This is a genomic window from Amycolatopsis sp. w19, assembly GCF_051373225.1.
GTDB lineage: Bacteria > Actinomycetota > Actinomycetes > Mycobacteriales > Pseudonocardiaceae > Amycolatopsis > Amycolatopsis japonica.
Map to the genome: position 1 here is coordinate 168,212 of NZ_JBPQFM010000008.1, position 115,343 is coordinate 283,554.

The 115,343-nt window shown below is 69.0% G+C and carries 103 protein-coding genes (1 of these 103 cut by a window edge); 43 read left to right on the plus strand and 60 right to left on the minus strand.

The features are described 5' to 3' along the window. The first annotated feature begins 100 nt into the window (after positions 1-100). Together ald and ACSMFO_RS18470 are read left to right on the plus strand one after the other, a co-directional pair. Positions 101-1,216, plus strand: coding sequence for an alanine dehydrogenase (gene ald / locus ACSMFO_RS18465; protein WP_436459786.1), 1,116 nt, complete (start codon positions 101-103; stop codon positions 1,214-1,216). Positions 1,217-1,340: 124 nt separating this feature from the next. Next, positions 1,341-4,076, plus strand: coding sequence for a BTAD domain-containing putative transcriptional regulator (locus tag ACSMFO_RS18470; protein ID WP_436459788.1), 2,736 nt, complete (start codon positions 1,341-1,343; stop codon positions 4,074-4,076). Positions 4,077-4,111: 35 nt separating this feature from the next. Here ACSMFO_RS18470 and ACSMFO_RS18475 read toward each other — a convergent pair whose 3' ends face one another. Genes ACSMFO_RS18475 through ACSMFO_RS18490 form a run of 4 tightly spaced genes read right to left on the minus strand, consistent with a single transcriptional unit; the run spans position 4,112 to position 5,745 of the window. After that, entirely contained in the window at positions 4,112-4,855 is a 744-nt protein-coding gene (locus ACSMFO_RS18475) for a hypothetical protein (protein ID WP_436459790.1), read from the minus strand. After that, complete coding sequence (locus ACSMFO_RS18480; protein ID WP_038508704.1) at positions 4,848-5,177, minus strand: hypothetical protein; 330 nt, start codon at positions 5,175-5,177, stop codon at positions 4,848-4,850. The genes ACSMFO_RS18475 and ACSMFO_RS18480 overlap by 8 nt, the downstream gene beginning before the upstream one ends. Continuing rightward, the gene (locus tag ACSMFO_RS18485; RefSeq protein WP_038508702.1) at positions 5,177-5,446 is read right to left on the minus strand and encodes a hypothetical protein; all 270 of its coding nucleotides are present in this window, start codon (positions 5,444-5,446) and stop codon (positions 5,177-5,179) included. The genes ACSMFO_RS18480 and ACSMFO_RS18485 overlap by 1 nt, the downstream gene beginning before the upstream one ends. Next, the gene (locus tag ACSMFO_RS18490) at positions 5,443-5,745 is read right to left on the minus strand and encodes a YbaB/EbfC family nucleoid-associated protein (protein ID WP_436459792.1); all 303 of its coding nucleotides are present in this window, start codon (positions 5,743-5,745) and stop codon (positions 5,443-5,445) included. The genes ACSMFO_RS18485 and ACSMFO_RS18490 overlap by 4 nt, the downstream gene beginning before the upstream one ends. 583 nt (positions 5,746-6,328) lie before the next feature. Between ACSMFO_RS18490 and ACSMFO_RS18495 the strand changes: the two genes are divergently transcribed. From ACSMFO_RS18495 to ACSMFO_RS18505, 3 genes are all read left to right on the plus strand, one after another. Beyond that, positions 6,329-7,492 (plus strand): ABC transporter ATP-binding protein, encoded by a 1,164-nt coding sequence (locus ACSMFO_RS18495; RefSeq protein WP_038508698.1) that lies wholly within the window; start codon positions 6,329-6,331, stop codon positions 7,490-7,492. Continuing rightward, complete coding sequence (locus ACSMFO_RS18500) at positions 7,492-8,376, plus strand: ABC transporter permease subunit (protein ID WP_005150670.1); 885 nt, start codon at positions 7,492-7,494, stop codon at positions 8,374-8,376. The genes ACSMFO_RS18495 and ACSMFO_RS18500 overlap by 1 nt, the downstream gene beginning before the upstream one ends. A gap of 182 nt (positions 8,377-8,558) precedes the next feature. Then, positions 8,559-12,224 (plus strand): ABC transporter ATP-binding protein, encoded by a 3,666-nt coding sequence (locus ACSMFO_RS18505; protein ID WP_436459794.1) that lies wholly within the window; start codon positions 8,559-8,561, stop codon positions 12,222-12,224. 148 nt (positions 12,225-12,372) lie between these two features. On the opposite strand, the gene ACSMFO_RS18510 is transcribed toward ACSMFO_RS18505, so the two are convergent. Further along, entirely contained in the window at positions 12,373-12,651 is a 279-nt protein-coding gene (locus tag ACSMFO_RS18510; RefSeq protein ID WP_436459796.1) for a hypothetical protein, read from the minus strand. 107 nt (positions 12,652-12,758) lie between these two features. On the opposite strand from ACSMFO_RS18510, the gene ACSMFO_RS18515 reads away from it, so the two are divergent. Next, on the plus strand, positions 12,759-13,328 hold the full coding sequence (locus ACSMFO_RS18515; protein ID WP_436459914.1) for a DUF4291 domain-containing protein: 570 nt from the start codon (positions 12,759-12,761) through the stop codon (positions 13,326-13,328). Here the strand turns inward: ACSMFO_RS18515 and ACSMFO_RS18520 are convergent. Then, positions 13,325-13,591 (minus strand): hypothetical protein, encoded by a 267-nt coding sequence (locus ACSMFO_RS18520; RefSeq protein ID WP_037341106.1) that lies wholly within the window; start codon positions 13,589-13,591, stop codon positions 13,325-13,327. The two genes, ACSMFO_RS18515 and ACSMFO_RS18520, sit on opposite strands and share 4 nt — an antisense overlap. Before the next feature lie 372 nt (positions 13,592-13,963). Here ACSMFO_RS18520 and ACSMFO_RS18525 point away from each other — a divergent pair, with 372 nt between their 5' ends. Further along, positions 13,964-17,686, plus strand: a complete 3,723-nt coding sequence (locus tag ACSMFO_RS18525) for a multifunctional oxoglutarate decarboxylase/oxoglutarate dehydrogenase thiamine pyrophosphate-binding subunit/dihydrolipoyllysine-residue succinyltransferase subunit (protein ID WP_084098032.1) — start codon at positions 13,964-13,966, stop codon at positions 17,684-17,686. A gap of 126 nt (positions 17,687-17,812) precedes the next feature. Next, on the plus strand, positions 17,813-18,601 hold the full coding sequence (locus tag ACSMFO_RS18530) for an SMP-30/gluconolactonase/LRE family protein (RefSeq protein ID WP_436459798.1): 789 nt from the start codon (positions 17,813-17,815) through the stop codon (positions 18,599-18,601). On the opposite strand, the gene ACSMFO_RS18535 is transcribed toward ACSMFO_RS18530, so the two are convergent. Continuing rightward, entirely contained in the window at positions 18,598-19,314 is a 717-nt protein-coding gene (locus tag ACSMFO_RS18535; RefSeq protein WP_360094559.1) for a hypothetical protein, read from the minus strand. The two genes, ACSMFO_RS18530 and ACSMFO_RS18535, sit on opposite strands and share 4 nt — an antisense overlap. Before the next feature lie 132 nt (positions 19,315-19,446). Next, complete coding sequence (locus ACSMFO_RS18540; RefSeq protein WP_436459800.1) at positions 19,447-21,012, minus strand: S8 family peptidase; 1,566 nt, start codon at positions 21,010-21,012, stop codon at positions 19,447-19,449. Positions 21,013-21,405: 393 nt separating this feature from the next. Here ACSMFO_RS18540 and ACSMFO_RS18545 point away from each other — a divergent pair, with 393 nt between their 5' ends. Beyond that, complete coding sequence (locus ACSMFO_RS18545; RefSeq protein ID WP_037341096.1) at positions 21,406-21,921, plus strand: GNAT family N-acetyltransferase; 516 nt, start codon at positions 21,406-21,408, stop codon at positions 21,919-21,921. A gap of 82 nt (positions 21,922-22,003) precedes the next feature. Here the strand turns inward: ACSMFO_RS18545 and ACSMFO_RS18550 are convergent, their stop codons facing one another. Genes ACSMFO_RS18550 through ACSMFO_RS18565 form a run of 4 tightly spaced genes read right to left on the minus strand, consistent with a single transcriptional unit; the run spans position 22,004 to position 25,357 of the window. After that, complete coding sequence (locus tag ACSMFO_RS18550; RefSeq protein ID WP_436459803.1) at positions 22,004-22,891, minus strand: ABC transporter substrate-binding protein; 888 nt, start codon at positions 22,889-22,891, stop codon at positions 22,004-22,006. 8 nt (positions 22,892-22,899) lie between these two features. Next, complete coding sequence (locus tag ACSMFO_RS18555) at positions 22,900-23,589, minus strand: ABC transporter permease (protein ID WP_436459805.1); 690 nt, start codon at positions 23,587-23,589, stop codon at positions 22,900-22,902. After that, a complete protein-coding gene (locus ACSMFO_RS18560; RefSeq protein WP_038508677.1) occupies positions 23,586-24,269 on the minus strand; it encodes an ABC transporter permease in 684 nt (227 codons plus the stop codon). Before ACSMFO_RS18560 ends, ACSMFO_RS18555 begins: the two co-directional genes overlap by 4 nt. Then, on the minus strand, positions 24,269-25,357 hold the full coding sequence (locus tag ACSMFO_RS18565) for an ABC transporter ATP-binding protein (protein WP_360094553.1): 1,089 nt from the start codon (positions 25,355-25,357) through the stop codon (positions 24,269-24,271). Before ACSMFO_RS18565 ends, ACSMFO_RS18560 begins: the two co-directional genes overlap by 1 nt. A gap of 91 nt (positions 25,358-25,448) precedes the next feature. On the opposite strand from ACSMFO_RS18565, the gene ACSMFO_RS18570 reads away from it, so the two are divergent. Beyond that, positions 25,449-26,852, plus strand: coding sequence for a bis-aminopropyl spermidine synthase family protein (locus tag ACSMFO_RS18570; RefSeq protein WP_436459806.1), 1,404 nt, complete (start codon positions 25,449-25,451; stop codon positions 26,850-26,852). A 43-nt stretch (positions 26,853-26,895) separates the two neighbouring features. Continuing rightward, complete coding sequence (locus tag ACSMFO_RS18575; protein WP_436459807.1) at positions 26,896-27,603, plus strand: DUF4190 domain-containing protein; 708 nt, start codon at positions 26,896-26,898, stop codon at positions 27,601-27,603. A gap of 95 nt (positions 27,604-27,698) precedes the next feature. Here the strand turns inward: ACSMFO_RS18575 and ACSMFO_RS18580 are convergent, their stop codons facing one another. Beyond that, on the minus strand, positions 27,699-28,859 hold the full coding sequence (locus ACSMFO_RS18580) for an NAD(P)-dependent malic enzyme (protein WP_228694861.1): 1,161 nt from the start codon (positions 28,857-28,859) through the stop codon (positions 27,699-27,701). 393 nt (positions 28,860-29,252) lie between these two features. Here ACSMFO_RS18580 and ACSMFO_RS18585 point away from each other — a divergent pair, with 393 nt between their 5' ends. Beyond that, entirely contained in the window at positions 29,253-29,858 is a 606-nt protein-coding gene (locus tag ACSMFO_RS18585) for a dTDP-4-dehydrorhamnose 3,5-epimerase family protein (RefSeq protein WP_038508670.1), read from the plus strand. Position 29,859: 1 nt separating this feature from the next. On the opposite strand, the gene ACSMFO_RS18590 is transcribed toward ACSMFO_RS18585, so the two are convergent. Next, a complete protein-coding gene (locus tag ACSMFO_RS18590) occupies positions 29,860-31,467 on the minus strand; it encodes a GMC oxidoreductase (protein WP_436459810.1) in 1,608 nt (535 codons plus the stop codon). A 167-nt stretch (positions 31,468-31,634) separates the two neighbouring features. Here ACSMFO_RS18590 and ACSMFO_RS18595 point away from each other — a divergent pair, with 167 nt between their 5' ends. After that, entirely contained in the window at positions 31,635-32,306 is a 672-nt protein-coding gene (locus tag ACSMFO_RS18595; protein WP_436459812.1) for a hypothetical protein, read from the plus strand. Positions 32,307-32,381: 75 nt separating this feature from the next. Here the strand turns inward: ACSMFO_RS18595 and ACSMFO_RS18600 are convergent, their stop codons facing one another. Then, entirely contained in the window at positions 32,382-32,852 is a 471-nt protein-coding gene (locus ACSMFO_RS18600) for a hotdog fold domain-containing protein (protein ID WP_037341070.1), read from the minus strand. A 62-nt stretch (positions 32,853-32,914) separates the two neighbouring features. Here ACSMFO_RS18600 and ACSMFO_RS18605 point away from each other — a divergent pair, with 62 nt between their 5' ends. Beyond that, a complete protein-coding gene (locus tag ACSMFO_RS18605; RefSeq protein WP_073848368.1) occupies positions 32,915-33,508 on the plus strand; it encodes an acid phosphatase in 594 nt (197 codons plus the stop codon). 1 nt (position 33,509) lies between these two features. Further along, on the plus strand, positions 33,510-33,989 hold the full coding sequence (locus ACSMFO_RS18610) for an N-acetyltransferase family protein (protein ID WP_436459814.1): 480 nt from the start codon (positions 33,510-33,512) through the stop codon (positions 33,987-33,989). Here the strand turns inward: ACSMFO_RS18610 and ACSMFO_RS18615 are convergent, their stop codons facing one another. Beyond that, complete coding sequence (locus ACSMFO_RS18615; RefSeq protein ID WP_436459816.1) at positions 33,990-34,493, minus strand: hypothetical protein; 504 nt, start codon at positions 34,491-34,493, stop codon at positions 33,990-33,992. It abuts the gene before it with no gap. A 283-nt stretch (positions 34,494-34,776) separates the two neighbouring features. On the opposite strand from ACSMFO_RS18615, the gene ACSMFO_RS18620 reads away from it, so the two are divergent. After that, positions 34,777-35,703, plus strand: a complete 927-nt coding sequence (locus tag ACSMFO_RS18620) for a diacylglycerol/lipid kinase family protein (protein WP_038508660.1) — start codon at positions 34,777-34,779, stop codon at positions 35,701-35,703. Positions 35,704-35,976: 273 nt separating this feature from the next. Beyond that, positions 35,977-36,231 (plus strand): WhiB family transcriptional regulator, encoded by a 255-nt coding sequence (locus ACSMFO_RS18625; RefSeq protein WP_007028999.1) that lies wholly within the window; start codon positions 35,977-35,979, stop codon positions 36,229-36,231. A gap of 293 nt (positions 36,232-36,524) precedes the next feature. Here ACSMFO_RS18625 and ACSMFO_RS18630 read toward each other — a convergent pair whose 3' ends face one another. Further along, positions 36,525-38,048 (minus strand): sensor histidine kinase, encoded by a 1,524-nt coding sequence (locus tag ACSMFO_RS18630; protein WP_360094524.1) that lies wholly within the window; start codon positions 38,046-38,048, stop codon positions 36,525-36,527. Positions 38,049-38,154: 106 nt separating this feature from the next. On the opposite strand from ACSMFO_RS18630, the gene ACSMFO_RS18635 reads away from it, so the two are divergent. Then, on the plus strand, positions 38,155-38,229 hold the full coding sequence (locus ACSMFO_RS18635; RefSeq protein ID WP_369299112.1) for a 50S ribosomal protein bL37: 75 nt from the start codon (positions 38,155-38,157) through the stop codon (positions 38,227-38,229). A gap of 69 nt (positions 38,230-38,298) precedes the next feature. On the opposite strand, the gene rsrA is transcribed toward ACSMFO_RS18635, so the two are convergent. After that, positions 38,299-38,622, minus strand: a complete 324-nt coding sequence (gene rsrA / locus ACSMFO_RS18640) for a mycothiol system anti-sigma-R factor (protein WP_037341057.1) — start codon at positions 38,620-38,622, stop codon at positions 38,299-38,301. Further along, entirely contained in the window at positions 38,619-39,257 is a 639-nt protein-coding gene (locus ACSMFO_RS18645) for a sigma-70 family RNA polymerase sigma factor (RefSeq protein WP_026466946.1), read from the minus strand. Before ACSMFO_RS18645 ends, rsrA begins: the two co-directional genes overlap by 4 nt. 189 nt (positions 39,258-39,446) lie before the next feature. On the opposite strand from ACSMFO_RS18645, the gene ybaK reads away from it, so the two are divergent. Together ybaK and ACSMFO_RS18655 are read left to right on the plus strand one after the other, a co-directional pair. Then, a complete protein-coding gene (gene ybaK, locus ACSMFO_RS18650; RefSeq protein WP_436459819.1) occupies positions 39,447-39,923 on the plus strand; it encodes a Cys-tRNA(Pro) deacylase in 477 nt (158 codons plus the stop codon). 578 nt (positions 39,924-40,501) lie between these two features. Beyond that, positions 40,502-41,065, plus strand: a complete 564-nt coding sequence (locus ACSMFO_RS18655) for a hypothetical protein (protein ID WP_436459821.1) — start codon at positions 40,502-40,504, stop codon at positions 41,063-41,065. Here ACSMFO_RS18655 and ACSMFO_RS18660 read toward each other — a convergent pair. Both ACSMFO_RS18660 and ACSMFO_RS18665 read right to left on the minus strand, forming a co-directional pair. Beyond that, the gene (locus ACSMFO_RS18660; RefSeq protein ID WP_436459823.1) at positions 41,015-41,623 is read right to left on the minus strand and encodes an alpha/beta hydrolase family protein; all 609 of its coding nucleotides are present in this window, start codon (positions 41,621-41,623) and stop codon (positions 41,015-41,017) included. The two genes, ACSMFO_RS18655 and ACSMFO_RS18660, sit on opposite strands and share 51 nt — an antisense overlap. Then, the gene (locus ACSMFO_RS18665) at positions 41,620-42,378 is read right to left on the minus strand and encodes an SOS response-associated peptidase (RefSeq protein ID WP_436459825.1); all 759 of its coding nucleotides are present in this window, start codon (positions 42,376-42,378) and stop codon (positions 41,620-41,622) included. The genes ACSMFO_RS18660 and ACSMFO_RS18665 overlap by 4 nt, the downstream gene beginning before the upstream one ends. 101 nt (positions 42,379-42,479) lie before the next feature. On the opposite strand from ACSMFO_RS18665, the gene rsgA reads away from it, so the two are divergent. The 6 genes from rsgA (at position 42,480) to ACSMFO_RS18695 (ending at position 47,961) form a co-directional block, all read left to right on the plus strand. Continuing rightward, positions 42,480-43,490: a ribosome small subunit-dependent GTPase A gene (gene rsgA, locus ACSMFO_RS18670; protein ID WP_038508649.1), complete on the plus strand. Its 1,011-nt coding sequence runs from the start codon at positions 42,480-42,482 to the stop codon at positions 43,488-43,490. 60 nt (positions 43,491-43,550) lie between these two features. Beyond that, positions 43,551-44,450, plus strand: a complete 900-nt coding sequence (locus ACSMFO_RS18675; RefSeq protein ID WP_436459827.1) for a hypothetical protein — start codon at positions 43,551-43,553, stop codon at positions 44,448-44,450. Beyond that, positions 44,450-45,325, plus strand: coding sequence for a hypothetical protein (locus tag ACSMFO_RS18680; protein ID WP_436459829.1), 876 nt, complete (start codon positions 44,450-44,452; stop codon positions 45,323-45,325). The genes ACSMFO_RS18675 and ACSMFO_RS18680 overlap by 1 nt, the downstream gene beginning before the upstream one ends. A gap of 142 nt (positions 45,326-45,467) precedes the next feature. Beyond that, on the plus strand, positions 45,468-46,148 hold the full coding sequence (locus tag ACSMFO_RS18685) for a hypothetical protein (protein ID WP_038508640.1): 681 nt from the start codon (positions 45,468-45,470) through the stop codon (positions 46,146-46,148). A 72-nt stretch (positions 46,149-46,220) separates the two neighbouring features. Further along, positions 46,221-47,015: a hypothetical protein gene (locus ACSMFO_RS18690; RefSeq protein WP_436459831.1), complete on the plus strand. Its 795-nt coding sequence runs from the start codon at positions 46,221-46,223 to the stop codon at positions 47,013-47,015. 61 nt (positions 47,016-47,076) lie between these two features. Continuing rightward, entirely contained in the window at positions 47,077-47,961 is an 885-nt protein-coding gene (locus ACSMFO_RS18695; protein ID WP_436459832.1) for an NAD-dependent epimerase/dehydratase family protein, read from the plus strand. 71 nt (positions 47,962-48,032) lie between these two features. Here ACSMFO_RS18695 and ACSMFO_RS18700 read toward each other — a convergent pair whose 3' ends face one another. Both ACSMFO_RS18700 and ACSMFO_RS18705 read right to left on the minus strand, forming a co-directional pair. Further along, on the minus strand, positions 48,033-48,524 hold the full coding sequence (locus tag ACSMFO_RS18700) for a DUF6912 family protein (protein WP_436459833.1): 492 nt from the start codon (positions 48,522-48,524) through the stop codon (positions 48,033-48,035). Then, on the minus strand, positions 48,521-49,927 hold the full coding sequence (locus ACSMFO_RS18705; RefSeq protein ID WP_038508632.1) for a WS/DGAT/MGAT family O-acyltransferase: 1,407 nt from the start codon (positions 49,925-49,927) through the stop codon (positions 48,521-48,523). Before ACSMFO_RS18705 ends, ACSMFO_RS18700 begins: the two co-directional genes overlap by 4 nt. 34 nt (positions 49,928-49,961) lie before the next feature. Here ACSMFO_RS18705 and ACSMFO_RS18710 point away from each other — a divergent pair, with 34 nt between their 5' ends. Continuing rightward, on the plus strand, positions 49,962-50,747 hold the full coding sequence (locus ACSMFO_RS18710) for a TrmH family RNA methyltransferase (protein ID WP_436459835.1): 786 nt from the start codon (positions 49,962-49,964) through the stop codon (positions 50,745-50,747). On the opposite strand, the gene ACSMFO_RS18715 is transcribed toward ACSMFO_RS18710, so the two are convergent. Further along, entirely contained in the window at positions 50,722-51,126 is a 405-nt protein-coding gene (locus ACSMFO_RS18715) for an HAD-IA family hydrolase (protein ID WP_038508626.1), read from the minus strand. The genes ACSMFO_RS18710 and ACSMFO_RS18715 overlap by 26 nt on opposite strands. Before the next feature lie 112 nt (positions 51,127-51,238). On the opposite strand from ACSMFO_RS18715, the gene ACSMFO_RS18720 reads away from it, so the two are divergent. Beyond that, on the plus strand, positions 51,239-51,742 hold the full coding sequence (locus ACSMFO_RS18720) for an Rv3235 family protein (RefSeq protein WP_038508623.1): 504 nt from the start codon (positions 51,239-51,241) through the stop codon (positions 51,740-51,742). Positions 51,743-51,807: 65 nt separating this feature from the next. Here ACSMFO_RS18720 and secA read toward each other — a convergent pair whose 3' ends face one another. The 8 genes from secA to ACSMFO_RS18760 form a co-directional block, all read right to left on the minus strand. Continuing rightward, positions 51,808-54,639, minus strand: a complete 2,832-nt coding sequence (secA, locus tag ACSMFO_RS18725) for a preprotein translocase subunit SecA (RefSeq protein ID WP_038508620.1) — start codon at positions 54,637-54,639, stop codon at positions 51,808-51,810. A 235-nt stretch (positions 54,640-54,874) separates the two neighbouring features. Next, positions 54,875-55,564 (minus strand): ribosome hibernation-promoting factor, HPF/YfiA family, encoded by a 690-nt coding sequence (hpf, locus tag ACSMFO_RS18730; protein WP_007028981.1) that lies wholly within the window; start codon positions 55,562-55,564, stop codon positions 54,875-54,877. A gap of 552 nt (positions 55,565-56,116) precedes the next feature. Further along, entirely contained in the window at positions 56,117-56,755 is a 639-nt protein-coding gene (locus ACSMFO_RS18735) for a ComF family protein (protein WP_436459838.1), read from the minus strand. 433 nt (positions 56,756-57,188) lie between these two features. Then, positions 57,189-58,919 carry an LpqB family beta-propeller domain-containing protein gene (locus ACSMFO_RS18740; protein ID WP_073848377.1) on the minus strand — a complete coding sequence of 577 codons (1,731 nt, stop codon included), beginning with the start codon at positions 58,917-58,919 and terminating at the stop codon, positions 57,189-57,191. Next, positions 58,916-60,595: an MtrAB system histidine kinase MtrB gene (mtrB, locus tag ACSMFO_RS18745; RefSeq protein WP_436459915.1), complete on the minus strand. Its 1,680-nt coding sequence runs from the start codon at positions 60,593-60,595 to the stop codon at positions 58,916-58,918. Before mtrB ends, ACSMFO_RS18740 begins: the two co-directional genes overlap by 4 nt. A 43-nt stretch (positions 60,596-60,638) precedes the next feature. Further along, a complete protein-coding gene (mtrA, locus tag ACSMFO_RS18750; protein WP_005150760.1) occupies positions 60,639-61,316 on the minus strand; it encodes an MtrAB system response regulator MtrA in 678 nt (225 codons plus the stop codon). Between the two features lie 212 nt (positions 61,317-61,528). Further along, positions 61,529-62,740, minus strand: a complete 1,212-nt coding sequence (locus tag ACSMFO_RS18755; protein WP_436459841.1) for an NAD(P)/FAD-dependent oxidoreductase — start codon at positions 62,738-62,740, stop codon at positions 61,529-61,531. Then, positions 62,737-63,054, minus strand: coding sequence for a bifunctional 3-phenylpropionate/cinnamic acid dioxygenase ferredoxin subunit (locus ACSMFO_RS18760; protein ID WP_360093669.1), 318 nt, complete (start codon positions 63,052-63,054; stop codon positions 62,737-62,739). The genes ACSMFO_RS18755 and ACSMFO_RS18760 overlap by 4 nt, the downstream gene beginning before the upstream one ends. A gap of 152 nt (positions 63,055-63,206) precedes the next feature. Here ACSMFO_RS18760 and ACSMFO_RS18765 point away from each other — a divergent pair, with 152 nt between their 5' ends. The 4 genes from ACSMFO_RS18765 (at position 63,207) to ACSMFO_RS18780 (ending at position 68,839) form a co-directional block, all read left to right on the plus strand. Then, a complete protein-coding gene (locus ACSMFO_RS18765) occupies positions 63,207-63,992 on the plus strand; it encodes an IclR family transcriptional regulator (RefSeq protein ID WP_350574491.1) in 786 nt (261 codons plus the stop codon). Positions 63,993-64,149: 157 nt separating this feature from the next. Then, positions 64,150-66,588, plus strand: a complete 2,439-nt coding sequence (locus ACSMFO_RS18770) for a GcvT family protein (RefSeq protein ID WP_436459842.1) — start codon at positions 64,150-64,152, stop codon at positions 66,586-66,588. Next, positions 66,585-67,730 (plus strand): N-methyl-L-tryptophan oxidase, encoded by a 1,146-nt coding sequence (gene solA / locus ACSMFO_RS18775; protein ID WP_436459844.1) that lies wholly within the window; start codon positions 66,585-66,587, stop codon positions 67,728-67,730. Before ACSMFO_RS18770 ends, solA begins: the two co-directional genes overlap by 4 nt. Further along, positions 67,727-68,839, plus strand: coding sequence for an aromatic ring-hydroxylating oxygenase subunit alpha (locus ACSMFO_RS18780; protein WP_436459846.1), 1,113 nt, complete (start codon positions 67,727-67,729; stop codon positions 68,837-68,839). The genes solA and ACSMFO_RS18780 overlap by 4 nt, the downstream gene beginning before the upstream one ends. A gap of 29 nt (positions 68,840-68,868) precedes the next feature. On the opposite strand, the gene ACSMFO_RS18785 is transcribed toward ACSMFO_RS18780, so the two are convergent. The 3 genes from ACSMFO_RS18785 to ACSMFO_RS18795 all read right to left on the minus strand — a co-directional run bounded on the left by ACSMFO_RS18785 (position 68,869) and on the right by ACSMFO_RS18795 (position 70,918). Further along, positions 68,869-69,501: a dTMP kinase gene (locus tag ACSMFO_RS18785; RefSeq protein WP_360093721.1), complete on the minus strand. Its 633-nt coding sequence runs from the start codon at positions 69,499-69,501 to the stop codon at positions 68,869-68,871. A gap of 83 nt (positions 69,502-69,584) precedes the next feature. After that, positions 69,585-70,352 (minus strand): hypothetical protein, encoded by a 768-nt coding sequence (locus ACSMFO_RS18790; protein ID WP_436459848.1) that lies wholly within the window; start codon positions 70,350-70,352, stop codon positions 69,585-69,587. Continuing rightward, positions 70,349-70,918, minus strand: coding sequence for a papain-like cysteine protease family protein (locus tag ACSMFO_RS18795; RefSeq protein WP_436459917.1), 570 nt, complete (start codon positions 70,916-70,918; stop codon positions 70,349-70,351). The genes ACSMFO_RS18790 and ACSMFO_RS18795 overlap by 4 nt, the downstream gene beginning before the upstream one ends. A gap of 250 nt (positions 70,919-71,168) precedes the next feature. Here ACSMFO_RS18795 and ACSMFO_RS18800 point away from each other — a divergent pair, with 250 nt between their 5' ends. Continuing rightward, positions 71,169-72,164: a hypothetical protein gene (locus ACSMFO_RS18800; RefSeq protein ID WP_400946907.1), complete on the plus strand. Its 996-nt coding sequence runs from the start codon at positions 71,169-71,171 to the stop codon at positions 72,162-72,164. A gap of 64 nt (positions 72,165-72,228) precedes the next feature. On the opposite strand, the gene ahcY is transcribed toward ACSMFO_RS18800, so the two are convergent. Beyond that, entirely contained in the window at positions 72,229-73,701 is a 1,473-nt protein-coding gene (gene ahcY / locus ACSMFO_RS18805; RefSeq protein ID WP_340687149.1) for an adenosylhomocysteinase, read from the minus strand. Positions 73,702-73,792: 91 nt separating this feature from the next. On the opposite strand from ahcY, the gene ACSMFO_RS18810 reads away from it, so the two are divergent. Continuing rightward, positions 73,793-76,087: a hypothetical protein gene (locus ACSMFO_RS18810; protein WP_436459851.1), complete on the plus strand. Its 2,295-nt coding sequence runs from the start codon at positions 73,793-73,795 to the stop codon at positions 76,085-76,087. A 45-nt stretch (positions 76,088-76,132) separates the two neighbouring features. On the opposite strand, the gene ACSMFO_RS18815 is transcribed toward ACSMFO_RS18810, so the two are convergent. The 3 genes from ACSMFO_RS18815 to ACSMFO_RS18825 form a co-directional block, all read right to left on the minus strand. Further along, a complete protein-coding gene (locus tag ACSMFO_RS18815) occupies positions 76,133-76,837 on the minus strand; it encodes an LPXTG cell wall anchor domain-containing protein (protein ID WP_051972344.1) in 705 nt (234 codons plus the stop codon). Between the two features lie 255 nt (positions 76,838-77,092). After that, positions 77,093-78,613 (minus strand): amino acid permease, encoded by a 1,521-nt coding sequence (locus tag ACSMFO_RS18820; protein WP_360093690.1) that lies wholly within the window; start codon positions 78,611-78,613, stop codon positions 77,093-77,095. 237 nt (positions 78,614-78,850) lie between these two features. After that, the gene (locus ACSMFO_RS18825) at positions 78,851-79,765 is read right to left on the minus strand and encodes a cation diffusion facilitator family transporter (protein ID WP_436459853.1); all 915 of its coding nucleotides are present in this window, start codon (positions 79,763-79,765) and stop codon (positions 78,851-78,853) included. 144 nt (positions 79,766-79,909) lie between these two features. On the opposite strand from ACSMFO_RS18825, the gene ACSMFO_RS18830 reads away from it, so the two are divergent. Beyond that, positions 79,910-82,909 (plus strand): BTAD domain-containing putative transcriptional regulator, encoded by a 3,000-nt coding sequence (locus ACSMFO_RS18830; RefSeq protein WP_436459855.1) that lies wholly within the window; start codon positions 79,910-79,912, stop codon positions 82,907-82,909. Between the two features lie 52 nt (positions 82,910-82,961). Here ACSMFO_RS18830 and ACSMFO_RS18835 read toward each other — a convergent pair whose 3' ends face one another. From ACSMFO_RS18835 to ACSMFO_RS18860, 6 genes are all read right to left on the minus strand, one after another. Beyond that, positions 82,962-83,471, minus strand: coding sequence for a hypothetical protein (locus tag ACSMFO_RS18835; RefSeq protein WP_436459857.1), 510 nt, complete (start codon positions 83,469-83,471; stop codon positions 82,962-82,964). Between the two features lie 189 nt (positions 83,472-83,660). Next, on the minus strand, positions 83,661-84,884 hold the full coding sequence (gene manA, locus ACSMFO_RS18840) for a mannose-6-phosphate isomerase, class I (protein ID WP_436459919.1): 1,224 nt from the start codon (positions 84,882-84,884) through the stop codon (positions 83,661-83,663). A gap of 66 nt (positions 84,885-84,950) precedes the next feature. Further along, positions 84,951-86,042 (minus strand): hypothetical protein, encoded by a 1,092-nt coding sequence (locus ACSMFO_RS18845; RefSeq protein ID WP_436459858.1) that lies wholly within the window; start codon positions 86,040-86,042, stop codon positions 84,951-84,953. Further along, positions 86,026-86,247 (minus strand): Trm112 family protein, encoded by a 222-nt coding sequence (locus ACSMFO_RS18850; protein ID WP_038508557.1) that lies wholly within the window; start codon positions 86,245-86,247, stop codon positions 86,026-86,028. The genes ACSMFO_RS18845 and ACSMFO_RS18850 overlap by 17 nt, the downstream gene beginning before the upstream one ends. Positions 86,248-86,299: 52 nt before the next feature. After that, positions 86,300-87,655, minus strand: a complete 1,356-nt coding sequence (locus ACSMFO_RS18855) for a phosphomannomutase/phosphoglucomutase (protein WP_436459860.1) — start codon at positions 87,653-87,655, stop codon at positions 86,300-86,302. Between the two features lie 72 nt (positions 87,656-87,727). Next, entirely contained in the window at positions 87,728-88,081 is a 354-nt protein-coding gene (locus ACSMFO_RS18860) for a DUF3499 domain-containing protein (RefSeq protein ID WP_073848429.1), read from the minus strand. Positions 88,082-88,197: 116 nt separating this feature from the next. On the opposite strand from ACSMFO_RS18860, the gene ACSMFO_RS18865 reads away from it, so the two are divergent. Then, complete coding sequence (locus ACSMFO_RS18865; protein ID WP_005150818.1) at positions 88,198-88,629, plus strand: metallopeptidase family protein; 432 nt, start codon at positions 88,198-88,200, stop codon at positions 88,627-88,629. Positions 88,630-89,154: 525 nt separating this feature from the next. Here the strand turns inward: ACSMFO_RS18865 and ACSMFO_RS18870 are convergent. Both ACSMFO_RS18870 and ACSMFO_RS18875 read right to left on the minus strand, forming a co-directional pair. Further along, the gene (locus ACSMFO_RS18870; protein WP_436459861.1) at positions 89,155-92,424 is read right to left on the minus strand and encodes a glycosyltransferase; all 3,270 of its coding nucleotides are present in this window, start codon (positions 92,422-92,424) and stop codon (positions 89,155-89,157) included. Positions 92,425-92,556: 132 nt separating this feature from the next. After that, entirely contained in the window at positions 92,557-92,940 is a 384-nt protein-coding gene (locus ACSMFO_RS18875) for a WhiB family transcriptional regulator (protein ID WP_007028952.1), read from the minus strand. 171 nt (positions 92,941-93,111) lie between these two features. On the opposite strand from ACSMFO_RS18875, the gene ACSMFO_RS18880 reads away from it, so the two are divergent. Further along, complete coding sequence (locus tag ACSMFO_RS18880; protein WP_436459921.1) at positions 93,112-93,873, plus strand: site-2 protease family protein; 762 nt, start codon at positions 93,112-93,114, stop codon at positions 93,871-93,873. Here ACSMFO_RS18880 and ACSMFO_RS18885 read toward each other — a convergent pair. Genes ACSMFO_RS18885 through mshB form a run of 3 tightly spaced genes read right to left on the minus strand, consistent with a single transcriptional unit; the run spans position 93,857 to position 95,911 of the window. Then, positions 93,857-94,663, minus strand: coding sequence for a hypothetical protein (locus tag ACSMFO_RS18885; RefSeq protein WP_436459864.1), 807 nt, complete (start codon positions 94,661-94,663; stop codon positions 93,857-93,859). The two genes, ACSMFO_RS18880 and ACSMFO_RS18885, sit on opposite strands and share 17 nt — an antisense overlap. After that, positions 94,656-95,072, minus strand: a complete 417-nt coding sequence (locus ACSMFO_RS18890) for a hypothetical protein (RefSeq protein ID WP_436459866.1) — start codon at positions 95,070-95,072, stop codon at positions 94,656-94,658. The genes ACSMFO_RS18885 and ACSMFO_RS18890 overlap by 8 nt, the downstream gene beginning before the upstream one ends. Beyond that, positions 95,069-95,911 carry an N-acetyl-1-D-myo-inositol-2-amino-2-deoxy-alpha-D-glucopyranoside deacetylase gene (mshB, locus tag ACSMFO_RS18895; protein ID WP_038508536.1) on the minus strand — a complete coding sequence of 281 codons (843 nt, stop codon included), beginning with the start codon at positions 95,909-95,911 and terminating at the stop codon, positions 95,069-95,071. The genes ACSMFO_RS18890 and mshB overlap by 4 nt, the downstream gene beginning before the upstream one ends. Positions 95,912-96,069: 158 nt before the next feature. On the opposite strand from mshB, the gene ACSMFO_RS18900 reads away from it, so the two are divergent. Further along, the gene (locus tag ACSMFO_RS18900; RefSeq protein WP_051972342.1) at positions 96,070-97,851 is read left to right on the plus strand and encodes an ABC transporter ATP-binding protein; all 1,782 of its coding nucleotides are present in this window, start codon (positions 96,070-96,072) and stop codon (positions 97,849-97,851) included. Between the two features lie 323 nt (positions 97,852-98,174). On the opposite strand, the gene ACSMFO_RS18905 is transcribed toward ACSMFO_RS18900, so the two are convergent. From ACSMFO_RS18905 to typA, 5 genes are all read right to left on the minus strand, one after another. Then, the gene (locus tag ACSMFO_RS18905) at positions 98,175-99,107 is read right to left on the minus strand and encodes an ABC transporter permease (RefSeq protein WP_143202720.1); all 933 of its coding nucleotides are present in this window, start codon (positions 99,105-99,107) and stop codon (positions 98,175-98,177) included. Next, the gene (locus tag ACSMFO_RS18910) at positions 99,100-100,116 is read right to left on the minus strand and encodes an ABC transporter permease (RefSeq protein WP_037342474.1); all 1,017 of its coding nucleotides are present in this window, start codon (positions 100,114-100,116) and stop codon (positions 99,100-99,102) included. Before ACSMFO_RS18910 ends, ACSMFO_RS18905 begins: the two co-directional genes overlap by 8 nt. Before the next feature lie 183 nt (positions 100,117-100,299). Next, positions 100,300-102,105 (minus strand): ABC transporter family substrate-binding protein, encoded by a 1,806-nt coding sequence (locus ACSMFO_RS18915; protein ID WP_038508528.1) that lies wholly within the window; start codon positions 102,103-102,105, stop codon positions 100,300-100,302. 287 nt (positions 102,106-102,392) lie between these two features. Continuing rightward, entirely contained in the window at positions 102,393-104,102 is a 1,710-nt protein-coding gene (locus tag ACSMFO_RS18920; protein WP_436459923.1) for an ABC transporter family substrate-binding protein, read from the minus strand. Positions 104,103-105,112: 1,010 nt separating this feature from the next. After that, complete coding sequence (typA, locus tag ACSMFO_RS18925; RefSeq protein WP_038508522.1) at positions 105,113-107,035, minus strand: translational GTPase TypA; 1,923 nt, start codon at positions 107,033-107,035, stop codon at positions 105,113-105,115. Positions 107,036-107,230: 195 nt separating this feature from the next. On the opposite strand from typA, the gene ACSMFO_RS18930 reads away from it, so the two are divergent. Further along, positions 107,231-107,389: a hypothetical protein gene (locus tag ACSMFO_RS18930; RefSeq protein WP_007028942.1), complete on the plus strand. Its 159-nt coding sequence runs from the start codon at positions 107,231-107,233 to the stop codon at positions 107,387-107,389. A 7-nt stretch (positions 107,390-107,396) separates the two neighbouring features. Here ACSMFO_RS18930 and ACSMFO_RS18935 read toward each other — a convergent pair whose 3' ends face one another. Then, entirely contained in the window at positions 107,397-107,696 is a 300-nt protein-coding gene (locus ACSMFO_RS18935; RefSeq protein WP_037340953.1) for a YciI family protein, read from the minus strand. 278 nt (positions 107,697-107,974) lie between these two features. Between ACSMFO_RS18935 and trpS the strand changes: the two genes are divergently transcribed. Continuing rightward, positions 107,975-108,940, plus strand: a complete 966-nt coding sequence (gene trpS, locus ACSMFO_RS18940; RefSeq protein ID WP_038508518.1) for a tryptophan--tRNA ligase — start codon at positions 107,975-107,977, stop codon at positions 108,938-108,940. 49 nt (positions 108,941-108,989) lie between these two features. Here the strand turns inward: trpS and ACSMFO_RS18945 are convergent, their stop codons facing one another. The 3 genes from ACSMFO_RS18945 to ACSMFO_RS18955 are packed head-to-tail and all read right to left on the minus strand — an operon-like array spanning position 108,990 to position 111,443. Next, a complete protein-coding gene (locus ACSMFO_RS18945) occupies positions 108,990-109,379 on the minus strand; it encodes a (deoxy)nucleoside triphosphate pyrophosphohydrolase (protein ID WP_073846233.1) in 390 nt (129 codons plus the stop codon). A 10-nt stretch (positions 109,380-109,389) separates the two neighbouring features. Further along, on the minus strand, positions 109,390-110,718 hold the full coding sequence (locus ACSMFO_RS18950) for an ATP-binding protein (protein WP_436459872.1): 1,329 nt from the start codon (positions 110,716-110,718) through the stop codon (positions 109,390-109,392). Continuing rightward, positions 110,715-111,443 (minus strand): response regulator transcription factor, encoded by a 729-nt coding sequence (locus ACSMFO_RS18955; protein WP_037340943.1) that lies wholly within the window; start codon positions 111,441-111,443, stop codon positions 110,715-110,717. The genes ACSMFO_RS18950 and ACSMFO_RS18955 overlap by 4 nt, the downstream gene beginning before the upstream one ends. Positions 111,444-111,587: 144 nt before the next feature. Between ACSMFO_RS18955 and ACSMFO_RS18960 the strand changes: the two genes are divergently transcribed. The 3 genes from ACSMFO_RS18960 to ACSMFO_RS18970 are packed head-to-tail and all read left to right on the plus strand — an operon-like array spanning position 111,588 to position 114,531. Continuing rightward, positions 111,588-112,673, plus strand: a complete 1,086-nt coding sequence (locus ACSMFO_RS18960) for a LolA family protein (protein ID WP_038508511.1) — start codon at positions 111,588-111,590, stop codon at positions 112,671-112,673. Further along, a complete protein-coding gene (locus ACSMFO_RS18965; RefSeq protein WP_240599807.1) occupies positions 112,670-113,665 on the plus strand; it encodes an ABC transporter ATP-binding protein in 996 nt (331 codons plus the stop codon). Before ACSMFO_RS18960 ends, ACSMFO_RS18965 begins: the two co-directional genes overlap by 4 nt. After that, complete coding sequence (locus tag ACSMFO_RS18970; RefSeq protein ID WP_038508509.1) at positions 113,662-114,531, plus strand: ABC transporter permease; 870 nt, start codon at positions 113,662-113,664, stop codon at positions 114,529-114,531. The genes ACSMFO_RS18965 and ACSMFO_RS18970 overlap by 4 nt, the downstream gene beginning before the upstream one ends. A gap of 64 nt (positions 114,532-114,595) precedes the next feature. Here the strand turns inward: ACSMFO_RS18970 and ACSMFO_RS18975 are convergent, their stop codons facing one another. Next, a protein-coding gene (locus ACSMFO_RS18975; protein ID WP_436459875.1) for a serine hydrolase domain-containing protein crosses the window boundary here: on the minus strand, positions 114,596-115,343 show its 3' portion. It continues 356 nt past the right edge of the window; the window shows 748 of its 1,104 coding nt (coding positions 357-1,104); its start codon lies beyond the right edge, outside the window; the stop codon is at positions 114,596-114,598.

A 115,343-nucleotide genomic window follows, 5' to 3' on the forward strand; every position in this document is an offset into this window, starting at 1 on the left:
GTTCTCAACACTGTCACCGGCGAACGATGACACCGCCGTCCGGGTGGCTCACCGTGAGTGGCAGCACCTTGTTCGCAGAACCGTCGCCAGGAGGCTTTCCGTGCGTATCGCCGTCCCCCGTGAGATCAAGAAGCATGAATACCGGGTGGCGCTCACCCCGGCGGGCGTGCACGAACTGACCGGGCGCGGCCACGACGTCTTCGTCGAGACCGGCGCGGGCGTCGGCTCGTCCATCTCCGACGACGAGTACGTCGCCGCGGGCGCGAAGATCCTCGCCACCGCCGAGGAGACCTGGTCCGAGGGCGAACTCGTGCTCAAGGTCAAGGAGCCGATCGCCGAGGAGTACCCGCGGCTGCGCGCCGACCAGGTGCTGTTCACCTACCTGCACATCGCCGCGGACCGGCCGCTGACCGACGCGCTGCTGGCCGCGGGCACCACCGCGATCGCCTACGAGACGGTGCAGACCCCGAACCGCGCGCTGCCGCTGCTCGCGCCGATGTCCGAGGTCGCCGGACGGCTGGCGCCGCAGGTGGGCGCGTTCTCCCTGATGAAGCCGAGCGGTGGCCGCGGCGTCCTGCCCGGCGGCATCCCCGGCGTCCACCCGGCGCGCGTGGTCGTGATCGGCGGCGGTGTCGCCGGCCTCAACGCGGCGCGGGTCGCGCTCGGCCTCGGCTCGGACGTCGAGATCCTCGACACCAACGTCGACCGCCTCCGCCAGATCGACAACGACTTCGGCGGCCGCATCCGCACGGTGACCTCGAACGCGCTGTCGGTCGAGCAGTCCGTGCTGGAGGCCGACATGGTCATCGGCGCGGTGCTCGTGCCCGGCGCGAAGGCCCCGAAGCTGGTCTCGAACGACCTCGTGTCGCGGATGCGTCCCGGCAGCGTGCTGGTGGACATCGCGATCGACCAGGGCGGCTGCTTCGCCGACTCGCGGCCGACCACGCACGACGAGCCGACCTACAAGGTCCACGAATCGGTCTTCTACTGCGTCGCGAACATGCCGGGCGCGGTGCCCCGCACCTCGACCTACGGCCTGACCAACGTGACGCTGCCGTACGCCGTCCAGCTGGCGGACCACGGCTGGCAGAAGGCGCTGCAGGCCGACGCTTCGCTCGCGAAGGGCCTCAACACGCACGGGGGCGCGCTGACCAACGCCCCGGTCGCGGCCGCGCACGACCTGCCCGCCACGGAGCTGGCCGCCGTCCTGGCCTGACCCCCACGCCACACTCCCACGCGAGGGACCTTTGCCCGAGAGCAAAGGTCCCTCGCTCCTTTTTGCGGCTTTCCGGCCCTCGGCTCCCCACGGTCGCGGCACACTGTCCGCGGGGAGGTACTCGATGGAATTCGAGGTACTGGGGCCGATCCGCATCCGTTCCACCGGCCGTGCCGTCGCCGTCACCGGACGTATGCAGAAGGTCCTGCTGGGGACGCTGCTGGCGAACGCCAACCGCGACGTCCCGGCGAGCACGCTCGTCGACGTCTTGTGGCCGGGGGAAACCGACGATTCCGCGTCGAAGCTGTACCTGCACGTCCACAAGCTGAGGCGGCTGCTCGGCGAACCGGATCGGCTGGCGAGCGGGGAGGGCGGCTACCACCTGCGGGTGCTGCCGGGGGAACTCGACGCCCAGCGGTTCGAGTCCCTCGTGGACGAAGCCGTCGCGAGCGATCCGCGGCGGTGCGCCGAATTGTCGCGTGAGGCGCTCGCGCTGTGGCGCGGTGAGCCGTACGACGGGCTCGACTCGCCGGAGCTGGCCGAGCGGGCGCGGCGGCTCACCGAGCGCCGGCTGGCCGCCATCGAAACGCTGTGCCAGGCCGAACTCTCCGACGGCGGGCCTTCGTCCCTGGTGGACGAGCTGACCGAACTGATCCGCCGTCACCCGTTCCGGGAACGCCTGCACGAACTGCTGATGATCGCGCTCTACCGGGCGGGGCGGCGCACGACGGCCTTGGGCGTCTACCGCGCGGCACGACGGCTGTTCGTCGAAGAACTCGGGATCGAGCCGGGCCCGGAGCTTCGCGAAGCCGAAAGGCGCATCCTCGCCGGGCTACCGATCGAGCCGGCGGGCTCGACGGCACCGGCGGTCGTGCCGTCGGAACTGCCCCGCACCGTACGGAACTTCGTCGGCAGGGCGGCGGAACTGTCCGAATTGGACGATCAGCTCGCCCTGTCCGGCCGGGATTCGGCACCGGTGTCCGTCGTGGTGGGCACCGCGGGCGTCGGCAAGACCGCGACGGTGATCCGCTGGGGCAACCGCGTCCGCCCCCGCTTCCCCGACGGCCAGCTGTACGTCGACCTCCGGGGTTATGGGCCGGAGCAGCCGCCCTCGGCCGCGAACGTGCTCGAAGGGTTCCTCCAGGCTTTGGGGGTCGAAGGCCCGGCGATCCCCCGCGACCTCCCGGCGCGGGCGGCGCGGTTCCGGGCGCTGACCGCCCGCCGCCGTCTGCTCGTCGTGCTCGACAACGCGCGGACCTGCGAGCAGGTCCGGCCTCTGCTGCCGATGAGTTCGTCCTGCCACGTCGTCGTGACGAGCCGGGATTCACTCGCCGGGCTGGTGGCCCGTGACGGCGCGAACCGGATCGTCCTGCGACGGCTGCCGTCTTCCGACGCGCGGGAATTGTTCCGTGGCCTCGCGGGCGAACGGACGGACGACGCCGACGCGATCGACAAGGTGGTGCGGCAGTGCGTCCGGCTGCCGCTCGCCCTGCGGGTCGCCGCGGAGATCTTCCGCGCCCGCGACAACATCAGCGTCGCCGACCTCGCCGCCGAACTGGCGGACGAGCACCGGCGCCTCGACCTGATGGACGCCGACGGCGACGCCCACACCGCGATCCGCTCGGTGTTCTCCCGGTCCTTCCATCACCTGCCACCGTCCTCCGCGCGGCTCTTCGTCCTGTGGGGCCTCCATCCCGGGCACGACCTCACGGCGTCTGCGTTCGCCGCGCTCTCCGGCGAAGACCTGCGTGCCACTCGAAAGGCTCTCGACGCGCTCACCCGATCGCACCTCGTCGAGGAGGGCTTCGCCGGGCGCTACCGGACACACGACCTGCTCCGCGCCTACGCACGGGAACTCGCGGACGAGGTCGAGCCCGCCTCCCGTGAGGCGGGCATGCGACGGCTGTTCGTGTGGTTCCTGCGCACGGTGATCGCGGCCCGCGCGTTCGTCGACCCGAAGGCCCGGGTGATCGACTTGAGCGGGGTGGAGGAGACGCGAACCGAAGCACCGTTCCACACCCGCGACGACGCGCTCGCCTGGTTCGCCTCCGAGCGCGCGAACCTGGTGACCCTGGTGCGGACCGCGGCGGAACAGGGCGCCGACCACATCTGCTGCCTGCTGGCCGCCGCGCTGATGCGGTTGTTCTACCTGACCAAACACTGGGACGACTGGCTGGTCACCCACGAGATCGCGGTGGCCGCGGCCCGGCGGTCCGGAAGGCGCATCGACGAGGCGTACCTGCTGCTCGGCCTCGGGATCGCGCACGACGACGTCGGCGGTTTCGAGAAGGCGATCGAGTACTTCCGCACCACGGCGGAGGTGTTCCACGAGCTCGGCAACCGGCACGGACAGGCGTGGACGTTGAACAACCTCGGCGTGACACAGGACAGCATGGGCCGCTTCGCCGAGGCGGCGGCGAGTTACACGGCCGCGCTTGAGATGTTCCAGGCGGACCGCGACCTCCACGGCGAGGGCATCGCGCTGAACAATCTCGGCGATCTTCGCCGTCAGCAGGGCCTCTTCGACGACTCCCTGCGTCATCTGCGGGACGCCGTCGCACTGCAGCGGAGCAGCGGCGATCGCACGTCGCTGCGGTTCACCCTGCGCACGCTCGGCGATCTGTACCGGGACAAAGGACTGCGGGAGCAGGCGAGCGAGGAGTACCGGGACGCGCTCGCGATCACGCGCGAACTGGACGACCGGTGGGGCTCCGCGCGGCTGCTCGTCCAGCTCGCCGACCTGTCGGTGGCGGACGGACGCGAAACCGAGGCTCGGGACCATCTCCACGAGGCACTCGGGCTGTGCACGGCCACCGGCGACCCGATCGCCGAGAAGATCCGGGCCCGCCTCGGCGCGTGAGGGCCCACGCGCCGAGGCGGCCGGGTTTCCCCGGATCAGGCGGGTTCCGCTTCCGCCGTGTCCGGTTCGTCGGGGGTGGTGACGCCGCCTGGCGATTCGGCCATCCCGGCTTCGGCAGGCAGCTTCTTGTCCTCCGGCGGGTGTTCCGGCGCCGGTTCGAGGACCCACTTGTCCGGGTTGCTCACTTCGGACGGCAGTGTTCCCGGCGCCGGGAAGCTGAGCGCGGAGATCTCGACGGCCTTGACGTTGGACGCGAACTCGCCCATCGTCGAGAGGGCGTTCTCGATGAGATCGGCGTAGCTGGTGGCCAGGTCGTTGATCGCGCCGAGCACCTCGGTCGGGTCGAAAAGACTGGCACAGCCTGCGGCCGCCTTCGTGATGAACCCGATGGCCATCCCCCACGTCTCATGCACGAAGGCGATCGTTTGGGCGAGCAGGGAGCCCACCTCCCCCAGTTTCGCGGCCGTCAGGTCGCACTCCTGGACGACCCGATCGGTGTGGGTCTTGAACGCGTCGAACGCGCCTCCCTGCCAATACGCGTCCAGCGAACCGAGTATCGTGTTCAGCCCGTCGGCAACCGTGCTCGGTGTCTTCTGCGCTTCGCCCCATTGGGTGGCGCGCGACGAGGGGATCGTGCGGTCGCCGAGAAGCTTGCGGATCTCGTCGAGAATCACCCTCACCCCGGTGGCGACGGCGGGACCGCAGACAGTGCTCAAGAAATCCGCGGCGTCCTGCACTGTCGCCGCGTCTCCTTCCGGGTACGGCGCGGGTTCAGTCATCGTCGCTCCCCAGGTAGCCGAACTGCTCGTAGTACTCGGCGTCTTGCGCGGCGTAGGTGTTGGCGACGGTGACGAGCGCGGACTCGGTGTCCTCGAAACTCGTGATCGCCTCGCCGAGTTTCTCGACGATGAGCTTGCACGCGTCGTTGTACGCCTCGATGTATCCCGCGCCGGTGGCGAGCAGACCGAGGTCGCCCGGTTGCATCGTCAGCCCGCCGATCGTGTCCTTGAGCGTGGTCCACGATTCGGCCGCGGTCTGGAACTCCGTCGCCATGTCCGCGAGCGATTCCGGGACGACCTCGTAGCCGGTTCCCTCTGCCATCAGAGCCTTCTCCGTTCGATCCGCTCGGACCTGGCGGCCTGTTCGGCCCGCTCGATCGCCGAGAGGAGGTGGCCGCCGAGCGCGGCCGGGTTCATCGTGCGCAGTGCCCGCTCGTCGAGGTCGACGGCGACCAGGTCACCGGCCTCGTCGACGTGGACCCTGCCGAGACCGGCGTCGATGTCCGCGCCGGCGAAGTGTTCTTCTCGCCGGGAGGTCGCCCGCCTGTCGTCTTCGTCATCGAGGTCGTGGAGCCGCAGCAGGCCGTTCATCGGACGCCCACCCGGGCCAGCCGCCGATATTCGGCGCGGGCCTCTTCACGCGCCTGACCGACCGCCTCGACGATGTACGCGCCGAGTTCTCCACTGCGGCTGCGTGCCACCGCGGCCCGGTCGATGTGGATCCCGACGAGCCGCGCCCGATGATCCACCTCCGCCCGCACAAGTCCCCCACGTGCCGACGCGGTGTAGCGCCGCCCCGCCAGCTCCCCCTCGGCCTGCACAAGCGCGGCCTTGCTCCTCGCGAGCAGTTCCGCGAACTCTCTGATCTTCCGTACCGGATCTATGTCCACCGGTCGTCTCCCCTCGTCACCTAACAGACGACAGGATCACGCCCCGACCTTTCCCAGACCTTTCCCCGCGCTCCGTACCCTGCGCGCTCTCGCCCGGCCAGGGCGCTCCGCGCCCTAGGCCACCCCGTCGAGACCGGCGCCGACCGCACCGCGGGGGTCCGGGGGGCTCGGCCCCCCGGGGTGATACGACGAAGCCCCACCTTCGGGAAGACGCGCCAGCGTCGACCGAAGTGGGGCAAAGGGGCTGAGGGCGGCCCGCTCGACCAGCCTGGGGGTCACTGGGAGCGGGCCGCCTCCTACATCGTAGGTAATAAGTGGCCGTCGCGCTGCATGGGGTTGCCATGTCTTCCGAATTATTTCTTCACGAACCGCTGGCCAGGTCGGTGATTTTCCGCGCTCTGCGTCGTATATCCGGTAGTCAGCGGCCATTCGGCGCAGCGACGGGTGCCCTGGAGGACGCATCCGTCACCCGGTCGAACGTGACGAAGGTCGCTTTCGGCGGATTGACCCCTTCCTCGGGTACGGACTCACCCCGTGAGGCAGGATGTCGCGTGATCGGCCTTCGTCAACAAAAGGGGACGGTATGCACGACGGCAGTGGCCGCATCGCGGTGCAGAACCTGAGCAAGCAGTTCGGTGCGGTCAACGCGGTCCAGAATCTGAGCTTCACGGTGGAGCCCGGTTCGGTGACCGGCTTCCTGGGGCCCAACGGGGCCGGGAAGACGACGACGCTGAGGATGCTGCTCGGGCTGGTGACGCCCACGAACGGCACGGCGACCATCAACGGGCGCCCGCACGACCAGCTGGGGAATCCGGCACGGGTCGTCGGTTCGGTGCTGGAGAACGAGGGTTTCCACCCGGGTCGCACGGCGCGGAATCACCTGCGCGTGTACTCGGCGGCGATCGGGATGCCGGATCAGCGGGTGGACGAGGTCCTGGGGCTGGTGGGTCTTTCGTCGGCGGCGGACCGCAAGGCGGGCGGGTTCTCGCTCGGTATGCGGCAGCGGCTGGCGCTGGCGACGGCGTTGCTGGGGAATCCGCAGGTGCTGGTGCTGGACGAGCCGACGAACGGGCTCGACCCCGAAGGCATCCTGTGGCTTCGGAACTTCCTGCGCGCGTACGCGCGTGAGGGGCGCACGGTGCTGGTCTCGAGCCACCTTCTGAACGAGGTGGAGCAGACGATCGACCAGGTCGTGATCATCAGCCAGGGCATGACGCGCTACAACGGCTCGCTGGACCAGCTGCGCAAGAGCAACCAGTCCCGGGTGCTGGTGCAGTCCGCCGACGCGAGCGGTCTCGTCTCCGCGTTGCAGGAGGCGGGGATCACGCAGGTCGCGCCGATGCCCGACGGCCGGGTCGCGGTCTCCGGCGCGACGGTGCAGCAGATCGGTGACGTCTCCGCGAAGGCGAGCATCGCGGTCTACGGCATGCAGGAGGAGACGGCGGATCTTGAGCGCATGTTCTTCCAGCTGACGCAGGGCCAGTACGCGGCGCCGCAGCCCGGTTTCCAGCAGGGCCCGCCGCCGGGCTACCAGGGTCCGCCTCCGGGCTATCAGGGCCCGCCGCCCGGTTATCAGGGGCCGCCGCCCGGCTACGCGCCGCAGAACACGCCGCCGCCCGGTTTCGCGCCGCCGCAGCAGTTCCAGCAGCAGGGTCAGCCGCCGCAGCAACCGCAGTACCAGCAGGCGCCGCCTCAGCAGCAGGCGCAGCAGCAGGGCCAGAACGAGGGCTGGGGAGGCCAGGGCTGATGGGCAACCTGATCAAGGCGGAGTTCCGCAAGACGCTCACGCTCAAGGCGTGGTGGGCGCTGATGATCCCCGCGGTGGTCTTCGCTTTCGCGTTCGCCCTGTTCTGGGGCATGGTCACCAACGACTTCAGCGACTTCCTCGGCCGCTCGGACACCCGTGAGCTGACCGAGGCGCTCGGCATCTCGACCGGTGAGCTGCCGGTCGGTCTGCTCGCGCTCGGGCACGGCATCAACATCGGCACGATGATCCCGATCATCTTCGGCGTCTTCGCCCTCGCCGGCGAGTACACGAAGAAGACGATCACGACGACGTTCCTCACCGCCCCGAACCGGGTTTCGGCGTTGAGCGCGAAGATGATCACCTACATCGCCTGGGGCGCGATCTACGGCGTGATCATCGTGGGCGCGGCGAGCCTCGGCACCGTGATCACGGTCGACAGCCAGCGCCTGCCGACGGCGGGCCAGTGGCTGGGCGTGCTGGGCGCGGGTGTCCTCGCGACGATCCTGGCGACCCTGTTCGGTATCGGGGTCGGCGCGGTCTGGCGCAGCGTGGTCGGCAGCATCATCACGCTGACCATCTGGATGCTGGTGGTCGAGAACGTGCTGGTGTTCGTCATGTTCGGTGCCGCCGACATCACCTGGCTGGGCGGCGTCCTGCCGAACGGCACGGTGAACGGCATCGTGGGCGCCATCGGCGCGGAGGCGTTCGGCGCCGCCGGCGTGAAGGTGCCCGGCCTGCAGGACGAGACGGCGTGGGCGCTGCAGTACGCGGCCGGTGCCCCGGGCGCGTTCTCGTGGTGGGCCTCGGCGCTCATCTTCTTCGGCTGGACGATGATCTTCTTCCTCGCCGGCTGGGCCGTGAACCAGAAGAAGGACATCACGTAAGTCACAGTCCACAAGCGCCATGAAAGGTCCTTTCCTTGCAAATTTCGCAAGGAAAGGACCTTTCATGGCGTTCGGCCCTGCGCGAACCGGCCGGGACTGTCGGTGCGGACGCCTAGGCTTGCGGGGTGACCACTGCTCCACCTCGTCCCCGTCAAGCCAGTCCGGCACGTGAGACGGCCCCGGTGCCCACCGGAGGCTGGATCCGCCGTCTGGCCGCTTCGTGCTGGAAACATCCGTGGCTCGTCGTGCTCTCGCTGGGCGCGGCGATCATCGGCGTCGGGCTCCAGGCCGCCGGTCCGCTGCTGATCCGCGAGGCGCTGGACGACGCCGTCGCGGGCGACACCTCCCGGCTCGGCCTGCTCGCCGCCGTGATGGCGGTGCTGCAGGTGCTGACCTTCGGCAACGCGTTCGCCCGCCGGTACGTCGGCGGGCGGCTGGCCCTCGACGTCCAGCACGACCTGCGCCGCCAGGTGTTCGGCGCGGTCTCGCGGCTCGACGGCGGCAAGCAGGACGCGTTGCGCACCGGGCAGGTCGCCTCGCGCGCGATCTCGGATCTGCAGCTGGTCACTTCGGTCCTGATGCAGGTGCCGCTTTCGGCGGGTTCGGTGATCTTCGCGTTGCTGTCACTCGGCGCGATGCTGTGGATGTCGCCGACACTGACCTTGATCGCGATGGTGGTCGCCCCGGCGATCGCGATCATCATGGCGGTGAGCCGGAAACGGCTCTTCCCCGCGACCTGGGCGGCCCAGCAGCGCGCGGCCGACGTCGCGCAGCAGGTCGAGGAGACCGTCACCGGCGTACGCGTCGTGAAGGGTTTCGGCCAGGAAGCGCGCGAAGTCGCGAAGCTGGAGAAGACGGCGAAGAAGCTCTTCGCGGAACGTATGCGCGCGGCCCGGCTGTCCTCGTTGCCCACGGCCACGACGGCGGCCCTTCCCGCCGCCGGCCAGGTCGCGGTGCTGGCGGTCGGCGGCGTCCTGGCGTTGAAGGGCGAGGTCAGCCTCGGCACCTTCCTGGCGTTCGCGACCTATCTGTCCATCCTGATCGGCCCGGCGCGGATGATCTCCAGCCTGGTCGTGCAGGCCCAGCTGACCAGGGCGGGCGCGGAACGGGTCAACGAACTCATCGACGCGCAGCCCGACGTCGTCGACAGCCCGGACGCGCGGCCGCTGCCCGACGGCCCGCTCGGTGTCCGGCTGGAGGACGTCTCCTTCGGCTACACGCGGTCGGATCCCGTGCTCGACGGTCTCACCCTGGAGGCGCGGCCGGGCGAAACACTCGCGCTGGTCGGCACGGCCGGTTCGGGCAAATCGACGATCTCCTTGCTGCTGCCCCGGTTCTACGACGTGCACAGCGGCTCGGTCCAGGTCGGCGACCTCGACGTCCGCGACGTCCGGCAGCACGATCTGCGCGGTGCGATCGGCGTGGTCTTCGAAGAGGCGTTCCTCTTCTCGTCGTCGGTACGCGACAACATCGCCTACGGCAGGCCGGACGCGAGCGACGAAGAGATCCGCGCGGCCGCGCGGGCCGCGGAAGCGGACGAGTTCATCCAGCGTCTCCCCGACGGCTACGACACGCTCGTCGGCGAGCGCGGGCTCACGTTGTCCGGCGGTCAGCGGCAACGGCTCGGCCTCGCCAGGGCGCTGATGACCGATCCGCGCGTGCTGGTCCTCGACGACGCGACCTCCGCCATCGACACGGTCACCGAGGCGGCGATCCACGACACGCTGCGTTCGGTCACCGCGAGCCGGACGACCCTGCTGATCGCGCACCGCCGCTCCACCCTCGCCCTCGCCGACCGGATCGCCGTGCTCGACAAGGGCCGCGTCGTCGACGTCGGCACCGAGGAGGAACTGCTAGCCCGCTGCCCGCTGTTCCGCGAACTCGTCGCGGGTCCGGGTGACGACGTCGAGGAGCCGCATCGCTGCGAGGGTCTCGACTGCGGTCCCGCCGGGATCACCCCCGCGCTGTGGCCGGAGCAGGACAAGGCCGACGAGCTGGCCGGCGAGCGGAAGGGCTCGGGCGGCGAATGGGACGTCGACCTGCCGCCGAGCCAGGAACTCATCGAGGGTGTCCGGAAACTGCCGCCCGCCACGGATGTCCCGCGGTTGCCGGGCACGGATGTCACCGCGCCCGAACCGAAGTTCCGCCTCGGCCGCCTGCTGAAACCGGTGCGCGGCCCGCTCGCCTTGGTGATCGGGCTGGTCGCGGCGGACGCGCTGGCCACCATCGCGATGCCCGCGCTGTATCAGCACGGCATCGACAACGGTGTGCGCGCCGGCGCCGAGGCGGTGATCTGGCTGGCCGCCGGGATCGGCGCGCTGGTGATCCTCACCGACTGGCTGGTGGTGTACCTCCAGACGAAGATGACGGCGCGGGTCGGCGAGACGGTGCTGTACTCGCTGCGCGTGCGCAGTTACGCCCACCTGCAACGGCTCGGGCTCGACTTCTACGAACGCGAACTGTCCGGGAAGATCATGACCCGGATGACCACCGACGTCGACGCGCTCTCGACGTTCCTGCAGACCGGTGTCGCGCAGGCGGTGGTGAGCGCGCTGACGCTGGTCGGGATCGCGGCGGCGCTGATGATCACCGACATCGGTTTGGCGGCGTACGCGCTCGCCGTGCTGCCGATCCTCGTCGTGGCGACCGTGATCTTCCGACGAGCGTCGTCCAAGGCGTACACCGAAGCCCGGGAACGGGTCAGTGTCGTCAACGCGGACATGCAGGAGAACGTGAACGGGCTGCGGGTCGCGCAGGCGTACACGCGCGAGGAGCGCACGGCTGAGAAGTTCGCGTCCCGAAGCGACGAATACCGGCGTTCGCGGCTTCGCGCCCAGCGTCTCGTCGCGACGTACTTCCCTTTCGCGGCAATGCTTTCCGGACTGGCCGAGGTCGTCGTGCTGATCGTCGGCGCGAACCGGGTGGCGGCGGGTACGTTGTCGGCCGGTGTGCTGGTGGCGTTCCTGTTGTACCTGGGGCAGTTCTTCTCACCGATCCAGCAACTGTCCTCGGTGTTCGACGGCTACCAGCAGGCGCGGGTCGGCCTGACGCGGATCGGCGATCTCCTGCGCACACCGACTTCCGTTCCACAGGCGGAAAACCCGGTCGCCATGCCGGAGCGCCTGCGCGGCGAGGTCTCCTTCAAGGACGTCGATTTCGCTTACACCGCAACGGACGAACCCGCCCTTTCACAGCTCTCACTCGAAGTCGCGCCCGGCGAGACCGTCGCACTGGTCGGCGCGACGGGCGCCGGGAAGTCGACGGCGGTGAAGCTCGTCGCGCGCTTCTACGACGCGACAGGCGGCGTGGTGCGAATCGACGGGACCGACATCCGCGAGTACGACCTCGCCGCCCTGCGCACGCGAATGGGTGTGGTACCGCAGGAAGCGCATCTGTTCTCGGGAACCGTCGCGGACAATGTGCGCTACGGCAGGCCTTCCGCGACGGACGCGGAGGTCGAGGAAGCGGTCCGGTCCGTCGGCGCGCTCGACGGTGTCGCCGCGCTCCCGGCCGGTTTCCACCAGCCCGTCGGTGAACGCGGACGGTCCCTTTCGGCCGGGCAACGGCAACTCGTCGCCCTCGCCCGTGCCGAACTCGTGGACCCCGACGTCCTCCTGCTCGACGAGGCGACCGCGGCACTCGACCCGTCCACCGAAGCCGCCGTCCTGCGCGCGACCGAACAACTCGCGCGCCGCCGCACGACGTTCGTGGTCGCGCACCGTCTCGCCACCGCCGCCAAGGCGGACCGGATCGTGGTGCTGGACCACGGCCGGATCATCGAACAGGGCACGCACGCGGAACTCGTCGCCGCGGGCGGCCATTACGCCCGCCTTTGGTCCCTCGGCTGACCGTGCCGTGGTCGTGTCGTCCGTCCAGTCACGCGTGTCGTCCGTCCAATCACGCGTGTCACGCCTTCAATCACGCGAGTCGCGCCCCCAATCACGCGAGTCGCGCCTTCAAGCACGTCGAACGCCGCTCACGACGCCGTAACCCCCCTCACCCAGCCGCGAGGTCGAGCTGGAACTGCGCCCCCGGCGTCTCCGGCTCCCACCCCCGCGCCAGCGCCTGCCGGATCGCGCGTTCGACGTCCGAAGGCAGCACCGCCTTCGATGGCACGCCCAGGTAATTCAACGGATGCGCGTGCTCGGTCCGGACCACCAGCACGGCACCCCGCGCGTCCTCGAGTTCCACTCCGTACGAAAGGAAGAATCCGCCTTCCTGTGCATAAGTGGGCTTACGCCGGACGATCCACCGGTAAGCGGTGTCATCGACCATGATTCGTCGCGATCCCTTGCGCAGCAATGCCATGCGTTCAGCATGACCCGATGAGCAAGGGAATTTCGGTCGCGCACGCCCACGGCACCTGTCACGCTGACCGGGAAATGAACGAAGAGATCCCGGCGCGGCAGATCCGCGCCCTGTACACCGAAACCACGATCCGCGTCTATCAGGCGTACGCCCCGGCCATCGCCGATGCCGCGCTGAAGGCCGGCACTTTCGTGCCGCCGTTCAAACGCGAACGCATGACCTGGATCAAGCCGTCCTTCCTCTGGATGGCGTACCGCTGCGGCTGGGCCGCGAAGCCCGGCCAAGAGCGCGTACTCGCCCTCGACATCACTCGCGAGGGTTTCGCCTGGGCGCTCGAACACGCGGCGCTCAGCCACTACGACGCGGACGTCCATCCCGACCGGAAGACGTGGCAGAACGAGGTCAAGACCAGTCCGGTCCGCATCCAGTGGGATCCGGAACGCAGCATCCGGCTCGGTCCGCTGAAGCACCGTTCGCTCCAGATGGGACTGAGCGGCGAGACCGTCGATCGCTATGTCGACAAATGGATCACCGCGGTCACCGATGTCACCCCGGTCATGCGCGAGGTCGGCGCCCTGGTCGCGGCGAACCGCGTCGAAGACGCCGAAGCGCTGCTACCCGCGGAGCGTCCGTACCCCGGCTAGGGCCGCCACTTGAGGCCGCCCATCCCGGCGACCTCCAGGTCCTGGACCGAAGCCCACCGGACGGTCCCCGGCCGGACGTGCACGCCTGCCGCGACCGTCCAGTCCGGCTCGTCGGGCTCGACGTGCTCCATCTCCTTGAAGTCGGCGAGCGTCGGCCAGACCGCCGAGCACGAGTCGCACATCAGCACGACCTTGCCGGACTCGGTGACCAGCGGGCGCACACGCCCCTCGTCCCAGAACGACGGGCACTCGTCCAGCCACATGGGCCGCCACCACCTCGCGGGGATCGGCGGCCGGCACGACACCGGCCGCATCCTCCACCCAGCGAAGCGCCCCGACGTGAACTCCAGGCTGTCCGGGCACGACGACCCAGCCAACCTTTACCGACCAAACAGTGACCTGACCTGCACGGACAGTGAAAGTGGCAGCAAAGGTCCCTTGCTCCCCCGGACAGCGGCGGGCGAGGGCGGCGGGTGGCCTATTTTCGGTCTCTTGATCGAGACAGTGACCCATCACCTAGTGCGCCACGCCTCACACAGGCCAGTTCCATCACACGGCTGCGACCGAGGGGGTTAGCCTGGTAGGCGCATCAGCGGTGTTCAAGATCTCGAGACGGATAGAGGCGAGTCCAAGCCGTGTCCAGCAGCAGCCCTGCGTCACAATTCGGCCCCAACGAGTGGGTCGTCGAGGAAATGTACGACCAGTTCCTTGCCGACCCCAGCTCAGTCGATGCCGCCTGGCACGACTTCTTCGCGGACTTCAAGCCAACGCAGGACGCGCAGACGAAGGCCGACGACGCACGTCAGAACTCCGGAGACCCCGGCAACGAGGGTCCCGGCGCCAACGGCCAGGCCGCCGCCACGCCGTCGGCGCAGACAGTCCGCAACGCCGAGTCCACCGCGAAGCAGACCGCGCCGAGGAGCGCCCCCGCGAAGGCCGCCGCACCCAAGGCGGCGGCCCCCGCGGCCGCGCCCAAGGCGGCGGAGAAGGCCCCCGCCAAGCCGGCCGAGAAGGACGCCGAGGCGGAGTCGAAGCAGCTCCGCGGCGCCGCGGCGGCGATCGCGAAGAACATGGACGCCTCGCTGTCCGTGCCGACGGCCACGAGTGTGCGCGCCGTCCCGGCGAAGCTGATGGCCGACAACCGCATCGTCATCAACAACCACCTCAAGCGCACGCGCGGCGGCAAGATCTCCTTCACGCACCTCATCGGCTACGCGATGGTCCGGGCGCTGAAGAACTTCCCGAACATGAACCGGCACTACCAGCTGATCGACGGGAAGCCGTTCGCGATCACACCGGAGCACGTGAACTTCGGTCTCGCGATCGACATGAAGGGCAAGGAAGGCTCCCGCACGCTCGTCGTGGCCTCCATCAAGGCCACCGAGAACATGACCTTCATGCAGTTCTGGCAGGCCTACGAGGAGATCGTCAAGAAGGCCCGCAACGGCAAGCTGACCGCCGACGACTTCGCCGGCACCACGATCTCGCTGACCAACCCCGGCGGCATCGGCACCAACCACTCGGTGCCGCGTCTGCAGGCGGGCCAGGGCGCGATCATCGGCGTCGGCGCCATGCAGTACCCGGCGCATTTCGAGGGCACCAGCGAGAAGGCGCTGGTCGACCTCGGCGTCTCGAAGATCATGACGCTGACCTCGACGTATGACCACCGCATCATCCAGGGCGCGGAGTCGGGCGAGTTCCTCAAGCGCATCCACGAGCTGCTGCTCGGCGAGGACGGCTTCTACGACGACGTCTTCACCAGCCTGCGCCTGCCGTACGAGCCGATCCGCTGGGTCGCCGACATCCCGGACGGCCCGGTCGACAAGACCGCGCGCGTCATCGAGCTGATCGACGCCTTCCGCATGCGCGGTCACCTGATGGCCGACACCGACCCGCTCAACTACCGGCAGCGCAGCCACGCCGACCTCGACGTCCTCTCCCATGGCCTGACCCTGTGGGACCTGGACCGCGAGTTCCCGGTCGGCGGCTTCGCCGGCCAGGAGCGGATGAAGCTGCGCGACATCCTCGGCGTGCTGCGCAACTCCTACTGCCGCACCGTCGGCATCGAGTACACGCACATCCTCGACCCCGAGGAGCGCCGCTGGATCCAGGACCGCGTCGAGATCCCGCACGAGAAGCCGGACCCCGCGGTCCAGAAGTACGTGCTCTCGAAGCTCAACGCCGCCGAGGCGTTCGAGACCTTCCTGCAGACCAAGTACGTCGGCCAGAAGCGATTCTCCCTCGAAGGCGGCGAGACGGCGATCCCGCTGCTGGACACGCTGCTGGACAAGGCCGCCGAGCACGAACTCGACGAGGTCGTCATCGGCATGCCGCACCGCGGCCGCCTGAACGTGCTCGCGAACATCGTCGGCAAGCCGATCGCGCAGATCTTCCAGGAGTTCGAGGGCAACCTCGACCCGGGTCAGGCGCACGGTTCCGGTGACGTGAAGTACCACCTCGGCGCCGAGGGCAAATACTTCCGCATGTTCGGCGACGGCGAGACCAAGGTGTCGCTGACCGCGAACCCGTCGCACCTGGAGACCGTCGACCCGGTCCTCGAGGGCATCGTCCGCGCGAAGCAGGACATCCTCGACAAAGGTGGCGAGGGCTTCACCGTCCTCCCGGTCCTCATGCACGGCGACGCGGCCTTCGCGGGCCAGGGTGTCGTGGCCGAGACCCTGAACCTGGCGCTGCTGCGCGGCTACCGCACCGGCGGCACCGTGCACGTCATCGTCAACAACCAGGTCGGCTTCACCACCGCGCCCGAGCACTCGCGTTCGAGCCAGTACGCCACCGACGTCGCGAAGATGATCGGCTCGCCGATCTTCCACGTGAACGGTGACGACCCCGAGGCCGCGCACTGGGTGGCCAAGCTGGCCGTCGACTACCGCCAGGCGTTCCACAAGGACGTCGTGATCGACCTGATCTGCTACCGCCGCCGCGGCCACAACGAGGGCGACGACCCCTCGATGACGCAGCCGGCGATGTACGACATCATCGACACGAAGCGTTCGGTCCGGAAGACCTACACCGAATCGCTGATCGGCCGCGGCGACATCTCCGTCGAAGAGGCCGAAGCCGCGTTGCGCGACTTCTCCAGCCAGCTGGAGCACGTCTTCAACGAGGTCCGCGAGCTGGAGAAGCACCCGGCGAAGGCCAGCCCCTCGGTCGAAGAGGAGCAGCAGGTCCCGGCCAAGGTGCCCACCGCGACCACCACCGAGGTCATCGAGCACATCGGCGACGCGTTCCTCAACGTGCCCGAGGGCTTCACCCCGCACCCGCGGGTCAAGCCGGTCATGGAGCGCCGTCACAAGATGTCCCGCGAAGGCGGCATCGACTGGGCGTTCGGTGAGCTGCTCGCCTTCGGTTCGCTGGCCATGGAAGGCCGCCTCGTGCGGCTGTCCGGTCAGGACTCCCGCCGCGGCACCTTCACCCAGCGCCACTCGGTGCTGATCGACCGCAAGACCGGCCAGGAGTACTCGCCGCTGGCCAGCCTCGCCGAGAACCAGGGCCGCGTGATGATCTACGACTCGGCGCTGTCCGAGTACGCGGCGGTCGGCTTCGAATACGGCTACTCCGTGGCCAACTCCGAAGCGCTGGTCATGTGGGAAGCGCAGTTCGGTGACTTCGTCAACGGCGCGCAGACCGTCATCGACGAGTACATCTCCTCCGGCGAGGCCAAGTGGGGCCAGCTCTCCGACGTCGTGCTGCTGCTGCCGCACGGCCACGAAGGCCAGGGCCCGGACCACACCTCCGGCCGCATCGAGCGCTTCCTCTCGCTGTGCGCGGAGGGCTCGATGACCGTCGCGGTGCCGTCGACCCCGGCGAACTACTTCCACCTGCTCCGCCGCCACGCCCTCGACGGGGTGAACCGGCCGCTGATCACCTTCACCCCGAAGTCGATGCTGCGGAACAAGGCGGCGACCTCGGCGGTCGAGGACTTCACCGGGCAGACGAAGTTCATGTCGGTCATCGACGACGCCGTCGTCGACCCGTCGAAGGTCCGCAAGGTCCTGCTGACGTCCGGCAAGCTGTACTGGGAGCTGGTGGCCGAGCGCACGAAGCGCGAGGCGAACGACGTCGCGATCGTGCGCGTCGAGCAGTACTACCCGCTGCCGAAGAAGAAGCTGCTGGCGGCACTGGAGCGGTACAACGGCGCTCCCGCGGTCTGGGTCCAGGAGGAGCCGGAGAACCAGGGCGCGTGGCCGTTCTTCGGCCTGAACCTGCCCCGGAAGCTCCCGGAGGTGTTCTCCAACCTGGATGTCGTGTCGCGTCGTCCGATGGCCGCCCCGTCGGCCGGTTCGTCCAAGGTGCACGAGGTCGAGCAGAAGGCGCTGATCGCGCGGGCGTTCGACTGATCGCCTAGAAGTACATGAAGGCCCCCTTCCTTGCGCCTGTCGCAAGGAAGGGGGCCTTCATGTACTTGGGGTGTCGAAAACGGCGAGTCCCGTTCGTGTAGGGGGCAAACGACCGAAGGAGACACCATGAACACCCTGCTCGACGGCCTCAAGCTCCCCGAATCCGCCCGCTGGCACGACGGCCGTCTCTGGCTGGCGAACTGGGGCGCCGGCGAGATCCTCGCCGTCACGCCCGGCGGCGAAAGCGAAGTCATCGCGAACGTGCCGGCCGCGATGCCACTCACGTTCGACTGGCTGCCCGACGGCCGCCTCCTCATCGTCGACGGCCCGAACGCGCGCCTGCTGAACGCCGGCCTGAGCCGCTACGCCGATCTGAGCGGCATCGCCGCCCTGTGGAACGAGGTCGCCGTCGACGGCCGCGGAAACGCCTTCGTCAACGGCACGAACGACTTCCAGTCGCCCGGCGTCATCGCCGTCGTCACCCCGGACGGCGAGGTGCGCCAGGTCGCCGACGGGATCCTGTTCGGCAACGGCATGGTCGTCACACCCGACGGCGGGACGCTGATCGTCGCCGAGTCGTACGGCAACCGGCTCACCGCGTTCGACATCGCCGAAGACGGTTCGCTGTCCGGCAGGCGGGTGTGGGCCGAACTCGGCGGCGATCACCCGGACGGCATCTGCCTGGACGCCGAAGGAGCCGTTTGGTACGCGGACGTCGCGAGCAAGCACTGCGTCCGCGTCCGCGAAGGAGGCGAAGTGCTGCAGAAGGTCGAAGCCGACCGTGGCTGCTTCTCCTGCGTGCTCGGCGGCGAGGACGGGCGTTCGCTCTACGTCCTCGCCGCGGAGTGGCACGGCTGGGAGAACCCGTTCGGCGACGGGCCGACCGGGCAGGTCCAGGTCACCGAGGTCGGTTAACCGATCGCCTCGGAGGTCGCCCTGGCCATCTTCAGTGCGTTCTCCTTGCACACCGTCTGGTTGACCGTCCCGGACGGGTTCGGGCCGGTCACGATGATCTCGCCCTCGACGTTGCCCTGGTAGAACTTGATCTGGCACTGGCTCGGCGAATCGAGCTTGGTGTGCACGGCTTTGGTGGACTTCGCCATGGTGGGGATGAGGACGCCGCCGTCGGTCACGGCGTTCTCGACCCCGGCCTTGGCCCACGCCTCCCCCGCGCCCGAACCCGGCTCCTTCGACTTCGACAGGTACATCGAGACGGTCGCCGACGGCGCGTTCGGTTCACGCCAGGAGCAGGACGAACGTGTGTAGGTGATCTCGTCGTTCGACGTGCTCGCCGGTTCCTCGCCCTTCGGCGTTTCGAGCGGCGGCAGGTTCCGCACCTTGCCGCCGATCTTTTCGCAGCCGGGCATCGAGGAGTACTTGTCCGGCGGGCCGCTCTTCTTGGACGAGGTCGGTGAAGCGGTCGACGACGAGCCGGAGTCGGACAGCAACAGGAAGGCCGCGACCCCACCACCGCCGAGCAGCACCACCGCGCCGAGGATGAGCCCGACGATCAGTCCGGTGTTCGACTTCTTGGGCGGCGGCCCGTATCCGGGCTGCGGGTAGCCGGGGTATCCCTGCGGTGGATACGGCTGCTGAGGTCCCTGCTGGTAGGGCGGTCCGGGCTGCATGCGGAGAGGTTAAAGCCTCACGACGGTCCTTAGTGGACGAATGCCGCAACTGGGCGCCGAATCACCCTCCGGGTACGTGAAGGCCCCCTTCCCAGCAGGAGGAAGGGGGCCTTCACGTACTCCAGGGGTGGATCAGACGGTCAACGACCAGCTGTTGAGCGAGCCGGTGTCGATCCGGTACACGTCCTGAACCTTCAGCTTCCACGCGCCGTTCGCGGCCTCGGCCGAGGCGTTCACGGTGTAGGTGGTGTTGATGTTGTCGGACGAGTCGCCGCTCGAACCCTTCAGGCGGTACGAGGTGCCATCGGGCGCGACCAGGTCGATGACCAGGTCACCGACGTAGGTGTGCGTGATGTTCACCGCGACCTTGGTGGTGCCCGAAGCGTTGCGGGCGCAGTTGGCGACCGTGATGGTGCTGGTCACCGCGGCACCGGCGTCGGGGATGGCGACGACGCCGCTGTTGGTCTGCGTGCCGCACGGGGTCGGCTCGGGGCCGGGGCCACCGCCGCTGCCGGTGTTGAGCAGCACGTTCGGCGAACCGGTGCCCGGGTTGGTCACCTTGCCCTTGACGCCGGCGTTGACCAGCGCGTCGCGGACCTGAGCGGGCGTCGCCGACGGGTTGGCGGAGGCGTACAGGGCCGCCGCGCCCACGACGTGCGGGGTCGCCATCGAGGTGCCGCTGATGGTGTTGGTGCCGTTGTTCAGCCAGGTCGACGTGATGCCGCTGCCCGGCGCGAAGATGTCGAGGCAGGTGCCGATGTTGGAGAAGTCGGACCGGGCGTCGGTGTTGGTGGTCGAACCGACGGTGATCGCCTCGGGCGTGCGGGCGGGGGAGCTGTTGCACGCGTTGGCGCCGTAGTCGTTACCGGCCGCGACACCGTAGGTGACACCCGACGCGATCGACCGCTGCACGGCCTGGTCGAGGGTCGTCGAAGCGCCGCCACCGAGGCTCATGTTCGCGACGGCGGGCTTGACGGCGTTGGCGGTCACCCAGTCGACACCGGCGATGACGCCGGCGGTCGTGCCGGAACCGGAGCAGTTCAGCACGCGGACGGCGACGAGCTTGACGCCCTTGGCCAGACCGTGCGCGGTACCGCCGATGGTGCCGGCGACGTGGGTGCCGTGGCCCTGGCAGTCCGTGGCGTCGTTGTCGTTGTCGACGGTGTCACGGCCGTGGGTCGCGCGCCCGCCGAAGTCGGGGTGCGTGGTGAGGATGCCGGTGTCGACGACGTACGCGGTGACGTTCGACGCCGTGGTGCTGTAGCTGTACTTCTGGTCCAGCGGAAGGCTCTGCTGGTCGACCCGGTCCAGGCCCCACGACGGCGGGTTCAGCTGGTCCGTCGAGATCGAGACGGTCTGGTTCTGCTCCACGTACGCGACGGCGGGGTCGGCGGCGACGCGCTTCGCCTGCTTTTCGGTCAGCGCACCGGAGAAGCCACGGACCGAAGACGCGAAGGTCTTCTCGACCGTGCCGCCGTGGCGCTGGGTCACGCTCTTCGCGGTGGCTTCGACCGACGAGCCGTCCTTCAGTACGACGATGTAGCTGTCCTTGATCGCCTTGGCGCTGCCGGCGTTGACGATCGAACCTTCCGCCGCCGACACGACGGTGGTGCCGCCGAGCGCGGTCAGCACCGCGACGGCCGCGGCCACACCGAAGGCGGGCAGTCGTCTCTTCAAGGTTCCCAGGGAATTGTTCAAGATATTCCTCCCAGGCAGGGTCGACCCACGGGCATGAAGAAGCCCGCCGGATCGTTGGGGTGAATCAGAGGTGAACCGCGTTCCACTTAGGAGCGCAGGCTGAGACTAAGTCGCGTTTTCACCCCAAGGAAGACCTTGCATTACGGACATCCCGGTAGTAATGGGCACCGCGTCGGCGCAGCTCGGGCACCGTTCAGCCCCCGCCTTTAGTCGCGTTTTGCGCCCGTACGGCCCACGAAGAATTGGGGATCCGCACATCTGGTGGTCGTTTCCCCGCCCTCCTGGCGTTTCACGCACGGGGAAGTACACACGGATGGCCGCCTACTAAAGTCGTGACGTCGGCGGGCGGAAAACGATTTCCATCCTACCTTCGGATGGAGCACACTCGGGCACATGCTGCTCCGACAGGAAATCCCGGCCGATCGCGAGGCGATCCACGCCGTGCATCTGGCCGCGTTCGCGAAACTCAGTGTCCCGGTGGTCGAGGCGAAACTCGTCGACGAGCTACGGGAGGACGGCGACCTGATCGGCGCACTGTCCATCGTGGCCGAACGCGACGGGAAGGTCGTCGGGCACGTCTGTTGCAGCCCGTCGAAACTCGGCGGCGACGAGAAGTCGACGGTCGGCCTCGGCCCGCTCGGCGTCCTGCCCGAGTACCACGCCTCCGGCGTCGGCTCCGCGCTCGTGCACGCCGTGCTCGGCGCGGCGGACGCGCTCGGCTACGGCGCGGTGGTCCTGCTGGGCGACCCGAACTACTACTCCCGCTTCGGTTTCGTGCTCGCCGCACAGCACGGGATCACGCCGCCGGTCGCGGAATGGGCGCCGCACTTCCAGGTCCGCACCCTTCGGGCGTACACGCCGGACCTCAAGGGCGAGTTCCGCTACTCACCCGCGTTCGACCGCCTCTAGCCCCCTCCCGCGTTTCGTCCTCTGAATGCGGTAGTCGCGCACGCAAGGACCGCATTCAGAGGACGAAACGCAGGCCCGGGGGTCAGGACGGCGCCAGGAGGTTGTTCCGGCGCAGGAACTCCTCGGCGACGTCGAGCGGGTTGCGCTTCTCCTCGCTGAACTGGACGTTCAGCTCGGTCAGCTGGTCGGTCGTGAGCGCCGCCGAAACCCGGTTCAACGCGTCGACCTCCTTCGGCGACAACGTCCCCTTCGCCACGAACGGCACGATGTTCTGCGCGGGGAACATGTTCTTGTCGTCCACCAGCGGCACGAATCCGTTGGCGGCGATCGACGACGACGTGCTGAACAGGTCGGCGACCTGGATGTCGCCGGATTTCAGCGCGGCGACCGTGACCGGGCCGCCGGTGTCGGTCGTGCGGATCTCGGCGAACTCGCAGCCGTAGAGCGCCTTGATCTTGTCCTTCCAGCGGCTGCTCCACTGCCCCGGGCCGCCGAACACGAACTCCTTGCACCGCTTGCCGAGATCGGAGAAGGTCCGGATCCCGGAATCGGCGAGTTCCTTGCGCACCACCAGAAGGTCCTTGTCCTCCGCAGGCGCCTGTTCGAGGACTTCGTATCCCGACGGCAACTTCTGCTTCAGCTGCGCGTAGACGTCCTGCGGCGTGGTCGCCTGCGTGTCCTTGTCGAAGTAGCGCAACAGGTTTCCGCTGTAGTCCGGCACCACCGAGAGCGATTTGTCCTGCAGTGCCTTGACGACGACCTCGCGGCTGCCGACCGGCGGGCGCACGGTCACGTTCTCCGCGCCCGCGTTGCGCAGCGCGCCCGCGTAGATCTGGGCCAGCAGAAGACTTTCCCCGACGTCGGACGCGCCGATGATGATGTCGCCGGTCGCACCGCCCTCGGCCCCGCCGGCGAGCGGGTTGCCACAACTCGCCGTCAGCAAAGCGATCCCGGCGAACAATGCCGCCATCCGCCGCCTCATACCTTCGCCTTCTTCCCGCTCACGGCCTGTGCCAGCCGGACTCCCTTGGGCACCAGCAGTCGCTGGACACCCGCCAGCGCGAGGTCCAGCACGACGGCGAGCAACGTCGTCAGCAGCGCGCCCGCGACCACCTGCGGATAGTCCAAAATGGCCAGTCCGTCGAGCAGGAACCGGCCGAGCCCGCCCAGCCCGACGTACGCCGCCACGGCGGCCGTCGCCACCAGTTGCAGTACCGAATTCCGCACCCCGCCGAGCACCAGCGGCAGCGAGATGGGCACCTCCACCTTCCACAACCGTTGCCAGCCGGTCATTCCGATGCCCTGCGCCGCGTCGACGACGCCGTGGTCGGTCGCCTGCAGGCCCGCGTACGTCCCGGCGAGGATCGGCGGGATGGCGAGCACCACGAGGCCGATGATCGTCGAGAGCTCGCTTTCGGTGAAGAGCAGGAACAGGAAGGTCACCAGACCCAGCGTCGGCAGCGCGCGGATCGCGTTGCCGCCGCTCACCAGCAGCACCGCGCCGCGACCGGTGTGCCCGACGTAGAGGCCGAGCGGGATCGCGATGATCAGCGCGAAGACCAGTGCCAGCGCCGTGTAGCCGAGATGCTGCAGCAGCCGGGCCGGGACGCCGTCCGGGCCCTGCCAGTGGGCCGGGTCGCCGAACCAGTTCAGCACGTCGCCGATCATTTCGCCCCCGCCGTGGTCGCCACCCGGTCCCAGGGTGTGAGGAGATCGCGCAGCCGGACCAGGATCAGGTCGACGATCAGCGCGAGCAGCAGCGTCGCGACGATCCCGACGACGATCGGCGAGAAGTACTCGCGCTGGAAGCCGTCGGTGAACAGCACGCCGAGCCCGCCGGTGCCGATCAGCGCGCCGACGCTGACCAGGCTGATGTTGCTGACCGAGGCCACCCGGACGCCCGCCGCGAGCACCGGCACCGAAAGCGGCAGCTCCACGGTGAGGAAACGGCGCGCGGGTTTGTAGCCGATCGCCGTGGCCGCGGCGACGACGTGCGGCGGGACGGCGTCGAGCGCGTCCAGCACGGGGCGCACCAGGAGGGCGGCGGTGTAGACGGTGAGCGCCACGATGACGTTGACGCTGTCGAGGATCTTCGAGCCGATGATGCCCGGGATCACCACGAACAAGGCGAGCGACGGGATCGTGTACAGCAGGTTCGACAGGACGAGCAGTACGGAGCACACGGACCGGAACCGATGGCCGAGCCAGCCCGCCAGCACCGCGATCACCAGCCCCAGCACCAGCGGGACCAAAGAAAGATAGATGTGGTCGAGCAGGTCGCCGAAGAACTGCGACCTGTTGTTGGCACTGCCCAGGTAGCGGCCGAGCTCCGCGAAGAAGTCCCCCATCAGGAACTCAGCGACGGCGCTTCGATCACTTCGAGGACTTGCTGGGCTCTGACCACGCCGAGGACCTTCTGGTCGGCGTCCACCACGACACCGAGGCTCGCGGGCGATGAGAGCGCCGCGTCGAGTGCGCCCCGGATCGGCGAACCCTGGAGGTACAGCGAACCACCGGCGACGAGGTCGGTCTCCGCGAGCTCTCCGTCCACAGTGGACCCGGGACGCAGCCAGCCGCGCGGCTGCCCATCGGCGTTGACCGCGACCTGCCACTCGTCGGACGGGCCGGGGGCGGGCTTGCCGACCTCGACCCGCTTGACCTCTTCGACGACGATCCCTTCCGCCGAAAGGAAGGAAAGCCCGCGGTAGCCGCGATCCTTGCCCACGAACGACGCGACGAAATCGTCGACGGGATGCCGCAGCACCTCCGAAGGCGTGCCGTACTGCGCGAGCACCCCGCCGACGCGGAGCACCGCGATCTTGTCGCCGAGCCGCACGGCCTCGTCGATGTCGTGGGTGACGAACACGATCGTCTTGCCCAGCTGCGACTGCAGGCGCAGCAGTTCGTCCTGCAGTTCCTCGCGGACGATCGGGTCGACGGCGGAGAACGGCTCGTCCATCAGCAGCACCGGCGAATCCGCCGCGAGCGCCCGCGCGACCCCGACGCGCTGCTGCTGGCCGCCGGAAAGCTGGGCGGGGTACCGCTTGCCGAGTTCCGACGGCAGGCCGACGGTCTCGAGCAGTTCCGCCGCGCGCTTGCGCGCCTTGCCCTTGTCCCAGCCGGACAGCAGCGGCACGGTGGCGACGTTGTCCAGGACCGTCCTGTGTGGAAAGAGGCCGGCGTGCTGGATGACGTAACCGATGCCGCGGCGCAGCAGCGCCGGGTCGCCGTCGCTGACGTCCTTGCCGTCGAGCAGCACCGTGCCCGAAGTCGGCTCGACCATCCGGTTGATCATCCGCAGCGACGTGGTCTTGCCGCAGCCGGACGGCCCGACGAAGACGGTGATGGTGCCGTCCTCCACGGTGAGGTTCAGGTCGTCGACCGCGACCGTCCCGTCCGGATACCGCTTCGTCACGCCACGGAACTCGATAGTCACGTGTCTCTCCCCATGTCTGGTCGAAAAACCGTAGCCCAGATCCTGCCTGTTGGCACGGTGTCCCAGGAGGCGGGTCACTAGGCTGCAGGCCGTGAGTCTTTCCGTCGATGACGTCCTCGCGGCGCACGGTGTCCACGTGCGACCGCTCCATCAGGTGATTTCCCTGCTCCGGACGGATTGGCGTGACCTCGGCGAACTGGTCCGCGTCAGCACCGCGCCACGCCGGAGTGTCGAAGACGTCCTGAACGCACTCGGCGACGACTTGGAGCGGAACGAGTCCCGCTTGCGGCTGGCCCCCGCCGCCAGGGAGAAGTACGCGCGCTTCGGGGCACGGGACCGGAAATCCGATCCCGACCTGCTGAAGACCATCACCAGCTACGTCGAGAACGTGCCCGCGCCGCTGGCCGCGCTCGATCACGTGCAGGCGACGCCGGAGACGGTGCTGAACCGGGCGCTGTGGCTGGACGAGCGCTACGACCTCGACACGGCGAAGCTGCTGTTCCTGGGCGACCACGACCTCACTTCGCTGGCCGTGCGCGCGTTGCGGCCGGACGCGGACCTCACCGTCGTCGATCTCGACGACCGCGTGCTCTCCTACATCGACGAACTCAGCGAGCGCTCCATCCGCACGCTGCACACGGATCTGCGCGTCGGCCTGCCGCCCTCGGTGACCGGGCGGATGGACCTCGTGTTCAGTGATCCGCCTTACACCCCCGAGGGAATGGGCCTGTTCGCCGCACGCGGGGTGCAGGCGCTCGCCGAACCCTCGGACGGACGGCTGCTGCTCGCCTACGGCTACAGCCCGCGCCATCCCGCGCTGGGCGCGCAGGTGCAGCGGGCGCTCGCGACGCTCGGGCTGACCTTCGAAGCGATCCTGCCGGACTTCAACCGGTACTTCGGCGCTCAGGCGATCGGGAGCGCGGCGGACCTCTACGTCTGCCAGCCGACCGCGAAATCGAAGAAGAACCGCGGCGGCAAGGGAAAGGCCGCGATCTACACGCACGGCCCGCAGTCGGTGGAGTCCGCCGGCGCGGCCAAGCCGTCACTGCTGGACAAGCTGCACGAGATCGCCACCGAAGGCGGCCTGGCACTGGAGTCGCGGCCGGTCGACTGGTCCGTTTCCGGGCCGGAAGGCGACGCGGTCGCGATGGACCTCTCGGCCGACCCCGGCCCGTGGCTGCTGCGGACCCTGCTGGGCACCAACGCGCGACGGCTGGCGCTGCTGGTCCCGAACTCGCATCCCGATCTGACGAACGCCGAGGCGCAGGGCGCGCTCAACCGGCTGGTCGGGGCGAAGTACAAGCTGCGGTTGCTGCGGAGCACGCCGGACAACCGGCACGCCATCGTCGTCGCGGACGCCGTCGAGCACCAGGACGAACTGCTGACCAGGGCGCACGCGCGGCTGGCGAACGTCTCGCTGGACGTGCCGCCGGAGCTCACGGACGCGCGGCTGATCGACCTGCCGCGGCACCGGCTGGCGGAGCTGCTCGGCTGAGCGTGTCATCGGAACTTCATGGGCCGTTCCTAAGTTCGGTCCCATGAACCAGCCGTACGGGTTTGGCCACCCACCCGGATACCCGCCGCAACGCCCCAAGACCAGCGGCCTCGCGATCGCCACGCTCGTACTGGGCCTGGCCGGTTGCCTGGCGCTGCCGCTGCTCCCCGCGATCATCCTGGGCATCATCGCGCTCACTCAGACCGGCCCGGGGAAACAGCAGGGCCGGGGCCTGGCGATCGGCGGCCTCGCGGCCGCGGGAATCTGGACCATCGGCTGGGTCGCGCTGGTCGGGAACACCATGGGGAACCCGGACGACTACACCGCGAGCCCGTCGAGCGCGAGTTGCGCGACCCCGCCGTCCGGGCACGCGAACATCTGCACCTTGAAGCCGGGCGATTGCTTGCACCAGCCCGTGGCCGCTGTCACCAGCGTCGAACTCGCCGCGTGCGCGAGCCCGCACAGCACCGAGGTGATCGGAGCCTTCACCGCGACGGACGGCCCCTGGCCCGGCGGCGGAGAACTGAAAGCGGAAGCCTTGACCCATTGTCAGCGGATCATGGCCAAGAACGTGGACAGTCCGCGACTCAACGCGGCAGATGTCTACACCGACCTGGGCTACTTGAAGCCTGAGCGCGAAGCCTGGGAACACGGCGTGCGTACCGTCTTCTGCACGCTCGTCTCGCCCGACTCACAGCTGACCGGTTCCGTCCTAGTCCCCGGCGCCGACCTCGCCGTTCCGACCGGCTGACGTGCGCGACCCCAGATGCCAGGAACGGTCCTTTCCTTGCAAATTTCGCAAGGAAAGGACCGTTCCTAGCACTCGAGAGAGCGTGAAAGGGACCGTCACACCACGCCGTCGGCCTCAGCGGCCTTCGCGACCGCGGCGGCCACCTCGGGCGCGACACGCGGGTCCAGCGGGCTCGGGACGATCCGGTCCGGGCCGAGGTCGTCCTGCGCGACGGCGAAGATCGCGTCGGCCGCCGCCAGTTTCATGTTCTCCGTGATCGCCCGCGCACCGGAGTCCAGCGCGCCGCGGAAGACGCCGGGGAACGCCAGCACGTTGTTGATCTGGTTCGGGAAGTCGCTGCGCCCGGTCGCCACGATCTTGGCGTACCGCGACGCCGCGACCGGGTGCACCTCCGGGTCGGGGTTGGACAGCGCGAACACGATCGCGTCGTCGGCCATCCCGGCCAGCAGGGTCTCGTCGATGGTCGCCCCGGACAGGCCGAGGAAGACGTCGGCGCCCTTCAGCGCCTCGCCGAGGCCGCCACGCAGGCCGGCCGTGTTCGTGGTCTCGGCGAGCTTCCGCTTGATCGGGTTCAGGCCCTCACGACCCTCGTGGATGATGCCGCGCGAGTCGAGCACGGTGACGTCGGCGACGCCGGCGTTCTGCAGGATCCTGGCGCAGGCCACACCCGCCGCGCCCGCTCCCGAGACGACCACGCGCTGGCCGGCGATGTCCTTGCCGAGGACCTGGTTCGCCCCGCGCAGCGCCGCCAGCGTGACGATCGCCGTCCCGTGCTGGTCGTCGTGCATGACCGGGCAGTCGAGAGCCTCCTTGAGGCGGTCCTCCAGCTCGAAGCAGCGCGGCGCCGAGATGTCCTCCAGGTTCACCGCGCCGAACGACGGGCGCAGCCGGACCAGGGTCTCGATGATCTCGTCGACGTCGGTGGTGTCGAGCACCAGCGGGATCGAGTCGAGCCCGCCGAAGGTCTTGAACAGGACCGACTTGCCCTCCATGACCGGCAGTGAAGCGCTCGCGCCGATGTCACCGAGGCCGAGCACCGCCGTACCGTCGCTGACCACCACGACCAGCCTGTCCGCCCACGTGTACCGCTTCGCCTTGGCCGCGTCCTCGGCGATCGCCCGGCTCACCTTCGCCACGCCAGGCGTGTACGCGACCGAAAGGTCACGCGGCGAGGAGATCGGTCGCGTGGCGGCCACGGAGAGCTTGCCGCCCTCGTGCCCCTCGAAGATCTCGGTGTCCGTCACTGGCGTGGTCATCGTGGTGGTTCCCGTCATTGCTTCCGCCGTGTCTAAGGACGGCGAAGTCTCGATTCGAGCGAAGGTCATTGGAATTCTCCTGGGACTGCGAGCGGGGGAACTGGCCGGTGAGCAGGCCAAATGGGCATGGCCCGGCCACCTGGGGTAACTCGTCCTCCGACACGGCAGCCCAGCGCGGTAGCGCCGGCCTGTCGGCGAAGCGTCCAATCGGCCATCGGTGCCGTGGGTGTGGCGACGGCCGCGGACGCAGCGGTCAGATCATTGTGACAGGCGTGCGGACCAGTGTGCCCCTCTGGTGCGGTTGATGTCACAAACGGCCCCGGGTTTCCGCAGCTCAAAAGAGGTTTCTCAAGACGTCCATCCGGTTTGGGAAGCGCTCGTTAGCATGGGGACATGCAAGCCAGGCGCCTCAGCATCCCCGACTGTTTCGAGTTCACTCCCCGGGCTTTCCCCGATCATCGCGGCCTGTTCGTGGCGCCGTACCAGGAAGAAGCGTTCGTCGAAGCGGTCGGGCACCGGCTTCGTCTCGGGCAGACCAACGCCAGCGTCTCGCGCCGCGGCGCCATCCGTGGCGTGCATTTCGCCGACACCCCGCCCGGGCAGGCGAAATACGTGTTCTGCCCGAGCGGTTCGCTGCTGGACGTCATCGTCGACCTCCGGGTCGGCTCGCCCACTTTCGGGGAATGGACGTCCGTTCTGCTCGACGGCACCGACTACAAAGCGGTCTACATCGCCGAAGGCCTGGGCCACGCCTTCATGGCTCTCGAAGACGAAACGGTCATGGCGTACCTCTGCTCCGAGCCGTACGCCCCGGCGGGCGAGCACGGCGTCAACCCGCTGGACGCCGATCTCGCGCTGCCCTGGCCTCAGGACATCGAACCCGTCGTGTCCGAAAAGGACACCGTGGCGCCCCTGCTGAAAGAAGCCCTGGAGCAGGGACTGCTGCCGCGGTACGACGACTGTGTGGCGTACTACGAGAAGTTGCGGTCCGCGAACTGAGTCAGCGCGCCACGTCCTCGGCCAGCACCCGTTCCACGTTCCGTTCCGCCAGCGCGGTGATCGTGACGAAGGGGTTCACCCCGGTGCTGCCGGGGATCAGCGATCCGTCGGTCACGTAGAGGTTCGGGTAGCCCTTCACCCGGCCGTACAGGTCGGTGGCCTCACCCAGCACCAGACCGCCCAACGGGTGATAGGTGAACCGGTTCTCGAACGACCTGGTATCCCCGAACAGGTCACTGCGGTAGATCGTGCGATTCGCCCGGTTGACCTTGTCGAACAACGACTTCGCCGCGTCGATCGACGGCTTCCCCTGCGAAGCGCGCCAGTGGAGACGTGCGGAGTCGCTCGCGGGGTCATAGGTGAAGTGGCCGCGTTCGGGGTTCTTCGTGATCGCCAGGTACAGGCTCAGCCAGGTCTCGACCCCGGCGGGCACCGGCGCGACCTCGGCGAAGACCGGGTTCACCGGGTCGTCCCACGCGTCGATGCCGAGCGCGGGCATTCCCGACTGCAGCGATCCGCCGAGATCCCACGCGTGGTTGGCGCGGCCCAGCATCACGTTGCCGTTGGTGCCCCAGCCGCGGCCGACCGCGTCGTTCAGTCCCGGCAGCGTCCCGGTTTCCCGTGCCCGCACGAGCAGTTCCGTCGAACCGAGGCTGCCGGCGCCCAGGAACAGGTATTTCGCGCCGAGTTGTTTCCTCGCCACGACCGCGCCGTCTTCGGAGGTCTCGTGCACGGTGAGGACATAGGTGCCGTCGGTCTGCCGGGTGATCCCGCGGACCTCGTGCAGCGTCTTGATGGTCACCTTCCCGGTGCCCAGCGCGGCCGCGAGGTAGGTCTTGTCGAGGGACCGTTTGCCGTGGTTGTTGCCGTAGATGACCTCGGAGGCGAGCGCCGACCTCGGCACCTTGCCCGCTTCTTCCCGCTTCATGTACTCGAAGTCGTAAACGCTGGGCACGAACACCGTCTTGAGTCCCGCGCGCGTCGCGGCCTTCCGGGACACCCTCGCGTAGCGATAGGAACGGCAGGTTTCGAACCAGCGCGGATCGATGTGGTTCACGCCGAGGGTCCGGTTGGCCCGGGGGAAGTACGTCCCGTACATCTCGTCCGCGTCGACGGCCGGCAGGATCTCCTCGAAGTACGACCGCCTCGGCGTCACGGCCATCGCGCCGTTGACCAGCGAACCGCCGCCGACGCCGCGTCCGACGTAGACGGACATGTCGCCGTGGCTCACCCTGTCGAGGACGCCGGGATAGCGCCCGATGTCCCGGTTCGCCAGGTCCATCCAGAGGAACGACGCGAGCGGGGCCTGCGTGCGGTTCTTGAACCACGCGGCGCGCCGGTCCGGCCGGAGCATGTCGCAGAAGACCTTGCCGTCCGGCCCGGGGTCGGCCCACAGTTTGCCCATTTCGAGCATGACCGTGGGAATCCCGGCCTCACCGAGGCGGAGGGCGGTGACCGCGGCGCCGTAGCCGGTGCCGATCACCACGGCCGCCGAGAAGCCCGGGGACACTTCTTCGGCCTGCGCGGTGGAAATCGTGGTCAGCCCGAGAGCGGCGGCGGAGTTGAGCGCGGTGTACCCGAGGAACTTGCGGCGCGACAGTGGGGACATGGGCCGATGATCGCCCGCTGTTCGAGCCGCCTTCAAGAGCGAATCCGAAGCAGATTCGCGTCAGCTGGGTAAACACCGTTTATTTTCACTCGAACGTGGCGATTCAGGGGTCCCTTGGGTGGCTTCCCCGATGTGGCTCGGACCGGCTCAGACCACTCTTTCGAGCCATGAGACGCCTTCTCGCCGCAACCGCGGCCGCACTGTCCGCAGCCGCCCTCTTCGCCTTCCCCGGCCACGCCTCCGCGGCGAAGCTACCGAACTTCGACTTCTCCGCCTGCCCCGCTCCGCCCGCCAACGCCGACCCCGGCACCTGGCGTTGCGAAGCCTTTGTCTCCCAAGGAGCCCTGACCATCGGCGACCGGGAGATCCCGCTCGGGGAGATGCGGCTGACGTTCTCCGAAGGCAGAGTGGACGGGAAGTTCGCGCAGGTGTTCGGCGAACTGCGGCACGCCCCGGCCCGGATCCGCGGCGCTTTCGGCACGACCCTGCAGCTGAAGTACGGCGGCTACTCCGACTTCCTGTCGAACGACGAGCGCCGCGGCGAGCTGGACCTCTACGCCGTCCTGCGGCATCCCTTGCTGCCCAAGGAATGCACGATCGGCACTCTCGACGCGCCGCTGCACTCGGTGGTCAAGGACGATCCCGCCGTCCCCTTCGAGGTGATCTCGCAGAACCCGAAGACGGTGAGGTTCGGCGTCGTCGACTCGCAGCTTGCCCTGCCGGGTACGACCGGCTGCGGCCCGCTGACGCGAGCGGCCGACGAGGTACTCGGCCTCCCGTCGGCGAGCGGGAAGAACACCTTCAAGCTGTCGACCTACGTGCAGTTCAAACCCCTCTGACCACCCGCGTTTCGTCCTCTGAATGCGGTAGTTGCACGCGCAAGGACCGCATTCAGAGGACGAAACGCCTGAGTCTTACTTCTTCTTGGTCACCCAGATGGTGATGGTCGCGGTCACGACGGGTTTCCCGTTCGTGTCCGTGATCGTCACCGGCACGGGGAGTTCGAAGCCCTCGTCGCCGAATTCCGGCAACTCCGGAAGCTCGGCGACGGCGCGCAGACTCGTCTCGGCCTTCGCGACGTACGCGACCGTCATGCCCTTCGGCAGCCAGCGATGCGTCGTGGGCACGGTCGCCTCGGCGAGCATGCCCATCGCGATTTCCGCGAGGTTGCAGGCCGCGATCGCGTGAAAAGTCTTGATGTGGTTGTAAACACCCCACCACTTCGGGGACGTCACCTCGCACCGGCCGGGACGCAGCTCGCGTACCGACGGGAGCACCGTCCGGAAGTACGGCACACGCAGGCACATCGCCGCCGAGAACAGCTGTTTGCCGACCGGCTTGCCCGCCAGCCGGTTCCACATCGCGTAGGTCGGATTCTGCGCCATCACGGTCTCCTCACCATGTTACTCACCAGTAGCATAACCGGACGGCAGGCTATATTCGCAACGTGGCACATCGGCTCTTCCTCCTCCGGCACGGTCAGACCGAGTGGTCAGTCAACGGACGGCACACCGGACGCACCGACATCCCGCTCACGGCCGCCGGCGAGGGGCAGGCCCGCGCGGCGGGCGGCACCCTGCGCGCGGTACTCGGCGGCAGCCCGGCGCTCGTCCTCTCCAGCCCCCGCACCCGGGCGCTGCGCACGGCCGAACTGGCCGGACTGCGCGTCGACGAGGTCACCGAAGAGCTGTCCGAATGGGACTACGGCGACTACGAGGGCGTCACGACCCCGGTGATCCGCGAGACCGTCCCCGGCTGGACGGTCTGGTCACACCCGATCCCCGGCGGCGAAAGCGCGGAAGACGTCAACTCCCGCGCGGACAAGCTGATCGACCGGATCCGCGAGCCGCTCGGCAGGGGTGACGTGATCCTGGTCGGCCATGGACATTTCAGCCGTGTCCTGGTCGCGCGCTGGATCGGCCTCCCGTCGACGGCGGGTGTCCACTTCGGACTCGACCCGGCCGGTGTCGCGGTGCTCGGCGACGAACGCGGCGAGCCGCAGATCGAACACCTCAACCTGCTCCCCACCACAGAGGACTGAAATGGACGACCGCATCCGGCGTATCCGCGAAGAAGACGTGGACGCCGTCGTCCAGCTCGTCTACGACCTCGCCGAGTTCGAACGCGCCCCGGACGAATGCCACCTCACGCCCGGGCAGCTGCGCGTCGCGCTGTTCGGCGAGGCGCCGGGCCTGTTCGGGCACGTCGCCGAGGTCGACGGCGAGATCGTCGGCTACGCGCTCTGGTTCCTCAACTTCTCCACCTGGCGCGGTGTGCACGGCATCTACCTGGAGGACCTCTACGTCCGCCCCGAACAGCGCGGCTCCGGCCTCGGCAAAGCGCTCCTGGCCACCCTCGCGGCGGTCTGCGTCGAGCGCGGCTACGCCCGTCTGGAGTGGTCGGTGCTCAACTGGAACCCGGCACAGGGGTTCTACAAGTCGCTCGGCGCGGTGCCGATGGACGAATGGACCGTCGACCGCCTCACCGACGAACCCCTGAAGGCACTCGCCGACCAGGTCTAGTCAGGAGTCGCGTTCCTCGCGCTCACGACGCGCCGCACGGCCCGCGGCACCGTCCCGTTCGGCGGCCTCTTCCTCGGTCTCGCCTTCCTGCATCCCGAGCGCCCACGCGCGCGAAGGGCGGCGGAACAGCAGCACGACGACGGCGACGCCGACCAGCCCCAGCGGCACACCCCACAACGGCTGCCCGGACGGCCCCGCGCCGTACCAGCCGACGCCCACCAGGATCAGCGCGACGACCACGCCGGGCGACCTCGCCCACGTCTTCCCCATCATCAGCCCGGCGGCGCAGGCCAGCGTCCCGGCGGCGAGGACGAGGTAGTAGGCGACTTCGGCCAGGAGGTTCTCGGGCCCGGCCCGGCCGTTGACCAGGAGCAGGATCGCGAACACGATCAGGGCGAGCCCCGGCAGCGCGGTGACGGCGCCGGCGAGGCGGACTTCACGGGGCGCGGGCGAGAGCTTGTCGGCGATGGACACGGCGAAACAGCCTTCCAGGCTTCCGGACACGGTGCTCCGCCAGGGCGGGTCACCGTACGTGAGCACTTTCGATCGTATGCCACCCGGTCGGCCGGTTTCCCCTCGCCGCCGCAGGGGAAGAATTGGCGGTGTCGTCGATGAGCGGGCGGTCGGCCCGGGTGCACTTGTCACGACGCGCGGCGGAACAACAGCACGATGAGGAGGAACGCCCGCCACAGGGTCATAAGGTGCTGCTTCGAGGACGCACCGGCCACTGAGCTTCGCGTCACCTGACGCTCCCCTCTTCGGGCCGACGTCACTTACCCTGCGGTATGTGCGTGCCATCCTCGTCGTGAATCCCCAGGCCACCTCGACCACCGCCGGTGGCCGTGACGTGCTGGCGCACGCACTGGCCAGCCAGGTCAAACTCGACGTGGTGGAGACCGACTACCGCGGCCACGCGATGGCCGTGGCGCGGTCCGCCGCCCGCGACGGGATCGACCTGGTGGTCGCCCACGGCGGCGACGGCACGGTCAACGAGGTGGTCAACGGTCTCCTCGCGGACGCCGACGGCGATCCGGCGAAGGTCGGCGACGTCCCCATGCTCGGTGTCGTACCGGGCGGCTCGGCGAACGTCTTCGCCCGCGCGCTCGGGATCGCGCACGATCCCGTCGAAGCGACCCATCAGCTCCTCAACGCCATCGAGAACGACCGAAGCCGCAAAGTCGGCCTCGGGATCGCCGACGGCCACTGGTTCACCTTCAACGCCGGCCTGGGCTGGGACGCCGACGTCGTCGGCCGCGTGGCCAAGCGCCGGGGCAAGCAGACCACCGCGGGGCTCTATCTGAGGGCCGCGGTGGCGTCGCATCTGCGGCCTCCGCTCGGTCGTCCGCCCCTCACGGTCCGCATCCCGGGTGAAGAGCCCACCGAAGTGCTGACCGCTTTCGTGTCGAACACCGATCCGTGGAGCTACCTGGGCGACCGTCCCGTCCACCTGAACCCGGACAGCTCGTTCGACACCGGACTGGGCCTTTTCGCGTTGAGCGGTCTGGGATTGCCCACCGTGTTCAAGCATGTACGGCAGGCATTGCTCACGAAGAGCGACCAACGCGGGCGACGTCTCCTTCGTCACGATGACCTGCCGATGATCCGCATAGACGCTGCTGAACCGGTAAACTTCCAGGTGGACGGCGACCTCGTCGGCCAGCGGAAGAGGGTGGAGTTCTTCAGCGTCCCGGGAGCACTGACGGTAATCGTCTGACGACCGGACCGCTGATCGCCTGCGGCAAAGTACGAACTGCCGCTCATCGACGCAGAACCTCCGCTCACCGCATCGGCCTTCCCATCGGAAGGCCGTTTCGGAACGAAACCGCAGGTCAGAAGCGTCGCTCGGCCGGGTGAGCTGACTCACCGATCTTCAGAAAACCCTTGTCGAAACGGGTGCTTCGTGAAAGCATTCACAAGCACCCAAAAAAACGACCGCCATGACGACTATGGCGCGGAGTACCGCGCCGTTATGAAGGAGCTCAGAAACATGGACTGGCGCCACGACGCGGCCTGCCGAGACGAGGACCCCGAGCTGTTCTTCCCGGTGGGAACCAGCGGTCCTGCTCTGTCGCAGGTAGCGCAGGCGAAGGCCGTGTGCCACCGCTGCACCGTCGCTTCCGACTGCTTGGCCTGGGCATTGGCCAGCGGGCAGGACGCAGGCGTCTGGGGCGGGATGAGCGAGGACGAGCGACGGGCCCTGAAGCGCCGTCGTACGCACATCGGCACGCGTACCTCCGCCTGAGTTTTTCAACTCACGCACGCTTCATCGCATCACCAAAAACTGAGTAACAACCCCAAGCCTCGGGTAATCCCGCGGTGCAGTGGCTCTATGGCCCTGCGTCGCGAGGTGACACCTACCCGACTTGAGCTTAACAAGCGAGGCCGACACGCCCCCGAGGGGGTGTGGCTTCAGCGGGCTTTCACAAGTCCTCCCGCGGAACCGTTACAGGGCCGGCGCCACTTCTCTTCGGGCGCCGGCCCTAAAACGTGTCCGGGTGGGACTGTCCATTGAGGATGATCAAACGCGACAGTCCACTACAGACGTCGCGACAGCGGGATGCGCAAGGCGGCTTCGGTGCCCAGCCTGCGACCGCCGGTCTCTTCGGAATCCCCGCGCAATCCCCGGATCGACAGCGATCCGCGCAGTTCCGACTCCACGAGGGTCCGCACGATCTGAAGACCGAGGCCGTCGCTGCGTTCCAGCGAGAACCCCGAGGGCAGCCCGCGCCCGTTGTCGCGGATGACGACATCGAGCCAGCGCGCCGAGCGCTCCACCACGAGTTCGACCTTGCCCGGCCGTCCATCGGGGAAGGCGTGCTCGATGGCGTTCTGGACCAGCTCGGCCAGCACCATCACCAACGGCGTCGCGATCTCGGCGACGACGACGCCGAACGAACCCGTGCGCGAAAGCCCGACCTGCGATTCGGCCGTCGCGACCTCGCCGACCATCGGGAGGACGTTGTCGAGCAGCTTGTCGAGATCGACCCGCTCGTCCACCGAGATGGACAACGCCTCGTGCACCATCGCGATCGACGAGACGCGGCGCACGGATTCGCCGAGCGCGAGCCGCGCCTCCTCGCTGGAGGTCCGGCGCGACTGGAGCCGCAGCAACGCGGCGACGGTCTGCAGGTTGTTCTTCACCCGGTGATGGATCTCGCGGATCGTCGCGTCCTTCGAAAGGAGGGCGCGGTCACGGCGCTTCACTTCGGTGACGTCGCGCACCAGAACCAGCGCGCCCGCCGGCTGCCCGGCGGGCCGCAGCGGCAGCGCACGGAACAGCACGACGGCGCCACGCCGGGAATCCGCCTCCGTGCGGCTGCTGGGCTTGCCGTCGAGTGCCTCGATGATCCGGTGCGACACCTCGGTCGCGTCGAACGGGTCACGGATGAGCGACCTGGTCAGCGGCGCGAGGCGCTGGCCGACGAGATCCGATTCGTGCCCCATCCGGTGGTAGGCCGACAACCCGTTCGGGCTGGCGAAGACCACGGTGCCGGTCGGGTCGAGGCGGATGAGGCCGTCGCCGACCCGCGGGCTGGTGTGGGTGTCCGTCTGGTTACCCGGGCTGGGGAAGGTGCCGTCGACGATCATCTGGCACAGGTCGCCCGCGCTGCCGAGATAGGCGATCTCGAGCGGGCTCGGCACCCGCGAGGCGGCCAGGTTGGTCTCCCGGGACAGGACGGCGATCACCGAGCCGCCGAACACCACCGGGATGGCCTCGCGCCGCATCGGCAGGTCGCGGTACCAATGCGGGTCCTCTTCGCGGCAGATCCGCACCTCGCGGCTCGCCTTGGCCAGCTGCGGATGCTCGTCCTCGGTGAACCGGGAGCCGACGACGTCCTCCGGATGGGCGGTCGGCGCCGTCGTCGGGCGCGCGTGCGCGACGCAGACGAAGTCGCCGCCATCGGGCTGTAGCTCCTCCGACACGGCGACCCAGAGCAGGAAGTCGGCGAAGGACAGGTCGGCCAGCAGCTGCCATTCGGCGACCACGGTCTGGAGATGGTCCGCGGCTTGACCGGACAGGCCGGTGTTCTCCGCGAGGAGATCGGAAAGGGTGGACACGTCCCCATCCAAGCAGGGTGAGGGCCGCATGACACACTGGAGAGGTTGACCCTGGCCCAGCGGTGTCGTATCACCCCGCGCGGGCCACTCGGACGAGGAGTGAAACATGTCGAAGCGCGCCCGCAAGCGTCGCGACCGTAAGAAGAACGGCGCGAACCACGGCAAGAAGCCCAACTCCTGATCATCGATCAGACGACGAAGGCCCCCGCACCGATCCGGTACGGGGGCCTTCGTGTGTCCTGGGCCGTGGTTACTCGAACGTCTGCTCGATCTTGACCTCGGTGCGCTCGATGGTGATCGAGCCCTTGGTCTGCACGGTCTGGCGGATGGAGGCCCGCAGCCGGGACTTCAGGTCGTCCGGCGCGTGGTCGCCACCGCACTTGCGGGCGAGCAGCTGCTTGATGTGCTCGTCGATGCCGTATTCCTCAAGGCACGGCGGGCAGTCCTCGATGTGCTTGCGCAGGGCGGCGTCGCGCTCGGCGCTGCACTCCTTGTCCAGGAGCAGGTAGATGTCGGCGAGGGCCTCCTCGCACCTGACCTTGTCGTCCGCTCCGGCGCAGTAGTCCTCGCTCATCGCCCCGCCACCTCCTGCTGTTTGCCCGCGCGGATGAAGCCGCGCTCGCGCGCGACGTCGGCGAGCAGGTCACGGAGCTGGGCGCGGCCGCGGTGCAGCCGGGACATCACGGTGCCGATGGGCGTGTCCATGATCTCGGCGATCTCCTTGTACGCGAAACCTTCGACATCGGCGAGGTAGACCGCGAGGCGGAACTCCTCGGGCAGCTTCTGCAGCGCTTCCTTGACGTCGGCGTCGGGCAGGTTGTCCATCGCCTCGACCTCGGCCGAGCGCAACCCGCTGGAGGTGTGGCTCTCCGCCTTGGCGATCTGCCAGTCGGTGATCTCCTCGGTGGGCTGCTGCACCGGCTGGCGCTGACGCTTGCGATAGCCGTTGATGTAGGTGTTCGTGAGGATGCGGTACATCCACGCCTTGAGGTTCGTACCCGCCTTGAAAGACGCGAAGGCCGCGTACGCCTTCAGGTACGTCTCCTGGACGAGGTCCTCGGCGTCGGCGGGATTCCGGGTCATCCGCATGGCGGCCGAGTACAACTGGTCGAGCAGGGGCATCGCGTCCCGCTCGAAGCGCTCGGCCCGCGCGGCCGCCTCTTCGGCGTCCGTGCCCGTGTCCGGCGCGGGATTCTGCGTGCTCGGCAAACCGTTCCCTTCCCGATCGGCGTCGATGCGCTTGTGCGCATGAGACGTCGCCGAGTTTACGCGCGGACGGATCACCTGGCCGCCCGGCGTGCGCGGGATCAGGATTCGGGGGGCTTCGAGTGTGGTGGACACATGGCTTCCAACAGTGGTGACCGGTGATGCATTCCCCCGGGTTCGTACACTCCGGCCATGGCAGGCAAGGGAACCCCGGCGACGGCGCTGCTGGTGAAGCAGAAAGTGGCGCACGTGCTGCACGCCTACGACCACGACCCGCGGGCGGAGTCGTACGGCCTCGAAGCCGTCGAAGCGCTGGGGCTCGACCCCGCGCGCGTGTTCAAGACACTGGTCGCCGAGGTCGACGGGAAACTGACCGTCGGCGTGGTCCCGGTCACCGGTCAGCTGGATCTGAAGGCGCTGGCGGCCGCCGTGGGCGGGAAGAAGGCGAAGATGGCCGACCCCGCCGCCGCGCAGCGCGCGACGGGGTACGTGCTCGGCGGGATCTCGCCGCTCGGGCACCGGAGCAGGCTGCCGGTGGTGATCGACTCGTCGGCGGAGAAGTTCGAGACCGTGCACTGCTCGGCGGGGCGGCGCGGGCTGGAGGTCGAACTCGCGCCCGGCGATCTGGCGCGGCTCACCGGCGCCGTGGTGGCCCCGATCGCCGGCTGACCACTCCCGGCGTTTAGTCCTCTGAATGCGGTAGTCGCGCGTGCAAGGCCGCGGTATGGGTGTCGCCCGGTACTCGGTCCTGGTGTCACCAATGACGCTCATTGGGGACACCAGAACCGAACCTGACCCTGAAGGCAGTGAAGGGTGAATGTCCGTTTGATGTATATATGTGCGGCTTTCGATGGGGGTCGTGAGTGATAAAGAGCGTTCTAACGCTCTTTATCACTCACGACCCCCATCGTGAACGCTCGAATCGGGCACGATCACCCCGAAAGTGTCCCCTGCGGACAGCCGAGAAGGAGTCAGGCCACCGTGACACGCCCTCCGTCACCCACTTGACCAGCGGATAGACACCCCGCCAACACCGTCAGCCACAGCACGCACCAGCCGGAACAGGCGGCCGAGACCTACCCCGTCCGAATAAACCAAGAGCATCACTCGACGTCCCAAATCCTTCATGGACACGGCTGACCACTCACCCGTGAGAGGGAGTGCGGTCGGTCCCCAGCGGGAAGATCACGCGGCCGCGCCAGGGAATCGTCATCGGCGAACGAACGACGACTCCCGGGAGCGACGAAATGACCGAGACCTTGCCCGGCGTACCGAGATGGGCGAACCTCGCCGCCCACGCGGCGGCGCTGGTGACGGTGCCGTCCGGGCTGTGGCGGATCGCGATGGGCCTCGGCCTCCCGGTCGGGTTCACCGCGCGAGGGCTGGCCGAGTTCGGGATCCCCGGCTGGGGCACGGCCTACGTCTTCGGCCTGAGCCTGCTCTCCGAAGCGCTCGCGTTCCTCACCCTCGGGCTGGTCCGGCCGTGGGGTGAGGTCTGGCCGCGCTGGATCCCGGGGCTGCGCGGCCGCCGGATCCCGCCGCTCGCGGCGATCCTCCCGGCCGCCGCGGGGGCGATCGCCTTGATCGGGCTGAGCGTCCAGTGGCTGTTCCGCTGGACTCAGGCCGGGTCTTCGGTGCCGCCGGGAACCAGGGAGGACTCGCCGGTCTACGACATCGTCATGGCCGCCTGTTACGCGCCGCTCCTGCTCTGGGGCCCGCTGCTGGCCGTGGTCACCGTGCACTACGCCCGGCGACGGTTCTCAGGTCAGCGGCCGCAGCACACGCTCCAGCCACTCGGCGGCCGCGCGTGACACGCCGTCGAGGTCGGCGCTGAGGTTGTGATCCCCCTGGAGCACCACGATCTCGTGATGCGGCCCGGCCTTGGGAAGGCCGAACGGGTCCCGTTCACCCTGCACCACCAGGGTCGGGACCTCGACGGCGTCCAATTCACCCTGCCGGCTCTTCTCCGGTTTTCCCGGCGGATGCTCGGGGAAGGCCAGGCAGAGCACCGCCACCGCCTGCCCCGCCGCGGCGGTCCGGCAGGCGACGCGGGCCCCGGACGACCGGCCCCCGAACACGATCGGGAGGTCGTCGAAGCGCTCGGAGATCTCGTCGGCCACGGTGAGCCAGGCGGTGTCGAGCTGGGTGGCGGGGGCGGGCGCCCGGCGGCCGGCCACCCGGTACGGCTGCTCGACGAGCGCGACGTGGACGCCGGCCGCCTGCGCCGCGCGGGTGACCGCGACCAGGTCCTTCGCCCCGATCCCGCCGCCCGCGCCGTGCCCGAGCATCAGGACCGCGACCCCTTCTTCGGCACAGTGCAGCTCGGCCCGCGCGGGGCCGTAGGCGGTGTCGATCTCGAGTTTCGTCATGGGTTCGGCAGCTCGAAGAGCGCGCTGTCGGCGGCGGGTTCCACGCGGTCCAGCAGCTGCGGGCCGTTGTTGCGGACGTTGTTGACCAGGCTGGACACCGGCCGCAGCTCGATCGTGTCGACCAGGTCCACCGGGGGCGGGACGAGCAGATCCGTGACGTCGGGACGGTCCGGATCGAGCCAGGTGTCCCACTTCTCGCGCGGCATCAGCAGCGGCATGCGGTGGTGGATGTCGGTGAGCCTGCCGACCGAGTCCGTGGTGATCACGGAGAAGGTGATCAGCGGATCGGCGTCCTTGTCCTCCTTCGGCCGCCAGGTCTCCCAGATCCCGGCGAACGCGAGCGAGCCGTCACCCGGTCCGGTCATGAAGAAGGGCTGCTTCTCCTTGCCGTCACGCCGCCACTCGTACCAGCCGTCGGCGGGGACCAGGCAGCGCCTCGCCGAGACCGCCTTCTTGAAGGACGGCTTCTCCTTCGCCGTCTCGGCGCGCGTGTTGATCATCTTCGAGCCGACACCGGGGTCCTTCGCCCAGAACGGGACCAGGCCCCAGCGCATCATCCGCAGCGACCGGACGGCGGGTTCGTCTTCGAGCACCGCGCCGTCGGCGTCACGCGGATGCCGTTGCACGACGGTGGGCACGTCCTTGGTCGGCGCCACGTTGTGATCGGTCCGGATCCGGCCTTCGGTCAGGTCCACCGCGGCGAACTCGTCGATCAGCGCCGCCGGGTCCTTGGTGGCGGCATAACGCCCGCACATGCGAAAACCTCCCTAATCGACAGCCATCGTTACACGCCGGCCAGACGATGGCGAGCAGCATGGGATCATTGTTCCGCGGTGTTCGAAGAGCAGGAGGCGGTTTGGCGGGCAAGGACTGGCGCAGGCTGGACGAATCCGACGTGCGGATCCGTCCCGGCAAGGGCACCAGGCCGCGCAGCAAACGCCGTCCCGAGCACGCGGACGCCTCCACGGCGATGGTCATCGGCAAGGACCGCGGCCGCTGGACCTGCGCGATCGACTCCGATCCGGACCGCGTCGTCACCGCGATGCGGGCCCGTGAACTGGGCCGGGTCCCGGTCGTCGTCGGCGACACCGTCGGCATCGTCGGCGACGTGAGCGGGAAACCGGACACCCTCGCCCGCATCATCCGGGTGGACGAGCGCTCCAGTGTGCTGCGCCGGACCGCGGACGACACCGACCCCTTCGAACGAGTGGTGGTCGCCAACGCCGAGCAGCTGCTGATCGTGACCGCGCTGGCCGATCCCCCGCCGCGCACCGGATTCATCGACCGGTGTCTCGTCGCCTGTTACGCGGGCGGTCTCGAGCCGGTCCTCTGCCTGACGAAGGCCGACCTCGCGAGCCCGGACGAACTCCTCGCCGGCTACGCGGGCCTCGACATCCCGGCCGTGGTCACCCGGCACGACGAACATCCGGAAGAACTGACCGGGCGGCTCAAGGGCAGGCTCACCGCGCTGGTCGGGCATTCCGGGGTCGGGAAGTCCACTTTGGTCAATCGCCTGGTGCCCGACGCCGGACTGGCGACCGGCGTGGTCAGCGCGGTCGGCAAGGGCAGGCACACGTCCGTCGCGGCCGTCGCGCTCCCCCTGCCCGGCGGCGGCTGGGTGGTCGACACCCCCGGCGTCCGCTCGTTCGGGCTGGCACATGTGACCGCCGACGACATCGTGCTCGCGTTCGAGGAATTCGCCGCGGCCGCCGAAGAGTGTCCGTCCGGCTGCGGTCATCTCGGACCGCCTTCGGACCCGGACTGCGCGCTCGACGACGTGGTCACGGATGGTGACGCCAGTCACGAGCGACTGGAGTCTTTGCGCCGCCTTTTGGGTTCCCGGGCCGGGCATGACGACGATCGGTAACTAAATCCGATCTTGCGCGATACCCCGTTCGGATTAGATCAACTTTTCTGAGGGGTCCACTTGAAGCGCGTAACCATGCTCGCCGCCATCACCACGGCCGCCGTCCTGGCGCTGTCCGCTTGCGGTGGCGAGACGCAGCCCGGCGCGGCTGCTCCCGCTCCTGCTCCTTCCGAGGGGAAGAGCCTGCTTTCGTCGCCGCTCGGCGACCCGATCCAGCTCGCGGCGCTGACCCGCGAGAGCACCAAGAAGGCCAAGTCCTCGAAGGTCTCCATGGAGGCCTCCTCCGGTGGCCAGACCATGACCGTGACCGGCCAGGGGCTGTACGACGGCGAGAACAGCAAGTTCTCGATGTCGATGGACAGCGACGGCAAGAAGATGGACATCCTGTTCGTCGACAAGGCGCTGTACTTCAAGCTCGACGCCGCCGACAAGGCGGAGATGAAGACCGACAAGGAGTACGTGAAGGTCTCGGCCGACGGCCAGGACCCGCTCTCTCAGCTGCTCGGCAAGATGATGTCGAAGGCCGTCAAGGACAGCGACCCGTCGCGCACCCTCGAGCAGGTTTCGAAGGCGGGCAAGATCACGAAGTCGGACCAGGTCGAGCTGAACGGCGAGCTGACCAACCACTACGTGATCGACATCGAGGTCGAGAAGGCGATCGCGCTCGTCGTGGGCGAAGCCGGTGTGCCGCTCCCGCCGGAGGCGCAGAAGCAGCTCGACGCGAAGCTCAAGGGCAAGAACATCACCATCCCCACCGAGCTGTGGCTCAACGCCGACAACCTTCCGCTGCAGGTCACCATGGACCAGACCGCGTTCATGAAGGCGCTGGGCGCTCCCGGTGAGGGTTCGGCGAAGGCCACGATCAAGTACACCGACTGGGGAACGCCGATCACCGTCACCGCCCCGCCCGCCGACCAGGTCGGCGACCTGGCCGAGATCATGAAGAAGGCCGGACGCTGATGCGTCCCACCTTCAAGCTCGCCGCGGTGGCCGCGGCCCTGACCCTCGTGGTCACGGGCTGCGGCACCCGCCCTGGCGCGACGGCCGAGAACAACGGCGGCGAGCTCGCGCTGGCCAACCCGTTCACCGACGCGTTCGGCCTCGTCGAGGCCGCGAAGCAGGGGACGCGGAAGACGAAGTCGTCCAAGACGACCATCGACGCCATCACCAAAGACGCCAAGGTCACGGGCACCCTGCTGGCGTACTACGACGGTCCGGCCTCGAAGATCGAGGCGAACATGACCATCGCGGGCGAAGCAGGCGTCCTGCGTCTGGTCGACCAGACGCTGTACCTCAAGCTGCCCCCGTCGGAACAGGCCGAACTCAAGACGGACAAGGCCTGGGGGAAGATCGAGCTGAACAGCGCGGATCCCCGGGCGAAGGCCATGGGGAAGGCCTTGCTGCGGTCGTTCGAGATGGGCGACCCGGCGAAACAGCTGGAGTTGATCGAGAAGGCCGGGCGGATCATCCGGTCCGAGCAGACCCAGCTGGACGGCGTCCCGGTGAACCACTACTTCGTCGAGTACGACGTCAAGAAGCAGATCGAACTGTTCCTCGGCGGCGATGTCCCCGCCGACCAGCGGGCCGAGATCGAGAAGCGACTCGGGGACAAAGATCTGCGGGTTCCGGCCGAATTGTGGTTCAACGCCGAGCAGCTCCCGCTGAAGCTGACCATGGACCTGACCTCGGTCATGAAGTCGGCCGGAGCATCTGAAGCCGGCGAGGTCAAGTCGACCTACACCTACAGCGACTGGGGCACGCCGGTGAACGTCACCGCACCGCCGGCCGCCGAGGTGGCCGACTACACCGAATTGCTGAAGAAGGCGGGCAACTAACCCCTGCCCGCGCGTGAAGGCCTCCTTCCCTCGACTGAGCCGAGGGAAGGAGGCCTTCACGCGTTTCCGAACCATCGGACGGTGGAAATTCACGCGACAGGCACTACGGTGGTGGTACAGACCATTCACCCGAGGGAGTCCCATGCGTGCCACCGGATTCGCCGTCGTCTGTAGCGCTCTCCTGCTCGTGGGCGGCTGTTCCGGCGAAGAGAAACCGGCGGCGCGACCGGTGAACGACGCGGCGCAACTGGCCACGGTCGCCGCCGCGGGCACGCAAAAGGCCCGTTCGTCCAAGATCTCGCTCGAAACCACCGCGGAGGACGGCCGCAAGGTCGTGGTCACCAGTTCCGGGCTCTACGAGGGGCCGAACAGCAAGTTCTCCATGGTCGCCGAGGTCGCGGGTGAGAAACGGGACCTGATCTTCGCCGACGGCGTCCTCTACTACCACCTGTCGGACACGCAGGTCCAGGAGCTCAAGACCGACAAGGAATGGGTCAAGATCACCGCCGACGGCAAGGACTCGCTCTCCACCGCCAACGGCGCGCTGATGACGAACGTCGTCGAGACGATGGATCCGACCCGGACGATCGAGCGGATCTCGAAGTCGGGCAAGGTCACCAAATCCGAACAGGCCGACGTGAACGGCACGGCCGCCACGCGGTACGTCCTCGACCTCGGTGGCGCGCCGGCCGAGGTGTGGCTGGACGCCGAGCAGCGCCCGGTGCAGGTCAGCATGGGCAAGGCGACGGTCAAATACGACAGCTGGGCTTCGGACGTGGTGATCATCGCGCCGCCGCCCGAGGCGGTCGGCGACAGCCGCTGAGCCGTTCCCCCGATCGGGGCGTGGCCCGCTGCTGTGTTTCGCTTGGGTGCCCGCGATCGAAAGCAGGTCCTCATGCGGAGAACGGCCCTGTCCACCGTCGTGCTCGTACTCGGTGTGCTGCTCGCCGCCTGTGACGGCGACTCCGTCTCGTTCGCCGACGCCCGCGCGCTCGCCGACGGGGCCACGTCCGCCATGAACGGCAAGGCCGCGAAGTTCACCACCGACGTCACGGCGGGCACGATGCGGTCGAAGAGCCAGGGGCAGGCCAAGGTCGCGGGAACGGGTACCGCGCTGGCCATGACCACGGACTTCCTCGGCGAGCCGATCGAACTCCGGCTGGTCGACAAGATCGTCTTCGCCAAAGTCCCCGAGACCGCCCGCGAGGAGGTGCCCGGCGGGAAACCGTGGGTCAAGGTCTCCCCCGATGGCGCCGATCCGTTCTCGCAGGTCGCCGGGGGCAGCATCGACCAACTCGCGAAGCAGAACGACCCCGCCCGCGCGCTCGACCAGGTGCGGAAGGCGGGCACGGTCACCGGATCCGAGCACGGCGAACTCGACGGGATGTCCGCCGAGCGCTATCGGCTGGACGTCGACCTGGCCGCGCTGGGCGGTGACCTGCCCGCCGGTTTGTCGGCCGAGGCCGTCGCCGAACTGCGGGGCAAGGTCGGGAAGCTCCCCATGGAGGTCTGGCTCGACGACGCGCGCTTGCCGCTGCAGATCGTGCTCGACCTCGCCCCCGTCCTCGCCGCTTCCGGGGCCCCGGACAGCGCGACCGCCAAGATCGTCACGCGCTACAGCGAGTGGGGAACGCAGGCCGACATCCAAGCGCCTCCGCCGGAGGAGATCGGGGAGATCCCGGCGGGCTGATCCGTCACGTTCCGCTCCCCCGTCTCGTCGGGTTCGTGAAGGCCGGATTCGAGGAGCGAACATGCGCGTGATGGTGATCGGGGCGACCGGGATGCTGGGGCGTCCGCTGGTGCGGCGTCTGCTGGCCGAAGGCCACGAGGTGAGCGGCCTTGCCCGCGACGTGGACCGGGTCGCCGCGGTGCGCGCGACCGGCGCGGAACCGGCGCGGGGGTCCCTGTTCGACGTCGATTCGCTGGCAGGCGCGCTGCGGAGGCACGACGCGGTGGTGAACGTCGCGACCCGGATCCCGGACGCGCGGCGGGCGATGAAGCTGTCCGGCTGGGCCGAGAACGACCGCGTGCGGATCACCGGCAGCCAGACCCTGGCGGCCGCCGTGCGACGGGTCGGCGAGCTGGGAATCGTGGTGCAGGAAGGGATTTCGTTCGTCTACGCCGACGGCGGCGACGAGGAACTGGACGAGGACGCGCCGCTCGCGCTGCGCGGCAACATCGCGTCTTCGACGATGGCGCACGCGAACATCGCGGAGCTGGCGGACGAGGGACGCACCGCGATCCGGTTGCGGATCGGGCTGCTGGTCGGCGACGACCCGATGACCAGGACGATGCTGGCGGCCGCGCGGCGGGGCTCGCCGCTGGTCTTCGGCCGCCGGACCGACTGGACCGCGGCGATCCATCCGGACGACGCGGCGGGGGGCGCGATCGCGGCGTTGCGGGCGCCGAGCGGCGTCTACAACCTGGCCGCGGATCCGGTGCGGAAACAGGAACTCGGCGAGGCGATGGCCGCCGCGGCCGGGGTCCGGCGGCCGCGTGCGCTGCCGAAGTGGCTGGCGAACCGGCTCGGCCTGATGGCGGTGCTGGCGCGCTCGCAGCGCGTCGTCTCGACCCGGCTCACCGAGGCGACCGGCTGGCGCCCCGAACGCCCGGTGCCCGGCCCGTCTTGGTTCTGACGCGTTTCGTCCTCTGAATGCGGTCCTTGCGCGTGCAAGGACCGCATTCAGAGGACGAAACGCGAGAGGGGCTAGAGGAGTTCCAGCAGGAACGGCAGCTCTTGGGGCGCGTACCAGGCGAGTTCGTGGTCTTCGGCGTCGCCGAGAGTGAACTCGGCGTCCGGATCGCCGAGGTCGGCCTGGTCGATCACCGCGGCGGCGGCCTGGACGGACTCGGCGGCTTCGGCCGCGTCGACGTGGATCGCGGCGACGTCGGCGATCTTCACCGGCCCGGCCAGCCGGACGACGGCGGCGTCGAGATCCGGGCGCAGCGTGACCTCGTCGATGTCGGCCGAGATCACCACCCGCCGCGGCTCGGGCTTCTCCTCGGCCGCGATCAGCCGGAGCGACGCCCTGGCGGCGTCGAGCAGCGCGGCGTACTCGAGTTCTTCGTCGGATCCGTTGGCGTAGGACTCCCGCAGCGCCGGGGTCAGCGCGAATCCGGTGCCGCTGCGCGCCCGGAGCTCTCCGGCGGTTTCGAGCTCACGGAGCATCGCGATCGTCCCGGGTAGATAGACCCTCACCAGTGCGCACCCTTCAGCTCTTCCAACGATTCCTCGATCATCCCGGCGAGCAGGTCCACATCGGACACGGCCTTGCGATCGCCGTTCAGTCCGAAGTAGACACCACCGTGATACGAGGTGACCCCGATCGCCAGCGCCTGATTGCGCACCAGCGGCATGACCGGGAACATCTCCACCATCTTCGCCTGTCCCGCGTAGAGCGGCACCTGCGGGCCCGGCGAGTTCGTGATCAGCACGTTGAAAATACGTCCCGACATCGACCCGGCCACCCGCGCGCCGAGCGAATGCAGCGTCGGCGGGGCGAAACCGCCGACCGTCAGCAGCCCGCGCGCGGCGACCGAACGGCCAGAGTCGAGGTGGTCCGCCATCGCATGGCCGATGTGCTGCAGCCGCAGGACCGCGTTCGGCTCCCCGACCGGGAGATCGACCAGGTAGGCGTCGACCTGGTTGCCGACCAGCGCCGGCGTCGAGTACTCGGCCGTCTCGGCGTCGCGGACGGCCATCGGCACGAGCGCGCGCACGGTGGTCGTCGCGGTCAGGTTCGAGCCGCGGGAGAGCAGCCATTCCCGCAGCGCGCCGGTGATCACCGCGACCACGACGTCGTTGACCGTGCCGCCGTGCGCGGCGCGGACCTTGCGGAGATCCTCCAGCCGCGTGCGGACCCCGGCGAACATGCGGCCGCCGGAGGTGCGGACGTTGAGCGGCCCGGACGGCGCCGGATTCACCATGGTCTTCAGCGCAGAAGCGACGTCGCCGACCGTTTCGGTGACCTTGCCCGCCATCGCGGTGGCGTCGTGGGCGATGGAGCGGACGTTCTCCACCAGCTCCGTCGGCCGCTGCACGGTCTCGGCGACCGCGTCGAGGATCAGCTGCGTGCGGCTCGGTTCCCGGCGCGGATGCCAGGTGTCGTCGAACGGTTCCGGCTCCTGCGGGGTGGCGTCGAGGATCAGCTGCCCGATCTCGATGGTGCCGATCCCGTCCACGACCGACTGATGCGTCTTGGTCACCAGCGCGACGCGGTCGCCCGCGAGCCCCTCGACGAAGTACGCCTCCCAGAGCGGCCTTCCCGGGTCGAGCCGCCGCGACATCAGCCGCGCCACGAGGTCGAACAGCTGACCGTCGGAGCCCGGCTGGGGCAGCGCGGACCGCCGGACGTGGTAGTTCAGGTCGAAGTCGACGTCGTCGACCCACACCGGCCGGGCGAGGTGACCGGGCACCTCCAGCACCCGCTGCCGGTAGCGCGGCAGGAACGCCAGGCGCTGCCCGATCAGGTCGAGCAGCCGCTCGTGGGTGAAGCCCTCGCGCGGTCGCTCGAAGATCGCCACGCCGCCGACGTGCATCGGGGTCGAGTGGTCTTCCACGTACAGGAACGAGGCGTCCAGCGCGGAGAGGCGGTCGGGCATGGGCCGATCCTTACATAGTGGGACACTCGCCGGTGTGGGTGATGAGTCGGTGATCTCGCCGAAGGACCGGTTCCTGACGGTGTACGGCCGCAAACCGGTGCTCGAGGCATTGGACGACGCGGCGCTCGAGGTGGACAAGGTGATCCTCGCCGACACCGTGCGCGGGCCGAACGCCGCCGAGATCCAGCGTGCCGCGAAAGCCGCCGGGGTGCCGGTGCAGCGGGCGAGCGCGCATCGCGTCAAGGTGCTGGCTGGCAACGGCAAGCAGGACCAGGGCGTGCTGGCCGACGTCGTCGCCCCGCGTATGCGGTCGTTGCACGCGGCGCTGTCCGACGGCAGGCCGCCCTCGCGGGTGCTGCTGCTCGACGGCATCACCACCCCGGCGAACGTCGGGATGATCCTGCGCACGGCGACCGCCGCCGGACTGGAGGGGGTCGTGGTGCCGCGGCGCGGGGTCGCCGCCCTCGACCCGATGGTGGTCAAGGCTTCGGCAGGGGTCGCGTTCCGCGCGCCGGTGCTGCGGTGCGGCAGCGCGCGCGAGGCGGCCGAGATGCTCACCGAGGCCGGTTACGGGATCTACGCGCTGGGCGCTTCGGCACGCAGCTCGGTGTTCGACGTCGAACTGCCGCAGCGCGCGGCGTTCGTGCTGGGCGGGGAGACGAACGGCGTCGGCGCCGAGGTCGGCGAACTGGTGACGGACTGGGTGTCGATCCCGATGCCCGGCGAAGTCGAGTCGCTGAACGTCTCGGCCGCCGCCGCGGTGCTGTCGTTCGAGCTGGTGCGCCGGGCGGCCACTAAGGCTTCGGGAACAACGCGCTGAGCTCGGTCAGCGTCTCCTCGACCGACGTGTGGTGCACTCCCGCCATCCCGGCCGCGATCGCCGCGCGGACGTTGTGCGCGGCGTCGTCGACGAACACGCACCGGTCGGCGGGCAGGTCGAGCAGACCCGCGGTGAGCAGGTAGACCTCGCGTTCGGGTTTGGCCACGCCGACCTCGCCGGAGAAGACGAGCGCGTCGAAGAACGGACCGAGTGACCGCTTGGCCTCGTCCGACGCGCCGGGGGCGTTCGAGAGCAAGGCCGTTTTGATGCCGCGCTCCCTGACCGAGCGCAGGAAGGCGTACAGCTCGTCCGCGCCCACGTCCGTGAGCACCCCGGCGTAGTCGACGACCAGCCCTTTCAGCACGCGCTCACCGTACACAAGCGATCACCGCCCGGTTCATCCTCTCGGGCGGTCCTTGTCGCGGCTTCGCCCGCCGCCTGCCCCTTAGTTGCTGGGCGTGGCCGAGGGGGCCGCGGAGGGGGACTGCTCGATGAAGTCGTACGTACTGAGACGGCTCGAACCGTACGAACCGCCGTACCGGGTCGCCGACCGGCCGGACGGCCTGGTGCACCGGGCGGCGTCGCCGGACAACCAGCTCGTGCTGGATCTGCCGCTGGCCGGGGAAAGCGTCGTGGAGGAACCGCTGCCGTCACCGGACACCCCGGACGGCAGGCAGATCGGCAGGCTGCTGACCACCATCCTCGAAGCGTGTGACGGCCGCCGTCCGGCGGTCCAGGTGCGGCCGATCCTCGACCCGGCGCTCCACCACGCACTGCTCGAAAGCGGCCTTCGTCGTCCAGCGGGCGGCTACCGGCCGAAGTCGGTGCACCTGGGTCACCCGGCGGACGGCGTCGTCGAAGCCTGCGCGACCGTCGAACAGAACGGACGCTGCCTCGCCTTGGCCGCCCGCTTCGAACGGACGCCGTCGGGCTGGGTGTGCACCCGCTTCCATCTGCTGAAGCCTCCGCGACGGGTCTCCGCGCTCGCGGCCTGATGCGCGTGAAGGCCTCCTTCCCTCGGTTCAGCCGAGGGAAGGAGGCCTTCACGCGCTTGGGGCCTTTAGCGGCGCGGGCCCTTCTTGCCCTTCTTCTGGGAGGCGCGCTGCGCGGCGCGACGCTCCCGGCGGGTTCCGCTCTGGTCGCCACCGGCGCTGCCAGCACTGTCCGAATGCGACTCGACGCCGCCGTCTTCGGAGGGGCCCGACATGGTCAGCCCGGTCTGCGAACCACCGCCGAGTCCCTTGCCCCGCAAGGCGGAAGGCACGGATTCGGTGTCGGTCGCCGGACCCTGCGGAGGCGTCGGGCGGGCGTGCCTGCCGTCGCCGTTCGCGGCCTGGCCGTTCCCGGAGCCGACACCGGCGGGCAGCGCGGACGCGGACTCGGGCGCCGGGGTGGTGGGCTCGGCCTGCTCGACCTGGAGGTTGAACAGGAAGCCGACGGCCTCCTCCTTCAGCGACTCCAGCATCGCGCGGAACATGTCGTAGCCCTCGCGCTGGTACTCGATGACCGGGTCGCGCTGCGCCAGGGCACGCATGCCGATGCCCTCCTTGAGATAGTCCATCTCGTAGAGGTGCTCACGCCACTTGCGGTCGAGCACGGTGAGCATCACCTGACGCTCCAGGCTCCGCATCGCGCCTTCGCCGACCTTGCCGTCGATCTCGGCCTCGCGCTCGTCGTACGCGCGGTGGGCGTCTTCGAGCAGCGCCTCACGCAGCCTGTCGGCGTCGAGGTCGTCGTCCTCGGTGAGCTCTTCCCAGGTGACCTTGACCGGGTACAGCTGCTTCAGCGCCGTCCACAGCTTCTCGTGGTCCCAGTCCTCCGCGTAGCCCGAAGAGGTCTCCTCGGTGACGTACGCGTTGATGACGTCGACCAGCATGTGCTCGATCTGCTCGCGCAGATCTTCGCCTTCGAGGACGCGCAGACGCTCGGCGTAGATCACCTTGCGCTGCTCGTTCATGACCTCGTCGTACTTGAGGACGTTCTTGCGGATCTCCATGTTCTGCTGCTCGACCTGCGTCTGAGCGCTCTTGATCGCCTTGGAGACCATCTTGTGCTCGATCGGCACGTCGTCCGGCAGCCGCATGGTGGTCATGACCCGCTCGACCATCGTCGCGTTGAAGCGGCGCATGAGCTCGTCACCGAGCGACAGGTAGAACCGGGACTCGCCCGGGTCGCCCTGACGGCCGGAACGACCGCGGAGCTGGTTGTCGATCCGGCGCGACTCGTGCCGCTCGGTGCCGAGCACGTAGAGCCCGCCGGCCTCGCGGACCTCCTCGGCCTCGGCCTTCGTGTCGGCCTGGACCTCTTCGAGCACCTTCGGCCAGGCGGCCTCGTACTCCTCGGAGTGCTCCACCGGGTCGAGGCCGCGGTCGCGCAGCACCTCGTCGGCGATGATGTCCGGGTTGCCGCCGAGCACGATGTCGGTACCGCGGCCCGCCATGTTGGTGGCGACCGTGACCGCGCCCTTGCGCCCGGCGCGGGCGACGATCAGCGCCTCCCGGTCGTGGTGCTTGGCGTTGAGGACCTCGTGCGGGACACCCAGCTTGAGCAGCAGCTTCGACAGGTGCTCGGACTTCTCGACACTCGTGGTGCCGACCAGCACCGGCTGGCCCTTCTCGTGCCGCTCGGCGATGTCCTCGGCGACGGCCTCGAACTTGGCCTGCTCGGTCTTGTAGATCAGGTCGGCCTGGTCGGCGCGGACCATCGGCTTGTTCGTCGGGATCGGCACCACACCCAGCTTGTAGGTCTGGTGGAACTCGGCCGCCTCGGTCTCGGCGGTACCGGTCATCCCCGACAGCTTGTCGTAGAGCCGGAAGTAGTTCTGCAGCGTGATCGTGGCGAGCGTCTGGTTCTCGGCCTTGATCTCGACGCCTTCCTTGGCCTCGATCGCCTGGTGCATGCCCTCGTTGTAGCGGCGGCCGTGCAGGATGCGGCCGGTGAACTCGTCGACGATGAGGACCTCGCCGTCGCGGACGATGTAGTCCTTGTCGCGCTTGTAGAGCTCCTTGACCTTCAGCGCGTTGTTCAGGTAGCCGACCAGCGGCGTGTTCGCGGCCTCGTAGAGGTTGTCGATGCCGAGCTGGTCCTCGACGAAGGCGACACCCTTTTCGGTGACACCGACGGTGCGTTTGCGGATGTCCACCTCGTAGTGGATGTCCGCCTTCATCAGCGGGGTCATCCGGGCGAACTCGACGTACCAGCGCGAGGACTGGTCGGCCGGGCCGGAGATGATCAGCGGCGTCCGGGCCTCGTCGATGAGGATGGAGTCCACCTCGTCGACGATCGCGAAGTTGTGGCCGCGCTGCACGCAGTCCTCGAGGCTCCACGCCATGTTGTCGCGGAGGTAGTCGAAGCCGAACTCGTTGTTCGTGCCGTGCGTGATGTCGGCGGCGTACTGCTGGCGGCGGACCTCGGGCGTCTGGTCGGCCAGGATGACCCCGACCTCGAGGCCGAGGAAGCGGTGGATGCGGCCCATCCACTCGGCGTCACGTTTGGCGAGGTAGTCGTTCACCGTGATGACGTGCACGCCCTTGCCGGACACGGCGTTCAGGTACGCGGGGAGGACCTGGGTCAGGGTCTTGCCCTCACCGGTCTTCATCTCCGAGACCTGGCCGAGGTGCAGCGCGGCGCCGCCCATCAGCTGGACGTCGTAGGGACGCTGGCCGAGCACGCGCCAAGCCGCTTCCCTCGCCACCGCGAACGCCTCCGGCAGGAGGTCGTCGAGTGACTCGCCGTCCGCGTGCCGTTTACGGAACTCCTCGGTCTTGGCCCGCAGCGCGGTGTCCGAAAGTTCCTTGACGTCGTCTTCGAGGGTGTTGATGTGATCGGCGATGTGTCGCAGCCGCTTCACCATTTTGCCCTCGCCCGCGCGGAGCAGGCGGTTCAGCACCATCCGGTCGACCTCACTAGCTGATTGTGATCGCACCCGAGCCGGTCCCGGGCAATCTCGTCCGCGGCGGTGCCTGGTAACGCACCACCGTCCGCCCCCATCGTAGGGAACACCTCGGTGTTCGCGCACGCACCGTCTGTCGGTACCTGACGAGACGGGGGCGGGTCCTGCCTGATCCGGACATGACGGCGGCCCGCACGGGACGCGTGCGGGCCGCCGTCAGGGCAGTAGTGGCCGGCTAGCTGAGCCGGATGACGCCGTAGTCGAAGCCTCGCCTCCGGTAGACGACGCTCGGGCACCCGGCGTCGGAGTCGTTGAACAGGTAGAAGTCGTGACCGACCAGTTCCATCTCGTAGAGAGCCTGGTCGACCGTCATGGGCTCCGCGTCATGCTTCTTCTCGCGGACGACGCGACCGGGCTGGTGTTCGGTCACCCCGTCATCCCAGCGCTGCTGCTGGGGCATCTCGAAGTCACCGCTCTCGACAGCGAAACCGTTGGCCATGGGTTCGGCCTCCGGCGCTTCGAGCACAGCGGTACCCGCCAGATGTCGGGTGTCGGTGGTCATTCCACCGGCGGCCGCCATCGAAGTCGCCTCGGCGACGGATTCCGGGCGGCTGCGGCCGTAGTGCACGCGCCGGCGGTCGTGTGTCTTCCGCAACCTGTTCTCGAGCTTGTTCAGTGCGGAATCCAGCGCTGCGTAGAAGTCGCCGGCACACGCTTCGGCGCGTACGGCGGGGCCACGGCCCTTACCGGTGATTTCGACGCGCTGGCAGTTCTTCGACTGCCTGCGATTGGGCTCGTGGAAGAGCTCCACGTCGTAACGGATGACCTTCTTGTCGTAGCGCTCTAGCCGGGCCAGCTTTTCGCTGACGAGTGCCCGATAGTGGTCGGGCACCTCCACGTTGCGGCCCTTAACGACGATGTCCATACACGACCTCCCTCGCTGAAATGACTGCGAGCTGTAGATGTGTTCACTAGGGCGCCGGTAATGCGGGGACGAAGCCCGGATCGCGGGCGGTGAGGGAACTCGGCATACGGCCACGACGTCTCGTGTCGGATGTCCGAGCGCGGACTCAGCGCGGCTCCGGCGCCAGGGACATGGGCTGGTCACCTCCCTGCCTGCCGGGATTGCTGATAGCGCTGCACGTTAGCTGCATCACGCCGCGAGCAACAGCCCCCGAGCCGGGGGATATCAGGACGTGAGACCTCGTCACCGCACGCGACGACGACCCTGTGGCCAGCGGGACAATCCGGCTTGTCGGGCGTCGTCCCCGTGATTTGTTTTCACGCGGACGGCGCAAGCCTTCGGACAGGAAAATGCGGAGGGTGCCCAGTGGGCCGTGCCCGGGGGAATCCGCCGCCACCCCGGTGGAGTGGCGGGCCGTCGGAGTGTTCCCCAGAAGGTCCCTCATATCCCGTCAACGCCCATGTACCCATTCCCGTTCCCGATCATTCATCACTCTTGTAGGTGACGCCCCGATCACACGGCGGCGGCCAGCGCTACCACCGCGGAAACGTGAATTCCGCTTATGTCCAAAAAGCGCGTACAAGCGGCGGCGGTCGCTCCGGTTGTGATCACGTCGTCAAGAAGAACGACCTTCTCCCGGCAGGCTCCCGGGACCAGGCGAATACGGCCGTCGAGGTTCGCCGACCGCTGGACGCGCGTGAGCCCCACCGCATCACGGACACCGGCCCCGAGCTTGAGGACTGGTGCCACCATCGCCGGCTTTCCCTTGTCCGCCAGTGCTTTCACGCATTCCTCGGCGATGCGCCGGACGTGCGGTCCACCCCGGACACGCGAGGCGGACCGTCGCGAAGGGACCGGAACGAGGCAAGGTTCCGGCACTGGCTCGGGCAGGTGGGCGAGGGCTTCGGCGACAGCGCGGCCGAAGGAGGGAGCGAGGTCGCGGCGGCCGCGTTCCTTGTAGGCGAGGATCAGGCGACGGGCGTCGTCGGCGTACGGAGCCAGGGCGTAGACGGGAACGAGACCGGCCGTCGGGCCTCGGATGATCTCGCTGAGCGAACCCCAAGCGGTCTGACAGGTCGCGCAACAGGGCGCGCCCGGTGCTCCGCAGGACGCGCAACGGGCGGGGATGAGGAGATCCAGGATTTTGGTCATGGGGCGAGTGTCGGCCGGGGCTCCGACAGTTCCGGATGTCGCCGGGGCGTGACTGGTCCGCTTTGGACACTTCGCGTCGTGAGGGGGCCGGTCATGGCTGGGCGCCGTTGAAAAAGTCAATCGAGGAGAAGGGCGCTTCGGGGCTCCTTCGCGCGCGGGTCCCGGTCCGTGAAGGACTCCTTGCCTACCTTCAAGGTAGCGAAGGAGGCCTTCACGGACTCTCCGCCTTGCTAGCACCGCTAGGAAAGCTAGCGGTACTAAAGGTCCCTTGCTCCCCTCGGCGATGTCCTGCGCGCCCGATGTGGCATTGGGGACACCCAACGTCCCCAATGCCACATTGGGCGCATCTCCCCTCCCGAGCCCCAAGTACATGAAGGCCCCCTTCCTGTACCTGAGCGCAAGGAAGGGGGCCTTCATGTACTTCGGCGAAACCTCAGCCCGGGTAGAACGGGTCCGCATCGGTGACGGTGTGCGCCTGCGGCCGCCAGACCTCGCCCAGTTCGGAGGCGACCCACAGCCCGCCCGCGTCCGCGACCAGGTTCTGCCTGCTCGGCGCCGCGGTGACGCCGTGCACCGGCGGGGTCAGGTTCGAGCCGCTGAAGGTGTCCATCCGCTGCCCGTCCAGCGGCACCTTGACGACCGGCAGCGAATTCGACGACGTCGCGGCGATCAGGTGGTCCTGGGTCGCCCAGTCGACGTCGACGACGTCCTTGAGGTCGCGTTCCTGCAGTTTCCGCGGCGCCCGCAGCGCCACCGAGTCCGCCGTCCGCACGATCGAGGCGACCACCAGCTGCCCGTTGACCACCGCGGCCAGCCGGGACCCGTCGCGCGAAAGGCGCAGTTCGGTGATCTGCCCCAGCCCGGTGAGCATGGTCGCGTCGACGCCGGCCTTCACCCAGCGGCCGTCCGCGGCCAGGGTGACCCTGGCGACGGTGTTGTGGTCGACCACCGTCCAGACCTCACCGGAGACCCCGCCGCCGCCACGGGCGACCGGACGCCAGGTGGGGCGGCTCAGGCTGCCGCCGAACAGGTCCACCGACGCGAGGTCGTGTCCGAGATCGCCGACCCGGAGCCATTGCCTGCCGTCGCGTTCTTCGACCACCGCGAGGCGTTTGCCGTCGACGGACTGCGCGGCGCTGACGACCTTGTACCCGCCGTTGCCCGCGGGCCCGCCGACCGGCTGCCCGTCGCCGAGCGACCGGACCCGCCCGTTCACGGTCATCAGCCCCAGCAGTTCCGAGTTGGGCGCGATGTCCACGTTGTAGTTGGGCAGTTCGCTGGAGCGCCAGTATTCGTGTTCCGGCACCAGCGCGGTGCCGTCGGCCAGCAGCCGGACCCGGCTCAGTGTCACCGTCTGCAGCGACAGGACGATCTGCGCGGCGATCAGGTTCCGGTCCACGAGGCTGGCCCCGCCGACACCGGTCAGGTTGATGTCCAGTGTCCCGTCGTCCGTGCTGCGCACGTTGCTTTCGATGGTGACCTGGTCGCCGAGCAGGTCCTTGACCGCGCCCTTCAACCCCTCCGACGGGCCCTGCAGCACCAGGTCCATCACCCGGCCGGGCAATCCGGCCTGCGGTTTCGCCGCGACGTACCGGAGATCGGGGACGAAGGCGCCGGAGTCCGGCGAGTAGAAGCTGATCGGCACCCGGAAGTAGTTGAGCGCGAAGTCCTCGTCGGTGACGGCGAGTTCCTGCGGCGGGTCCACGATCCGCCACTGGCCGTTCTGCTGCTTCCGCAGCTTGAACTGCTGCGAGTACTCCGCCTTCACCGGGAGGAACGCGCTGTCGGGGCTGAGGGTCCCGAGTTTGAACCCGCGGACGTTCACGACCTGCTCGTCCGGGTTCCCCGACGACGACGAAGTGTCGTAGACGGTGCCGAAGGTGTCGTCGATGATCGTCAGCCCCGGCGACGGCTTCCAGTTACGCCGGGCGTCGTCGTCGAGGTAGACGCGCGCGGCGGCGCTCGCCGTGCCCGGTGCCGCCGAGTTGCGGATGAACTGGCGGGTGACGGTCAGCGGGTCGATCCCGGCCGCCGGTTCGGGGACGTCCGCCGGCGCCTGGCCGGGTTTGTCCCCGGAGACGACGACGGGCTGGGATTCGAGCGGGATGTTCGCGCAGCCTGCGACCAGCAGGAACACCGCGAGCAGGGCCAGCAGCCGTTTCACCGGCCGACCTCCTCGGGCTCGGCGAGGATCGCGTCGGGCGCGGGCCGGACTTCGAGCAGTCCGGACGACCCGTGCGTGTCGGTCGCCTTGTGATCGGGCGGGGGCAGGAGCAGCGGGCTCTCCCCCATCGGCGTGTCCTGCCGCCGCGGCAGCACGAGCCGGAAGCAGGCACCGTGGCCGGTCTCGCCCCAGGCGTCGAGCACGCCGCCGTGCAGCCGGGCGTCCTCCTGGCTGATCGCGAGGCCGAGGCCGGTGCCGCCGGTCCGGCGGTTGCGGGACGGGTCGGCGCGCCAGAACCGGTTGAACACCAGTTCCGCCTCGCCGGGCCGGAGCCCGACGCCTCGGTCCCGCACGGTGATGGCGACCGCGGTCTCGTTGACCGCCAGCGTCAGCACCACCGGGTTCCCTTCGCTGTGGTCCACCGCGTTCGCCAGCAGGTTGCGCAGGATCCGCTCGACGCGGCGCGCGTCGACTTCGGCGGGTGCCTCCTCGTCCGGGACGACCAGTTCGACCGAGCTTCCCGCGTTGCCCGCGATCACCCGGACCTGCTCGACGGCCCTGGTCGCGATCGGGCGGACGTCGATCAGCTCGGCCGAGAGCTCCTCGACACCGGCGTCCAGCCTGCTGATCTCCAGCAGATCGCCGAGCAGTGCCTCGAACCGGTCGAGTTCGTCGACCAGCAGTTCGGTGGAGCGGGCGAGCCCTGCCGGGAACTGCTCGCGTGACGCGTGCAGCACGTCGGCCGCCATCCGGACGGTGGTCAGCGGGGTACGCAGTTCGTGCGAGACGTCGGAGGTGAACCGGCGCTGCAGCCCGCCGAACTCCTCCAGCTGGCGGATCTGCCGCTGGATGCTCGCGGCCATCTCGTTGTAGGACACGGCGAGTTTGGCCAGATCGTCCTCGCCGAGCACGGCGAGCCGCTGGTCGAGTTCCCCGCCCGCGAACTGTTCGGCCGCCGCGGCGGCCTGCCGGACCGGCCGGACCACCTGTCTGGTGACCAGGTTCGTGATCCCGGCGAGCAGGAGCAGCAGGACGAGCCCGCCGACTAGCAGCGTGTTCTGCACCGTCGAGACGGTGTTCTGCTCACTGGTCAGCGGGTACAGCAGGTAGAGCTGGAGCGGGTTGATCATCGTGCTCACCGGCGCGCCGACGATCAGGTACGTCGTCTTGCCGCCGTCGGCCTCGGTGACCGTGTGGGTCAGGTAGCTGAGCTGCTCGGTCTCGACGAACTGGCGCAGCCGCACCGGCACCCGGTCGTAGGGACCGGCGGCCACCGGTTTGCTGGACTGGTCGCGGCCGCCCGCGGCCAGCACCGGTTCGAAGGTGCCCGCCGTCGATCCCGCGCCGTCCTGCGAGGACGTCGTGCTGGAGATCTTCTTCAGCGCGTTGCTCATCCGCGCGGTGAGCGCTTCCGGGCTTTCGGTGCCGACACCGACCAGCTCGGCGGCCGCGGTCTCGACGACCGCCCTGGTCTGGGCGATCGCCGCGTTCTGCTTGGTCTCGACCAGCCGATCGGTGATCTGGTTCTGCAGCACCATGCCCAGCACGAACACCACGGCCGACGACAGCGCCAGGGTGGACACGGTGACCCGGAACTGCAGCGAATACCGCCACAGTTCGTTGAACGACACGATCTTGCGGCGCACGAAAACCACGATGCGCCGGAACTGGCGCATCGTGGTCTGGGCGAGCCTTCGCAAGCGTCCGGTCATGGGGTGATCACGGCGGGCCGGCCTTGTACCCGACACCGCGAACGGTCAACACCACCTCGGGGTGCTCCGGGTCCTTCTCGACCTTCGACCGCAGCCGCTGGACGTGGACGTTCACCAGCCGGGTGTCGGCGGCGTGGCGGTAGCCCCACACCTGCTCGAGGAGCACCTCACGGGTGAACACCTGACGCGGCTTGCGGGCGAGCGCGACCAGGAGGTCGAACTCGAGCGGGGTCAGCGGGATGGCCTTGCCCTCCCGCGTCACCTCGTGGCCGGGGACGTCGATCGCGAGGTCGCCGATCGTCAGCGACTCGGCGGGCTCGGCCTCGGTGCGGCGCATCCGGGCGCGGACGCGGGCCACGAGTTCCTTCGGCTTGAAGGGCTTGACCACGTAGTCGTCGGCCCCCGACTCGAGCCCGAGGACGATGTCCACGGTGTCGCTCTTGGCGGTGAGCATCACGATCGGCACGCCGGATTCGGCCCGGATCGCCTTGCAGACGTCGATGCCGTTCATGCCGGGCAGCATGAGGTCGAGGAGGACCAGGTCCGGTTTCAGCTCACGAAGCGCGGGCAGCGCCCGTGAGCCGTCGGCCACGACGGCTGTGTCGAACCCCTCCCCACGCAGCACGATGGTGAGCATCTCCGCGAGAGCAGGGTCGTCGTCGACGACCAGAACACGTGCCTTCATAAACCTATGTTCGCACTAGTTTCCCCGTGCGGGCGCGCGACCCGGCGATGTGACCACCAGAAAGATCATCGAATCGGGCAAATTGCTCCATCCGAGTAGGGTCTTCGGGCCCTAGAGAGCCTGCTGGCGGAGCTGAAACCGGACTGGAAAAGGCGACCAGACGCGTGAACCCGCCCGGCCGAAGGCCCCGCTATCGCGGCGGCAGGGCGCCTTCATCGCATCCGTGACGGGCGATGACCAGGCAGCGCCCTGCCGACGTCGATCGCGGACGCGGGTTCACCAACGGACTTCAGAGCACGTCGGAGCCTGGTGAACCGCCTCGGGGAGTCGATCGCGAAGACACCGGTCAGCACATCGCCGCGGTGATAGGTCGCGACGAAGCGCTTCGAAGCCACGTCACCTTCGGCGATCCGCACGTCTTCCGTGGCCACTCCGGCGAATTGGAGCCGTCGTCCGTACTGATCGGACCAAAAGTAACCGTGTCGTGCGAAATGCGTGACGGTCGAGCCGGCGAGCAGGTTCGCGACCGCGACGCCCGGCTGGTCCCCGGCCGCCGTCCAATGCTCGGCGCGGACCCGTACGCCGCGCAGCGGGCAGCGGTACCGCGCGACGTCACCCACCGCGATCACTCGGGGATTCGCTGTGACACAGCCGGAATCGACCAGCACCCCGTCGTCGACGGCGAGCCCGGAGCCGGTCAGCCATCCGGTGGCAGGCCGCGCCCCCACTCCGGCGACGACGAGATCGGCGCGGATCTCCCGACCGTCGGCGAGCCGTACACCGGTGACCCGGCCGGTCCCGGTGAACCCGGCGACGGGGACGCCCGCGATCAGCCGGACGTCGTTCTCCGCGTGCAGTTCCCCGCACACCGCGCCCATCCGCGCGCCGAGGACGGGGGCGAGCGGCACGGGCATCGCCTCGATCACGTTCACTTCGTGGCCGAGCAGACGGCACGCGGACGCGACCTCCGCGCCGATGAATCCCGCGCCGATGACGACGACCGCGGAAGGCCCGGCCGCGAGAGCCTGCTTCAGGGCGACCGCGTCTTCGAGCGTTCGCAAGGTGTGCACGCCGTCCAGATCCCTTGCCGCGTCAAGGGTTCTGGCCAGCGCGCCGGTCGCGATGACGTAACCGTCGGCGGCGATCGTGGTGCCGTCGCCGAGTGTCACGCCCTCGCAATCGAGCTTTTCGGCGCGGACGCCGAGGTGCCATTCGGCGGCCAGCGCGTCGAGGTCGTCCTGCCCGGCGAGCGCGATGTCGTCGGCGGAAACCTTGCCCAGCAAGAAATCCTTCGACAACGGCGGCCGGTCGTACGGCGGTTCGGCGCCGATCATCACCAGCCGCCCGTCGAAGCCTTGGGCGCGCAATTCCTGTGCCGCGCGGAGCCCCGCCAGGGAGGTGCCGACGACGGCGACGGTTCTCAAGCCACTTCCTGGCGCGCCTCGGTGTCCACGTAGATCACCCCGTCGGCGATCACGACCGGGTACGTGCGCACGGCGTTCTTGGCCGGCAGGCAGTCCGGCGCGCCGGTCCGCAGATCGAACCGCGCGGCGTGCAGCGGGCATTCGACGTAGCAGCCTTCGATCCAGCCGTCGGCGAGCGACGCGTCCTGATGGCTGCAGGTGTCGTCGAGCGCGTAAAACGCGCCCTCGGAATGGAAGACCGAGACGGGCACGGGGCCCGCCAGGCGGACGGCTTCGCCTTCGGGCAGTTCGGAGACGGAGCAGGCACGGATCATCGGGGCCTCCGGGGAAAGGACCGACGGTTGTTGATGTTGCGTATTACGAGACGGGACGTGCTCTGCGCAACAATCACCCCCGAGGGGCCGGTGCGTCAAGGGATTCGCCCACTCAGCCGAGCGGATCCGGGCGAAACGGCTACTGTTGCGTCATGCGGAACCAGGACGCGGGGAACGCAACATCCAGCCAGGTGCAGTCCGTCGACCGCGCGATCAGCGTGCTGGAACTGCTGGCACGCAACGGGGAAACGGGGATCACCGAGATCGCGGGCGAGCTCGGCGTGCACAAGTCGACCGCCTCCCGTCTGCTGAGCGTCCTGGAGAACCGCGGCCTCGTCGAGCAGCTCGGCGAACGCGGCAAATACGCGATCGGCTTCGGCGTCGTCCGGCTCGCCGGCGCCGCCACCGGGCGGATGGACCTGGCGAAATTGGGCAGGCAGACCTGCCAGGGCCTGGCGGAGACGCTCGGCGAGACGGTCAACATCGCGATCGCCGACGACGGCGTCGCGATCAACGTCAGCCAGGCCCGCGGCTCGGCCGCGATCACCACGCAGAACTGGACCGGGCAGCGCACGCCCCTGCACGCGACGTCCAGCGGGAAGGTGCTGCTCGCGTACATGGGCGACGTCGAACGCAAACGCTTGCTCCGGCGGAAACTCGAACAGTTCACGCCGCGGACCACCGTCGATCCGGACGAGCTGACCGCGGAGCTGGAGCGGGTCGCCGAGGACGGGTACGCGGCCTGTTTCGAGGAACTGGAGCTGGGGATGCACGCGGTCGCGGTGCCGGTGCACGGACCCGGCGGCGACGTCGTCGCGGCGATGAGCGCTTCGGGCCCGTCGTACCGGCTTTCGAAACAGCGGGTGCGGCAGATCGTCCGGCCGCTGACCGAGGCGTCGGCTGATCTTTCGGCGCAGCTGGGGTACTTCGCCGAGTGAAGAGGCCGACCTTTTCGGGCTCTTGACAGCGCGCCCGCCGGTGCCGCACTTTGTTGCTGAAGACGGAACAACGTGCCTCATCCGCAACAGCGCCTGTCACCCCGATGCCCGATGGTCCTTTGTGGACTTTCCGGGCAGGCAGGAGGTACCCCTCACCATGCCCCCCGTACCCCGCGTCGTCGTGATCGGCGCCGGCATCGTCGGCTGCGCGCTCGCCGACGAACTCACCGAACGCGGCTGGACCGACGTCACCGTGCTGGAGCAGGGCGACCTGTTCGCCACCGGTGGGTCGACGTCGCACGCACCCGGTCTGGTCTTCCAGACCAACGCCTGCCGCACGATGACCGAGTTCGCCCGCTACACCGTCGCCAAATACGGCACGCTCGACCTCGACGGGAACCCTTGTTTCCGCCCGGTCGGCGGACTGGAGGTGGCCACCACCCCGGAACGGCTCGCCGACCTGGCGCGGCGGCACGGCTGGGCCACCGCGTCGGGGGTCGAAAGCAGGCTGATCGATCCCGGCGAATGCGCGGCCCTGCATCCGTTGCTCGATCCGGCCAAGGTGCTCGGCGGATTCCACATCCCCTCCGACGGTTTGGCCCATCCCCTCCGCGCGGCCGAGGCGCAGGCCCGCCGCGCGATCGGACGCGGCGCGAGGTTCATCGCGCGACAGAAGGTCGTCGGCGTCGAACGGTCGGCCGGCCGGGTCACCGGCGTGACCACCGAGACCGGGAGCTTCCGCGCGGACATCGTGCTCTCGTGCGCCGGGATGTGGGGGCCGGTGCTCGGCGAACTGGTGGACCTCACGATCCCGCTGGTCCCGATGGCGCATCAGTACGCGCGCACCAGTCCCCTGCCGTCACTCGCCGGCGTGACCGAGGAGGCCACGAGGCCGATCCTGCGACATCAGGACGCCGACCTCTATTTCCGCGAACACGTCGACCGGATCGGCATCGGCGCGTACGGTCACCGGCCGATGCCGTTGCCCGCCAAGGAGATCGGCTCCGGCGAGGGAATGCCCTCGGAGCTCACGTTCACCCCCGCGGACTTCGAAGCGTCGTGGACCGCCGCCGTCGACCTGCTGCCTTCACTCGGCGAGACCAAGGTCGAGGAGGGCATCAACGGCCTGTTCTCCTTCACTCCGGACGGCATGCCCCTGCTGGGCGAACACCCCGGCCTCGACGGGTTCTGGGTCGCCGAAGCGGTCTGGATCACGCATTCGGCCGGTGTCGCGCGCGCCATGGCGCAGTGGCTGGTCGACGGCAGGCCCGAAGCGGATCTGCACGGCTGCGACCTCGCCCGGTTCGAGCGGGTGCAGCTGGCCCCGTACCACGTCATGGCTCGCAGCTGCCAGAGCTTCGTCGAGGTCTACGACATCGTCCATCCCTTGCAGCCCATGGAAGAACCACGGCCGCTGCGGACGAGTCCCTTCTACGAACGGCAAGCCCAGCTCGGCGCTTTCTTCCTCGAAGCGGGTGGCTGGGAACGTCCGCACTGGTACGAGGCGAACGCGAACCTTCCCGAGGTCGACCGCGTCCCCGCGCGCAACGACTGGGCCGCGCGGTACTGGTCGCCGATCGGCGGCGCCGAGGCACTGGTCGCGCGGCAGCGGGTCGCGATGTTCGACATGACGTCGTTGAAACGGGTGGAGGTCACCGGCCCCGGCGCGCTGCCGTTCCTGCAGACGATGACCACGAACCAGCTCGGCAAGAAACCCGGCTCGGTCACCTACACCCTGCTGCTCGACGAGGACGGCGGCGTGCGCAGCGACCTGACCGTCGCCCGGCTCGGCACCGAGCGGTTCCAGGTCGGCGTCAACAGCGCCATCGACATCGACTGGCTCCGGCGGCATCTCCCCGGTGACGGCGCCGCGCAGATCCACGAGACCACCCCGGGCACCTGCTGTATCGGGCTCTGGGGCCCGCTCGCGAGAGCCGTACTGCAGCCACTGTCCACAACGGACTTCTCGCATCAGGCCATGGGCTACTTCAAGACGAAGCAGGCGTACATCGGCCATGTTCCGGTGACCGCGATGCGACTGTCCTATGTGGGCGAACTCGGCTGGGAGCTGTACACGAGCGCCGACCTCGGCCGCGAACTCTGGGACACGATCTGGGAGGCGGGGCAGGCGCACGGGATCATCGCCGCCGGACGGGACGCCTTCTCCAGTATGCGGCTGGAGAAGGGGTATCGGCTGTGGGGCACGGACGTCACCACCGAGCACGATCCGTACGAGGCCGGTCTCGGGTTCGCCGTGCGGATGGACAAGGGCTACTTCGTCGGCCGGGACGCGCTGGCCGGTCGCTCGGAGGAAACGGTGACCAGGAAGCTGACCTGTCTCACCGTCGACGATCCGTACTCCGTCGTGCTCGGCAAGGAACCGGTGTACGCCGACGGCCGTCCCGCCGGGTACGTCACGAGCGCCGCGTACGGCTACACCGTCGGCAAGAACATCGCCTACGCCTGGCTTCCGGTCGAGTTCACCCGGCCGGGAAGGCCGCTGGAGATCGAGTACTTCGGCGAGCGGATCCCCGCCGTCGTCGCGACCGAGCCGTTGTTCGACCCCGCCATGGCCCGGATCAGGAGCGCCGCATGAGTCATTACGACGTCATCGTCATCGGCCTCGGCGGGATGGGCAGCGCCGCGGCGTACCGGCTCGCCCGGCGAGGACGCCGCGTGCTGGGCATCGACCGCTTCGCACCCGTGCACAACCTCGGGTCCAGCCACGGCGGCTCGCGGATCACCCGGCAGGCGTACTTCGAGGATCCCGCGTACGTCCCGCTCCTGCTGCGGGCGCACGAACTGTGGGAGGGCGTCGAACGCGACTCCGGTCGGAAGATCTTCACCCGTTGCGGCGGGATCATGCTCGGCGGTCCCGATTCGCGCACGGTGTCGGGCAGCCTGGCGAGCGCGCGAACCTGGGATCTGCCGCACGAACTCCTCGACGCGGCCGAGATCCGCCGCCGGTTCCCGACGATGAACCCGGCGGGCCACGAAATCGCGCTGTACGAGGAGAACGCCGGCTTCGTGGTGCCGGAAGGCAGTGTGGCGGCGCATCTCCAGCTCGCCGCGCGGGCCGGGGCGGAGCTGCACCACGAGGAGGAGGTCCTTTCCTGGCGGGAGACGTCCACCGGGGTCCGGGTGGGCACGTCGCAGAACTTCTACACCGCCGAACAGCTGGTGATCTGCCCCGGTGCCTGGGCTCCCGGCCTGCTCACCGAACTCGGGATCGAGTTCACCATCGAACGGCAGGTCCAGTACTGGTTCGCACCATCGGGTGGGGTGGCGCCGTTCCGCGCCGAACGGCATCCGATCTACGTCTGGGAAGGCGAAGGCGGCCGCCAGTTCTACGGTTTCCCCTCCCACGACGACGCCGGAAGCGTGAAGGTCGCGTTCTTCCGCGGCGGCCGGCCCTGCACGCCCGAGACCATCGACCGGACGGTGCACACCGAAGAGGTCGCCGAGATCTCGGAGTTCGTCGGGCGGAAGATGCCGGCGCTGCCCGGCACGTTCCTGCGCGGGGCGACCTGCATGTACACGAACACGCCCGACGAGCATTTCGTCATCTCCCGCCATCCCGAGCACGAACGGGTGGTGGTCGCCTGCGGTTTCTCCGGGCACGGCTTCAAATTCGTCCCGGTGGTCGGTGAGATACTCGCCGACCTGGTCGTGGACGGCACCACCGCGCTTCCGATCGGCCTGTTCGACCCCGCCAGGTTCGCCGGAGTCGCGAGATGACGAGTCTCATCCCCACGCTGGGTGGCGGCTACTACACCGACGCCGCCATCTTCGCGGCCGAGCAGGAAAAGATCTTCGAGCGCCAGTGGTTCTGCGCGGTCCGGTCGGCGGACCTGCCGTCGGCCGGTGACTTCCGCACTGTCCGAATAGGACGGGAGAGCGTGCTCGTCAGCCGGGGCCGGGACGGCGGGCTGCGGGCGTTCCTCAACGTCTGCCGCCATCGCGGCGCCCGGCTCTGCGCGGAGGAATCGGGCACGGTGAAACGCGCGTTCCAGTGTCCGTACCACGCGTGGACGTACGGGCTCGACGGCAAGCTGATCGCGGCGCCGAATCTGGCGAACCTTCCCGACATCGACCGGGCCGAGTACGGCCTGCACACCGTGCGGCTGCGGGAGTGGCTGGGTTACGCGTGGGTCTGCCTCGCCGCGGACCCGCCGTCGTTCGAGGCCGACGTCGAAGGCGCGGTGCGCGAACGGCTGGGCGATCTGGAGTCGATCGAGCGGTACCGCCTCGACAAGCTGTCGGTCGGGCGCCGGATCACCTACGACGTCAAGGCGAACTGGAAGCTCATCGTCGAGAACTTCATGGAGTGCTACCACTGCGCGACCATCCATCCGGAGCTGACCGAGGTGCTGCCGGAGTTCGCCGACGGGTACGCGGCGCAGTACTACGTCGGGCACGGCGCCGAATTCGGCGAGGGCGTGGAGGGGTTCACCATCGACGGCGGTTCGGGTTTCGACCGGCTCGACGGCGTCGCGAACGACCAGGACAGGCGGTACTACGCGATCACCATCCGGCCGCAGGTGTTCGTGAACCTGGTGCCGGACCACGTGATCTTCCACCGGATGTACCCGCTCGCGCCGGACCGGACGGTCGTCGAATGCGACTGGCTCTATTCGGAGGAGGTCGTGGCGTCGGGACGGGACGTGTCACGGTCGGTGGAGCTGTTCCACCGCGTCAACGAGCAGGACTTCGACGCCTGCGAACGCTGCCAGCCCGCGATGGCGTCCCGCGCCTACCGCGGCGGCGGTGTGCTCATGCCCTCGGAACACCACATCGGCGAGTTCCACACCTGGCTGCTCACGCATTTAGAGGACGAAATGCGGTAGTTGCACGCGCAAGGACCGCATCCAGAGGACTAGGTGCGGAGGAGGGAGGTCGCGAGAGCCGGGGTGTCGACACCGGCGACGCCGTCGAGAACGTGCCAGGGCGCGAGCCAGCCCGTCGCAGCGAGTTCGTCGTAGACCACCGAGCACCGCTTCTGGAGCGCGTCGTCGGTCTCGAAGGAATCCCGCGCGCGGTCGGCGTCGCTCTCCGCGCGGCGCTGCGCGCGGTCGGCGGCGACGTCCGCGGTGACCCGGAGCAGCAGATGCGCGACGGGCACCGGCAGGCCGAACCGGTCGATCTCCAGTTCCTTGAGCCAGCGCACGAACTCGCCGTCCGCGCCCTGGTGGAGGCGGGCGGCGCCGTACGCGGCGTTCGACGCGACGTACCGGTCGAGCAGCACGACGTCGTGATCGCCGAGACGCGCGCGGATCTCGTCGGCCGCGCCCCGTCGGTCGAGCGCGTAGAGCATCGCCATGCCGTAGACGGAGTCGGCGAGATCGCCGTGGCCGCGGTGCAGCGCTTCCTTCACGAGGTCGGCGTGCACGCTCGCGCCGTAACGCGGGAACGCGATGGACGTGACGCTCGCCCCGGCCGCGTTCAGCGCGCCGGTCAGCGCGTCGGCGAGCGTGCGCTTGCCCGCGCCGTCCAGACCTTCGATCACCACGAGTCGTCCCACAGGGCCAGATTACGGGGCGGTGGTCGACCGGCGGGCCAGACGGGTCAGCTCACGTCCGGCCCACCGGTCCGCTAGGGGACGCGCCTCTTCGAGTGCAGGAAGAAGCCGGCGACACCGATGAGGAGCAAGCCGCCGAAGATCAGCAACGGGACGAAGCCGGTGTCCTGCGCGTCGGGCGCGGGGCCGCCGTCGCCGCGGGGCATCACTTGGGCGTTGTAGCCACCGGCCTTGCCCTCCTGGGCGTACGGCGAGCTCGCGAGCATGTCGCCGTAGCGGCCGGAGACGGTCTTCTGATACTCCGCGAGGGTGGCCGAAGCGCCCGTCGCCGAGCCGCTGGCGCCGGAGTCGAGCATCGTCACCTGACCGTCGCGCAGCGCGTACCAGGCGTCGACCTGGGGTTCGTGGAGCAGCGTCGCACCGGCGGGCAACCGCCGCGCCAGCGCGCTTTCCCGGTCGCCCGACGCGATGTTGCCGACGCGCCAGGCGCCGTCGTCACCGCGGACCGACCACACGGTCGCGGTCTGCCCGTCGGACGCCGTCACCGGCACCGCCACGTAGGCGAGCCGTCCGGCGATCGCACCGTCACCGGCGACGAAATCCCTCGAAAGCTCGTAAACCGGGAAGGATTCGTCGATGACGCTCACCGACGGCGCATGGCTCGAACCACCCAGCTGTGTGAAGAAGCGGCCGAGCTCCGCACGGAGCGTGGGGTCGTCGGCAGCCGCCTTCGCGGCCGCGAGATCTTCACCCGACAGCTGATCCGCGCGCGCTCCGGGCGCCGAGATCAGCAGCGCGACCGCGACCAGCCCGGCGAGCCCGAGGAACCGCCGCGCGCTCATCGCCGGATCCCGGTGAGGGTGTGGGTCCAGGTGAAGGACTTGTTGGCCGAGTAGAAATCGTAGGTCGACCAGTTGTACCGGTTGCCGGTGGGCAGTGGATCCCCCCACGAGACCCACTTCCGGCCGGCGTCCGCCCCGTAGAGGACGTGCATGTGGCCGCCGCCCGAGGCCCAGCCGACCCGCGTCTGGACGGGCTTGCCGTCGCCGGTCTGCGCCTGGACGGCGGCAAAGGGGATGCGGCCCTTGAGGTAGTTCCCCGGGGCCGAGAAGCCGAGCTTGCCGAAGGCACGCCGGACGTCGCCCAGCGTGCCCGGCTTGTCTGCGCACTCCCGGCGTCGCTCGTCGTGAGCGATCCGGCAGAATTCGTTCTGGGTGACGGTGACGCCGTGGTGTGCCGCGATGGTGTTACCGGAAGCCACCCAGCACCACTGGGACTTCTCCTGCGCCTGCATGGCGATCGGGCGCGGGGCGGCGGGCGCCGATGGCAGCGCGCTCGCCGGGGTCTGGATCGCCAGCCACGCCACGATGGTCGCGGCGCCGGCGGCGCAAACCCTCCTCGAGAACACAGGCACGACGGGCCTCCTGGTCACCATGGCGAACCAATGTGGTCACAACGGTGAACAGAAGGTTCACGCAGAGCAAGATGGGCACTCGGCGGAACGGACCGTTCCGGGGCGTTTCCACACCCCGGAACGGTCACTCTTCCGGGGTCAACAACCCCGAACGGGGGACGTAGTGTTCACAGTGCGCTGCTAACGTGAACGTTCCGCGGTGTTCACGCTCAGCGCACACACTGGTCTGGTGAAGGGACGAGCGGTGACACGAGACGGGGACACCCCGACGATCATCGACGGCGCGCGCCGTCAACCGCTCGAAGCCTTGCCCAAGGAGCTCGTCGAGGCCCTTCGCAGCGGCGAATTCCACCACGCGCTCCGCCAGGCGATCGCCTACCGCGGCCTCTCCCTCGCGCGGCTCCGCGCCCACCTCGGGCTCCGCGGCGTCCAAATCGGACAGTCGACGTTGAGCTACTGGCAGCGCGGATTACGCCAGCCGGAGGTACCCAAGGCGCTCCCGGCCGTGCGCGCGCTGGAATCGGTGCTGCAACTGCCCGCGGACGCGCTCGTCGTGCTGATCGGACCGCGGACGGCACGGGCGCGCGGGCATCAGATGGCCGCGTCGTTCCACGACATCCGCTCCGGCGACATGGGCTCGATAGTCGACCAGCTGCTGGCCGAACTGGGCGCGTACCCGTCGTCCAACCGCTACAACGCCGACCTCGAGATGCTCGCGGTGCACGACACGATCACCTTCGACGCCGCGCACCGGCAGGTCGGCCTGCAGACCCGGCTGGTGTGCCGGGCCCGGCGCCACGGCCCGGACCGGTACGTCACCGTCTACAACGGCGACCCCGGCTGCAATATCGCCGACGTCGAGCTGATCACCGCCGAGGGCTGCCGGGTCGGCCGGATCCGGCGCAACGCCGAAGCCGAGACGATGGCCACCGAGCTGCTCTTCGACCGGAAACTCGCCGAGGGCGAGATCCACGTGTTCTGCTTCGAGGTCCGCGACGACTCCGGCACCGCGTCGCCCGGGTACTTCCGGATGCTGCGGGACCAGTGCTCCAGCTACCTGGTGCAGCTGAAGTTCGCGCTCGGCGCGCTGCCCGCCCGCTGCACCCGGCAGTTCCGGACGCGTGACGACGCCGTGCCCGTCGAGTCCGAGGAACTTCCGCTCGACATGGGCGGCGTGACCAGTGGTTTCTTCAGCGACGCCGGTCCGGGGTTGGCCGGCATCGAGGTCGAGTGGCGCTAGCGCGTGCAATGAAAGGCCCCTGCATTGCAAATTTCGCAATGAAGGGGCCTTTCATAGCAGGCCGTCAGTACCGGTAGTGGTCGGTCTTGAAGGGGCCTTCGACGTCCACGTCGATGTACTCGGCCTGCTCCTTGGTCAGCTTCGTGAGCTCACCGCCGAGCGCGTCGAGGTGGATCTTCGCGACCTTCTCGTCGAGCTTCTTCGGGAGGCGGAAGACCTCCTTGTCGTACTCCTCGTGCTTGGTGAACAGCTCGATCTGCGCGATCACCTGGTTGGAGAAGCTGTTCGACATCACGAACGACGGGTGCCCGGTCGCGTTGCCCAGGTTCAGCAGGCGGCCCTCGGACAGCACGATGATGCTCTTGCCGTCCGGGAAGACCCACTCGTCGACCTGCGGCTTGATGGTGATGCGCCGGATGCCCGGGTAACGCTGCAGACCGGCCATGTCGAGCTCGTTGTCGAAGTGGCCGATGTTGCCGAGGATCGCCTGGTGCTTCATGCGCGCCATGTGCTCGACGAGCACGACGTCCTTGTTCCCGGTGGTCGTGATGATGATGTCGGCCTCGCCGAGGACGTTCTCCAGCTTCTTGACCTGGTAACCGTCCATCGCCGCCTGCAGCGCGCAGATCGGGTCGATCTCGGTGACGATCACCCGCGCGCCCTGGCCGCGCAGCGATTCCGCGGCGCCCTTGCCGACGTCGCCGTAACCGCAGACGACCGCGACCTTGCCGCCGATGAGGACGTCGGTGCCGCGGTTGATGCCGTCGATCAGCGAATGCCGGATGCCGTAGCGGTTGTCGAACTTCGACTTGGTCACCGCGTCGTTCACGTTGATCGCCGGGAACAGCAGCTCGCCGGCGGCGGCGAGCTGGTAGAGCCGCAACACGCCGGTGGTGGTCTCCTCGGTGACCCCGCGGACGCCTTCGCCGATCTTGGTCCATTTGCCGGTGTCGGCGGCGACCGAAGCGCTCAGCAGCTGCAGGAACACGCGGAACTCGTCGGAAGTGTCCTCGTCCGGCGAGGGGACGACGCCCGCCTTCTCGAACTCGGTTCCCTTGTGCACCAGCATGGTGGCGTCGCCGCCGTCGTCGAGGATCATGTTGGGACCTTCACCGTCCCAGGTCAGCATCCGCTCGGTGCACCACCAGTACTCCTCCAGCGACTCGCCCTTCCAGGCGAACACCGGGACGCCCTTGGGTTCCTCGGGGGTGCCGTGCGGGCCGACGACGATCGCCGCGGCCGCGTGGTCCTGGGTGGAGAAGATGTTGCAGGAGGCCCAGCGCACTTCGGCACCCAGTGCGACGAGGGTTTCGATCAGCACCGCGGTCTGTACGGTCATGTGCAGCGAGCCCGAAACCCGGGCTCCCCGCAAGGGATACACCTCGGCGTATTCGCGGCGCAGCGCCATCAGGCCCGGCATCTCGTGCTCGGCGAGGCGGATCTCCTTGCGGCCGAACTCGGCGGCCTCGAGATCGGCGACGGCGAACTCGATGCCGTTGCGGGTGTCGTGCCGCTTGGCAACGCTTTCGGGGGTCATATGCGCGCTTCCTCCAAGGTTGGATGACATCTGAACAGTACCGTTGTCGGTTCAGTCCCCACTGGAACGGTTTGGAGGCTTCACCGTGGTCATGCCGGGTCCCGATACCCGCGTCGTCGAAATACGCGTACCCGGGCTAGTGGGCACGAGCGGTGAAAGCCTGCTGGATTCGACGTCGGTGGTCGACGTCGCGGGCGACGGCGTCGGCAGGCTGATCCGGCCGTCGGACCGGCTGCGCCGTCCCGCTCCCGGTCCGGTGCTGCCCGCGCTCGGCCGTTCGATCCCGCGCATTCTCGAAGGCTACCTGTGGAGCGGCATGACCTCCGGTGGCGCGGCGAAGGCGACCTGGGCGCTGCTGTTCCCGTTCTCGCTGGCGAACGTCGCACACTGGATGCTGCCGCCGGTCCCGGAAGGCCGGCGGTCCGCGGCGCTGCTCGGCGGAGCCTGCCGGGGGCTGCTGCGGGTGGCCTCGCTGCTGCTGACGATGTTGCTGATCAGCCAGCTCGCGGTGGTCTCGCTCGACCTGTTCGCCGCGCAGTGCCTCGCGCCGGGTTCGACCTGTCTCGAAGGAGCGCCGTCGTTCCTGCGCGACTTCGCGCCGCTGCGGACGGCGATCGGCGTGGTGCCGTTGCTGGTGCTGATCTTCGTGCTCGACCGGATCCCGTCGTCGGACTGGCGCTCGCGGAACCGGGTCCACCGCGAGCACAGTTCGAGCCCCCTGCAACCCCAGGACCTGCCGCGGACGCCGGGGCTGCGCACGCTGCACACCGTCGCCGCCTTGACCTGTGTCGCGCTTCCGTTGCTCGGCGGGCCGTTCCGGTTGCCGTCCCCGACCTTCGACCTGGTCGTCTGGATCTGCGCGCTGGCGCTCGTCCTCGCCGCACTGGTGGCCTCGACGGTCGGTTTCTCGGCCGGTCCGGTGATCCGGGGCGGGCTGATCGCGTTCGCCGTCGTGCTGGTCGGGATCGCCGTCGTGCGCCGGACGCCGCTGCCCGCGGGACTGCCGGGCGGCGGGCTCGGCGGAGCGGACGGGACGGTCGAAGCACTGGGCGCGGCGATGGTCACGGTGACCGTGTTGTTCGCGCTGATGCTCGTCCCGGCGGCCCTGCTCGGCCGATCGACGTGGAAACACCTGCCGCACCGGCTGCGGCCGTGGCTCGGCGGCTGGGCCGCGGCACCGGTCGTCGCGCTGGCCGGGCTGCTCGGCGGCGGGTTCGGCGCGGGGCTCGCGGTCGCGCTGCGGCAACTGGTCGGCGCGAGCGAACTCCGGCTGCCCGACACCTACTCCCTGGTGACCGTGCTGTGGGGTGCCGGTCTCGCGCTCGCCGTCGTGCTCGGCGTGCTGGGCTTCGCGGTCGCCGTCCCGTTGCGACGGCTGCGCCGGGGCATCCCGAAGATCGTCGCGCTCATGGAGATCAGCAAGGCGCAGGAAGAGGAGGCCGCCCGGGTATGGGCCCGCGCCTCGTGGGAACGCAAGCATCTGCACCATCTCGCGCTCACGGTGGCGCTCGCGATGGCGGCGGGTGGCGGCGTGCTCTTGGTGCTGCGCTTCGGTTTCGGCCCGCTGGGCGCCTGGTCCAAGCCGATCTCCGCGATCGGCGTGTTCGCGCTCGGCGCGATGGCGGCGGGGCTGCTGCGGGTCGTGTTCGCCGCCGCGACGACCCCGAAACGCAGCCGTCACCTCGGCGCGCTGGCGGATCTCGTCTGCTTCTGGCCGCGTGCCGCCCATCCGACCGTGCCGCCGAGTTACGCGCTCCGGGTCGTCCCGGAACTCGCGGACCGCGTCAAGGAACATCTCGCCGACCCCGGCACGCGGGTCGTGCTGTCCGGCTACAACCTCGGCAGCCTGCTGACCGTGCTCGCGGCCGCGCGCGTCATCGCCGACCTCCCGCCGGAGGACCGTGACCGCGTCGGGCTGCTGACCGCGGGCTCACCACTGCAATGGGGTTATCAGCGCGCGTTCCCCGCGATGCTGCCGCAGACGCAGCTGGCCGGGCTCTACGAAGGTCTCGACGGGCGCTGGCGGGCGCTGTGCCGCGGCACGGACATCTTCGGCGGCGGCGTCACGACGTGGCGGCATCGCGTGGTGGCGGGGAAACTGCTGGGCGACGGCTACCTGCCCGGCGGCGGCACAGGACCGCTGGCCGCCACGCCCGACGAGCAGGGTGTCCTCGTGCTCGGCGGCGATCACTGGCTGCCCGACCCGATGCGCGGGCCGACCGGACGGCACCGCTGGGCGCCCGGCGTCCTCAAGCACACGGACTACGTCGTCGACGCCGAATGGGACAACGCCGTCGCGATGGCCGCCGGTCTCGGCCGCCCTCGGCCGAAGAACGCTTGGGGCGAGCAGGGTTCGCTGTTCGGGGACTTCCCGCAGATGCGCTGAAGGCCCCCTTCGCGAGGAAGAGGGCCTTCAGGCGTCAGCTGGTTTTCAGTCGGTCTTCCCGCGGCGCACGCGCAGCAGGACCAGGACGCCGGCACCGGCCAGGACCAGCAGGCCACCGGCCCACAGCAGCCAGGCGTTGTCGAAACCGGTGTCCGCGAGGCCGCCACCGTTGCCGCCGTTACCGCCGACGTTCGGGGCGGGAACCGCGGTGCTCGACGGCGCGGAGGTCTCGGACGGCTTGTCCGTGGTGGTCGGCGCGCTCGTCGGCGGCTTGGCCGTCGTCGTCTTCGTCGGCTCGCTCGGCTTCGTCGGCTCGGTCGGCTTGGTCTTCTTCTCGCCACAGGCGAACCAGTGGCTGATGTCGGCCTGCTTGCCGCCGCCGTTCATCGGCGAACGCAGCTTCTCCCACGGCGGGGTTTCCGCGAGGCCGCGCTTGCCGGGCTCGTAGATGTTGTAGCCGTCGCCGCCCTTCACCACGATCGCGGTGACGGTGACGCCTTCACCGACCGCGGTGATGTTGAGGTACTTGTCGTTCTCCGTGCCACCGGTGAAGGTCAGGTCCTTCGTCGAGATCTCGGTGCCCGGCAGCTTCGCCTTCTCACAGGTGCTGACGTTCTTCGGGGTCGGGATGGCGCGGGGGTCGTCGGTGTGGCACGCGAGCGCGGTGCCCGTGACGCCGAGCAGGGCGGCCGTCGCCAGCGCGACGACGGTGGCGGCGGAGCGGACACGCCGCGCGGAAATGATCTGCATTCAGAGCTCTCCTGTACCGATCGGGGGACAAACGAGCAAAGCGTGGTGCCACCTCCGAGGGAACGCGGTCAACTCGCGGTGTTTCTGCAGGAGTCGCGTTAACCCATCAGGGGGAAGCAGGTCCCGGACGGTATCGCACACGGATTTTACGGCGACATCGGGACCCCAGGTGTTATCGCTCCGAGACCGGACGGCCCGCGCACGAAAACGGCCCACCATCCACAAAGGAATGGTGGGCCGTCGAAACGAGAATGATCAGTCCGAAACGGACGTCGGGACCTCGTCCTTCTTCTGCTTGCCGAGCAGCGAATGGCGACGGCTGTAGACGAAGTAGATGAGGACGCCCAGCACCATCCACGCGATGAACCGCAACCAGGTCAAAACGGTCAGGTTCAGCATCAGCCACAGGCAGGCGAGGATCGCCAGGATCGGGACCACCGGCACCCACGGCACCCGGAAGGCACGGGGCAGGTCCGGTCGCGTCTTGCGCAGCACCATGACACCCGCGGAAACGAGGATGAACGCGAACAGCGTGCCGACGTTGACCATCTCTTCCAGCTTGTCGGCCGGGAAGAAGGTCGCGGCGACGGCGACCAGTCCGCCGACGACGATGGTCGCCCGCTTCGGCGTGCCGTTCGCGCCGGTCTTCGCCAGCGAACGCGGCATGAGGCCGTCGCGCGACATCGCGAAGATGATCCGGATCTGGCCCAGCATCAGCACCATGACGACGGTCGTCAGACCGGCGAGGGCGCCGACCGAGATGATGTTGGCCGCCCAGTCGACGCCGTTGGCCGCGAACGCGGACGCGAGCGTCTTCTTGCCGCCGTCACCCGCCGAGGTGGCGAGTTCCTTGTAGTTCACCATGCCGACGACCACGAGCGACACGGCGACGTAGAGCACCGTGACGATGGCGAGCGAGCCGAAGATGCCGCGGGGCACGGCCTTCTGCGGGTTGCGGGTCTCCTCGGCGGTGGTCGCGACGATGTCGAAACCGATGAACGCGAAGAACACCAGCGAAGCCGCGGCCAGCAGACCGAAGACGCCGAACGAGCTACTGCTGCTGCCCGCGAACACCGAGAACAGCGACTGGTCGACGCCGGTGGCCGACGATTCGGCGCCGGACTGGGCCTCCGGGATGAACGGGGTGTAGTTGGAGCCCTTGATGTAGAAGATGCCGAGCACGATCACGAACAGCACCACCGCGACCTTGATCCCGGTGATCACCATCGAGAACCGCGAAGACAGCTTCGTGCCGAGGGCGAGCAGGGTCGCCAGCACCAGCACCACGATCAGGGCGCCCCAGTCGACGGGGACACCGCCGATCTCGAACGTCGTCTTCGTGCCCTTGCCGAAGATGTAGGAGAGCACGGTTTCGAGGTAGGCGGACCAGCCCTTCGACACCGCGGCCGCGCCGACCGCGAGTTCCAGGATGAGGTCCCAGCCGATGATCCACGCCATGAACTCGCCGAAGGTGGCGTAGGAGAACGTGTACGCACTCCCGGCCACCGGGACGGTCGACGCGAATTCCGCGTAACAGAGAGCCGCCAGCGCGCAGGCGATGGCGGCGAAGACGAACGAAAGCGACACCGACGGGCCCGCGTAGTCGCCGGCCGTGCGCGCGGTGAGCGTGAAGATACCGGCACCGATGACGACGGCGACACCGAAGACGGTCAGGTCCCACGCGCTCAGGTTCCGCCTGAGCTTCGTCCCCGGTTCGTCGGTGTCAGCGATGGACTGCTCGATGGATTTCGTACGCCACAGACCGTTTCCGGGCACCCTTGACCTCCTACACCTGACTGCGGTTCAACGGACCCTATCGCCCGGTCGTGACGGCAGCGCGGTGGGAGAGCAACGAAGTACCCGGAGGTCGCGGCGGTAATCGGCGGAGTACGGAGAGTTGCTCCGGATGGCGGTCGCGCCCCGCCTGGCCCAGATGTCATGAAAGGGCCGTTCAGGACGAAAAACGTCCTGAACGGCCCTTTCATGACATCCGTGAAGCGAGCGGAGACCGGCTCACGCCAGCGCGCGGTCCAGGTCCGGCTCCAGGTAGATCAGCTTCGCCGTCGGCACCTTCGCCCGCACACGCGCTTCGGCGTCGTCGATGGCCTGCGCGATTTCCGCGGTCTCCAGCCCCGGCACCAGCGCGAGCTTCGCGGCCACCAGCATCTCGTCCGGCCCGATGTACAGCGTCCGGATGTGGATGACCCGCTCGACCTTGCCCGCGGCGAGTTCGTCGACGATCACGTCGAGGTCGGCCTCGGAGGCGCCCTCGCCGATCAGCAGGCTCTTCATCTCGATGATCAGGATGATCGCGATGATGCCGAGCAGCAGGCCGATCGTCACGGTGCCGATGCCGTCCCACACCGGGTTCCCGGTGATGACGGAGAGCCCGACACCCGCGAGCGCGAACACGAGACCGAGCAGCGCGCCCGCGTCTTCGAGCAGCACCACCGGGAGTTCGGGGGTCTTGGCCTGGCGGATGAAGGCCCACCAGCCCGCGTCGCCCTTGATCTTCTTCGACTCCTGGATCGCGGTGTAGAAGGAGTACGACTCCAGCCCGATCGCGACCACGAGGATGCCGACCGCCACCAGCGGCGAGGTCAGGTCCTCGGGATGCGAGATCTTGTGGATGCCCTCGTACAGCGCGAACACCGAGCCGAGGCTGAAGAGCATCAGCGCGACGATGAACGAGTAGAAGTACCGGTCCCGTCCGAAGCCGAACGGGTGGGCGCGGGTCGCCTTGCGCTGCGAGGTCTTCTGGCCGAGCAGCAGCAGGCCCTGGTTCGAGGTGTCCGCGAGCGAGTGCACGGACTCGGCCAGCATCGAGGACGACCCCGTGATGAGGAAGCCGGTGAACTTCGCGGCCGCGATTCCGGCGTTCGCCACGAGCGCGGCGATGATCGCCTTGGTTCCGCCACCTGCAGACACTTGCAACTCCCCAAATGGTGTCCCGATATGCCGGGTTCGAAGGCTAGCAGTGCAGATGAGCCGGTACGCGCCGGGCGGGACAGGTCACAGAATTGTCGGGGCCCCTCGCTAGTCTCGCCCCTCTCATGACCTGGGGAGGTGCCCGTGCCGCGATTCGGCGTGCTCGGACCGTTGACGATCGAGGATCCGCCCGGGCGGCGCACCACGCCGCGCGGCGATCATCAGCGTGCCCTGCTCGCCGTCCTGCTGCTGAACGCGAACTCGCCCGTCCCGGTCGACGCCCTGGTCGAGACGCTCTGGCCGGATACGCCGCCGAAGTCGTACTCCTCGAATCTGCACACGTACGTCTCTCGCCTGCGGGCCAGGTTCGAGGGGCTGGAGATCGAGCGGGATCCGCACGGCTACCGGCTGGTCGTCGCGCCCGCCGACCTCGATCTGCTGTCCTTCCGCGAAGCCGCCGCGGCGGGGAAGGCCGCGGCGCGGGCTGGCGATCCGGCGTCGGCCGCGGGGCATTACCGCCGGGCGCTGGCGGAGTGGCGCGGGCCGGTCCTGTCCGGGCTGCACATCCCCCGGCTCGACGCCGACGTCGCCCGGCTCGAGTCGGAGCGCCTGGCCGCCTTCGAAGACTGTGTCGACGCCGAGTTGTCCGACGGCAGGCACGGCGAGCTCACCGGCGAACTCCAGGCGATGATCACCGAACATCCGTTGCGCGAGCGGCTGGCCGCGCAGCTGATGATCGCGTTGCACCGCGCCGGACGGCAGGCCGACTCGCTGGCCGTCCACCGCGATCTGCGCGCCACCCTCGTCGAAGAGCTCGGTGTGGAGCCCGGCGCCGAGGTCCGCCGGGTGCACGCCGCCGTGCTGCGCGGCGAGGATCCGGTGCCCTCGGCGAAGGCCACGCCGATCTTCCCGATCTGCCAGCTGCCGCCGGACATTTCGGATCTCGCGGGCCGCGAGAGCGAGATCGCGAAGCTCTCCGAGCTGCTCGGCGACGGCACGGGCGTCCCGGTCGCGGTGGTCACCGGCGAGCCGGGCGCGGGCAAGTCCACGCTCGCGGTCGCCACCGCGCACAGGCTCCGCCGGTCCTTTCCGGACGGACAGCTGTTCGTCCCGCTGGCCGGCGCCTCCGACCCTCGCGACCTCTCCGACGTCCTCGGCGACCTGTTGCGCGTGCTGGGCGTCACCGGGCCCGCCATCCCGGACGACGTCGAAGCCAGGGCGGCGGTCTATCGGGGCCGTCTCGCCGATCGCCGGGTCCTCGTGGTGCTCGACGACGCGGCGAGCCCCGAGCAGGTCCGCGCGCTGCTGCCGGGCACGCCGGGCACCGCCGTCCTGATCACCAGCAGGCGGCGGCTTTCCGGGCTCGCCGGGGCGGATCGTCTCCCCCTCGCGCCGCTGTCCGGCGCCGAGGCGATGACCCTGCTCTCCCGCCTCGCCGGGCCGGATCGCGTGGGCGCCGAACGCGCCGACGCGGAACGGATCGCCAAGGCCTGTGGCAATCTCCCGCTGGCGTTGCGGATCGCGGGAAGCAGGCTCGCGATGCGGCCGGGCCTGCCGCTGGGAAAGCTCGCCGGGCGGCTGGAGGACGAGGTCTCGCGCCTCGACGAGCTCCAGGTCAGCGATCTCCAGGTCCGCGGCAGCATCGCGTTGAGCTATCAGGCGCTGAGCCCGGCGGCACGGCGCGCGTTCCGGCTGATCGGCCGCTGCCGCACCCTCGACCTGCCCGCGTGGGCGGTGACGACGCTGATCGATGACGAAGGTGCGGACGAGGCCATCGACGAACTCGTCGAGGCCAGCCTGCTCGAAGCCACCGGTCTCGATGCGACGGGCGAGCAGCGGTTCCGTGTGCACGACCTCGTCCGCGTGTACGCCACGGAGCTCGGCCGGGAGCTGGAAACCCGCGCCGAGCGGGTGGCCACCGTCGCGAAGGTGTCGGACGCGGCACTGTGCCTCGCCGACACGGCGGCCCGCCGCCTGCCGAGGACGGTGCCGATGCCGTTGTCGGATCATGACGTCCCCGCGCAGCCGCTGGAGGCCGAGCTGGTCGAGCGGCTGCTGCGTGATCCCGGCACGTGGTTCTCCGTGGAGCGGGCGAACCTTGTCTCCGCCGTCTCGTCGCTCTGCGCCGTTGGCTGGCGGCGAAAAGCCTTGCGGATACTGGAAAGACTGAGCGCGTACCTGTACTTGCACAGTCATTACGCAGACATGCGGACGTCGTACGAGACGTTGCGCGACGCCGCCCGCGAGACGGACGACCGGCACATCGCCGTCATCGCGGACGCGAATTTGGCCGTACTGCTGCATGTTCGCGGCGAGTACGAACGCGCGGCCGAGGGTTATCGCGCGTGCTCGAAGGAATTGGCGGAGCTGGGCGACCTCGCCACCCGGGCGTGGGTGGAGACCAATCTGGCGCATTGCCTGGTCGGGCTCGGCCGGGCCGGGGAATCGCTGCACGCCGCCACTCAGGCCCGCGAAATGTCCACTGTGGAGGATTCCGGGACACACGCGAGACGGGCGGAATCCGCCGCCCTGCACCGGCTGGGCAAGATCTCCGAAGCGCTGGAAATCGATCGCCGGATCCTCTCCCAGGCGCAGGAATCGGCCGACGACCGGCAGCTCGGCGTTGCCCTGCAAGGGCTTTCGTGGTCGCTGATGCTCGACGGCCGCCAGGAGGAGGCCCTGGCGACGATCGAGGAATCGGTCCGCGTCCTTCGCCGGACGACGGCGAAATCGGCGCTGGCGAAGTCGCTGCGCACCCAGGGCGCGATCCTCGCGGGCGCCGGGCGGCGCGAAGGTGCGGTGAAGGCCTACGAGAACGCGCGGCGCCTGGCCGGAGCACTCGAAGAACGACCGCGAGAGCTTTCCTGCACCCGCGCGATCGCGGCGAGCTGGATCGGCGACGGCCGGGCCGACCGCGCGATCCCCGTACTGCGCCGATGTCTCGACGAATTCCGCGCCATGGGCGGGAAACCGGCGACGGGCCTCACCCTGCACGTGCTGCGCAGGGCGTACGAGGCCGTCGGGGAAACAGAAGCGGCCGAGGCGGCGGGTGAAGAGGCGAAGCGATTGGAAGTCCCCCACGACGCCAACGCTTCGACCCTCGTCCGGTTGCTGTTGTCGCTCACCGAACCCGCCCCGGCCTGACCGGGTGGTGCCCGACCCCTCAGACGGGCACCACCCGGAAGTCACCCGCACTTCACCAGGCGGCGTGCCGTGGTTCCCGCCGTCCGGCGGAGAACCAGGCCAGCGTGATCGCCAGCACGCCGTTGGCCACGGCGTCCCACACCGGCGGCGAGGCGGCCCCGAGCCGCGAGACCGCGAACATGTTGATCAATCCCGCGACGGTCAGCATCACGCGGACGGGCTGGGTGCCCGTCACCACCAGCGCGGCGGTGAGCAGCACCTGCGCGCCGAGCGAGACGAGTACGACCAGCGGGAGGTTCAGCCTGCTCTCCGCGCCCGCCGCGAGCTCCTGCAGGCCGCTCCCCGCGGCCTTGACCGACTCGATCGCGTCACCGGCGAGCCCCGCCATCGCCTGCGCCGAGCCGACCAGCTCCTGGCCGCTCGGTACCGGGAGGACCAGGTCGACGACCGGGACGAGCGCGGTGACGACAGCGAATCCGAGCGCGGCGAGCAGGACGGTGGGGCGCACGGGAACCGGCACCCGGAAGGCACGTCCGCTCGCCGCGCCGGGATGGGAAGTCACTGCTGTCGCTCCTTGGCTGTCGATGTCCGGGACGAGCCGACGCCAAGCGCCGGGTCACCCCTTCGGTCGATGGTCGCGGAAGCCGCCACACGGAACGCACACACTTCGGCCAAGCCCGCGTTTCGTCCTCTGAATGCGGTCCTTGCGCGCGCAAGGACCGCATTCAGAGGACGAAACGCGGGAGGAGGATCAGCAGGTGCCGGCGGTGGCGCGGAACACCTGGGTGCGCTCACCGGACAGCGGCCGCACGCGGACCTCCGGGTCGGCGGCCGGGAGCCACACCGACTGGCCGCGGCGGAGTTCGACCTGCTCGCCGTCGTCGGCCGTCACCAGCAGGCCACCGGCGGTGCAGAGCAGGATCTGGGGGCCGACGTCGTGGACGGCGACCTCGCCGTCGTCCCCGGCCTCCCATTCGATCCGCGACAGCTCGAACTCCGGCGCGTCGGTGCGGTACACCGACAGCCGCTCTTCGCGCTCTCCGCTCTGGACCGGCATCTCCCCGCACGCGAAGTCGACGACGCGCAGCAGCTCCGGCACGTCGACGTGCTTCGGGGTCAGCCCGCAGCGCAGGATGTTGTCCGAGTTCGCCAGGATCTCGACAGCGGTGCCGTGCAGGTACAGGTGCAGGTTGCCGGCGGGCAGGTAGATCGCCTCGCCCGCGCTGAGGGTGAGCCGGTTGAGCAGCAGCGCCGCGAGCACCCCCGCGTCGCGCGGATGCGCTTCGCCGAGTTCCAGGATGGTCCGGCATTCGACGTCGAACTCGCCGCGTTCCTGAACGTGCTTCACGCACGAATCGAGGACCTCGGGCAGCAGTTCGTCGAGCGCGGCCTGCGGCAGCGTGATCCAGGTGGTGAACAGCGCGCGCAGCCCGGCCGGATCCGGCTGGGCCTCCAGCAGCACCGCGTACTTCGCCAGCCCGGGCGTCTCGATCGCCTTCAGCAGCGCGATCGTGCGTTCCGGGTCGCGGAAGCCCGCGAGCGCGTGGAACTCCGTCAGCGCGCAGACCAGTTCCGGTTTTGCCGTCGGATCCGGGTAGTTGCGGTTCGAGGCGTCGCGCGGGATACCCGCCGACTCCTCGCGCGCGTACCCTTCCGCCGCCTGCGCGGCCGACGGGTGCGCCTGCATCGAAAGCGGCTCTTCGGCGGCGAGGATCTTCAGCAGGAACGGCAGCCTGCCGCCCCAGCGGCCGGCGCAGGTCGTGCCGAGCTGGCCGACGGGATCGGCTTCGACGAGCTCCAGCAGGCTCCGCTCGGTGCCGTCCGGACCGATGACGTGGGACGGGTCACCGGGGTGGGCGCCCATCCACAGTTCCGCCTCCGGATGCGGCGCCGGCACCGGACGCCCCAGCAGCTCGGGGATCGTCGTTCTGGACCCCCACGCGTAGGGCCGCACGGCATTGCGCAGCAGCTCCACTGTCACCTCAACTCCTCGCCGGGCACGGGTGGTGCCGGCCCTCATTGCTTACGTCGCGCTCGGGACTCACGCCGTTGCAGGCGTGTACCTCCCGGCGCCGCCGATGCTGCCGACGGCCAGCCCCAGGTAGACCGCGGCCAGCTCGAAACGCAGGGCGAGAACGGCCGCACGCACGATCTCGTCCGTTTCGATCTCTTCGGCCGGGGCGATCACGTCGCCGCCGGGCAGCAGGTCTTCCGCCTGATAGCGGGCCGCCTCCGCGGCGGGCCCGGTCCGGACCGAGAGGAGCAGCACCCTCGGCGTCGCGCCTGCCCCCTCCTCAGGGTCCGCGAAGATATCGCGATCCACGCCGCCGGACAACGCCGCCCGCCGCAAAGCGGGCCTGGCCAGTGCCTGGCGGTAGTCCTCCACGTCACAGACGACGGCGGCGTGCGCGGCGAACGCGTGGGCCGCGTGCTCGCCGACGGCGACCGCGACCGGGTCCAGCCCCCACAGCAACGGCTGGCGCTCGGCCAGCTTCAGCGCCATCGCCTTGGCCGGGTTCGCGAACGAGTCCCTGGCCAGGTAATCCTTCTCGGCTTCCGCGTCGAGCTGGTCCGCGAGCTGCTCCAGGTCGGCCACCAGCAGGCCGAGGGCGTTCGCGGTGAGCAGGGCCGCGGCGAGCCCGCGCGGGAAGGCCATCTCCGGCGGAACCGGGAGCCTCGGCGCGAGCAACAGCCCCTTGCCCGCGATGGAGGCCGCGACGGGGCCTTCGTCGGGCGCCGACAGGACGACTCGCGCCCCGAACCGGGCGGCGCGTTCCAAGGAGGCGGCCAGCTCGCGGTCACCGGCGTCGTCGGTGTGCGCGAAGACCACGTCGAGCGCGCCGATCCAGCTCGGCACCACCTCGGCGACGACCACCGGCACCGGGCACGACGGGGTCAGGAGCGCGGCGACCAGCCGGGTCAGCGTCCGGCTGACCCCCGGCCGGTCGATCAGCACGAGCGAGCGCGGGCGCCCGACGTCCAGGCGATCGCTCAGCTCGAGTTCGGCCGCGGCTTCGGCGGTCGCCCGGACCTGGGCGCCCGCCATCGCGGCGGCACGGAGAAGCCCCGCGGTGTCGGCCTCGGCCAGCCTCGCGGGGTCGTCGAGCAGGGAATCGTCAGGGACCGTCGGCATGGGCGCCATCCGGGGTCGTCGGCTCGGTGGCTTCGTCCAGCAACAGTACCGGGATTCCATCCCGGACCGGATACACGCGACCGCATTCCGTGCAGGTCAGCGAATCGGCCTCCGGATCGGCCGGCGTCCCCGGCCGCAGCGGCGCGTGATCGGGGGACGGGCAGGCCAGGATCTCCAGCAACTGTGCGTCGAACGTGACGGCCATGGTTACTCCCTACCTGTGGGACATCTCTATGTGTGTTTTCACGACACATTCGTTACCCACGGACTATCGCCAATACGTCTTCGGTCAGCGTCCGGACGGCCTCGGCGTCGGCGGCCTCGACGTTCAGGCGGAGCAGCGGCTCGGTGTTGGACGGGCGCAGGTTGAACCAGCCACCGCCGGGGAGCTGCACGGTGAGCCCGTCCAGTTCGTCGATCTCGACGCCGTCACGCGCGCCGAAGGCGTCCTTCACCGCGATCATGCGGGCGACCTGGTCGTCGACGGTCGAGTTGATCTCGCCGGACGCCGCGTAGCGCGAGTACTCCGCCGTCAGCTCGGACAGCGGGCCCGCCTGCTCGCCGAGGGCGGCGAGGACGTGCAGCGCGGCCAGCATGCCGGTGTCGGCGCGCCAGAAGTCGCGGAAGTAGTAGTGCGCGGAGTGCTCGCCGCCGAAGATCGCGCCGGTCTTGGCCATCTCGGCCTTGATGAACGAGTGCCCGACCCGGGTGCGCACCGGCTTGCCGCCGTGCTCGGCGACGATCTCCGGGACACCCTTCGACGTGATCAGGTTGTGGATGATGGTGCCGCCCGGCTCCTTCTCCAGCTCACGGATGGCGACCAGGGCGGTGATGGCGCTCGGCGAGACGGGCTCGCCGCGCTCGTCGACGACGAAGCAGCGGTCGGCGTCGCCGTCGAAGGCGAGACCCGCGTCGGCGCCTTCCTCGCGCACCTTCGCCTGGAGGTCGACGATGTTCTTCGGGTCGAGCGGGTTGGCCTCGTGGTTCGGGAAGTTGCCGTCGAGTTCGAAGTACATCGGGACGACTTCGAGAGGCAGGCCCGCGAAGACCGTGGGGACGGTGTAGCCGCCCATGCCGTTGCCGGCGTCGACGACGACCTTCAGCGGGCGGCTGCCCGACAGGTCGACGAGCTTGCGCAGGTACGCCGCGTAGTCCGCGAGGACGTCCTGCTCGGTCACCGAACCGCGCTGGCCCTCGAAGGTGGGCACACCCTGCTCGACGGTGTCGCGGATCTCCGCGAGACCGGAGTCCTGGCCGACGGGGGCGGCGCCGGAGCGGCACAGCTTGATGCCGTTGTACTTCGCCGGGTTGTGGCTGGCGGTGAACATGGCGCCCGGCAGGTTGAGCGAGCCGGACGCGAAGTACAGCTGGTCGGTGCTGGCGAGGCCGATCGACACGACGTCGAGGCCCTGCGAGGTCACGCCGTCGGCGAAGGCGGCGGCGAGCTCGGGCGAGGAGTCGCGCATGTCGTGGCCGATCACCACGGAGTCGGACTCCGGCTTGATCAACAGGGCGAACGCCGATCCGAGGTCGCGGACGAGTGCCGCGTCCAGCTGCTCACCGACCACGCCGCGAATGTCGTAGGCCTTCACGATGCCCGAAAGGTCTGGCACGCCTGCTCCCCGCCAATAGTCTCGTTACAACGCCCTCTGGCGCGCTCGAAAGCCTACCGGCGAGCCCTCGCGTCAGGCGCGGCCGGGCAGGACGCGCAGGTGGCCGCGCCTGCCCGAGGGCCCCTCGGGTTCGGGCTCGGGTGCGGGCTTGTCGGAGCGGCCGGCTTCGCGCACGGCCTCGGCCAGCGCGGTCAGCTCGTCGGCGGAGGGATCTGGGGCGGCGAAGGCGCCTTCGTGCCGGACGACTTCCCAGCCCTTGGGCACGGTCAGCCGGAGGGCGTGGGCCTCGCAGAGGTCATAGGAGTGCGGCTCGCTCGCGGTGGCCAACGGGCCCACCACGGCCGTCGAATCGCTGTAGGCATACGTGAGCGTGGCGACAGCGGGTTCGAGACAACCCGTTCGCGAACACTTTCGTACGCTCCGCACGATCGAGAACGATAGCGCGTCGCGAGCCCGGCGTACCGGCGACACGCGCTTTGAATCGCCGAGCGCGTACCCTTCGGTTCGTGGCGACGGCTCGTGATTCCCGACAGCGACGGCGGATGCGACGGGACCGGCACGGCCGGGGCCTGCGCGGAGCGCTGTATCCGTCGACCCTTCCCGCCGCCGCTAGCAGGGCGGAAAGGTTCGACGCGCTGGTTTTGGACGCGCTCGAACCGATCGAAGCGCGGTGGCGGCACGAGCTGACGAAGCTCGACGTCGCCGTCGACGACGTCCCCGAAGTTCGCTCGGATGGCGCACCGGCCGGAGTCGACGGCGTGCTGCACGACGGCGCCGTCCCGCTCTCGCGGCTCGTGCCCGCCGGCGTCGACCGCGCCGGCCTCCCGACGCGGGCCCGCATCGTCCTCTACCGGCGCCCCCTCGAAGCCCGCGCGAAGGACCCCGGCGAACTCGCGGAACTCGTCCACGACGTCCTCGTGGAACAGGTGGCGGGCTACCTGGGCGTCGAACCCGACGTCATCGAAGGCGACTAACCCCCTCCGCGCCCCCTCCACCCCGTACCCAGCCCCCGCCCTTCCCCGGGGGGCGTCCCCAGCCCAGCGTATCGCGAGGTACCGACGGGACCTGCGGAAACGGCGCCGGAGGGCGAAGTTGTCCACAAGGGGAAGGGGCTGTGGATAACTCGCTGGGGCTGGGCGAGCGGGTGGCTCAAGGGTTCCCAATGTCGCATTTGGGTCGCTCAGCGTCTCAAATGCGACATTGGGAACCGCTGAGCCCCTTGCCCTCCCAGATCGTGTGCGAAAGCCGCTTTCAGGACATCTGACGTCCCGAAAGTGGCTTTCGCGACACCTCTCGATGCGGCACAGGTCCTATGAGGGCTGAAGGGGTCCTTCACCGCATGCCATGCAGCGAAGGGAGCTTTCACCACGTCACATGCGACGAAAGGCCCCCAAAGCGAACCCCGGAGTCGCCCCCAATGTGGCATTGGGGTCACCGAGCGTCCCCAATGCCACATTGGGGGCACCCCGCCGCAGGGAAGGGGGCCTTCAGGACGAAGCTCAAGAAGCCGAGGGACGCCGCCGCGTAGGAACAGCCGTCAGCAGCGTGAACAGCACCGCCGCCACCTGCGCCAGCAGCAGCAGATTCCGCGTCGTCCCCTGATGCTCCACCACGACCTCCGAAGGCGTGGCCGGCACCGAGACCGCCACCTGGTGCCCCCAAGCCCGCACGATCGGCACGGCCTTCCCGTCCACGCTCGCCTGCCAGCCCGCCTCGAACTCCGCGGCCAGCACGAGCAGCCGCCCGGTCGGGCCTTCCGAGACACGCACCCGCACGTCCGGCAGCCCGGCCTGCACCGGCGCGACGCCGGGCGACGCTCCCGGCGCGCCCTTCCCGGTCACGGCCGCCTGCGCCAGTTCCGGCGAGATCAGCGCCACCTGCCCACCGGCGGGCAGCAACCGCAGCACCGGACGCCCGTCCGAGGTCGGCGCAGCTGAAACCACCAGGTCCCGCGCGAGTTCGACGAAGGCGCCGCCGTCGGCACCGCTCGGCAGCACCACATACGAGACGCCCGAAGCCAAGGCGGCCGCGAAGGCATGCTTCACCGCGTCCGGCGAGCCTTGCAGGAGGTCCCGACGCCACGAAGCCAGCCGATCGGCGCTGCCCGGCGTCGGCGCGAACTCGTCGTCGCCGAAAGTCGGCAACCGCCCACCGGTCTGCCGGGCACCATCCTGACCGATCACCAGCACCGAGCGGCCACTCGCAGCCAGTTCCATCGAGATCTCCGGAGCCAGCGAGGGACGCTCACCCGCCCGCAAGGGTCCTTCCCGTCCGGCGACGACCGCGCCGGTCGCGAGCGCCAGCAGCACGAGCACCCCGGCCACGGCCGTGACCTTCACCAGCCACGGCGCGGGATCGACCCCGGATCCGCCTCGCTGCCAGGTCTCCAGCACCGTCCACAACAGACCCGCGCCGATCACCAGCAGCGGCACCCCGGCGTACCCGGTCGCGTGCGCGCCGCCCGACATCGGCGTCACCGCCACGAACCGCACCGCGACGAGCCCGAGCGCGCCCAGCACGACGACCGCCACACCGGCACCCGCGCTCTTCGTCGGCCGCACCACCAGCGCGACGATCGCGGCCGCGACCAGCGCCACCCCGATCGGCCAAGCGCCGGGGCCGCCCGGGTCCAGCCCGGCGAGATCGGCGCCGGACGCGGCCGTGGCGCCACCGCCGAGCCCGTGCAGCAGCAGTTCCGGATGCCGCAGCAGCACACTCGGCCACGGCAGCAACAACGCCAGCGGCAGGAAGACCACGATGCCGACCGACGCGATCCGCCGCGCGAGCCCGGTCGGCGAAGGCAGCACCACGAACCCGATCACCAGCCCGACCAGCGCCAGCGCGTGCGCCAGCGGGGAGAAGGCGCCGATCAGCGCCAGCCCGATCGCGCTCAGCGCGGAAACGTGCAGCCAGCGCGAGTCCGCGCGGACCAGCAGCCCCACGATCCCCGCGATCACCAAAGGCAGCAGCAGATGCACGACGACGACGTCGAGCCGCCCCTGCGCGACCGAAGCCGTGGCCGCGGGAAGCACGCCGTACGCCGCCGCCGCGACGGCACGCACCCAGCGACGCACACGAAGGTGCCGAGTGGCCACGTACGCGCTCAGGGCGGCGAGTGGGATGTCGCCGATCAGCAGGATCGCGACGAGCGCCGCGGGACCGCCGATCGGCGTGAAGATCGCGCCGATCGTGCCCAGCACCGGCAGCGTCGCGGGCGCGGGACTCGCCGTCCCGCCGGCGATCGCGTGCCACGGCGCGAGATACGACGACCAGATCTCGCCGAGCCCGCCGACCGGCAGCAGTTTCCCGCCGAAGAGATCGAGCCCGAGCCGGGATCTGTTGACCACGAACGCGAGCGCCGTCAGCACGACGAGCACGATCACCGGCGGGGCGAACACGGTCGCGCCGAGCACCCGCTTCCGGTCGACCTCGACGAAGACGAGTTCCGGTTCCGGCCCGCCGGCCCGCGGCACCGGCGACGGCTTCGGCCCCTCGGTCGCGGGCTTTTCGGGAACCGCGACCGCGACGACCGCGCTGGGCCGCCGAAGACCCGTCCCCCGCGAGCCGACGCCGCGCATCGCCCCCGCGGGCAGCGCGCCGGGACCGACCGGACGATCTTGCCCGGCCTTCAACGCCTCCGGCGGGATCCAGGCACCTTCCTGATCCACCCCCTCCGGCACCGTCCCGAGGGCGAAATCCCGTTCCACACCACGCCGTACGAGGCCGACGACACCGGCGCGCACGGCGTTGCGCACCCGCGTCATCCGTCCGGTGAACAGACCGCCGACCTTGCCGGGCCGACCGGTCTTCCGGCGTTCCGCGCGGGCGGCGCGCAGTCCGGCGCGACCGCGCAGCAGGTGCCAGGCGGCCGCGAGTTCCGCGCTCGCCTCGCCGGTGCGCCGCAGCAGCAGGAACGCGAGCGCCCGCAGCACCGCGAAGACCGGAATTCGAAAAAGGCCGAACCAAAAGGACAGTGGCGGGCAATTGACGAGGAACACCCGGAGCCCGTGCGCGCGGTTCGCCGTCGCGAGGGAAAGGCCGAGGGCGTCCGGTTCGCGCTGCCCGGTGCTGAGCGCGCGGGCGTGCCGCAGCCGGGCCGACGGCACCGAAAGCACGCGGCCGCCCGCGGCGTTGGCCCGCCAGCCGAAGTCGAGATCCTCGCGCAGCAACGAAAAGCCGGGGTCGTAGCCACCGAGCTCGTGCCAGACTTCCCGACGCACCAATGATCCCGCGCTCGGTACGGCGAGTACGGCGGTGTCGTTCTCATCCGGTGAGATCTGCTGCCGATGGCCGATGGCGTCGGTCGACAGGCCGGCTTCGACGATCAGGCGCGGGTCGCTCCAGTCGACCGCGAGCGGGCCGAGCACCGTCGCCGCGGGCTCGTTTTCGGCCGCTGCCAACAGGTTCTCGAGACAGCCGGGTTCCGGCGCGCAGTCGTCGTGCAGCAGCCAGAGCCAACCGCCGGGGTCTCCCCAGCGTTCGACGGCGTGCTCGACGGCCTCGCCGACGGCGGCACCGAAGCCGACTTCACCGGAAAGTGTGAGAATCCCGTCCAAGACCGGCGCATCGCCGTCGGCCGCCGCGTCGGCGAGGATCTTCGCGGTCCCGTCGGTGGATCCGGTGTCGACGGCGAGCACGTGCCGCGGCCGGACACCGCTGCGCCGCAGCGCGGAAAGCGCCAGTGGCAACCAGTTCTCGCCGTTATGACAGACCACAATGGCCAGAACGGGGGCCGTGCGCGGCACAGATGACGCGGCAGTGCGAGACAACGGGCACTCCAGATGTGGCGGCGAAGTCGAGTGCCGCCACCCTACGACGCGACCCTGTCACCCGTTGGTGGCCCCACGATATGGAAGCGAACGGAAGCGATCTCCGGCGCACGAGGCCGCCGGAGATCGCCGTCACACAGCTCGCTTTTTCAGTTTCCTACGCTCACGTTCGGAGAGCCCGCCCCAAATACCGAACCGCTCGTCATGCGCGAGGGCGTACTCGAGGCACTCGTCCTTGACCTCGCAACCGAGGCAGATCCGCTTGGCTTCACGGGTGGAGCCGCCCTTCTCGGGGAAGAACGCCTCCGGGTCCGTCTGCGCGCAGAGGGCCCGTTCCTGCCAGTCCTGCTCTTCCGCGGAGGCATCGTCGAAAAGCTCGGTGAGATCGCCCAGTTGCTGCTCCGGGACCTCACCCCAACCCACGACTTGCCCCCATTCCCTTCCATCTGCTTCCAACCGCACGTCCGCCTCCTCGCTGTCCACGCACTCCCCAGGCTGGCGGTGTTGAAACACCATCCGCCGCCCCCTTCCAGCGACGAATGACATCACTGTGATTACACCCGTGTAGTGCGGTCAGGTCAAGCGGAGTAGCGAGTTCGGGGGATACTCACGCCTCATCGCGCAAGGGGACACGCCGACAACTTCACATCGGGCATACGGAAGACTGGAGGGGTGCAGAGATCAGCAGTGCGGCCAAGCCCGATCTTCCTCGGCATCCTCGCGGTCACCGTCCTGGGCGGTGTGCTGGCGGCTTTCGGTGACACGACGACGATTTCCAGCCAGAAGTACGACCCGCTCATCATCATCGGCGTCGTCCTGCTCGTCGCGGGCGGCTGGGTCGCGTCACTGACGCTGCACGAGTTCGGTCACGCGATCGTGGCGTTCCGCGGCGGCGACCACAGCGTCGCCCACAAGGGTTACCTGTCCATGGACGTCCGGAAATACACGGATCCGGCACTGTCCATCATCCTGCCCTTGGTATTCCTCTTCATCGGCGGCATCCCGCTGCCGGGTGGCGCGGTGTGGATCGAGCACGGGCGCCTGCGGTCGCGCGGGGTCCAGTCGTGGGTGTCGCTCGCCGGCCCGCTGAGCAACCTCGGCGTCGGTGTCCTGCTGACCCTCGTCGTCGCGCTCGTGCCGATGTCGTCCGGTCTCGTGATCGGGCTTTCGTTCCTGGCGCTGCTTCAGATCGTCACGTTCATCCTGAACATCCTGCCGATCCCCGGTCTCGACGGCTGGGGCGCGATCGAGCCCTATCTCTCGCCCGGCGCGAGGGAATTCGGCGCGAAGGCTCGGCCGTGGGCGCCGATCGTGCTGTTCGCCGTGCTGTTCCTCGTACCCGGGGCCAGCTCGTTGCTGTGGCAAGGGTCCTTCGCGGTCTTCGACGCCGTCGGCGGGTTCAAGCTCGCGGCCATGTACGGCCAGGACGCGTTCATGTTCTGGAAGTGAGCTCGCCGTCCGGGTGTGCGGTGAACCATTCGTGCGCCCGCTTCCAGACGCGTTTGAGGCCGGACCGCTCGCCGAGGTAGTCGCCCGCCATGCCGACCACCGGCAGCTTCCCGAGCGCACGGTGGAAAAGGCGGCCGCGGGGACGCTTCTCGAGTTCGTCGACGATGCCCAGCAGTCCCCGGCCGAGCCGCCAGAGCGTGCCCGCGGCGGCCTTCAAGGTGATCTTGCCGTGCTTCTTCTTCGCGTCGTCGAGTTCTTCGGTGAGCTTCGCCGCTTCGTCGTCTTCGGCGGCCTTGTCGTGTTCGGCGTGTTTGCCCGCCGCGATCACCGGATCGATGTCGCGTTCGAAAAGGACCCACGCGATCAGCCGGACGCGGGCGCCGACATCGGTCACGCCGTACTCCCCCGCGATCGCGCACAGCAGCACCCCCTGTGCCGCCGAGCCGAGCGCGTCCTGCACGGGCAGCCGGTCGGCGAGCGCGCCGCCTAGGCCGGGGATCGCGGTGATCAGCGCGGTGAACCGGCCGACGCGGTTCACCCACCAGTCGGTCCGCTGGTAGTTCGACATCTCGGCCCACGCCGCGGTGCCGGGCACCTTGACCGAGGTGATCCCGTTGAGCAGCTTGTCCTTCAGCCCGGGTTCGACGCCGTCCAGATCCTCGTGACGACGACCCCTGGCCTGCAGCCCGAACGGATCCGCGTCCCGCAGCGCGTCGACCATCGGCCCGCAGGCGCGGACGAACGGCCGCAGCACCGCCACGACCTGACGGTCCGAAATCGCTTCACCCACCGCTGACTCCCTTCGCGACCTTCGGCGCGGTGCCCAGGCCTCCGCCCAGCGCCAGCGCTCCCGGCAGCGCCCCGCCGCCGATCAGCAGCAGCGCCCGCCAGTCCTGTATCAGCACCAGATCACCGCCGGGGCCCGCCATGCCCATCCCGAGTACGACGAGTACCCAGACGAGCAGCGGAATCACCGAAAAGGTGGGCCGGACCACTTTGGCGCTCGTCCGCACCAGCAGCGGGGTCGTGATCACCGCGAGCACCGCGGTCACCGGGACGGGCGCGTCCCCGAGCTTCGGCAGCACGATCCCGTCGAGACGGAGCGGCAGGAAGAACAGTTCGAGCAGGCCGAGCAGGAACGCGTCGAACGTCAGCAGGGCGAGCAGCAGACGCTGCCGTGACGTGAGCGGCGTGCTCACTTCGCGAGTCCCCCGAACAGATCGGCCGCGGCGCCTTCGGCGGGCCCGTGGGCGAGCACGAAGTACTCGTCCGGGGTGATCGGCTGCGCGACGTCGTTGCTCAGTGCGAAGTGGTCGGCGAGATGCGGCGGGGCGGGCACGCTGACCTGGGTCTCGTGGGCCCGCAGCGCGGCCGCCTTCGCCGGGATGTGCGCGGCGACGTCCAGGACGGTCGTGATGGTCTCGTCCGGCGTCACCGGCAGTTCGCCGTCCTCGGGCACCCGGAACGACGAGCGCCCGCGCAGCGCGGCGAGCCCGGCCGTGACGGCGTCGCGGGAAGAAACGGTGTGGAACACCCTCTCGACCGACGCGGCCTTCGGCGCCGCGGCCATGGTGACCTCGTGCGCGCGGATGTGGTCGGGATGCCCGTAACCCCCGAAGGCGTCGTAGGTGACGACGACCTGGGGCCGGACCTCGTCGAGGATCTCGGCGAGCTGAGCGGCCTGCTCGTCGAGGTCGCCGCCGGAGAACGCGCGCGGATGGGCCGCGGACGGCGTCCCGGCCATCCCGGAGTCGCGCCAGCGGCCGATGCCGCCGAGATACCGGTGCCGGGTGACGCCCAGCGCCGCGCAGGCCGACGCCAGCTCGCCCGCGCGGTAGCCGCCGAGCTGATCGGAAGCCCACGAACCGAGCCCGTCGAGGGACGGCGGGATGATCTCGCCTTCCTCACCGAGAGTGCACGTGACGACGGTCACTTCGGCACCTTCGGCCGCGTAACGCGCGATGGTGCCACCGGTGGTGATGCTTTCGTCGTCCGGATGGGCGTGCACCAGGAGCAATTTGGGCCGGTCGGAGATCACGGCTTGAAGACTAATTCGAACACGGCGCGCTTTCCTTTATAGGGTGTCGGGAACGGAAGCCGGAGAGGACCGACCTTAGTCGGGCGACTCTCGGTTATCCTCGCGCGAGTCACGGGCACTGCGTCGTGACCATATGTACCCCCACGAAGGGCATCTTGGTGAGCACTGAAGCAGCATCGTCGGACCTCGGCGGCGTGTCGGGTTCGGTTCTGTCCATCTCCGACCTGAGCGTCTCGTTCCCGACCGACGACGGCGTGGTCGACGCCGTCAAGGGCATCGGTTTCGACGTCAAGCCGGGTGAGATCGTCGCCGTCGTCGGCGAGTCCGGTTCCGGCAAGTCGGTGACCTCGATGTCGGTGCTCGGGCTGCTCCCGAAGACGAGCCGGATCGCCGGCGAGCTCCGCCTCGGCGAGCGCAACCTGGCCGACCTCAAGGAGAAGGACCTCCAGAAGATCCGCGGCAACCAGGTCGCGATGATCTTCCAGGAGCCGATGACCGCGCTGAACCCGGTCTACACCGTCGGCTGGCAGCTGCGCGAAGCCCTCCGCTCGCACCAGGACATCTCGAAGGAAGCCGCCGACAAGCGCGCCATCGAGCTGCTGGAGATGGTCGGCATCCCGAACCCGCCGCTGCGCTTCAAGCAGTACCCGCACCAGCTCTCGGGCGGTCTGCGCCAGCGCGTCGTCATCGCGATGGCGATCTCGTGCGACCCGAAGGTCATCATCGCCGACGAGCCGACCACCGCGCTCGACGTCACCGTGCAGGCGGAGATCCTCGGCCTGCTGCGCAAGCTGCGCGACACCCTGAACACCGCGATCGTGCTGATCACGCACGACATGGGCGTCGTCGCCGACCTCGCCGACCGCGTGGTCGTGATGTACCAGGGCAACATCGTCGAGCAGGCGCCGGTGCGCGAGCTGTTCGCGTCGCCGTCGCAGGAGTACACCCGCAAGCTGCTCGCCGCGGTGCCCGTGCTCGGCCAGCGCCCCGAGGGCCGCCGCCTGCTCGACGACGAGGGCATCTCCGCCGACAGCGACGAGGCCACGAAGATCGCCGAGGAGATCCGGCTGGAGGACTCCGAGCTCGCCGCGGTGATCGAGGAGAACGCGCCCGCGCTCGAGATCAAGAACCTCGTGCTGGAGTACCCCGGCCGCCGCGGCCAGGCGAAGAACCGCGCGGTGGACGACGTCTCGCTGAGCATCGCCAAGGGCGAGATCGTCGGCCTGGTCGGCGAATCCGGCTCCGGCAAGTCGACCGTCGGCCGCTGCGCGATCCGCCTGCTGACCCCGACCGCGGGCAGCGTGTCGATCGCGGGCAAGGACATCACGAACATGTCGAACAAGGAGCTGCGCCCGCTGCGCCGCTACTTCTCGATCGTGTTCCAGGACCCGGCGTCCACGCTGGACCCGAAGATGACCATCGGCGAATCGATCGCCGAGCCGATGGTGCTGCACAAGTTCCTGCAGGGCAAGGCCCTGAACGAGCGTGTGGCGTCCCTTTTGGACAAGGTCGAGCTCGGCGGCCACTACCGCAACCGGTACCCGCACGAGCTGTCCGGCGGCCAGCGCCAGCGCGTCGCCATCGCGCGGGCGCTCTCGCTCGACCCGGCGCTGCTGATCGCGGACGAGCCGACCTCGGCGCTCGACGTGTCGGTGCAGGCCCGCGTGCTGGACCTGTTCCTGGACCTGCAGCGCTCGCTGCAGTTCGCCTGCCTGTTCATCAGCCACGACCTCGCCGTCGTCGACCTGCTGGCCGACCGCGTCGCGGTGATGCAGCACGGCAAGCTGGTCGAGGTCGGCACGCGTGACCAGGTGCTGCACTCGCCGCGCGAGGACTACACCCGTCGTCTGCTGTCGGCCGCCCCGGTCGCGGACCCGGTGCTGCAGGCCGAACGGCGTGCGGCCTGGGAGGCGGGCAAGCTGGCCCCGGTGGCCGACTGACGCTTTTCAGTACCCGAAGGCCCCCTTCACCGCGCCAGACGCGGTGAAGGGGGCCTTCGTGTATCAGAACGGCACTCGCGTGTCTGGAGCCGTGTCACGCGTGATTGGAGCCGTATCTCACGTGTCTCCAGGCGGATGAGCGAGTTCCGGCCTCCAATCACGCGAGTTCCGGCTCCAATCACGCGAGTTCCGGCTCCAAACACGCAAGTTCCGGCTCCAAACACGCAAGTTCCGCCTTCCGGTCCGTGAAGACCCCAAGCGCGTGAAGGCCCCCTTCCCTCGGCTGAGCCGTGGGAAGGGGGCCTTCACGCGCTAAAGGGGTCTTACGCCTTCATCTTGCGCTGGCGCGGGTCGAAAGCGTCCCGCAGGCCGTCACCGATGAAGTTGATCGTCAGCGAGATCAGCACCAGCACGATGAACGGGCCGAAGAACAGCGCCGGCCGCGCCTGCAGCTGCGCGTAGTTCTCGAGGATGACGCGGCCGAGCGAAGTGTCCGGCAGCTGCACCCCGAGCCCGATGAAGGACAGGGCCGCCTCGATCAGCACGGCCTGCGCGATCGCGAGGGTCGCGTTGACCGTGATGAGGCCGACCATGTTCGGCACCAGGTGCTTGAACACGATGTGGAACGTCCCGGCACCGGACGCGCGGGCGGCGTCCACGAACTCGCGCTGGGACAGCGACATCGACTCCGCCCTGGCGATACGGGCGATCGGCATCCAGCCGAAGGCCGCCAGCACCATCGCGACGATGTACCAGGTACCGCCACCGAACACCTTCGCCAGGATGGCGGCCGCGGCGATCTGCGGGACGATCAGGAACAGGTCCGTCACGCGGGAGATCGCCGAGTCGGTGAAGCCGCGCAGATACCCCGCCATGGCACCGAAAACGGTGCCGATGGTGGTGGCGACGAGCGACACGATGAGCGCGATCAGCAGCGAGTACTGGGTGCCGCGCAGGATCTGCGACACCATTTCCTTGCCGACCTGCGTCGTCCCGAGCGGATACTCCGCGCTGGGCTTGGCGAAGGACGGGAAGGAGCTGTCCTCGTAGCTGTGCGGCCAGAAGATCGGCATGATGATGACGGTCAGCACGAGCAACAGCAGGACGCCGGTGCAGATCATGGCCAGCTTGTGCCGCAGGAACTTGCGCAGGACCAGCTTGCCCTGACTCTGGGGCTCGGGCAGCGCCTCTTCCGGGAGCGTGCCGTCGGCGGACTTGGAGCCTTCCGCCGCGATAAGGGAGTTCAAGTCAGCCAACGCGAATCCTCGGGTCCAGGATGCCGTACATCAGGTCGGCGATCAGGTTGGCGATGATGATGCTGCTGGCGATGAGTACCAGCCACCCCATCATCACCTGCGTATCGCTCTTGGTCACGGCTTCGACGAGCAGCTTGCCCATGCCATTCCAGTTGAACACCGTCTCGGTGATGATCGCGCCCGAAAGCACGGCACCGAAGTTGACGGAGAACAGCGTGGTCACCGGGATGAGCGCGTTACGGAAGGCGTGGCGGAAGATGACCCGGCCGTTGGCGAGTCCCTTCGCACGCGCGGTCCGCACGTAGTCCGCGTTCAGCGTCTCCAGCATCGAAGCGCGCTGGAACCGGCTGTAGGCGGCGAAGCTGATGGCCATGATGGACAGTGTCGGCAACAGATAGGCGCCGACGTAACTGGCCAGGAATCCGCCTGGACCGTCGAAATTCAGCGATTCCGGACTCGTGGTGCGGATCCAGGGATTGCCGAGCACGTCGGACAGTCCCAGGTCGCGCACCCAGCCGTTGAACTCGATCGCGTACCGCTTGAGCACGATGGCGACACAGAAGATCGGCATCGAGAACAGCAGGAAGGCCAGCGTGGTGGCGATGTAGTCGATGATCGAGTACTGCTTGACCGCCGCGACCACACCGACGAGGACGCCGAGGATGAGCGCGAGGATCTCGGCTCCGACCACGAGCTTCAAGGTGACCTCGAACGCGGCCATGACCTTCGGGAACACCGGGGCCTGCGCGTTGCCCTGTGCGATGGACACGCCCCAGTCGCCGGTGACGAAGTTGCCGAGCCATGTGAAGTACCGGGGCACGATGCTCTGGTCCAGCCCGAGCTGCGAGGCCATCTGCGCGATGGCTTCCTTGCTCATCGCCGGGTTGCTCTTCATCTCGGCGAGCGGGTCACCGGTGCCGGCGACCATGACGAAACACAGGAAAGTCCCGACCAACAGGACGGGAATCGATATCGCCAGACGGCGAAGAATGTAGATCACCAGGTTCAACGAACTGCTCCTCATCCGGGCCTGGTCGCCGAAGTGCTGGACCGCTGCCCGGTTGTCCACCGTAGTGGCGGTAACCCTACGGTCAACAGCTACTTCCGGCGGGTACGGGGGCCCGGCTTGTGGCCGGGCCCCCGTACCACCAGGATCGCGTAAGCGAGTGGTGAAAAAGCGGGGCGGAAGGCCCTACTTCTTCTGCTCCCACTCACCGACGTTCCACAGGACACCGTTGTACGACTGCATGTAAGTGCGGTCGATGCCCTTGAACGCCCACATGGACGGGGTCTGGAACAGCGGCAGCGTCGCGTACTCGTCCGCGATCGCCTGGTCGGCCTTCTGGTAGTTCTCCAGCTGCACGGCCTCGTCGGTGGCCTTCACGGCCGCCTCGAAGGACGAGTCGATCGTCGGGTTCGACAGGCCCTGGTAGTTCTGGCTGCTGTCGTCGACACGGGTGATGTAGATCGACTTCTGCTCGGCCTTGAACGGAGCGGCGGACCAGCCGAAGAGCGCGGCGTCGTAGTCGCTGGCCGCGAGACGGCCACCCTTCAGGAAGTTGGCGTCCTGGTCGTCCGTGATCTCGATACCGGCGGCCTTGGCCTGCGAGATGATGATCTCGACGGTCTGCTGACGGCGGGTGTTCTGGTTGTGCGAGATCTTGAACGACGCGCGCTGGCCGCCCTTGGCGAAGATACCGTCGCCACCCTTGACCCAGCCGGCGTCGGTCAGCGTCTTGGCCGCGGCCTCGGCGCCCAGACCGGCCTTGCTGCTGTACAGGTCCTTGAAGCCCTGCTCGCCCGGCATGAACACGATGCTGTTCAGCGGGGTCGCGTCGGCCTGGACCTCCTTGAGGAGCTTGTCGGTGATCTCCTGGCGGTTGACGACCTCGAAGAACGCCTTGCGCAGGGCCTTGTCCTTGAACATACGACCGTAGTTGAGGTCGATGTGCTCGAAGGTCAGCTGCGAAGCCGAACCGTAGGTCACACCCTGGGCGGAAAGGCCCTTCATGGTGTTGGCCGCGGTGGCGTCGGGCTGGGTCGAAGCGGCGACGTCGATCTCACCGTTCTGCAGCGCGGTCGCCATGGCCTTGGTGTCCTCCATCGCCTTCACGACGATCTTGGAGGGGCCACCCTTGCCACCGATCCAGTTCGGGTTCTTCTCGAGCGTGACGGCCTTCTGGTTGGCGTCGAACGCGGTGATCTTGTACGGGCCCGAAGCCGGCATGACGTCGGCCTTGAAGCCCTTGAAGCCGTTGGTCCAGAAGTCACCGGCCTTCGCCAGCTGAGCTGCGTCGCTGGTCGGGGTCAGCTTGGTGATGTCCGCGACGCCCGAGTTCTTCTCGACGATGTGCGCGGGCATGATCGCGGTCGAGTTGAACAGACCCTTGTAGTCCAGGTACGGCTCGGTGTACTTGGTCTCGAAGGTCAGGTCGTCCTTACAGGTCGCCTCGTTGATCAGCTGGTAGCCGGTCGTCGAAGCGGCGAGGAAGGCCTGCTTGCCGTCGGAGGTCTTCGCCTTGCCGGAGTGCGCCAGCCACGACAGGTACATGTCGTCGCAGTCGAACGCCTCGTTGTCCGACCACTTGACGTTCGGCTTGATCTTGTAGACGACGGTCTGCGGCGCCTTGGAGGTGACCTCCCAGGAGTCGAACACGTCGTTGTTCAGCAGCACCTTGTTGTTGCCGTCGAGCACGTCGGCACCGGCGAGCACGGCGGTCAGGATGTAGGTGTTGTACGACGTGTTGGTGTCGGGCGTGTCGTTGTTGTAGCCCGAGTACCCGTCGTCGATGCCCACCGTGACGGTGCCTTCGTAGCCCTTGGTGTCCGCGAGCTTGAAGTTCTCACCGTTCTGCGCCTTGCCGGTCGCCATGCTCTTGATATCGGTCGACGACCCGTTCGGGTCGGTACTGCCGCTGTCGCCACCGCTGCATGCGCTCAGCACAAGCGCGGAGGCCGCGACGAGCGACCAGGCGGAGACTGCCTTGGACTTCCTCATGAAGTGTGCCCTCCTAGCACTGGGCTCCTGAGATCGGAACAGGACCCCACACCGCTCCGGTGAGATGGCCCGGAGCCTATGACACGCCAAGCGACACTCATTTGGCGCACTGCGGGTGCACGCTAGAAAGGAAATGCACGAACAGTCACCAGTTCCGGGGCGATCGTGACCAAAGGGTAACTTGCGGCCGACATCGAGAAATACATCGGTTACCTTGAGGAATCAGTCCGCCACTCGAACGTGCCGGGAAAGGTCACCCTCCAGGGTCGGACTCGGACTCGAAACGGCTACTTCGGACCCCTCGTCCAGTTCACCGCCGACCCGAAAGGGCCCACCATAGGAGGACCTGCGGTTACTCCGGAAATACCAGAGCCGATGGCGAGGGTATCGGCCAGCTGGAACAACGGAATGGCAACATTCCGACGCCACAATTCCGGTTCGAGGGCCGAAAGCGCGTCCGCGGCCGGGGTGGTGCCGGTCAGCGCGGCGTCGATCGACGGCTGCAGGGCCGGATCGCAGAAGCCCAGCGGGTTCGCCGGGACGACGGCCTTGGTCTTGTCGGCGAGCTGATCGGGGCGGCAGCCGAAGCTCGACGCCAGCGCCGAAGCGACGTCCGCACCACCGGTGACCTGGCCGATCACCGCGATGTCGATGCCGACGTTGCCCGCACCCTCCGGCGTCGTCTGCTGGATCCCGTTGAGCACCGGCATGGCGAGCAGAGTCGAGAACAGCTCCCTCGGCTGCGGCGCGATCGCGTTGACCTCGATCCCCGCCGCCACCAGCTGGGCCGTCAGTTCCTTGGCGATCGTCGCGTACGGCTCCTTCTTGGCGGGCGACGCGACGACCAGCGAAAGGTTCTTCCCGTTCTTCCGCCAGGTTCCGGCTTCCTTGGTGTATCCGGCGGATTTGAGCAGTTCCTCGCCCTTGACCGGGTCGGCGGCCGACGGCGGGCCAGGGGCCGGGATCGTCGGCCGGAAACCGGGGGCCGACGGGACGCGGACCTGGGCGTCGGCGCGGAGCTTGTCCGACGGGCCTCCGTCGGCCGCCTCGGTGATCAGCTTTCCGCGGTCGATCAGCGCGGTGACCCCTTCGCGCACCTTGGGATCCGACAGCGTCGGACTCACCGGCCGCAGGAGGATCTGCGCGACCGTGGGGCGCGCGACCGTGTGCAGCTGGACGGCGGAGCCGAGTTCGCCGAGCCGTTTGAGGCCGATTCCGTCGGTCATGGTCATCGCGAACTGGTCGTTGCCGCTGCGCAGGGCGGCCAGTGTGCCCTCCTGATCGGCCGCACGGAGCACGATCCGGTCGAGGGCGGAGGGTTTCTCCCAATAGCGCTCGTTGCGCTCCAGGGTGACCTCTCCGCGCGCGGTGTCGAGCCCCTTGATCGAGTACGGGCCGCCGACGGCCGGGAACGCCGTCGCCAGCGCGCCTTGCCACCCGTTCGGGGCGTCCTTGAGCAGATGGGCGGGCAGGAGATTGTCGAAGAGCGTCTGCCAGCCCGGATACGGCTTGGAGAAGGTGACCTCGACCCGCTTGCCGCCTTCGCGCGACTGGATGTCCGAGATCAGCCGGTAGCCGGCGGCGCCGATGACACCGGGCTGATCGCGCATCGCCTCGCGGAGGTACGCGAAGTCCTCGGCGGCGATCGGCGCGCTGTCGGACCAGGAGGCATCCGGGCGGATCGTGTAAGCGACCGTGAACGGCTGCTGCGAGACGACCTCGGCGGACTTCATCAGGTTCTTGTCCAGTTCGAAGCTGCCGTCGTCCTTGGGGCGGAACACCGACGGGAGCAGCAGCTGCGAGAGCGCCGACGTCACCTGGGACGCGTCGGCGAGGTTGTGGGGGTTGTAGCCGCCGAGGACGTCGTCGACACCCACGACGACCTGCGAAGGCGTCTTCGTGGTCGACGTGCTCACCGGAGAGGCTGAAGAGCTGACCACGGGCGGGGGCGGGGTGTTGCTGCAGGCGGCGAGGAGCACCGCCGCGCACGCCAGCATGGGTGCCGCTGTGGTCCGTGACCGCACGCCTGGATCCTCCTGGTTTGTCCCTCGCCCCGTCGCCATAGAGCTATCACGCCGGACATGGCCTCGGCAGCGAGATTCCCATATCGGCCCGGCCGTCGCCCGACCGGATGCCGTCCTCCTCCGGTGGACGTCCGGGAGCCCCTCGGGGTTCCTGCCTCGCCGAGGCTTTTCGGCGGCACCGGAGCGCGATACTCCGGCAATCGGTTCCGCAAACCCGGAACATTCCGGAACGGCCGCCGGAATGTTCGCCACCGCACGATTCATGGCGGCAACGATCGCGATCGCGAGTCCTATCCGGACGCGTTTAGGAACTTTTGTTTCACGGCGGTCCGGATCCGCATTCGGCGAACCGGCGCGAGCGGCCGCCCCGTCGTCGTTGCGCCGCGTCCGTTCCGGTGTTGTGAACACCGTCCGAAAAGGAGGATCGGCTTTCCCCGGAATTGTACGGAAAGGACCTTTCTTTAACGAAGAACGCTCGATCGAATACGGTGCGTGACCGCATTCGGAGCCGGAAACGGCGAAGGGCGCCTACTCACGGTGAGTGAACAGGCGCCCTCGGCGTTGGGACGGCACGCGTGATCAGACGGACGACACGGGTGATCGAGTGGACGACACGCGTGTCCAGCCGGACGCCTCACGGCCCGGGCGGTCGCGTCAGGGTGTCGTCCACCCAGTCACACGTGTCGTCCACCCAGTCACGCAACCGACCCGGTCCGGGCGGTCGTAAGTGACGATTCGGGCTAAGACCTTACGTATCTGCTGGCCCGAAGTCCGTGAAGGCCTCCTTGAGGGACCCAGAGTCCCTCAAGGAGGCCTTCACGGACTAGGAACACGGGCAGCGGCGTGAGCGGAGGCGTGACTCGCGTGATCAGGGACGTGACTCGCGTGATCGAAGGCCGCACTCGGGTGTTCCGCCTCTGATCACGCGAGTTCCGGCTTCGATCACGTGAGTGCGGTCTCGCCACCCACCTGGCCGATCGGGCTCAGCCGCGGTTCTTCATCTTGTTGCGCTCCTTGGCGCGCTGGTTGACGTCCAGCGTGACCTTGCGGATCCGGACGACGTCGGGGGCGACCTCGACGCACTCGTCGACGGAGCAGAACTCCAGCGCCTCTTCCAGCCCCATCTTGCGCGGGCGGGCCAGCGTCTCCATCACGTCGGCGGAGGACTGACGCATGTTCGTCAGCTTCTTCTCCTTGGTGATGTTGATGTCGAGATCCTCGGCGCGCGGGTTCTCCCCGACGACCATGCCCTCGTACACCTCGGCGCCGGGCTCGACGAAGAAGGTGCCGCGGTCGGCCAGCTGGATCATCGCGTACGCGGTGATCGGGCCGGAGCGGTCTGCGACCAGCGAACCGGAGTGACGGGTGCGGATCTCCCCCGCCCACGGGAAGTAGCCCTCGAACACGTGGTTCGCGATACCGGTGCCGCGGGTCTCGGTGAGGAAGTCGGTGCGGAAGCCGATCAGGCCACGCGCCGGGAGGACGTAGTCGAGCTTGATGCGGCCGGTGCCGTGCCCGCCCATGTGCTCCATCCGGCCCTTGCGGGCGGCGAGGAGCTGGGTGATGCCGCCGAGGTGCTCCTCCGGGGCGTCGATCGACAGGCGCTCGAACGGTTCGTGCAGCTTGCCGTCGATCGTCTTGGTGACCACCTGCGGCTTGCCGACGGTCAGCTCGAAGCCCTCACGGCGCATCTGCTCGACGAGAATGGCCAGCGCCAGCTCGCCACGGCCCTGGACCTCCCAGGTGTCGGGGCGCTCGGTCGGCAGCACCTTGATGCTGACGTTACCGATGAGCTCCTGGTCCAGCCGGGCCTTCACCAGCCGCGCGGTGACCTTGTCGCCGCCGCTGCGGCCGGCCAGCGGCGAGGTGTTGACGCCGATGGTCATCGAGATGGCCGGCTCGTCGACGGCGATCCGGGGCAGCGCCTCGGGGTTCTCGACGTCGGCCAGCGTGTCGCCGATGGTGATGTCCGGGATACCGGCGATCGCGACCAGTTCGCCCGCGCTGGCCTCGGTCGCCGGGACGCGGGTGAGCGCCTCGGTGACGAGCAGTTCGGAGATCCGGACGTTCTGGATGCTGCCGTCCTCGCGCATCCAGGCCACGGTCTGGCCCTTGCGCAGGTTGCCGGAGTGGATGCGGATCAGCGCGATACGGCCGAGGAAGTTCGACGCGTCGAGGTTGGTGACCAGCGCGCGCAGCGGGCCTTCCTTGTCCGCGAAGGGCGGCGGCACGTGACGCAGCAGGGTCTCGAACAGCGGGTCGAGGTTCTCGCTCTCGGGCACGGCGCCGTCGGCGGGCTGCTCGAGGCTCGCCTTGCCGGACCGGGCGGAGGCGAAGACGACCGGGAGGTCGAGGATCGCGTCGAGATCGGCGTCCTCGATGTCACCGGCCAGGTCGAGCAGGAGGTCGTGGGTCTCCTCGACGACCTCGGAGATCCGCGCGTCGGGCCGGTCGGTCTTGTTGACGACCAGGATCACCGGCAGGCCGGCCTCGAGGGTCTTGCGGAGCACGAACCGGGTCTGCGGGAGCGGGCCCTCGCTGGCGTCGACCAGGAGGACGACACCGTCCACCATGGCCAGTCCGCGCTCGACCTCGCCGCCGAAGTCCGCGTGGCCGGGGGTGTCGATGACGTTGATGGTCACCGGGCCGTTCTCGGTCTCGCGGTGGATGGAGGTGTTCTTCGCGAGGATGGTGATGCCCTTTTCCCGCTCGAGCTCCCCGGAGTCCATCACGCGGTCGACGAGTTCGGCGCGTTCCTCGAAGGCGCCGGACTGCCGGAGCATGGCGTCGACGAGGGTCGTCTTGCCGTGGTCGACGTGTGCGACGATGGCGACGTTGCGCAGGTCGGGCCGGGTCTTGCCGGACGAGCGGCCGGCATCGACTGCGGTGGCGCTGGCTGCGGGCACGCGAAGGCTCCAAAGGTTTCAAGTTCGGGTGTGGTGCCCGCGCTCGCGCGTTCGAGACACGCCTGGCCGACTTTGGCCATACGCGGACCACACCAGGATACCTGTAGCCCGACTGTGAGCAGCCCCACGCCCCCAGATCGGTTAGGCTCACCTAACGTGTAGAGGTCGCCGACACCGGTCGGAGAAGGAGCGCGCGTGGGCAAGAAACTACCCGACGACCCGCACAAGCTCGTGCGCAAATGGATGAAGTCCGGCAAGGTCAAGAAGAAATGCTGCCGGTCGAAGTCGCGGTGCGGCAAATGCCCCGTTCTCGCACTGAAAAAGGCGAAAACGAAGATCGCGAAGGCCGCTTAGAAGATCGTCAGTGCACCACCGCCTCGTTGATGGCCCGCAGTTCCGGCGCGGTGCGGGTCGGCGAGAACTCGATCACCTCGTAGGTGGCCATGTGCTTGATCGAGAAGGGGTCGGTCGCGAGGATCGCGTCCAGCTTTCCCCTGGCCATGGGCTTGGTGATGATGACGCCGCCGATGCGCGGGTTGCGCCTGCCGGAGGCGAGGAAATTGCCGTGTTCGTACTGTTTGGTCAGCCAGTCGGCGTGATCAGGGAGCACGTAGTCGATTTCTTCGATGGGCGCGGTGTAGGTCAGCAGGACGACAAACATGAGTTGAAGGTAGACCCGGATCTCCAATATGACGGACGTACTGGCCGGGCTGATATGAAGTGTTGACGCGCAATGCCCGGAATGAGTGATCTGCCCTTCCTTTTCGGGCTGCGGTACGATCGTCGGCATGCGCGCGCAGAACGCCCAGTGGTGGCCGCCCTCCGGCGGCCCCGCAGTCCTGCGCTGAACCAGACGAGCGCACCACCAGGCCGCCCCACCGGGCGGCCTTTTTCGTGCCCGGACCCTGGGGCGGCCCGAATCCGGAAGGAAGAAGGCAGATGATCAGGTTGTCCGGGATCACCCCGTCCGGCCACGTCCACGTCGGGAACCACCTGGGGGCCATCCGGCGCTGGGCCGACGAGGGCGGGCCGGACGACCTGTACTTCGTCTCCGACCTGCACGCCATGACGAACGCGCACAATCCGGCGAAACTGCGCTCGATGGCGTCGGAGCAGCTGGCCGTGCTGATCGCGGCCGGGATCGAGCCGGACCGCGTGTTCGTGCAGTCCGACATAGCGCGCGAGCTGGGGGCCCTCAACTGGGTCCTCGAGTGCACCTGCAACTACGGCGAGGCCGCCAGGATGATCCAGTTCAAGGAGAAGTCGAAGGGCCGCGCCGGGGTCCGGCTCTCCCTGCTGACCTATCCGGTGCTGATGGCGGCCGACATCCTGCTGCAGGGCGCGGACGAGGTCCCGGTCGGCGAGGACCAGCGGCAGCACGTCGAACTGGCGAGAACGCTGGCGAAGCGGTTCAACACCACCTACGGCGACGTGTTCACCATGCCGAAGGCGGTGCTGCCGCCCGCCGGCGCGCGGGTCATGGACCTGGCCGAGCCGACGCGGAAGATGTCGAAGTCGACGAAGGAAGAGGCCGGGGTGATCTTCGTCCTCGACGAGCCCGACCAGGTCCGGCGGAAGGTCAAACGCGCGAAGACCGACGGCGGGTCGAAGCCCGCCTACGCGCCGGATACGCGTCCGGGGATGGCGAACCTGCTGGACATCCTCGCGGCGTGTACCCGCGAGAAGCCCGAGGTCCTCGCCGACAGGTTCGATTCCTACGGCCAGGTGAAGGAGGCCGTCGCCGAGGCGCTCATCGAGGAACTGCGGCCGGTCCGGGAGCGGGCCTTGGCTCTTCTGACCGACCCCGGTGAACTGGAGCGGGTGCGCAAGGCGGGCGCCGTCCGGGCGGCGGAACGGGGTGAGCACCGGCTGCAGTCGGCGCTGCGGCTCATCGGCGCCGGCTGAAGTTCCGTGAAGGCCTCCTTCCCTACTTTGAGGGTAGGAAAGGAGGCCTTCACGGACTTGTGAGCAGGGCGTGCAGGGCGGGCAGGAGGATCCGGTCGGCGGGCAGCCAGTCGAGGTCGTCGAGTTCGCGCGCGGAGATCCACCGGACGTCCTCGTGCTCCACCGCCCGCGGCTCGTCCCCCGCGCTGACCAGCGAAGCGGCGTAGATCCGCAGGACCTTCCCCTTCGGCAGCGGCACGTCTTCGCCGACCCGGCCCGCGACCGTCACGGCGACGTCCAGTTCCTCCAGGCATTCCCGCGCCAGGGCGGCTTCGTCGCTTTCGCCGTCCTCGACCCGCCCGCCCGGCAGCTCCCATTGCCCGGCGTGGTCGGCGGGCCAAGCCCGCTGCTGCGCCAGCAACTGTCCGTCCCGCACGATGGCGGCGCCCACGATCACCACGCGGCACACCTTAACCAGGCCGGGCCGCCTGCCAGACGATCTGGAAGCGCGCCCCGCCGTCGGGCGATTCGCCGACGCGCACCCGGCCTCCTCGGCGCCGGACGGCTTCCGCGACCATCGCCAGTCCCAGCCCGGTGCCGCCGGAGGACCGCGCCCGCGAGTCGGACACGCGGTAGAAGCGGTCGAAGACCCGGTCCCGGTGTTCAGGGGCGATACCCGGGCCGTCGTCGTCGACCACCACCCGCACGGTGGACCGCGCCGCGAGCACCGACACCACGATCTCGCTCCGCGCGTACCGGCAGGCGTTGCGCAGCAGGTTGCTCAGCACCAGCTCGACCTCGGAATGGGTGGCCAGCGCCCACGCCGTCCCGACCGTGCCGCTCACCCGGATCTCGGGTGCGCCGGCGGGCATCCGCGCGACCGCGGCCCGCACCTCGCTCACCAGCTCGACCGGTTCCGCGGGCGGGACCTCCCCCGCGTCCGACCTCGCCAGCGCGAGCAGCCCGTCGAGCAGCGCGGAAAGCCGTTCCGACTCCTCCAGGATGTCGGAAAGCGTCTCCTGTGAGAGGTCGGGATCGGGGTTGGCGACGGCGACCTCGGCCTGCACGCGGATCGACGCGACCGGCGAGCGGAGCTCGTGCGCGGCGTCCCCGGTGAACCGGCGGAGCCGGTCTGCGCCCTCTTCCTGCCGCGCCAGCAACGCGTTGAACTCCTCGGCCAGCGCGCGGAGTTCGTCGTGCGAATCCGGGAGCGGCAGCCGCGCGCCCGGCGGAAGTGCCCGGACCGATCCGCGCATCCGCGCGACCGGCCGCAGGGCGAACCGCACCAGCAGCCACGTCGCGATCCCCGCGCCCACCGCGCCGACCGATGCGACCACGAACAGCCACAACCCGCCGGAGTGCACGGCCGTCGCGAAGCCGACCAGGCCCGCACCCGCGACGACGAGCCGTTGCTGACCGTCGGGTGCGGTGACGACGGTGCCCGCCCAGCGCCAGCTGTGCTCGCCGCCGGTCGTGATCGATTCGCCCGCCTTCAGCGCGCGGACGTCCGTGGGGCCGAGGTTCGGCGGCGGCAGGCCGTCCACCGGGCCGCCTGCGGTGTCGAGGACGCGGATTGTGACCGCCGACCCCGACGGTGTCCGCCCGGCCGAAACGTCGGCCTTCGCGGTCTCCAGCTGAGCGCTCAGCTCGTCGTCGACCGAACCGATGAGCAGCGGCTGCAGGTTGTCCCCGGCGACCGCCGCCAGCCCGAGCAGGAAGCCGAGCGTGACGGTGGCCGCGAGCAGGGTGATCCGGACCTGGAGCGAACGGCGGCGCCACCAAGACGGTGAGCCGATCACCCCTGTCCCGCCGGGGCGATCACTTCGTCGAGCTGCGGATCCGAGGCCAGGTATCCGTGCCCGCGCACGGTCCTGACCAGGGCGCCCGCGCCGACCGCGTCGAGTTTGCGGCGCACGTAGCCGACGTAGACCTCGACGACGTTGCGGGTCGCGGCCTGCTCGTCGCCCCAGACCGCGCGCAGCAGTTCGTCCTTGGTGACGACCGTTCCGGCCCGGCCGGCCAGCACCTCCAGCAGGGCGAACTCACGGGGGCTGAACGCGACGTCGACGCCGTCGTAGCGGACCTGCCGCAGGCTCCGGTCGACTTCGAGCGCGCCGATGCGCAGCGGCCCGCGGGTCCCGTCCGGCGACGCCCGCCGCAGCACCGCGCGTACCTGCGCGACCAGCACGACGAACGAGAACGGCTTAACGAGGTAGCCGTCGGCGCCGAGGTCGAGCCCGTCGGCCTGATCGACCTCGCCGTCCTTCGCCGAGATCATCAGCACCGGCGTGGTGACACCGAGCGCGCGCAGCCGTTCGAGCACGCGGTAGCCGGAAAGCCCCGGAAGCATGATGTCGAGCAGGACGACGTCGAAGGAGCCCGTCTGCGCGAGCCGCAGACCGCTGGGCCCGTCGGCCGCCGTGACCACGTCCATGTCTTCGGCGCGCAGCCCCCGCTGCAACGCCTTGCGCACGCCGGGTTCGTCGTCGACCACCAGTACTCGAGGTTTCACGCTCTTCATCATTCACGCTTTCACCAGCTCACGCGCGACCTCTCAGCGCCATCTCAGCCGGGAAGGCGGAGTCTGAGTGGTATCTCAGCGTTTCCGGGGAAGCGTTGTCGCCAAGACCCGAGCACACTGGGGTTCGGGGAAACAGGGAGAGACAGCATGGATCCGAAGAGGAAGGCCATCACCGCGGCGGTGGTGGGCACGGCGCTCGGCGTCGGCGGCCTCGCCGTCGTCGCGATGCCGGCCACCGCGGGCGACGCGCCCGTCCTGCCGCAGATCAGCGCCGAAGAGCTGGTGCAGTCGACGCTCAACGCGAAGCCGTCGGCGTTCGACGGGAAGGTCAAGGTCAGCAACGACCTCGGCCTGCCGCAGGTCGGCAGCACCCTGCCCGGCGTCTCGGCGCTCGACGTCGACTCGGCGCAGATTTCGACCGACGGCGCGGGCAAGAGCAAGGTTTCGCTCACCGAGGGCTCCAGCCAGCAGACCATCGTCCGGAACGGCCAGACGGTCTGGGAGTACAGCTCCAAGGACAACTCGGCCACCAAGGTCACCATCCCGGACGGGCTGGCCAAGGAGCACCAGGAGAAGAGCAAGAACGTCGACCCGGCGACGGTGGCGTCGGAACTGCTCGGCAAGGTGCGCGAGAGCAGCACGATCGCCGTCAGCGGGACGGCCTCGGTGGCGAACCGGTCCGCGTACGAACTGGTGCTGACCCCGAAACCGACCGAGCGGACGCTCCTGCGCGAGATCCGCGTCGCCATCGACGACCAGACCCGGCTTCCGCTGCGGGTCACGGTGCTGGCGAACGGCACTTCGTCCCCGGCGCTGGAGGTCTCGTTCAGCGAGATCAACTTCGCGGCCCAGCCGGCGTCGAACTTCGAGTTCACCCCGCCGAAGGGCGCGAAGGTGACCGAGAAGACCGCCGAGGTCGACCCGAAGAACCGTGAGCTGGCCGAGCAGGCGAAGTCCGACATCAAGGTCGTCGGCGACGGCTGGGACACCGCGATCACGGGCAAGATCCCGGCCGACGCGCTGTCGAAGGCCGGTCAGGCCAAGGACGAGGAAGGCCGCCAGGTCGACCCGAAGGCGCTGCTTTCGCGGTTCGCCAAGCCGGTCAGCGGTGCCTGGGGCAGCGGCTGGCTGGTGACCACCAAGGTCGGCAGCGGCGTGCTGACCGACGACGGCCGCTACGCCGTCGGCGCGGTGCCGGAGCAGGTCCTCTTCGAGGCTTTGGCCGCGAAGTGACCACCACTTTCGAAGCCGGGACGGACGCCTCCCAGGAGGCGTCCGCTCCGGCGGTACCCATGGCGGCCCGCACCAGGGGCCTGCGCAAGGTCTACGGCCGCACGGTGGCCGTGGACCACGTCGATCTCGACGTTCCCGAAGGCGCCGTGCTGGGGATGCTCGGCCCCAACGGTTCGGGCAAGACGACGACCATCCGGATGCTGCTCGGTCTCGTGCGGCCCACGGAGGGCGAGGTCGAACTCTTCGGCAAGAAGATGCCCGACGAGGCGGCGCACGCGCTGCCCGACGTCGGCGCGCTCGTCGAGGGACCGGGTTTCCACCCCTTTCTCTCCGGGCGCGAGAACCTGCTGCGCGTGGCCGCGGCCGAACCGAGGCTGGCCTCGGCCGGGATCCCCGGAGCGGTCGACGCGGCGCTTGAGCGCGTCGGCCTGACCGACGCCGCCACCCGGCGCTACAAGGGGTATTCGCTGGGGATGAAGCAGCGGATGGGGCTGGCGAGCGCGCTGCTCGTGCCGCGGCGGATGGTCGTACTCGACGAGCCGACCAACGGCCTCGACCCGGCGGGCACCAGGGAGATCCGCCGGATCATCGCCGAACTGCACGCCGACGGTGTCACCGTGCTGGTGTCGTCGCATCTGCTCGCCGAGGTCGAGGCCACCTGTACGCATGTCGCGGTGCTCCAGTCCGGGAACGTGATCGCCCAGGGCGAGCTCTCGGAACTGCTGGAGTCGGGGAACGCGGCACTGCTGGTGCGGACGCCGGACGCCGAACTCGCGGTGGAGACGTTGCGGGAGAACAGGATCGGCAGCAGGCTCACCCCGGACGGCGTCCGGGTGGACCTCACCGCCGCCGAGGCGCCCGACGTGCTGCGTCATCTGGTGACGGCCGGGGTGGCCGTGCACGAGGCGGCGCGGGCGCGGACCGGCCTGGAGGACCTGTTCGCCCGGCTGACCCAGCCGGAGTCCACTGTAGACGGTGAGGGGGAGTCGTGACCCACGCTCTGGCCGCGGCACCCGCGGCGAGGACCGGCAGGGACAGCATCGGCCTGCTCCGGCTGTATCGCGCCGAACTGCGCTGGATCTTCCGGCGGCCCCGCACGCTGGCCGTACTGGGCCTGCTCGCGCTGATCCCGATCGTGATCGGGGTCGCGCTGACGCTGGTCGACGCGTCCGAAGCGGAAGGCGGCCGGGACGGCGCACTGCTGGCCTCCGCGATGAACAACGGGTTCGTCCTGCCGGTCGCGGCGTTGACCATGACACTGGCGCTGCTCCTGCCGCTCGCTTCGGCGATGGCCGGGGCGGACGCGATCGCCGGTGAGGCCGCGCACGGCACCTTGCGAGGCTGGCTGATCGCGCCGGTCGGCCGGGGCAAGCTGCTCGCGATCAAGGCGTTCGGCGTCGCCACCGTCTCGCTGATCGCGGTGCTGGCCATGACCTTCACCGGATTCGCCACCGGGCTGATCGTCAGTGGCGCCGATTCGATGTTCACCCTCACCGGTTCGACGCTGAGCGTGTGGGACGCGCTGGGCAGGCTTCTGGTGGTGGCGCTGTGGATCACCCTGCAGCTGTGGGCGGTCGGCGCGGTCGCGCTCGCGATCTCGTCGTTCACCGAACATCCGATGCTGGTGGTCGCCTCGGTGCTGGCGGGCACGATCGTATTCACCATCCTCGGTTTCCTGGACGCGGTCTCGTGGCTGCATCCGTTCCTGCTCAACAAGGACTGGGCGCAGGCTCCGGCCGCGGTGCTGATGGATCCGCTGGACATGTCGATGCTCGGCGAGGGCGCCCTGCGGGCCGCCTGCTACGTCGTCATCGGGCTCTCGATCGCCTACTCGCGCCTGACCACCCGGGACGGCTGACCCGCGTTTCGTCCTCTGAATGCGGTCCTTGCACGCGCAACTACCGCATTCAGAGGACTAAGTGCTAGCAGAAGACGGCCGTCGCCATGGAGACCACGGCTTCGGTGGACGGGTCCCGGTCGTGCGGGTTGAGGGACAGGGTCAGCGACTTGCCCTTCCCGTCGGTGAAGGCGACGGTGAGGTAGCCGATCAGCTGTCCCGTGTGCCCCCACACCGGTTTCGGGCCGGTCGCACAAGGGATCGCGAACTCCTGCAAGCCCAGGCCATACCGGAACAGCGGAACCGCTTCCCTCATCCGCCGCATCTCCGTGAGACTCGCCTGGCTCGTCAGCCTGCCCTCGATCAGGGCGGTGACGAAGGTGGTCAGGTCGCGAGTGGTGGAGACCATCTCACCGGCCGCCCAGTCCAGTGAGGGATCCATGTCGGTGGCGTCCACGATCGACGGCGGGTTCGTGGGCAGCGGTTCGTAGCCGCGGGCGTGCGGAACGGGCAAGGACGAGCGGTGGCCCGGGACGCTGGTGTGCGTGAGGTGGAGCGGGCGCAGGATCCGCCGCGTCACCTCCTCGCCGTACGGGCGTCCGGTCAGCTTCTCGATCAGCAGACCGGCGACGACGTAGTTGGTGTTCGAGTAATGCCAGGACTCGCCCGGGTTCTCGAAATCCGGGCCTTTCGCGAACGCCACCTTCAGCAGTTGCGAAGGCGTGTAGTCGTCGAAGCGGACACCGGCTCGCCAGCGATTGGTCGAGTACCCGGGTTCACTCATGTAGTCGTGCAGGCCGCTGGTGTGCTGAAGGATGTGCCGGACGGTGACG

Coding starts and splice junctions, on each gene's coding strand:
- ACSMFO_RS18845 (WP_436459858.1), bottom strand. CDS start 86,042: ATGCCGACGGTCCCTGACGATTCCCTGCTCGACGACCCCGCGAGGCTG.
- ACSMFO_RS18850 (WP_038508557.1), bottom strand. CDS start 86,247: ATGGCCGTCACGTTCGACGCACAGTTGCTGGAGATCCTGGCCTGCCCG.
- ACSMFO_RS18475 (WP_436459790.1), bottom strand. CDS start 4,855: ATGACTGAACCCGCGCCGTACCCGGAAGGAGACGCGGCGACAGTGCAG.
- ACSMFO_RS18575 (WP_436459807.1), top strand. CDS start 26,896: ATGAACCAGCCGTACGGGTTTGGCCACCCACCCGGATACCCGCCGCAA.
- ACSMFO_RS18665 (WP_436459825.1), bottom strand. CDS start 42,378: ATGTGCGGGCGTTATGCCGCCACCAAGGACCCGGCGGCGCTGATCGAC.
- hpf (WP_007028981.1), bottom strand. CDS start 55,564: ATGGACATCGTCGTTAAGGGCCGCAACGTGGAGGTGCCCGACCACTAT.
- ACSMFO_RS18760 (WP_360093669.1), bottom strand. CDS start 63,054: ATGATCCGTGCCTGCTCCGTCTCCGAACTGCCCGAAGGCGAAGCCGTC.
- ACSMFO_RS18780 (WP_436459846.1), top strand. CDS start 67,727: ATGACGAGTCTCATCCCCACGCTGGGTGGCGGCTACTACACCGACGCC.
- ACSMFO_RS18600 (WP_037341070.1), bottom strand. CDS start 32,852: ATGGCGCAGAATCCGACCTACGCGATGTGGAACCGGCTGGCGGGCAAG.
- ACSMFO_RS18625 (WP_007028999.1), top strand. CDS start 35,977: ATGGACTGGCGCCACGACGCGGCCTGCCGAGACGAGGACCCCGAGCTG.
- secA (WP_038508620.1), bottom strand. CDS start 54,639: ATGGTGCTGAACCGCCTGCTCCGCGCGGGCGAGGGCAAAATGGTGAAG.
- solA (WP_436459844.1), top strand. CDS start 66,585: ATGAGTCATTACGACGTCATCGTCATCGGCCTCGGCGGGATGGGCAGC.
- ACSMFO_RS18590 (WP_436459810.1), bottom strand. CDS start 31,467: ATGTCCCCACTGTCGCGCCGCAAGTTCCTCGGGTACACCGCGCTCAAC.
- trpS (WP_038508518.1), top strand. CDS start 107,975: ATGATCAGGTTGTCCGGGATCACCCCGTCCGGCCACGTCCACGTCGGG.
- ACSMFO_RS18770 (WP_436459842.1), top strand. CDS start 64,150: ATGCCCCCCGTACCCCGCGTCGTCGTGATCGGCGCCGGCATCGTCGGC.
- ACSMFO_RS18765 (WP_350574491.1), top strand. CDS start 63,207: ATGCGGAACCAGGACGCGGGGAACGCAACATCCAGCCAGGTGCAGTCC.
- ACSMFO_RS18810 (WP_436459851.1), top strand. CDS start 73,793: ATGCCGGGTCCCGATACCCGCGTCGTCGAAATACGCGTACCCGGGCTA.
- ACSMFO_RS18580 (WP_228694861.1), bottom strand. CDS start 28,859: ATGACCACGCCAGTGACGGACACCGAGATCTTCGAGGGGCACGAGGGC.
- ACSMFO_RS18495 (WP_038508698.1), top strand. CDS start 6,329: ATGCACGACGGCAGTGGCCGCATCGCGGTGCAGAACCTGAGCAAGCAG.
- ACSMFO_RS18585 (WP_038508670.1), top strand. CDS start 29,253: ATGCAAGCCAGGCGCCTCAGCATCCCCGACTGTTTCGAGTTCACTCCC.
- ybaK (WP_436459819.1), top strand. CDS start 39,447: ATGGCAGGCAAGGGAACCCCGGCGACGGCGCTGCTGGTGAAGCAGAAA.
- ACSMFO_RS18695 (WP_436459832.1), top strand. CDS start 47,077: ATGCGCGTGATGGTGATCGGGGCGACCGGGATGCTGGGGCGTCCGCTG.
- ACSMFO_RS18920 (WP_436459923.1), bottom strand. CDS start 104,102: ATGCTGGCGTGCGCGGCGGTGCTCCTCGCCGCCTGCAGCAACACCCCG.
- mtrA (WP_005150760.1), bottom strand. CDS start 61,316: ATGAAGGCACGTGTTCTGGTCGTCGACGACGACCCTGCTCTCGCGGAG.
- ACSMFO_RS18660 (WP_436459823.1), bottom strand. CDS start 41,623: ATGACGAAACTCGAGATCGACACCGCCTACGGCCCCGCGCGGGCCGAG.
- ACSMFO_RS18655 (WP_436459821.1), top strand. CDS start 40,502: ATGACCGAGACCTTGCCCGGCGTACCGAGATGGGCGAACCTCGCCGCC.
- ACSMFO_RS18875 (WP_007028952.1), bottom strand. CDS start 92,940: ATGGTGTTTCAACACCGCCAGCCTGGGGAGTGCGTGGACAGCGAGGAG.
- ACSMFO_RS18560 (WP_038508677.1), bottom strand. CDS start 24,269: ATGGGGGACTTCTTCGCGGAGCTCGGCCGCTACCTGGGCAGTGCCAAC.
- ACSMFO_RS18935 (WP_037340953.1), bottom strand. CDS start 107,696: ATGTTTGTCGTCCTGCTGACCTACACCGCGCCCATCGAAGAAATCGAC.
- ACSMFO_RS18685 (WP_038508640.1), top strand. CDS start 45,468: ATGCGTGCCACCGGATTCGCCGTCGTCTGTAGCGCTCTCCTGCTCGTG.
- mtrB (WP_436459915.1), bottom strand. CDS start 60,595: ATGCGCCAGTTCCGGCGCATCGTGGTTTTCGTGCGCCGCAAGATCGTG.
- ACSMFO_RS18535 (WP_360094559.1), bottom strand. CDS start 19,314: ATGCAGCCCGGACCGCCCTACCAGCAGGGACCTCAGCAGCCGTATCCA.
- ACSMFO_RS18485 (WP_038508702.1), bottom strand. CDS start 5,446: ATGAACGGCCTGCTGCGGCTCCACGACCTCGATGACGAAGACGACAGG.
- rsrA (WP_037341057.1), bottom strand. CDS start 38,622: ATGAGCGAGGACTACTGCGCCGGAGCGGACGACAAGGTCAGGTGCGAG.
- ACSMFO_RS18550 (WP_436459803.1), bottom strand. CDS start 22,891: ATGGCGGCATTGTTCGCCGGGATCGCTTTGCTGACGGCGAGTTGTGGC.
- ACSMFO_RS18815 (WP_051972344.1), bottom strand. CDS start 76,837: ATGCAGATCATTTCCGCGCGGCGTGTCCGCTCCGCCGCCACCGTCGTC.
- ACSMFO_RS18705 (WP_038508632.1), bottom strand. CDS start 49,927: ATGCCCGACCGCCTCTCCGCGCTGGACGCCTCGTTCCTGTACGTGGAA.
- ACSMFO_RS18865 (WP_005150818.1), top strand. CDS start 88,198: ATGCGACGGGACCGGCACGGCCGGGGCCTGCGCGGAGCGCTGTATCCG.
- ACSMFO_RS18955 (WP_037340943.1), bottom strand. CDS start 111,443: ATGATGAAGAGCGTGAAACCTCGAGTACTGGTGGTCGACGACGAACCC.
- ACSMFO_RS18720 (WP_038508623.1), top strand. CDS start 51,239: ATGAAGTCGTACGTACTGAGACGGCTCGAACCGTACGAACCGCCGTAC.
- ACSMFO_RS18480 (WP_038508704.1), bottom strand. CDS start 5,177: ATGGCAGAGGGAACCGGCTACGAGGTCGTCCCGGAATCGCTCGCGGAC.
- ACSMFO_RS18515 (WP_436459914.1), top strand. CDS start 12,759: ATGAACGAAGAGATCCCGGCGCGGCAGATCCGCGCCCTGTACACCGAA.
- ACSMFO_RS18545 (WP_037341096.1), top strand. CDS start 21,406: ATGCTGCTCCGACAGGAAATCCCGGCCGATCGCGAGGCGATCCACGCC.
- ACSMFO_RS18520 (WP_037341106.1), bottom strand. CDS start 13,591: ATGTGGCTGGACGAGTGCCCGTCGTTCTGGGACGAGGGGCGTGTGCGC.
- ACSMFO_RS18595 (WP_436459812.1), top strand. CDS start 31,635: ATGAGACGCCTTCTCGCCGCAACCGCGGCCGCACTGTCCGCAGCCGCC.
- ACSMFO_RS18470 (WP_436459788.1), top strand. CDS start 1,341: ATGGAATTCGAGGTACTGGGGCCGATCCGCATCCGTTCCACCGGCCGT.
- ACSMFO_RS18690 (WP_436459831.1), top strand. CDS start 46,221: ATGCGGAGAACGGCCCTGTCCACCGTCGTGCTCGTACTCGGTGTGCTG.
- ACSMFO_RS18610 (WP_436459814.1), top strand. CDS start 33,510: ATGGACGACCGCATCCGGCGTATCCGCGAAGAAGACGTGGACGCCGTC.
- ACSMFO_RS18680 (WP_436459829.1), top strand. CDS start 44,450: ATGCGTCCCACCTTCAAGCTCGCCGCGGTGGCCGCGGCCCTGACCCTC.
- ACSMFO_RS18500 (WP_005150670.1), top strand. CDS start 7,492: ATGGGCAACCTGATCAAGGCGGAGTTCCGCAAGACGCTCACGCTCAAG.
- ACSMFO_RS18555 (WP_436459805.1), bottom strand. CDS start 23,589: ATGATCGGCGACGTGCTGAACTGGTTCGGCGACCCGGCCCACTGGCAG.
- ahcY (WP_340687149.1), bottom strand. CDS start 73,701: ATGACCCCCGAAAGCGTTGCCAAGCGGCACGACACCCGCAACGGCATC.
- ACSMFO_RS18735 (WP_436459838.1), bottom strand. CDS start 56,755: ATGACCAAAATCCTGGATCTCCTCATCCCCGCCCGTTGCGCGTCCTGC.
- ACSMFO_RS18915 (WP_038508528.1), bottom strand. CDS start 102,105: ATGAGGAAGTCCAAGGCAGTCTCCGCCTGGTCGCTCGTCGCGGCCTCC.
- ACSMFO_RS18790 (WP_436459848.1), bottom strand. CDS start 70,352: ATGAGCGCGCGGCGGTTCCTCGGGCTCGCCGGGCTGGTCGCGGTCGCG.
- ACSMFO_RS18510 (WP_436459796.1), bottom strand. CDS start 12,651: ATGGTCGATGACACCGCTTACCGGTGGATCGTCCGGCGTAAGCCCACT.
- ACSMFO_RS18530 (WP_436459798.1), top strand. CDS start 17,813: ATGAACACCCTGCTCGACGGCCTCAAGCTCCCCGAATCCGCCCGCTGG.
- ACSMFO_RS18960 (WP_038508511.1), top strand. CDS start 111,588: ATGGATCCGAAGAGGAAGGCCATCACCGCGGCGGTGGTGGGCACGGCG.